Below are 111,186 nucleotides of genomic sequence, written 5' to 3'. Positions count from 1 at the left end.
AAGGCCGAAGGGCGCGAGCAGTTCGCCATAGGGCTTGCTGCCGCCGGCCGAGAGCAGCGCGAAGTAGCGCTCCTGGAAGCCTTCCGCGGCGTTCTGGTAGACGCCGTAGAGCGAATTCACCAGGCAGTCCCCGAAGGCGTAGGCGTAGACGTAGAAGGGCGAATGAATGAAGTGCGGGATGTAGCACCAATACGGCTCGTATCCCGCCGTCAGCCGGATCGCCGGGCCGAGGCTCTCCGCCTGCACGCTCATCCAGATCTCGCACAGCGCTTCCGGCGTCAGCTCGCCCTCGCGGCGGGCCTGATGGACCTTGCGCTCGAAGGAGTAGAAGGCGATCTGGCGCACGACCGTGTTGATCATGTCCTCGACCTTTGCGGCCAGCATCGCCTTGCGCTGCTTGCGATCGGTGGTCGAATCGAGCAGCCGGCGGAACGTCAGCATCTCGCCGAAGACGCTCGCCGTCTCGGCCAGCGTCAGCGGCGTCGGCGCCATCAGCGCCCCGTTCGGCGCCGCCAGCACCTGATGCACGCCGTGGCCCAGCTCATGCGCCAGCGTCATCACGTCGCGCGGCTTGCCCTGGTAGTTGAGCAGCACATAGGGGTGCGCCGACGGCACGGTGGGATGCGCGAAGGCGCCGGGCGCCTTGCCGGGCCGCGGCGGGGCGTCGATCCAGCGCTCATCGAAGAAGCGCTGCGCGATCGCCGCCATCCTCGGCGAGAAAGCGCCATAGGCCGAGAGCACCGTGTCGCGCGCCTCACTCCAGGGAATGCTGCGCTGCTCGACCTGCGGCAGAGGCGCATTGCGGTCCCAGAAATCCAGCGCGTCACGGCCAAACCATTTGGCCTTGAGGCGATAGTAGCGATGCGACAGGCGCGGATAGGCCTCCCGCACCGCCGCGACCAGCGCATCGACCACCTCGCGCTCGACCCTGTTGGCGAGATGGCGGGAATCCGCGACATCCTCGAACTTGCGCCAGCGGTCGGAGATTTCCTTGTCCTTGGCGAGGGTGTTGGTGATCAGCGCGAAGGTACGCAGCTCCTTGCGGAACACTGTGCTCAGCGCCTCGGCCGCCTTGCGGCGCACCTCACCATCGCTGTCCTGCAGCTTGTTCAGCGTCAGTTCGAGAGTCAGCTCCTCGCCGTCGACGGTGAAGCGCAGCGAGGCGATCGTCTCGTCGAAGAGCCGGTTCCAGGCGGCCGCGCCCGTCATCGACTTCTCGTGGAACAGCGCCTCGATCTGGTCGTCGAGCTGGTGCGGCTTGTCCCTGGCGAGATCGTCGATCCAGGGCTTCCAATGCGCAAGAGGAGCTTCGCCCGCGACCTTGGCCATAAGCTCGGGCGCGATGCGGTTGAGCTCGAGCTCGAAGAACAGCAGCTCGGTGATCGCCGCGTTCACCTTGTCCTGCGTATCGCCATAGAACTTGGCGCGCTGCGGGTCGGTGGTGTCGCCGGAATAGACGAGGCCGGCATAGGCGCCGATCCGCCCGAGCAGATCGCTCAGTCCCTCATAACGCTTGACCGCCTCGGCGAGCGTCTCGCTGCCGTCCGGCTGGGCGGCGAGGTCGGCCAGCTTGCCGCGATAGCTTTCGGCAAGGGCCTGCGCTTCGGCGAGCGCCCGTTCGAGATCGCTCTTGAGCTCGGGCGAACCGACACCCGGATAGAGGTGGCTGAGATCCCATTCCGGGAGTTCGCCGAGCGTGCTCGCCGGCTTGGCCGCCCCCGCCTTGGCGCCGGAGCGCCGGATCGTCTGCCAGATCGTCTGTTGGAAGCTCATTCGCTCGACACCTCGCCGCACTGACTTGCGCTCCCTCCATAGGCCGGGCTCCGCCCGCGGATCAACGCCGGTGCGCGCCGGGGTTTAAATCCCGCTTAACCCTTCTGGCCGACGATGACCCAGAACGGAACAAGTGATTCCGTCGGCACAAAGCATTTCTTTCATATTGCAGCGTCTTTCGAGGTGTCATGACCGCCACCGTCCTCGTCGTCGACGACGATCCCGTCCAACGCCGCCTGCTCGACGCGATGCTGAAGCGCTTCGGCTACGAGGTGATCGTGGCCGAGGACGGCAAGGCAGCGGTCGCCCTCTTCGGCGGGCCGGACGGCGAACGGGTCGATGCCATCGTGCTGGACTTGCAGATGCCGGGCCTCGACGGCCTGGGCGTGCTGGCCAATCTGCGCGAGCGCGGCATCGAGACCCCCGTCATCGTCCAGACCGCAAATGGATCGATCGAGACCGTCGTCTCGGCGATGCGTGCCGGCGCGACCGATTTCGTGGTGAAGCCGGTAGGTGCCGAGCGCCTGCAGGTCTCGCTCAAGAACGCGCTCAAGCTCGGCGCTCTCGAGCATGAGCTGCGCCACATCAAGCACCGCGCCTTGAACACGCTGGGCTTCCGCGATCTTGCGACCAAGAGCCCCGACATGGGGCGCGTCGTCCGCCTCGCCGAGCGCGCGGCGAAGTCCAATATCCCGGTCCTGATCGAAGGCGAATCCGGCGTCGGCAAGGAGGTCCTGGCCCGCGCCATCCAGGGCTCCAGCGACCGCCGGGGCAAGCCCTTCGTCACGGTCAATTGCGGCGCGATCCCGCATAATCTCGTCGAGTCGATCCTGTTCGGCCATGAGAAGGGCGCCTTCACCGGCGCGACCGAGCGCCATCTCGGCAAGTTCGTCGAAGCCAATGGCGGCACGCTGTTCCTCGACGAGGTCGGCGAATTGCCGCTCGACGCGCAGGTCAAGCTGCTGCGCGCCATCCAGGAGGGCGAGGTCGATCCGGTCGGCGGCAAGAAATCGGTGCGCGTCGACATCCGGCTGGTTTCGGCGACCAACAAGAGCCTGCTGGATCAGGTGAAGCGCGGCGAGTTCCGCGAGGATCTCTATTACCGCCTCAACGTCTTCCCGATCACGCTGCCGCCGCTGCGCCAGCGCCGCGAGGACATTGCCGATCTGGCGCGTGGCTTCCTGGCCCGCTTCGCCGCCGAAGAGGGGCGCAAGCTCAGCGGCATCACCCGGGAGGCCCTCGCGCTGATCAGCAGCTACGACTGGCCGGGCAATGTCCGCCAGCTCGAGAACGCGGTGTTCCGGGCCGTTGTCCTCGCCGATGGCGACGAACTCGACGTCAGCGAATTCCCGCAGATCGCCGCGCAGATGGAAGGCTACGACGTCAGCATTCCGCCGGCGCCGGCCCCGTTCGCCCGCAGCGAGGCGCTGGGCGAGCCGCCGCCGCGCATCATCCAGATGCCGGTGCGCGACCCCAACGCCCTCGATCTCATCTCAGGCTCCGACATGCGCAAGCTCGACGATCTCGAGCGCGAGATCATCACCTTCGCGCTGGCGCATTACCGCGGGCACATGTCCGAGGTCTCGCGCAAGCTCGGCATCGGCCGCTCGACGCTCTATCGCAAGCTCAAGGAATACGGGCTGATCGACAACGAGACCGGCCCCGATGAAACCGACGCGGCCTGAGCCGCGCAAGAGCACGCGCCGATCGGATTGCGGAGCAATCTGGTCGGGTTACGCGTTCTCTTGAGTAAGTCGGAGGTGGATTCACCGATGAGGTCGGCTCGACCTGATCGGTTCCGGCTCCAGCCGAATGCAGCGGCGTGTTGCGCCGCCGCATCTTGTCTCAACCAACCGAGTCACGCAGGAATGGCGCGACTTCGGCAGCTATCGGGAAAGCGACCATGCGTCCTCGCCATTGGGCGAAACTGACCTCGGCATCCGCCTTGGCCATCATGATGGGATGCCTCCCGCTCCGTGCCGAAACGCCGATCCAGATCGACGCCACGCTCGGCGTTCCGCTGCCCGAGCAGCCGGAGCTGAAGCTGCTCGATTCGGAGCAACCCGCCTCCCCGCCTGCCCCGCTCGCTCATTCCGGCGCGGCTTCCGAGCCGGATATCGTCACCGGCACGGTTTCGGCCGGCAGCCGCCTGCGCGACCCGGCCAAGCTCGACGCCACCGCCCCGGCGGAGGCCGAGGAGGAGCCGGTCACGCTTGACATCCCGGCGATCGAGATGCCCGCAACCGACCCCGCGCTGGTGCCGGCCTCCAAGGCCGTCGAGCCGGCGCCGCCAGCGCCGCAGACCGGACCGCTGCAGAGCGTCGAGCCGCTGGTGCCGCCGCCCGAGATGCCCAAGGTCGTCGTCACCGTGCCGCCCGGCCTGGAGTTCGCGGCGGCCGTGGCCGAGCACCTTCAGGATGCGGTTGCGCTGCATCGGCTGTCCGAGCGCGAGCGCAACGAGATCATCGCAGCCTACCAGGCGAACGAGAACAAGCCGTTCTGGATCGACGGAAAGGGCTGGAACGAGGCGGGCAAGCGCATCGTAGCGCAGCTCGGCCGTGCGGCCGAGGATGGCCTGCGCCCCAGCGACTATCCGCTCCCCGCCTTCGAGGCGAGCGACAAGGCCAAGCTCGCCGAGGCCGATATCCGCCTGTCGGCGCTGGCCGTGCTCTATGCCCGCGATGCGCGCGGCGGCCGCATCGACCCGCGCCGCCTCTCGAAGCTGATCACGCCGACCCTCTACCTGCCCTCGGCCACCGAGGTGCTCTCCGAGCTCGCCGGCGCGACCGATGCCGGCGCCGTGCTCGCCGCCTACAACCCGCCGCATGAGGGCTACCAGCGTCTCAAGGCCAAGCTCGTGGAGATGCGGGAGCATCTCGACGACACGCCGCTGGTGCGCATCCCCGCCGGCCCGCCGCTCAAGCTCGGCATGCGCGACGAGCGCGTCCCGCTGGTGCGCGCGCGTCTGGGCCTCGGCCCGAGCGAGGATCAAGTCTTCGACCGCTCGACCTCGCTGGCACTGGCCGACTTCCAGAAGAAGGCCGGGCTGCCGGCCAACGGCATCCTGAGCGAGCGCACGCTGGCGGCGCTGGGCAAGCCGGCCACGGCACGCGGCGAGGAGGACATCGTCGCCCAGATGGAGCGCTGGCGCTGGCTGCCGCCCGATCTCGGCACCGACCACATCATGGTCAACGTGCCGGAGATGCGCGTGCGCGTCATCCGCTCCGGCAAGGTGGTGCATGAGGCCCGCACCATCATCGGCAAGCCGGAATCGGCGACGCCCATCTTCTCGCACAAGATGGACCACGTCATCGTCAACCCGTCCTGGTACGTGCCGCCCTCGATCCTGAAGAAGGAGTTCCTGCCGGGGCTGGCAGCCGATCCCGACTATGCCGCCAAGCGCGGCTACGTCGTCACCCGCACCAAGGGCGGCGGCATCTCGGTGCGCCAGCCGCCGGGCGAGCGCAATGCGCTCGGCTGGATCAAGTTCATGTTCCCGAACGAGCATGCAGTCTATCTGCACGACACGCCGAACCGCCGGCTCTTCGCCGGCGAGCGGCGGGCGCTCAGCCATGGCTGCGTGCGCGTCGAGAACCCGTTTGCACTGGCGGATCAGGTCCTCGGGCCGGAATGGACGCATGAGCGGCTGAAGCGCCTGATCGGCTCGGGAGAACGGCGAATCAACCTGCCGCAGCCGCTGGCGATCCACCTCGTCTACAATACGATCGTGGTCGGCGCCGATGGTCACATCACCCGCTTCGACGACGTCTACGGCTTCCACCGCATGGTCCGGCAGGCGCTCGAACAACGTGGCTAAATTGCGCCCGCCGCAAGGCGGGCACCTTTTTGCCACGATCCGTCTTTAGCCACCTCGTCCCAGTACTTTCTGGCGCAGTGATTGCCGGCTCGCTAACGAGCCGTTAACGCTTCTCCGCAACTGTTCGTTCACGTTCATCGTACCGCTTCGGCGGGGGCACCGAGACGGGTCAGACAGATTGGGCAGGATCAACGCCAAGCTTGCAGGATGGTTGCCGTCCGGCCTGGGGTCAGCCATGCGGCGCGTCCTGACTCTCGGCATGGCCTGCACAGCCTCTATCCTGGCCGTTCGCAGCACGCAGGACGCCGTCGCCAACGGCGATACCCGCACGATCACCATCCGGCACATGCACACCAAGGAGGAGACGACCGTCACCTTCAAGCGTGACGGCCGTTATGATTCCTCGGCGCTGGAGAAGCTGAACTGGGCGCTGCGCGACTGGCGCAGCGACGAGCCGATTCGCATGGATCCGCGCCTGTTCGACGTCGTCTGGGAGACGCAGCGCCAGCTCGGCTCCGACCAGCCCTTCCACGTCGTCTCCGCCTATCGCTCGCCCAACACCAACGCCATGCTGCGCCGACGGTCACGCGCGGTCGCCAAGCACAGCCAGCATATGCTCGGCAAGGCGATGGACTTCTACCTGCCAGACGTCCCAACGGCCCGCATCCGCGAGATCGGCATGCGGCTCCAGCGCGGCGGCGTCGGCTTCTATCCCAACGCCCACACGCCCTTCGTCCATCTAGATGTCGGCTCGGTCCGCTCCTGGCCGCGCATGACGCGCGACCAGCTCGTGCGGCTGTTCCCGGACGAGAAGACCGTCCATATCCCGGCCGACGGCCAGCCCCTTGCCGGCTACGATCTCGCCAGGGCCGAAATCCTGTCAGGGGGTGGGTCCGTCGGCGGCTATGCGGTCGCCGATGCCGACGAGGGCGCGGTCGCGGCCTCCGGCGGCAAGAGCCTGTGGGCCTCGCTCTTCGGCGGCGATGACGAGGAGGCCGATGCCCGGCCGGCCCGTGGCCGCCGCGCTGCGCCGCGCCAGCAGCCGGCCGCCATCGCCTATGCCAGCCCCGGCTATGCCGACAGCAACTCCGGCGATGGCGGCCGTTTCGCCGTCGCCATGGCGCCGGAGCCGACGACGCGGGCGCTCACGCGCGAACGCTCCGAGCGACTCGCTCCGCAGACAGCCGCAGCGCCGCCTCCTGCGCCGGCCACCCCAGCCACGGCTCCGGAGCCAACCGCCCTGCCCACGCCGCCGCAGCAGCGCGCGCCTGAGAGCAGGCCGCAGCTCATGGATGCGCCGCTGCCTCTGGCCCGGCCACGCGGCCTCTCCACGCCGGGAGACGATCCGGTCCAGGTCGCGGCCCTGCCCGCGACCGGCGGCGCACTCGCCTTCGCGCCGCAATCGGGCGCCGCCGCCGACCCGCGTCTCATCCTCGCATCGCTGCCGCCACGGCGGCCTGACGAGATGGTCGCGGCAACCACCCTTGCCCTTGCCGCCAGCCCGGCCGGCAGCCCGACCAACGCACCGTTGCCGCCGATCCGCCCGACGGCGCTCGCCGACGCCGCCCTGCGCGGCAGCGCCACGGATCAGGCGCCCGCCGCGGCAGCGGAAGGCCGCCTCGTCACGGCCGCGCTGCCTCCTGTCCGGCCGCGCGAAGGAGGCGTCACCTTCGTTCCGGCCAGCCAGCGCTCGGTCCCCGTCGCAGCCGAGCCTGAAGAACCTGAGGACATGGATCGCTCCGGCCTGAAATCGCTGTTCGCGACGGTCGCGCGCACCAGCGTATCGCCGGGCAGGCCGGACAATGTCGCGACTGCGCGCGCCAGAACCGCAGGCCCCTCGGCCGCCCCGATCGCAGGCCCGAGCCCGGCCGCCGCGCTCGGCTTCAGCCATGCCGATTCCGGCGCGCCCAAGCCGGGTGCCTTCAGCGGCCCGGCTGTGCGCCCGCTGCCGACGAGCTTCGTGCAGAACTGAGTGGTCGGGCGCCCGTCATGCTCGGGCTTGCTCCGAGCATCTCGCGACGCGGAACCCCGGTCGGCTTGTGTTCTCGGGCCTCCTGCGCTCGCCTGAGAACCACGCCTTAGGTGGCTCGGCTATTCCCGGTCGATCGGCCAGGCCTTGAAGACGTCGAGCGCCTCGCAGGCCCGCGCCTGCTCGGCCAGCGCCGGCCAGCGCTCCTCCGACGCGAATTCCGGGATCACGAAACGGCAGAAGCCCCAGGCGATCGCCGCGGCGATATCGCTCGGCAGCAGCTCCGGCCCTGCGGTCAGCTCGCCCTCCTTCGCCGCCGTGTCGAGCAGGTCGAGCGCGACGTGCAGCTGGCTGACGATGCGCTCCTGCCAGGGCGCATAGCGCTGCGCCTCCGGGCGCTTGCGCTCGTACTCGATCGACACTGCCTTGTCGGCCGCGACGATGCCGATGCCGGTGAGCGCGAGGTCGCGCCGGCGCGCCACGCCCTCGATCGGGCGCAGCGAGCGGCCCGCGACGTCCTCGAAATGCTGGATGATCAGCAGGGATTCGCTGATGGCGATGCCATCGTCTGTGACCAGCGTCGGCGCCTTGATCAGCGGGTTGATCGCCCGAAACTCGTCCATGTGGCGGAAGACCGAGACCGAGCGGTGCTCGAACGGCACCTCCAGCAAGCTGCCGGTGATCGCCGCACGGCGGACATAGGGGCTATCGAGCATTCCGACGAGCAGCATCGCTTCCTCCTGACAAGAGCGGTGCGACAGTGCAGAAGCCCGCGAAAGAAACCACGCGAATTCGCGTGATGCTGCGGATCACGCCGCTTGATGTTCGCGCTTCTTGGCCGGCGTGAGCTGGGCGCTCAGAGGTTCGTCCAGCCTGATGCCGCGCTGATGCGCCTCCATCTGGCAGGGATCCCAGTAAGGGGTGCCACCGAAACGCTCGACAAGCAGGTCGATCAGCACCCGGACCTTGCCGGGGACATAGGCACCCGGTGGGCGCACCACATAGAGCGCCCGCGTCGGCATGGGATAATCGAGCAGTATCGGTTCGACCGCGCCGGACCGGATGGCGTCGGAGGCGATGAAGGTCGGCAACACGGCGAGCCCCAGCCCCGCCACGGCCCAGGATAGCAGCGTGTCGCCATTGTCGGAGCGCATCCGCCCCGGCGGCCGCACCGTGATCCAGCGCTTGCCGGTGCGGAAGACCCAGTCCTGATCATTCGTGCCGCTATAGAGCAGGCAGTCATGGTCGTTGAGATCGGCAGGGATGGCGGGGCGGCCGCGCCGCGTGAGATAGGCCGGGCTGCCGATCACCGTGGCATGGACCGGCGCAACCCGGCGGGCGATCAGGCTTGAATCCTTCAGCGAGCCGATGCGGATCGCCGCATCGAAGCGCTCGCCGATCAGGTCGACATAGCGGTCGCTCGCCTGCACGTCGATCTCGAGCCGCGGGTACATCTGCGCGAGCTCGCCGAGCAGCGGCGCGACATGCTTGGTGCCGAAGGTGAGCGGCATCGAGAGCCGCAGCCGCCCGGCGACGCCGCCCGCCTGCTGCGCCACGGCCTCCCGCGCCTCTTCGAGCTCGGCCAGGATGCGCTCGCTACGCGCCTTGAACTCCAGCCCGGCCTCGGTCGCGCTCACGCCGCGGGTGGTGCGGCTGAGCAGGCGCGTGCCGAGTTCCTCCTCCAGCCGGCTCACCCGGCGGCTGACGATCGACTTCGCCAGGCCGAGGCTCTGCGCCGCCCGGCCGAAGCCACCGGCCTCGACCACGGCGATGAAGCTGCGGATGTCATCGAGCTCCGACATGGGTGTTCCTCAGGGTGCAACAGCTTGGTGCCGATTATGCGAATTCTGGTGCGATCCGTGAACCACTATCTTCTCGGCCATCGAAATCACTCCTGCCGAATAGGAAGCTTCATCATGGCTACCGCCCTCGTCCTCAACAGCAGCGCTTCGGGCGCCGACTCGGTCTCCAGGCAGCTGGTCCAGGCCACGGTCTCCCGGCTGCGCGCCCAGAACCCCGGCGTGCATGTCGTCGAGCGCGACCTCGACGCCAACCCCATTCCGCATCTCAACGCGGAGACCACGGCCGCCGTGCGCGCCGGCATCACCGAGACGGCCGCGCAGCGCGAGGCGCTCGCCCTTTCCAACGCGCTGGTCGAAGAGCTGAAGGCCGCCGACACCATCGTCATCGGCGCGCCGATGTATAATTTCGGCATTCCTTCGACGCTGAAGAGCTGGTTCGACTACGTGCTGCGCGCGGGCGTCACCTTCAGTTACAGCGAAGCCGGCCCCGAGGGTCTGCTCAAGGGCAAGCGCGCCATCGTCGTCGAGAGCCGTGGCGGCCTCTACAGCAGCGGCCCGGCCCAGTCGCTGGATTCGCAGGAGCCGCATCTGCGCACCATGCTCGGCTTCGCCGGCATCACCGAGGTCACCTTCATCCGCGCCGAGAAGCTGGGCTATGGCACCGAGGCTCGCGAAGAGGCGATCCGCAACGCCAACGCCGAACTCGCCCTCGTCGCCTGAGGACGGCACAAGCAAAAGAGCCCCGCATCGGACAGCCGATGCGGGGCTTTCTGTCGTCTGCATCCAGGATCAGTCGCTGCGACGCGCGGCGCGCGCCACCGCGGCGGCGACCCGCTCATGCCCTTCCGCCAGGATCGCCGTAGCCAGCCGGACATGCTCGGTTGGCCGTAGCGAGCACTTGCTGCCGGGCAGAACCGCGATGCCGTGGGCGGCGAGTGTCACCAGGGCATATTGCTCGGACTCGACCGGAATCCAGATGCAGAGCCCATCCGTCTCCGGCATCGCGACGCCGTGCTCCGCCAAATGCCCCAGGAAGGTCCGCCGGCGCTCCGCATAGATCCGGCGCGCGTCGGCGACGCTCCGCATCGTCGCCGCATCCTCGAGCAGCCAGGCCGTGGCGGCCTGCAGCAGCCGGCTCGTCCAGCCGGAGGAGAAGCTGCGGTAGGATTGAATCTGCCGGATGACCTTGTCCGGTGCCGAGAGCACGGCGATCCGCAGATCCGGGCCGAGCGATTTGGAGAAGGAGCGGATGTGGACGACCCGCTCGGGCATGGTCGCGCCCAGGCTGATCGGCGGGTGGATGGAGACATCGCCGACGCCGTCATCCTCGATCACCAGTGTCTCGCTGCCGGCCAGCAGCGTTGCCAGCTCCTGCAGGCGTCGCGCGCTGACGGGCCGGCCTGTGACGGAATGGGTGCGCGGCTGGAACATGAAGGCGGCGGGGCGCCGTGACAATGCGGCTGCGAGCTGGTCTGGCAGAGGCCCCTCCGCATCGCAGCCGATCGGCAGAAGCTCGGCGCCGAGATTCTCGATGATGTCGAGGAGGCGCATCGCCGTAGGGTCCTCGATCGCGACGCAGGAGCCCGGCAGCACCGTCGCATTCAGCACAGAATAGACCGCGTTGTAGCCGCCATTGGTGGCAAGGAAGGCATCCGGCGCATAGGGCCATTGCGGCAGCACCGCCTCTCGCAGCGCCGGCAGGATCGAAGCACGCTCATAGCTGTTGAGGTCCTCGACGCAGGCCGCATGGGCCAGTGCTCCGTGCAGCGACGGCAGCAGGCTGGCGTCGGGGACGGCAAGCGACAGATCGAGCACGCCCGGGCCGAAATGGGCGACGCTGCCCATGCGGGCCGGGCGGGGCGTGGCGCTGTCGCCGCTGACCCAGGCGCCGCCGCGCCCGCGCCCCGAGACGATCTTCTGCCGCTTCAGCTCGCTCCAGGCTTCCGAGATCGTGCCGGGGCTGACGCCGAGCGTGAAGGCAAGGTCGCGCACGGTCGGCATCCGCGTGCCCACGGCCAGCGCACCCGAGCGGATCAGCGCGCTGACCTCCAGCGCAATTCCGCGTGCGGTGCGTTGCGTCAGGCGGCTCGCCAGCCAGGTCGCGTCGGGTTCGGTGCTCATCGATTCGGAAATTAATGTTCAGGAACGTAATATCGATTGATCAGCCAAAGTGAACATTTAATCTGCCTGATATTCAAGGCTTGGAACGAGGTATGCGTTGAAACCTGTCATCCGGCTGGCCCTGCGGGACTGGGACTTCATCACGCCGCTGCTGCTCGGCGACGTCGCCTCCGACCAATTCGAGCTCAAGATCGAGCGGCTCGCGGCCCTGCCGGACGATTTCGCCAACGACCCGCGCTTCGACGCCTCGGAGATTTCGTTCAGCCGCTACACCACCGGGAAAGCGCGGGGCGAGACCGGCGTCTTCGGCATTCCGAACTTCATCATGCGCGGCTTCCGGCATCGCTGCGTCGTCACGGCGGCGGACAGCCCGCTGACGCGCTTCGAGGATCTGCGCGGCAAGCGCATCGGCATCGCCGGCTGGCAGGATTCCGGGAACACCTGGACGCGCGCAGCCCTGGCCGAGGCCGGGATCGGTATCGAGGATGCGTTCTGGGCGGTCAGCCGCCTCGCGGCGGACCATCCGGTCACCGACCGCGTCGGCCGCTATGCGCGGCCGGGCCGGATCGAGGCGCTGGCCGGCCAGCCGCCGCTGCTCGATCTGCTCGCCGCCGGCGAGATCGACGCCGTGCTGATGCCGTTCATGCCCAAGGGCTTCTTCTCGCAGGGCTCGGCATTCCGCGCCCTGCTGCCGGATGTCCGCGCGGCGGAGGTCGGCTATTTCCGCAAGGTCGGCTTCGTGCCCGGCATGCACATCATCGGGCTCAAGCCGGAGCTTGTGGCGCGCGATCCCTGGCTGCCGCAGGCGCTCAGCGACCTGCTCGACGAGAGCCAGCGCGTCTGGCTGGAGAAGCGCCGCCGCTATGCCGACACCAGCCCCTGGCTGATCGACGAGCTCGTGCGCAGCGGGCATGATCTCCCGACCGAATGGAATGCGAGCGGCCTCGGCCCGAACCGGGCAATGGTCGCGGCCTTCCTGGAACAGCTGCGGATCCAGGAACTCGCCGAGACCGATCTGACGCCGGAGACGCTGTTTCCGGCCGTCGGCGCTGGGGCCGAGCAGGCCGCCTGAGCGCGCGAACCAGTTTGAGAAATAACGAACAGGGGAATGTCGCCATGAAGATGATCGTGAAGCTGGCCGGTGCCGTCGCGTTTTCCGTTGCGCTCATGCAGGGCGCGGCGCTGGCGCAGGACCAGTCGATCCAGATCCCGAAGCAGAAGGTCGACGAGGCTCTGCGCGCCAAGCTGCCGGAGACGATCCGCGCCGCCGGCAAGATGATCTCGGTCAATAACGGCTCCTTCCCCCCCTACGAAATCGTCACCGACACCAACAAGATGATCGGCGCCAGCGCCGATCTGTCCGAGGCGCTCGGCGAGCTGCTCGGCGTCAAGATCGAGCATGCCACGGTCAACGGCCTCGCCTCGTCGCTCAGCGGCATCGCCGCCGGCCGCTTCCAGTTCGCGATGGGCCCGATCGGCGACTTCAAGTCGCGCCAGGAGGCAAACGACTTCGTCGACTATGTCCGCGAATACGTGGTCTTCGCCGTGCAGAAGGGCAATCCGAAGGCCATCAACAGCCTGGAGGACAGCTGCGGCAAGAAGATCGCCGTGATGTCCGCCGGCTCGGCCGAGAAGGTCATCAAGGCGCAGGCCGAGAAATGCGCCGCCGATGGCAAGCCTGTGCTGGAGGTGATGTCCTTCACCGATCAGCCGACCTCGATCCTGTCGGTGCGCTCGCGCCGCGCCGATGCGTTCTTCTCGTCGCAGGCGCCGCTCAGCTATTTTGTTCAGCAGGCGAAGGGCGATCTCGAGCTGGCCGCCATCGGCAAGGCGAACGGCTTCCAGGATCTGTTCCAGGGCGCCGTCGTGCCGAAGGGCTCGCCGCTCGGCGAGGTGCTGGTCGGCGGCATCAAGGCGCTGAAGGCCAACGGCACCTATGCCGCGATCTTCAAGAAATGGGGGCTCGAGAACAACATGATCGACGAGCCCGGCATCAACCGGTCGACGAACTGAGCCTGAGCACAGGATGAGCAACGCAACACAGGCGGCGGGCGAGCGCGAACTGGCGCTGCGCGACGTCGCCACGGCGCATCGCCCGGCCGAATGGGGACGCTGGCTGCTTTGGGCCTTCGTGCTCCTCATCGCAGCCAACTTCGCCTGGATCGTCGCCTGGAACCCGAATTTCGGGTGGCCGGTGGTGGCGCAATGGTTCACCGCGGAGTCGATCCTGCGCGGCCTCACGGTGACACTCGGCCTGACCGTCGTCGCCATGGTGATCGGCGTCGCCATCGGGCTTCTGCTCGCCATCGGCCGGCTTTCCGACGACCGTTTGTTCAGCGGCCTCGCCGGCCTCTACATCTGGTTCTTCCGCGGCACGCCGCTCCTAGTGCAGCTCATCTTCTGGTACAATCTCTCGACGCTGTTCCCCGAGATCTCGATCGCCATCCCCTTCGGGCCGACGCTCGTCAGCTGGCACACCAATGACCTGATCACGCCGATGACGGCGGCGATCGCCGGGCTTTCGCTGAACGAGGCCGCCTATATGGCCGAGATCATCCGCGGCGGCCTGATCTCCGTCGACAAGGGGCAGGTCGAGGCGACCGACGCCTTCGGCATGACGCGGGCACGGGCATTGCGCCGGGTCATCATCCCGCAGGCGATGCGCTCGATCGTGCCGCCCACCGGCAACCAGCTCATCAGCATGATCAAGGCGACCTCGCTGGTCAGCGTCATCGCCATGGCCGATCTGCTCTATTCGGTGCAGGCGGTCTACAACCGCACCTTCGAGGTCATCCCCATGCTGATGGTGGCCGTGATCTGGTATCTCGCGATCACCTCGGTCCTGAATATCGGCCAAGGCTTCATCGAGCGCTACTATGCGCGCGGCGAGCGGGGCGCGACGCAGGCCAAGCCCGTCATCGCGGAGGCGACCCCATGAGCCGCGATGCGATCAAGGCCGGCGCCGCGCCGCTGGTCAGCGCCCGCAATGTCCACAAATCCTTCGGCGCCAACGAGGTGCTGAAGGGCATCGACCTCGATGTCGCGCCGGGAGAAGTCGTGGTGATCCTCGGGCCGTCAGGCTCGGGCAAATCGACCTTCCTGCGCTGCATCAACCATCTCGAGGCGATCGACCGCGGCTCGATCATGGTGGCCGGCGAGCAGATCGGCTACCGGCTCGCCGGGGAGCGGCTGGTCCGGCTGTCGAACCGGGCGATCGCGGCGCAGCGCCGCCAGATCGGCATGGTCTTCCAGCAGTTCAACCTCTACCCGCATATGACGGCGCTGGAGAACATCATCGAAGCGCCCGTCGGCGTGCACGGCCACAGCCGCAAGGAGGCGACCGACTACGCGATGGAGCTGCTCGGCCGCATCGGCCTGACCGAAAAGGCGCATGCCTATCCGCGCCAGCTCTCGGGCGGCCAGCAGCAGCGCGTGGCCATCGCGCGGGCGCTCGCCATCCGGCCGAAGCTGATGCTGTTCGACGAGCCGACTTCGGCGCTCGACCCCGAACTCGTCGGCGAGGTGCTGGCAACGATGCGCGATCTCGCCGTGCAGGGGCTGACGATGATCGTCGTCACCCATGAGATCGGCTTCGCGCGCGAAGCCGCCGACCGTGTCGTCTTCATGGATGGCGGTGTCGTCGTCGAGCAGGGGCCGCCGGGCGAGGTACTCGCCTCTCCCAAGCATAGCCGCACGCGCTTGTTCCTGAGCCGCTTCATTCGCGAGGCGGTTTGACGCGTGACGCCGCGAGAGCGCGAGCAGGCTCGCGCTCTCCAGCGCTTCTCGAGGTCGCGCGCGGCTCTGGCGACCTGATCTGAAACCGTTTCGGATTGCGGCGCCGATCGCACGCGGGCCGGCGGTTTCGCCAAAGCCGGCAGAGCTCGCAGACAAGACGTCTTCAGACAATTTGGAGCGATCAAGTATTGGCAGTATAAACATATTGCAAGAACGGCGTGGTCGCCGGTCTGGCGGAAGGATCACCTCTGCATCTCGGAGGAGGGTGTCCGATGGCACGTAGGGCCGTGATAGCCTTGTTGATTCTGGCGGGATGGCCGCATTCGGCCATGGCGGCCGGCGACGCTGCCGCAGGCGAGAAAATCTTCCTGAGATGCCGGGCCTGCCACCAGATCGGCGAGACCGCGAGAAACGCTGTCGGGCCAAAGCTGAATGGCCTCTTCGGCCGCCCGTCGGGCTCGATCGAAGGCTACAGCTATTCGGCCGCCAACAAGAACTCCGGCATCGTGTGGGATGAACCGACGTTCCGGGATTACATCAAGGCGCCTCAGGCCAAGATCCCAGGCACCAAGATGACATTTCCGGGCCTCAAATCCGACCAGGAAATCGACGACGTCGTCGCGTTCCTCAAGCAATTCGATGCTGACGGGAAGAAAAAATAACTGCTTCGCCCCCCGGCCGCGGCTCCCGTCAAGCTGATCTGCAGCGCGGCGTCGATTGACAACTCCCGTGCGCAGGACGACAACATGACGATGACTTTGGTCCGGCGACTTGACTGCCCCGCGGCCCGGTCGAAAGTGGATGCGCCCGATTGCGGCGCATCGTCGTCCAGGCGAGCCAAGGGTTCGGCGATGACGAGCAGGAAGCAAAAGCTCAGGCCTCCCCATCCGCCCGGCGGAATTCGCGCCCGCCGACTGCCTTGTTCCACCCCCGATCTCGTCGGCCTCGTTCGTTCCAAGCAGGGGATCTGGTCGGCCCCGGGCTGCAGCGTCGTTTTGATGTCGAAGATAAGTTTGTTCGCCTAGCGCTGCAGCGCATTTGCCTGCGCCGCAGCGTTGCCTTGCTCCTGTTCATCGCCGCCCTCGGCAAGGATGGAAAGGGATGGGTATCGCGGTCGTCCTGGCTCTGGTCGTGATCGGCTCGGTGGTCTTCCACTTCCTGAGTCCGTGGTGGTGGACGCCGATCGCCTCCAACTGGCGCTATATCGACGACACCATGATCATCACGTTCTGGATCACCGGCGCCGTCTTCACGGCTGTCGTGCTGTTCATGGCCTATTGCGTCTTCCGGTTCCGCCACCGTGAAGGCAGCCGCGCCGCCTACCAGCCGGAAAACAAGCGGCTCGAATGGTGGCTCGCGATCGGCACGGGGATCGGCGTCGCAGCCATGCTCGCGCCGGGCCTCGTCGTCTGGCACCGGTTCGTCACGGTTCCGAAGGATGCGACCGTCGTCGAGGTCGTCGGCCAGCAATGGCAATGGGCCTACCGGCTGCCGGGTGCGGACGGCAAGCTCGGCACCGCCGACATCGCCCAAATCACGCCGGAGAACCCGCTCGGCATCGATCCGAAAGACCCGCACGGGCAGGACGACATCGTGATTCAGGGCGACCAGCTTCATCTGCAACTCGACAAGCCGGTCAAGCTGCTGCTGCGCTCGCTCGACGTGGTGCATGATTTCTACGTCCCGGAATTCCGGGCCAAGATGGACATGATCCCGGGCACCGTCACCTATTACTGGCTCACTCCGACCCGGGCCGGCACCTTCGAGGCGCTGTGCTCCGAGCTGTGCAGCACCGGCCACACCTTCATGCGCGGCGGCGTCGTCGTCGAGCCCGAGAGCCAGTACCGCGACTGGCTGCAGCAGCAGAAAACCTTCGCCCAGCTCCGGAGCCCAGCGAGGACGCAGGCGAAGAACTAGGGACGAGACAGGGGCGAGCTCCCGAACGGGGATTTCGTTCTGCGAGGAGTGGAGATGGCGCGATGGTCGACGTGATGCACGGCGTCCCCGAACCGCTACCGGCGGCCGAGATCGACGATGTCGAGCTCTATCATCCGAGGAGCTGGATCACGAAATACGTCTTCTCGCAGGATGCCAAGGTCATCGCCGTCCAGTATTCGACCGTGGCGCTGGCGATCGGGCTGGTCGCCCTGGTCCTGTCCTGGCTGATGCGGCTGCAACTCGGCTTCCCCGGCGCGCTCCCCTTCATCGACCCGGATCGCTACTACCAGCTCATCACCATGCACGGGATGATCATGGTGATCTATCTGCTGACCGCCCTCTTCCTCGGCGGCTTCGGCAACTATCTCATCCCGCTGATGCTCGGCGCGCGGGATATGGTGTTCCCCTATGTGAACATGCTGAGCTTCTGGATCTATTTCCTCGCCGTGCTCGTGCTCCTCGGCGGCTTCTTCCTGCCGGGCGGACCGACGGGAGCAGGATGGACCCTCTACCCGCCGCAAGCGATCCTCGCCAACACACCCGGCCAGCAATGGGGCATCATCGTGATGCTCTCCTCGCTGATCCTCTTCATCATCGGCTTCACCATGGGTGGGCTGAACTACGTCGTGACGGTGCTGCAAGGGCGCGCCCGGGGCATGACGCTGATGCGCATGCCATTGACGATCTGGGGCATCTTCACGGCGACCGTCATGGCGCTGCTCGCCTTTCCCGCGCTCTTCGTCGGCGCCGTGATGATGCTGCTCGACCGGCTGATCGGCACCAGCTTCTTCATGCCGGCCATCATCGCGATGGGCGAGCCGCTGGCCTACAAGGGCGGCAGCCCGATCCTGTTCCAGCACCTGTTCTGGTTCTTCGGACACCCGGAGGTCTACATCGTGGCGCTGCCGGCCTTCGGCATCGTCTCCGACCTGATCAGCACCCATGCGCGCAAGAACATCTTCGGCTACCGCATGATGGTATGGGCGCTGATAGCGATCGGCGCGCTCAGCTTCGTCGTCTGGGCGCACCACATGTATGTCAGCGGCATGTATCCCGCCTTCGGGTTCTTCTTCGCCACCACGACGCTGATCATCGCGATCCCCACCGCGATCAAGGTCTACAACTGGGTGCTGACCCTCTGGCAGGGCGACATCCACTTCACCGTCCCGATGCTGTTCGCGCTCGGCTTCATCGTCACCTTCGTGAATGGCGGGCTCACCGGGCTCTTCCTCGGCAATGTCGTCGTAGACGTGCCGCTCTCGGACACGATGTTCGTCGTCGCCCATTTCCACATGGTGATGGGCGTCGCGCCGATCCTCGTGATCTTCGGGGCGATCTACCATTGGTATCCGAAGGTTACCGGGCGCATGCTCGACGATCGGCTCGGAAAGCTCCATTTCTGGGTCACTTTCCTCGGTGCCTATCTGATCTTCTTCCCGATGCACTACATCGGATTGATGGGTGTACCGCGCCGTTATCACGAGATCGGCGGGATAGCCCTCGTTCCGCCGTCGGCGGCAACGCTGAACGAATTCATCACGGTCGTCGCACTGATCGTCGGCGCCACCCAACTCGTCTTCCTGTTCAATCTCGTCTGGAGCCTCAGGCATGGCCGGCCCGCGGGCGGCAATCCCTGGCGCGCGACCACGCTGGAATGGCAGACGCCGCAGACGCCGCCCGCCCATGGCAACTGGGGCAAGACCCTGCCCGTGGTCTATCGCTGGCCCTATGACTACAGCGTGCCCGGTGCCGCGGAGGACTTCCTGCCGCAGAACCAGCCGCCGGCGCCGCAGACAGGGTGAGGAGATGCCGCCATGGGCGTGGTCCTCGGGTTCATCGTCGTCGTGGCAGCCTTCGCCGGCTGGTGGCTCTCGCGTCAGCGCCTGACGGCAAAGCCCTGGCTCGACGTCGGTGTGATCGGCGAGGCCGCCGAGCCGACCTCGCCCACGACGGCGAAGCTCGGCCTCGGCAGCTTTCTCGTCGTCGCCAGCTCGCTCTTCGCGCTTCTCATCAGCGCCTATTCGATGCGCATGAGCATGGCCGATTGGCGCGCGCTGCCGATGCCGACGGTGCTCTGGTTCAGCACCGGTCTGCTGATCCTGGCGAGCATCGCCCTGCACATGGCGGTGGTCGCCGCGCGTTGCGACGAACGCGGCGCGCTCCGCTCCAGCCTTCTCGCGGCGGCGGTCTGCTCGCTCGCCTTCCTCTCCGCCCAGGCGCTGGCATGGCACGAGCTTGCCGCAGCCGGCTATTTCGCCGCCGCCAACCCCGCCAGTGCCTTCTTCTATCTGATCACGGCCATTCACGGAGCCCATGTGCTCGGCGGGCTCGTCGCGCTTTGCCGAACCTCCGCCAGAGCCTTCGCCATCCCGAAGGACCTCGCGCCGAAGATCCCACGCGAGCTCACCCTCAGCGTCGAGCTCTGCGCCATCTACTGGCATTTCCTGCTGCTGGTCTGGCTTGTCCTGTTCAGCCTGCTGATGCGCTGGACGGACGACCTCATCGAGATCTGCCGGGGATTGCTGACCTAGAGCTCCTGACGAGGAGGGGCCGATGAATGAGATTGCGCCGACTGCCGTGAACGCAGACATCGTCCGCCCCGCCGGCTGGCGCGGCATCGCGGCCGATTGGTCGTCCGATCAGCGGGCCTTCAAGAACGTCTCCTGGGGGAAGGCCATGATGTGGGTCTTCCTCCTCAGCGACACCTTCATCTTCGGCACCTTCCTCATCTCCTACATGACGGTCAGAGCGTCGACGGTGGTGCCCTGGCCCAATCCGAGCGAGGTCTTCGCGCTCGAGATCGGCGGCCACCATCTTCCGTTGATCCTGATCGCGATCATGACCTTCGTCCTGATCAGCAGCAGCGGCACGATGGCGATGGCGGTCAATTTCGGTTATCGCCGCGACCGCAGGAAGACGGCGATCCTGATGCTCGCGACCGCCGTGCTCGGCGCGGCCTTCGTCGGCATGCAGGCTTTCGAATGGTCGAAGCTGATCGCGGAAGGCGTCCGCCCCTGGGGGAACCCCTGGGGTGCGGAGCAGTTCGGTTCCAGCTTCTTCATGATCACCGGCTTCCACGGGACTCATGTCACGATCGGCGTGATCTTCCTGATCATCATCGCCCGCAAGGTCTGGCGCGGTGATTTCGACCAAGGCCGGCACGGCTTCTTCACGAGCCGGAAGGGTCGCTACGAGATCGTCGAGATCACCGGCCTCTACTGGCACTTCGTCGATCTCGTCTGGGTTTTCATCTTCGCGCTGTTCTATCTCTGGTGAGGTGGCGACATGGCACAACCGGCGGCTCATAACGACGCGCAACAGCACCCGATCAAGCTCTACCTCGTGGTCTGGGCCTGGCTGTTCATCCTCAGCACCTGCTCTTACCTGGTCGACTATTTCGGCCTCGTCGGCTACCTGCGCTGGTCGCTGATCCTGCTCTTCATGATGTTGAAGGCTGGCCTGATCGTCGCGGTCTTCATGCATATGGCCTGGGAGCGGCTGGCACTGACCTATGCGATCCTCACCCCGCCGCTGGCGCTCCTCGTCTTCGTCGGAATCATGCTGTTCGAGTCGCACTACACGCTCTTCAGCCGGCTGACCTTCTTCGCGACCGGCTCATGAGGCGCCAGTTTCGGAACGCGGGCCGAGCCGCGCGCGCCATCGGCGTGCCCGGCACAATCCGAACTTGCTATCTCTTCCCGTCGGAGAACGGCACGCCGAAGTCCCCCGATACGCGTGGCGTATCGCGCTTCCCGTACGGCCGGGGGAGTGCGGCGCCAGGTCTAGCGCTGAAACACTTCCGGATAAGCAAAGAGACCGGGCGCGCCGCCCGTGTGCCAGAAAACGACTGTTTCGTCGGGGCCGATGGCGCCTGTCCTTACAAGCGAAAGGAGTCCGGCCATCGCCTTTCCGGTATAGACCGGGTCGAGGAGAATTCCCTCCTCGCGGGCAACCAACTGGACGGCCTCGATCATCTCGGCGGTGGGCTGGCCATATCCCGGCCCAACCCGGGAATCATCGATCTCCAGAGCGGACACGGCGCTCCTCTGGCGATCCTCCAGACCGAAAATATCCTGAACCAGCCCGGAGACGATGGCCCCAGCCTGCTCGGCTGAGCGCGAGACGCTGATGCCGTGCACGCGCCAGGGCAACCCGGCCTGCTCCACGCCGGCAAGGATGCCGGCATGGGTGCCGCCGCTTCCCGTCGGCAGAACGATGCGGTCGATGCGGCAGCCTTCATCCTTCGCCTGGGCCGCCAACTCCAGAAGCGCATCGCGATAGGCGAGGCTTCCAAGCGCATTCGAGCCGCCGACCGGGATGAAGTAGGGCCTCCGTCCTTGCGCCGTTAGCCCTGCCATCGCCTCCGCAGCGATCGCAGAACCGTCTTCGCTCGCGGCGAGGAGACGAATCTCCGCGCCAAAGATTCCGTCGAGCAGCCAATTCCCGTTGGTTCGATAGGCTTCGCTGCGATTTGCGACCGAGTCGGTCAGCAGCAGCAGGCAGCCGAGACCATTCCGTGCGGCCGCCGCCGCGGTCTGACGGGCATGATTCGACTGGATCGCGCCCATGGTCACCAGCATGTCGGCGCCGTGCTTCAGAGCGTCGGCCACCAGATATTCGAGCTTGCGGACCTTGTTTCCGCCTCCGGCAAAGCCGGTGCAGTCGTCACGCTTGATCCAGATCGACGGCGCCCGGCCATTGCCGCCGAGCGCGCTCGCAAGGCGGGGCAATCGCTCGAAGGGCGTCGGCAGCATCGCAAGCCGGATAGTGTCGTGGCGGTTCATTCGAGCAAGCTCCGGCATCTGGACGGCGTCAGCGATACCATACCGCTGGAATGGAGATTGGCTGGGCCCGCTGCCGCATGCCGGATGTGCGTCTTCGACGCAGCGGCGCGGCCCTGGCGAAAGTTCAGGCGTCGGCGTGCTTCGCCAGGCCTCGCCTTGATCGTCCTTCTGGACCGCAAGCGCGCGATCGGGGGACCGAAATCGCCGAGATGATCACCCTTGCCGGATGATTTCCACGAAGCGGGCGGCCAGCCGCGAAAGTGGTCTGCTGCGCACCGTCATCAGGCAAATCGTGGTGGGGATCTCAGGCTGGAGCGAAAGCTGCGCCAGCCCATCGAAGCGTTGCGCCTGCGTCAGCAGGCTGTCGATCAGCGTGACATCGCCTGGTTCGGCCAACAGATGCGCCGCCGAGATGCTGTAGGGAACCGTTATGAACGGCGCATAGTCGAGCCCTTCCCGCTCATAGGCTTGAGCGATCAGCCAGCCGAGCGGCGACTTCTCGCGATCGAAGCAGATCATCCTCCGCGTCTTGAGTTCGTGCAGGCGGACGCTGCCTTGCCCGGCGAGGGGATCGTCCTCGCGCACCAGTGCGATGATCGAGCCGCCGACGAGCGGCGTCAGCGCGATATCGTCGGTGACGCGAGGGGAAAACATCAGGCCGATGTCGGCCGTTCCCTGCGAGAGCTCGGTCGGCGCATCGCCCATGATCAGCTCGACGCGCGCCTGCGGGTATTCGTCGGTCAGGCGGCGCAGGGCGCGGGCGATGATGCCATGACCGATGCTCGGCGTGGAGGCGATGCGCAGCGGCATTTCCCGGCCGGCGCGCAATCGCCCCGCAGCATCCCGCAAGGCACGCCATTCCTGATCGACCGTGTCGAGTGCCGTCATGAGGGCGCTGGCTGCGGGCCGCAGGCTCAGCCGGCCTTCGCGGCGCTCGAAGACCTCGACGCCGAGGCTCGCCTCGCTGCGCGCGATGATCTTGCTGATGGCGGATTGCGTCAGATTCAGCTGGCGCGCGGCCTCGACCGTGGTGCCGAAGCGGTGCACCGCACGGAGCACGGCGGCGTGGGCTGGCGTGAACGGTCTCATGGCGCCGGGCGCTCCTGAAGCTGCGCGAGGAGCAGCCGGGCGGCGCGATCGAGGAGAGATCCGCGCCGGTGATGGGCATAGGCCGTGACCAACGGGCTCTGCTCCAGCGGCAAGGCGGCGAGGCCTTCGACCAGATTGCTGCTGATGACGAAGCCGTCGACCAGCGCGATGCCGACGCCCTCGCGGGCGAGATGGCAGGCGGTGTCGGTATGGCGGACGGTGATCGCGACGCGATCGGCCAATCCTGCGCCGACCAGCGCGTCCTGGAAGCTGTCGGAGGCGCTCACGCCGTCGGGACCGTAGCTGATCAGGCGCTCGCCCTCGATATCGTCCCGCGACAGCGCCGCACGCCCGGCATGCGGATGCGTCCGCGACAGCACGCAGACGAGCGGGCTGCGTCCCAAGGCGACGTCCTCGATATCCTCGGTCGCCATCGGGCCGTAGGAGATGCCGAGATCGGCCTCGCCGGCGCCGAGATGCTCGCGCACATGGTCGAACATGATCTCCACGGCGGCGGCCTCGCCGAGCTTGCGCCGCGTCGAGGTGATCGCCGGCGGCAGGATGCTGTGCGCCAGTCCCGGCACGGTCGCCACCCTCAGCCTGTCGGCCATGCCGACGCGGATCATGTCCGCTTCGTGCCGCGCGCGGCGCAGCACGTTGAAGAGCGGTTGGGCTTGCCTGACCAGAGACTGCGCTTCCGGCGTCGGCACCAGCCGGCCCTGGATGGTCGTGGCGAGGCTGAGCCCGAATTCGTCCTCCGCCTGCCGCAAGGTCTTGATGACGGCGGACTGGCTGATGCCGAGGCCCTGCGCCGCCTCGCCCGTTCCGCCGAGCCTCACGAAGGTGTCGACCGCCAGCAGCGAGCCCAGCTTCATAGCGTATTCCAGATGGTTGATGATCTTGCCGAAGGTTTCATTGGAAGGACTAGTTGTCGTTATGGAAGGATGCAAGCCGCCGCCGCAATGCGGCCAATGAATCAGGGGATCGGTATGACCAAGCTTCGCTCGTTGCTCTCGGCTGGCGCGCTCGCGCTCGCACTCGGCGCCCCCGCTCTGGTAACGGCGCCTTCCACCGCTTTGGCCAAGGGGACGCTGCGGCTCGCGCAGACACAGGACCTCGTCTCGCTCGATCCGATCGCGACCAGCGACAACGCCTCGATCTACGCGCAGCTGCTCATCTTCGACACGCTGCTGCGGCCGAGCAAGGACGCCACGAAGCTCGAGCCCGGCCTCGCCGAGAGCTGGAAGGTCAGCGACGACGGCATGACCTACAGCTTCAAGCTGCGTGAGGCGAAGTTCTCGGATGGCACGCCGGTCACGGCCGCCGACGTCGCCTTCTCCCTGAAGCGCGCCGGCAGCGACGCTTCGAGCTGGAAGCGCTTCTTCTCCGGCATCGAGACGATCGAGACGCCGGATGACCGCACCGTCGTGCTCAAGCTCAAGAAGGTGTTCACGCCGCTCCTCAACAACCTCGCCCTGTTTTCCTCGGCGATCCTGCCGCAGAAGGCCTTCGAGGCCGCCGGCGACAAGTTCTTCGAGAAGCCGGTCGGCAGCGGCCCCTTCACGGTCGCGGCCTGGAACAAGGGCCAGGGCCTGTCGCTGAAAAAGAATGCGAACTACTGGCAGGCCGGCAAGCCCGACCTCGACGGTGCCGAGCTGATGGTCATCCCGGAAGGCAACAGCCGCGTGCTGAAGCTGCAGGCCGGCGAAGTCGACGCCGCGATCGACATTCCGCTGAACCAGCTCCAGGGCCTCGGGCGCGACAGCAAGATCAAGACAGCGGTGGCAAACGTCTTCCGCACCGATTTCGTGCTGATGAACACCAGGAAGAAGCCGTTCGACGACATTCGCGTCCGGCAGGCGCTGAACTACGCCATCGACAAGGAGGGGCTGCTCAAGGCGCTCCTCTACGGCACGGGCAAGGTCTCGAACTCGCCGATGCCGCCGATGGCCTATGCCGATCCGGGCCTGAAGCCCTATGCGCATGACGTCGCCAAGGCCAAGGCGCTGCTGGCGGAAGCCGGCTACAAGGACGGCTTCAAGACCTCGCTGCTCGTCGATTCCAGCAAGCCGCTGCATCGCCAGCTCGGCCAGGCCCTGCAGGCGGCGCTGAAGCAGATCGGCGTCACCGCCGATATCCGCCTCGTCGAGGGCGGCACGCACTGGACCACCACGAAGGCCGGCGACTACGAGATGGCCGTCGCCTATGCGACCAGCGACACGATCGATCCGGACCAGCTCGTCGGCTTCCTGCTCGTCAATCCGGAGCGTGCCAATGCCTATCACACCGAGTGGAAGAACGAGCGCCTGAACGAACTCTACGAGAAGGAGCGCGTGACCGCGGACGGGCCGGAGCGCGGCAAGATGTTCCAGGAGATCGTCAAGCTCGCCCATGAGGGCGCACCGTCGGTCTTCCTGTTCTATCCCGGAACCTCCTACGCCTATCGCAGCAATGTCGAAGGCTTCGAGGTGCTCCCGACCTCGAATTTCCGCCTCGAGGACGTCAAGCTGAAGTGATGCAGGGGCGCCTTGGCGCCCCTCGTCCCGCCCCGCCATGCTGATCTACATCATCAAGCGTCTCGCGCAGCTGGTGCCGGTCCTGTTCGGCATCACGCTGGCCTGTTTCCTCCTGCTGCGTGCGCTTCCGGGCGACCCCGCGACATTGCTTCTCGGCGCCCGCGGTGGGCCGGAGGAAATCGCGCTGATGAAGCAGCGACTCGGCCTCGATCTGCCGCTGTGGCGGCAGTATCTGCTCTTCCTCGCCGATATCGGCTCGGGCAGCCTCGGCCGCTCGGTGGTGCATGCCCGGCCGGTGATGCAGCTCGTGTTGGAGCGGCTGCCGGCGACATTATGGCTCGTCGCCTACTCGACGACGCTCGCCATCGCGATGACCGTGCCGCTGGCGCTCTGGTCGGCGCTGCGGCGCGGCGGGCCGGTCGATATCGCGATCAAGCTCGCCTTCACGATCGTCATCGCGATGCCGTCCTTCTGGCTCGGGCTGATCTTCGTCATCCTCTTCGCGATCTGGCTGCCGCTGTTTCCGACCTCGGGCTATGGCGAGGATTTCCTCTCCCGGCTGCACCACACCACGCTGCCGGCGCTGGTCATCGCGCTCGCTACAGCCTCGCTGACGATCCGCAGCCTGCGCAGCGCCATTCTGGCAGTGCTCGGCTCAGACTATGTCACCACGGCGCGGGCCAAGGGCGCGGGCACCGGCCGGCTGATGGGCATTCATGTGCTGCCCAATGCCCTGATCAGCTCGATCTCGGTGCTGGGCGCCCATACCAGCTGGGTGATCGGCGGCACGGTGGTGATCGAGACCGTCTTCGCCTTGCCGGGTCTGGGTTCATTGTTCGTCGAGTCGATCTTCGCCCGCGACTATCCGCTGATCCAGGGGCTCACCATCGTCTTCGCCGTCCTCGTCGTGCTGATCAATCTGGCGACCGATCTCGCCTATGCGCTCGCCGATCCGCGCATCAGGCTGGAGTGAGCCGATGGACCGCCTCCGCTCCAATCCGAGCCTCGCCATCGGGCTCGCCATGCTGGTCCTGCTCGCCGCCTTCGTCGCGCTCGGCCAGATCTGGACGCCGCAGGATCCCTTCGGGGTCGATTACGGCAACACGCTGCAGCCACCATCCCTGGCCAACTGGTTCGGGACGGACGATCTCGGCCGCGACGTCGCCTCGCGCGTGCTCGCCGGCGGCTATGTCGACCTGAAGGTCGCGTTGATCTGCGTCGTCGCGCCGGCCCTCCTCGGCGCGGTGGTCGGCGCGATCTCCGGCTTCGTCGGCGGGCGCGTCGACACCTTCATCATGCGCGTCACCGACATCTTCTGGGCCTTTCCCTTCTACGTCCTCGTCATCGCCATCGTCGGCGTGCTGGGGCCGGGCGAGACCAATCTCTACCTTGCCTTCCTCCTGGTGAACTGGATCTCCTTCGCCCGCATCGTGCGCGGCGAAGTGCTGGTGCTGCGCAATCTCGAATTCGTGCAGGCCGCGCGCAGCCTCGGCTGCACGACGCCGCGGATCATCACCGCCCATATCCTGCCGAACGCGGTCAACCCCGCGATCGTCTACGCCATGGCGGACGTGGTGCTGACGATCCTTGCCGTGACCTCCCTCAGCTTCCTCGGTCTTGGCATCCAGCCGCCGACGCCGGAATGGGGGCTGATGATCTCGGACGGCCGGCAGTTCCTGTTCGACGCCTGGTGGATCGCGACCTTTCCCGGCCTCGCGATCATCTACACCGGCGTCACCTTCGCCCTGATCGGCGAAGGCCTCGACACCGCGCTTCGGCCCAAGGGCTGATCCCCCCTTTCCGACCCGCCTCCGACAGGTGCGCCATGAGCTTTTTCGACGAGGATGAAAACCTGCAGCGCATCGGCGCGCTGTTGACCGCAAAGGCCGCGGCCGCATTCCGCGAACGGAGCGTGCCGGAGGAGCAGTTCGGCTTCGTGCTGCTGCAACCCGCAGGCCCGGGCGGCCGGCCGCGCGGCGCAGCGCTGCGCCCGGATTGGCGCAGCTACCCCTGCTCGCTGGTCAAGGTCTTCTTCCTCGTCGCGGCGCAGGCCGCGCTGGAAGCGGGGCAGCTCACCGAGCATGAGGAACTGGAGCGCGCCATGCGCGACATGATCCTCTGGTCCTCGAACAGCGCGACGAACTACGTCATCGATCTGCTTTCGGGAACGACCGGCGACACGCTGCTCTCCGCCGCCGAGATGGCCGCCTGGGGCGAGCGGCGCGAAGCGGTCAACCGCTTCTTCGCGCGGCTGGAGTGGCCGGAGCTCGCCGGCATCAACCTCAACCAGAAGCTGATGGACGATCTGCGCTATGGCCGCGAGAAGATCGGCCTCGACCGTTCGCCGGGCGGACACAATGCCCTCACGCCCATCGCCATGGCCCGGCTGATGCACGAGACCTTCCATGGCTCGGCGCTGAGCGAAACAACGCGTCGAACGGTCGGACCATTGCTCGCGCGCGACCTCACGAGCCCCTTCGCGAAGCGCGGGGCCTATCAGGTCTCGGGATATCTCGCCGGCGGCATGCCGGATGGCACGCAGATCTGGTCGAAGGCCGGGCGCACGCGCTGGCTCGGCGACGAGCGCGCCGATTTCCGGCGCCATGACGCCCTGCGCGCAATCCTGCCCGGTGGACAGGAGTTCATCCTGACCGTTTTCACGCAGGGGGAAGCGATCGCAGAGGATGATGGCTTCCTGCCTTCGCTCGGCGAGATCGCGGCCAGCGGGCTCAATGAAGGCTAATATTTAGAATAATTCTACTTTTACATCGAACACTTGCTATTATCCTCAAGTAGATTACAGCGCGCAGCACCTTGCAATTGCGGCCGCGCCGGATGCCACGCCTTCAGACATTGGCAGTATTCTTCATTACGCTGGCGATCTGGCACGTCGGGAGCGCGTCCGGCTGGATCAACTCCTTCTTGCTGCCGGCGCCGGGCACCGTCTGCGAGACGTTGATCGAGCTGGCCGGTTCCGGCGTCCTCGCCAAGCACACGCTGATCAGCGTGCAGCGCGTCGCCGTCGGCTACGCGCTGGCGATTGCGGCGGCCGTGCCCTTCGCCCTGCTGTTCAGCCTGAGCAGAACGTTGCGTCGCACAATCGAGCCGCTTCTGGAATTCCTGCGCCAGATTCCGCCGCTGGCGATGATGCCGCTGCTGATCCTGTGGCTCGGCATCGGCGAGGCGCAGAAGATCGGGATCATCGTGCTGTCCTGCTTCTTCCCGATCTTCCTCGGGGTGCGCGGCGGCATTGCGGCCGTCGACCGGAAGCTGATCGATGTCGGCACGGTCTACGGCTTCACCCCCGCCGAGAACCTGCTGCGGATCGTCCTGCCTTCTGCGCTGCCCGCGATCGTCGTCGGACTGCGCATCGGGCTCGGCTATAGCTGGCGCGCCCTTGTCGGCGCCGAGCTCATCGCCTCCTCGGCGGGCCTCGGCTACATGATCGTCGACGCGGAAAATCTCGCCCGCACCGATATCGTGCTGGCCGGCATCCTCGTGATCGGCGTGCTCGGCCTGGCGAGCGATCAGTTGCTCCGCTCCGTCATCCGCCGCAAGGCGCCCTGGCTCGCCGGCGATCTGGAGATGGCGCGTGCTTGAGGCGCATCACCTCGGCAAGAGCTATCGCCTCGGCGACGTCGAGGTTGCCGCTCTCGCCGATGTCAGCCTTGCCTTTCCGCGCGGCTCGATCACGACCGTGGTCGGGCGCAGCGGCTGCGGCAAGACGACCCTGCTGCGCATTCTCGCCGGCCTCGAACAGCCGAGCAGGGGCGAGCTCCGGCGCATGGATGGCGGCCCGTCGCAGACCGGCGTCGTCTTCCAGGAAGCCCGGCTGATGCCGTGGCTCGACACGCTCGGGAACGTCGCCTTCGGCCTGCGCAGGCGGGTTCCGGCCGGGATCGCCGAGGAGCGCAGCCGGGCGGCTCTCGAAACCGTTGGCCTTTCGGCCTTCACCGACGCCATGCCGAGCCAGCTTTCCGGCGGCATGGCCCAGCGCGTCGCCATCGCGCGGGCGCTCGTCACCGAGCCGGACCTGCTGCTGCTCGACGAGCCCTTTGCGGCGCTCGACGCCTTCACCCGTCGCGCCATGCAGAATGAGCTGATCGCGATCTGGCAGAAGAAGCATCCGACCATCGTTTTCGTCACCCATGACGTCGAGGAGGCGGTGCTGCTCGGCCAGCGCGTGCTCGAACTCGAGGGCGGCCGTGTCGTCGGCCACGAGCCGATCGACCTGCCTTTCCCGCGTGACCCGACGGCAGCAGCGGTCAACGATCACCGCCGGCGCATCCTCGCCAATCTGACCGCACCGGCGCGGGACCACGATTCCAGAGTGGCTTCCCCCGCCATCGACAAGGAGCCATCTTCGTGAAACGCCTCGCTTCCCTGGGCCTCGCGCTCACGCTGCTGCTCGGCCCCGCCTCGGCCGCGGACAAGCCGAAGACGGTCCGCGTGACCTATGTGACCGCGCCCTTCAACGTGCCTTCCATCGTGATGCGCGAGAAAGGCTATCTCGACGAGGCCTTCGCCAAGTTCGGCATCAAGGTCGAAAATCCCGAGATCACCTCGGGCGCTCAGCAGACCCAGGCCCTCGCAGCCGGTGAGATCGACATCGCCAGCGTGCTCGGCGGCACATCGGCGATCCTGGCCCGCGCCAACGGGGTCGACCTGAAGGTGGTCGCGGCCTACGCACGCTCCCCCAAGGCTTATTTCCTGATGACCCGCGCGGATGGCCCCGCCAAGCTCGCGGACCTCAGGGGCAAGAAGATCGCGGGGCCGAAAGGCACGGTGCTGAACCAGCTCCTCGTCGCGGCGCTCGCCTCGCAAAAACTGACGCTGAACGACGTCGAATACATCAACATGGATCTGCCGGCCGCTCGTGCCGCCCTCCTCGCCGGCCAAGTCGATGTCGCGACGCTCGCCGGCGCCAACGTCACGCTGGTTGAACGGGCGGGCGGCAAGGCGCTGACGAGCGGCGAGGGGCTGATCAAGCCGACGACAGTGATCGGCGCCCGCACCGCCTTCGCCGAGCAGCATCCCGATCTGCTGGCGGCCTATTTCGACGCACATCGCAAGGCACTCGATTTCATGGCTAAGAATCCCGAGGAAGCGCTGGCGAGCGCAGCCAAGGAGCAGAAGATCTCGATCGAGGATGCTCGGGCGCAAATGCCGCTCTACGACTTCAAGCCTGCGGTGACCGAGGCCGACATCGCCAATCTGTCGGACGATCAGGACTTCATGGTCCAGGCGGGCATGCTGCCCAAGGCCAAGGCGATTGATATCAAGGCGAGCCTCGTCGCCCCCTCTGCCTTCACTCTGAAATAAATCCGCGCGGCACCGGCCGGCTCAGGCCGGTGCCGTCGCCTGCCGGTTCGACATCATGCGTCTTTCGATTCTCGATCCCCTCGTCCTGCCGAAAGGCGGCTCCTCCGGCGATGCCCTGCGGACGGCTGTCGGCATGGCGCAGGCCGCTGAGAAGCTCGGCTTCACGCGCTACTGGATCGTCGAGCATCACGACGTCGCCTTCGAGGCCAATCCCGCGCCGGAGGTCTTCGCCGCGGCACTGGCCGGCGCGACGTCGCGGATCAGGATCGGGGTCGGCGGCGTGCTGCTGAACCATTACAGCCCCTACAAGATCGCCGAGGCGATGCGCACCCTGAACGCGCTGTTTCCCGGCCGCATCGATGTCGGCATCGGCCGCGCCACGGCGGGACCTGTCGCCGACCGGGCACTGCAGCGTCTGCGCGATGTCGCGCTTCCTGACGACCATGCCGCTCAGGTCGAGGAATTGATCGGCTGGCTCGGCAACGACCTGCCGGCCAGCTCGCCGTTCCACGGCATAAGGATCATGCCGGACGAGCCTGCCGGCCCGCTGCCCTGGATCCTGGCGGTCAGCGAGGAAAGCGCCCGGCGCGCGGCGACGCTGGGCCTCGGCCTCGCCTGCAGCGCCTTCCACAAGCCCGAACAGGCCCCGCACGCAGCCGCGGCCTATGCCGAGCGCTTCACCCCTTCGCGCTACGCCGCAGGCATGAGCGCGCCGCAAGCCTTCATCGCAGTGCGCGTCATCGTCGGCGAGACCGAGGAAGAGGCAGAGCGGCTCGCCATGCCGGTGCGTGCGGTGTTCAAGCTCCGGCGGTCGCCGGAACGGATCATGGTGTCGCATCTGCCCGATCTCGATGAAGCGATCGCCGTCATGGGCGGAATGGTCCCCGCCGAGACCGCGGACTGGCCCGCCTATGTCGTCGGCACGCCAGAGCGCGTGAAGGCGACGCTTTCGCGCATGGCTGCCGAGACGGGCATCGATGAATTCATGATCCAGGACTTCTTGGCCGATCCGCGGCTGCGCTTGCGAAACTACGAGCTTCTGGCTCGCGCTTTTGCGCCGAGCCGCTTGCAGTCATAGGCAAGTCGTCCGTAACATCGCTTCGGGGGATCGGATGTCGAAGTGCTTGCGGTCGATGGGAGCGCTCTTGGCCTTGTGCCTCGCGACGAGCCTCGCCGCAGCCGAACCGCCGCAGACCTGGGAGCTATGGGTCGCCCGCCCCAGCGGGCCTGGCCTGCTGACCAGCTGTCCACTGCCGAAAGGAATGCCATGGCCACCACCTTCAACGGTCGTGCCCGTGGAAGCGCCTCTGCGGCTGGATCAGCCTTTGACCATCACCTGGCAGGGCGGCCACCTCGAGCAATCGAATCGCGAAGGCGGAACCGGCGCCCCGGCGGGCAGCATGTGGAATCCGTTCGATTCCTGCTTCGTGCTGGCGGTGCGCGGCGTAGTCGTCGCGGCCGGGGCGGTCGTTCCGCGTCATTCGGCCCGGCTTTTCAGATCTGACACGCTCGTGCTCCAGAGCGACAGGCTCGACCAGCCGCTCGCCTTTTCGCTGCTGCCCACCTTCCCAGCCGAGATAGGTCAACCTGCTCCGCCGGAATGGCGCCAGATGCTGATGCCGATCAGCAAACCAACGGGGGCAGCGTCGCGATGAGGCGGGCGGGTGTCAGGCCGATCTTGCGCTGTATCGCAGGGGTTTTGGGGATCTGGGTGGCGCTGATCCAGCTTTCCACCTTTGCTCAGGCGAGCGGTGTCAAGACAATCGGCCCCTGGGCCGTGGTAACCCACGACAAGGAGGATGGCCGCAAGGACGTTGCCGCCATCGTTTCCGGCAAGGGCTCGCCCTTCGGCCTAGCGATTCGCTGCATCGACGCCAATCTATCCGTAGCGCTTGTCCCACTGAACGATGAGAGGCTTTTCGGTGCTGCACGGCGCAGCGCGGCTCTGTCACTGCAGCCCAATGCCCGGACGCCGAGTGCCCTAGATGGCGTGGTCGGCGACGATCATGCGATCCACGTGCCGTCTCCGGCGCCGCTGGTGAAGCTGGTCCTCGCTACGGCGCGGCTGGTCATTTCCGCTCCGGCCTCGAATGGAAACACCGTTTCCGCTACTTTCGATCTCACGGGGAGCCGGCGCGCGCTCGCCGATCTCGTGGAGCACTGCCCCGGTGGAGACCCGTCGCCAGGTCGTTAACCGACGGATGGGGCAGCAGCCTTGTCTCTGAGGTCACAGGTTACTTGTCGGGCAGAAGCGTCACAGTGCACCGTCGTTCGAGGGCGTAGACGAACGTGCGTAGCGCTGATTGCGAGCAGCGCGAAGTGGTCGATGCCGATCGTGGTCAACGTTTCCAATGAGACCTGCGCCTCCCACGCAGCAGCAAGTCGCTGCTGACCGGGACCATCAGTCGCTCGGCGAAGCTGGCTGCCGGCCGGCCGAGCGCCAAGACATTGCGGCCGAGTTCGACCGAGCCACTCTCTAGGACCCGCCACGCACTCGCGGCGCGCCCGACACGATTCGAACGTGTGACCTTTGCCTGTTCGGGCATTTGCTCCTTCGCAAAATCCCGCATTGCCGAAGCCGCGGGGATCGGCTATCCAGCCTTCACGGTTTGCGCCCGTAGCTCAGCTGGATAGAGCGTTGCCCTCCGAAGGCAAAGGTCACACGTTCGAATCGTGTCGGGCGCGCCATATTTCTACCATTCGGAATAAAGCCACGAACCTTTTGCGGGTGCCTGAAGCTCCCGCCCGGGACGCCTCGCGATTAGCCATGGGGGTCACGCCTACCGGCCGGCGGTTGACCCACTCCTCAAAAGCCGTCTCCCACAGCTCAAAACCTGCTTCGCGTCGCTGGAAGCTGGCAACGATTCCCGCAGTTCCGGTCGTACCTCCAGCGACGTCGGCTCAGCCTTCGAAAACCCGTTTCCGCGCAGCTTCGAGGTGACAACGCATGGCCGCTGAAGCCGCACTTACATCGCTGGCGGCAATCGCGTCATAGATGACCTGATGCTCGGCATACATGAGCTGCAAGGCATCGCGGGGGCGGGTCAGCGATAGCTTGCGCGTCAGCTCCATCCCGACCGTCATGTGGCTACGCATCGAAATCAGCGTGTCCACGAAGAAGCGGTTATGGGAGGCTGCCGCAATCGCCAGATGAAAATCGAGGTCTGTATCGACGCCCTGCGCGACGTCGCTGATATTTTCCGTGGCGCGCAGATGCGCGAGCAGATCGCTCAGATCGGCCTCCGTTCGTCGCAACGCAGCAAGTCCGCAAGCTGCCTCCTCGACGAACATGCGGAATTCGTAACACCGCTGGATATCGCCGATGCTCATCACGGGAGCAAAGCGGCGGATGGCCTGATCCGCGCTGACCAGGATGAAGCTGCCGGCCCCTTGACGAGACTGAATCAGGCCATCATCGCGCAAGCGGCCGAGCGCCTCCCGAACAACCGTCCGGGAAACCTTGAAGAGCTCGGACAGCTCGGTTTCGGTCGGCAGTTTTTCGCCCTTTGTGTAATCGCCAGCGGCAATACGGTCGAAAATATGGTCGTAGATCTTCGATGCCGTGCGGCGCGAGGCTGCAGCAGCGCCTAGAGAAACTGGGCTTGAAGACATGGGGCGCTCCCGCAGTTTTCCAGTGCCTCCGGCAGGCGGCGTGACTGTCCCGATCGCCCAGCGGCATACAACTGACCCCCGCCAGGCGAAGACGCGGCGATGCCTGAGCCCGACCATAAAGCGCGAGCCGGGTGCGGGAATGGACCTCCCCCGACCGAGCAACAGCGGATATTTGCAGGCTCCGGGCGGCGGCGGGCCGAACAGCATCTGGCCGACCGCCTCGAGTGCGCACATTCTTCCTCGCTTCCTCTCGATGGCGCGAATCCTATCGGCGAGAACGGGCTTCTGGGCATCGCCAGGCCTGTAGAGGACGGTGGCCAAGCGCGGAACCCTGATGGCCCCGGTCAACGCGATCGGGCAGGTCGTGACGGTCCCCCCAGGATTTCGTCCATCTAGAACAGGAACTCATCGACCTCGGCTTCCGCCGCGACGGCAACCGGCGTACGCGCCTCCTGCGCCAATCCGCATCGTTCGAGCACAGCATTGTGGATCTGGCGTTCCGCCGCCATGGTGTAGCTCGGCCAGGTCACTCGCGCGATGAAATCCCCCGCCTGCGCGAGCAGATGTGTCTCAGGGAGTTCCGCTCCGGCCGCGCGCAACAGCTCACGAGCCGCCCCCGTGATGAGATCGCGCATAGCTCCGGTGCTTGAAAAGGATAGCCCGGCCTGCTCGATCACGGCGCCGAACCTCTCGCCCTGCCGCAGCAACTCGTCCAGGCTCGCACCGAGCCGATCGCCGCTGTGGCGCATGATGGCGAGCGAGTTGCGCATCATCTCGTCGCAGGCGGCGAAATAGGTAGCGTCCAGCCTCCCTTCGCGCTTCAGCACCGACGAGGCGGCCTGCATCTGCGTGAATGCTGGAGTCAGCTTCCGCGAATCGATGGCCACCTGGTCGGCCGCGAATTTCAGCTCCTGGGCGATTACCACGAGACTGCGCCCGCCGGTGCCGATCCGCGCCGCGCGCAGTCCCGCATTCATCCCGATCAGGACGATGTTCGTGGCGGTCGCAGCAAGCGCCTCGACCGTGCCCTGGCAATCATCGAGAACGCTCGCTACAGCTTTGGTGACGCGATCGACGCCCGCGCGGGCGATGTCGCAACGGCTGAGGAGTTCAGAAGCCTCTGCCAGATCGGCCTCCAGTTCGACCAGGAACGAAGCGGTGCCGCCACCGCGATACAGCGACCTGACGAGATCGATCAGTTGCGTGGTCTCGCGCTCAAGCAGAACGAGCGCGCTGTTGATCTCTTCAACATCGGGACCGAGAGCACCGGCTGCGGCTTCGAGCTGCGCCGATTGCAGCCGCAACAGTATATCGCCGCAGGCGACGCGCGCCGCGCCGTCCAGATCGGCAGCGGCCCCAGGCACCTCGCCCAGACGCAGCCCGGAAATGGCATGTTCAAGCCTCTGGCGTATGCTGTCGCCGGCCTGGAGAGCGATAATGGCGCCGCCGGTGGCCAATGTGATCCGGCCCGAGATCGCGGCCGCCTCGGCGGTCAGCGCGACGCTACGGCGCTGACGCTCGGCGACCTCCGCCAGCGTCTGGTCGAGCTTGCCTGCCAGCGCCGCCAGCGACTTTCCGTACCGCCCTTCGAATTCTCGCTGTGCCTTCAGCGCGGAATCGAGGAGGCTACAGAGCCGCGCCTGATCGCGCGCGCAGCGTGTGATCGTGCGCTGGGCCTCTGCGGTTAGCGTGCCGATCTCGCCGGCAAAGTCGCCGAAATCACTCCCAACCATCGGAATGGATATTGCCTCGATCCGTGCGCCGCGTGCGAGGATGGTGATGAGGCGCATCTGCTCAAGCAGCCGTTCGAGAGCCTGAGAGGCGATGTGGCTGTGGATCGACAGGTCCTGAAGCGCGCAGGTTTCGGAGGCAAGGGCGTGGTTCAGCACACGCAATTCGCCGGCGAGACGATGCAGCGCCGTGCGGGCCTGTTCGATCTCGGTGCCTGCCAGTTCGCGCGACAAGGCTCCAAGCCGCTCATTCAGCGCCTGAAACAGTTCCAGGCCGTCGCCAAGCTGCTGCCCGGCCGTGGCGAAGGTCACATCAATCGCGCGCGCATTCGCATCGAGCGACAGGATCAGCCTCGATAGTCCTTCGTTATCCCGAAACATTCTGCCCCCGACGCAATGCAACTCAGCCCTCAGGCGGTTTGGGCGATCTCGCCTGCCCTGCCGCGTCCGAGATGCGGCCAGGCCATGATTTCCTGTGGCACGCGCGCAAGGCTGATCACGCGCTGGGCGGCACCAAGCTCGATCGCCTCCTTAGGCATGCCGAAGACGACGCAACTCTCCTCGTCCTGCGCCAGCGTGTGTGCGCCTGCCTTGCGCATTTCGAGCAGCCCGCGAGCACCGTCATCGCCCATGCCAGTCATGATCAGGCCGAGTGCGTTGGCGCCGGCATATTGGGCAGCCGAGCGGAACAGCACGTCCACGGACGGGCGGTGGCGCGAGACATGCGGGCCGTCCTTGATCGCAACGCGATACTGCGTACCGGAGCGCTGCAGGAGCATGTGACGATTTCCCGGCGCAATCAGAACGCGGCCGGCCTGAAGCTCGTCGCCGTCCTCCGCTTCTTTGACCTCGACCGCACAAATGCCGTTCAGCCGCCGGGCAAAGGCGGCCGTGAACTTCTCAGGCATGTGCTGCACCACCGCAATGCCGGGACATGTGACCGGCAGGGCCGCTAGTACCTCCCGAAGGGTCTCGGTCCCACCGGTCGAAATGCCGATGCAGACGATACGATCCGTCTCGCTGCGGACGCGGACGGGGACCGGTGGCGGCATGATGACATCCGCGGTCAGCTTCTTTTCGACCGGCGCACGCACCGCCCTCGGGCCCAGCCGCGCCTGAGCAGCCGCCCTGACGGAGTGCCTCAGCCGATCCGCCGTCTCGATCAGAGCGTTGCGCGTGTCGATGCGCGGCTTCGGCAACACGTCGACCGCCCCGGCCTCGAGCGCATCGAACAGCGCCCGCGAACCCGCCTCGGTCAAGGTCGAGCAGATAATCACCGGAATGGGCCGCTGCGCCATGATCTTGCGCAGGAAGGTGAGCCCGTCCATCCCCGGCATCTCGATGTCGAGGATCATGACGTCGGGCAATTCGTTCTGCAGGCGGCGCACCGCGGCAAAGGCATCGGCTGCCGTTCCCATGACCTCGATGCCCGGATCGGCATTCAGGATCGAGCTGAGCACCTGGCGCACCGAGGCGGAGTCGTCGACGATGAGTACGCGGATCGGTTGACGGGTCATTCTGCTGCCCTCCTGAGAGCGGCGGGAGCGGCCTGATAGACGGTCGGAACGACCTGCTGCAGTCCGGCGATACCGCTGCCCGCCATCGATTCCGAATGGCCGAGCATCAGGTATCCACCGGGTCGCAGATGCGACACTAGGCGTTCGATGACGGCCTTCTGAGTCGGCCCGTCGAAATAGATCAGCACGTTGCGGCAGAAGATGACGTCCACGTCCCGGTCGAACGGATAGCTTTCGTCCATCAGGTTCAGCCGCTCGAAATGGACCTTTCGGCGCAGTTCCGGCGTGACCCTGACGACATCCTGCCGCGGATCCTTCGATCGCATGAGGTAGCGCTGCTGCATGGCCGACGGTACCGGCGCAACGAAGGCGCGCGGATAGATGGCCGCTCTCGCCTCGCGCAGGACCTCCGTCGAGATGTCCGTGCCCAGGATCGAGAAGCGGATCGGCTTGGCGGCATTCACCAAATCCTGCAGCACCATGGCGACCGTGTAGGCTTCCGCCCCCGTCGAGCAGGCGGCGCTCCAGACCTTCAGGCCGGCCGGGAGCGAGTCATGCCGCCGCAGCAACTGCGGCACGGCGACATTGCGCAGAAACTCGAAATGGCTCGGCTCGCGAAAGAAATCGGTCTTGTTGGTGGTCACGCAATCGATCAGGTGGACAAGCTCGTCGTCGAGGCCGCCCCGTTCGAACAGATGGGCGCCATAGCCGGACACCCCTGCCAGGCCAAGCGCACGGGCGCGCTTTCGCAGCCGTCCCTCGACCATGGTGCGTTTGGTCGGCGGCAACTTGATGCCAACGCGACTCTCGATGATCGCGGCGATGGCCGAAAAATGCTTGTCAGCCAGATAATCCGAGGTGTCCGACATGGTTGGCCTCATCGGCGTCAAGCTGCCTTGCCGGCAGCGAGATCGGCCAGAGGGAGACCATCGGCTTCCATCAGGCGCTCGAGATCGAAGATGACGATGAAGGCTTCGCCCTTGCGGCCGATCCCGGCGATGTAGTTCGATTGCCAGCGGCCGCCGACATCGGGGGCCGCCTCGGTCTGGTCGGCATCGAGGCCGGTGACCTCGAAGACGCGATCGGCGACGAAGCCGACGCCCCGGGTGCGACCCTTGACCGGCACATCGAGAATGATGATGCGCGTCGCATCGGTCGGCTCGATGCGCGGCAGCCCGAGCTTGGTCCGCAGATCGACAATCGGATAGCCGGCACCGCGGACGTCGATCATGCCGAGCAGGAAGGCCGGCGCATGCGGCAGCTTCGAGATCGGCCGCATGTCGAGGATCTCGCGGACATTGCGGATATCGATGCCGAAGAGCTCATGATCGATGCCAAGGGTCAGGTATTGTGCGGTGTCGGCCATGGGAGACTCGCGATGCGGCTGGGGAGCCAGGCGGATTGAGGCGCGGAGAGGCCGGCCCCGCCGCGTGGGCGGAGCCGGCATGCGCTCAGGCGCGGTGGAAAGCGGCGTCGTGCTGGTCCTCGCCGTCATCCATGTCAAAGGCGAAGCCGCCATTGACGACCTTCTTGGCCGGGCGTGTGCTGGAGGCAGGCGCCCGCTTCGGCTGGAGCGCGCTCGCCATGGCCGTGGCCTTGCCGCGCAGCATGGTGACGGCCCTGTCGACCCCAACCGGGCGCGGGCTATCCCTGTGCGTGCCGCCTTCGCCGAGCCGGAAGAAGGCAATCGTGGCCTGCAGCGTCTCGGCCTGAGCCGAGAGTTCCTCGGAGGTTGCGGAGACCTGTTCGGAGGCGGTCGCGTTCTGCTGCGTCACCTTGTCGAGCTGCTGGATCGCCTGATTGATCTGGGCGGCGCCGACATCCTGCTCGCGGCTGGCGGAGGTGATCTCCTCGACAAGCTCGGCGGTCTTCTTGATGTCGGGCACCAGTCTGGCCAGCATCGAGCCGGCCTCCTGCGCGACCTTGACCGTATCGGCCGACAAAGTCCCGATCTCCGCTGCAGCCGCCTGGCTGCGCTCGGCGAGCTTGCGCACTTCCGAGGCGACAACCGCGAAGCCCTTGCCATGCTCGCCGGCACGGGCCGCCTCGACCGCCGCGTTCAGCGCCAGCAGATCGGTCTGGCGGGCGATCTCCTGGACGATGTTGATCTTGGCGGCGATCGTCTGCATCGCATCGACCGCCTTGCCCACCGCGACACCGCTCGCCTCGGCATCCTTCGCCGACTGCGTGGCCATCTTCTCCGTCTGGCTGGCGTTCTCGGCGTTCTGCTTCACATTGGCCGCCATCTCCTCCATCGACGAGGAGGCTTCCTCCGTCGAGGAGGCCTGCTCGGTCGAGCCTTGCGAGAGCTGTTCGGCGCTGGCCGACAGTTCCTGGCTGCCCGCCGACATGTTTTCGGCGGCGCTGGTCACCTGGCCGACGACATCACGCAGCTTCTCGACCATGTTCTCGAGAGCGATGCCGAGGGTGTCCTTCTCCGACATCCTCTTCGCCTCGACAGTCAGGTCGCCATTGGAGATCGCATTGGCGACAGCGGCGGTGTCGCTGAGATTCGCCGTCATCGCGTTCAGCGCGGTGACCAGATCGCCGATCTCGTCCTTGCTCTTCACGGAGATCGACTGTCCGAGGTCGCCGATCGCAACCGCGTTGGCCAATCCGACGGCGCTCGACAGGCCGCGGCTGATCGAAAGGGCAATCCAGGTGGCCGCGACGATGGCGATCAACAGCGAGCCCAGGACGATGCCGATGAGGAGCGTCTTCGCGAAGGCCGCCTGTTCGCTTGCTTCCTTGGCGGCTGCGGCAGCGGACTGCTTGATGAAGTCGGTATACTCATCCAGTCCCGCCATCATGTCGGTGACGGCCTCGCCGCCCTCGCCCATCGAGAGCGTGCTGGCCTTGATGTTCCCCGCCTCGCCCGCAACGGCTGCGATCCGGAGCGCCGCATCAATCCCCTTGTCGAAGGTAGCAAGCATGTTTGCCGGCGACACCCCCTGCTCCGCGATGGGGGCGGCAGCCCTGGCGAGCGCGGCGCGGACGTCGCGGGCCTGCGCCTCGGCCGATTTCTGCAGCTTCTCGACCTCGGCTACGGTCGTCGCGCCGAACAACTGCCCGATCGACCGCGTCAAGCGCAGCCATTCCAGCCGCACAGACTGGAAATCAAGGGCCAGCCGCAGCGCTTCCGGCGAAGCGGAAGGCTTGGTGAGCTCGTTCAGGACCGCCGTCGAGGCGACGGTCACGCCCTGGATGAGCGGCGTCATCTCGCTGCCCCAGAGTTCCGCGGCGCGGTTGTTCGAATTCAGCTTGGCGTTGCGGATAACCTCGTCCTGCGTCGCGAAGAAGCGATTGATCTTCGGCGTCAGAGCCTCCCAGCGACGTTTGCCGTCCTCGCTGGCCTGGGCCTGGATCTGTTCCTTGAGCTTCACGGCGTCGAGGCGGTTCTGAACCGCACTCGTGGCTTGAGCGATTACCTCCTTGTCGGTTGCCGCCATGACGGCATTCTTTTCAGAACGCACCGACCTGTTCATCATGCTGCGAACGTCGCTTATCTGATCCAGCCGGTTGGTCCAGTTGATCAGCACGCCCTGCGTCTCGGACATGTCGGACAACTTCTGATAGGAAAGCCCGCCTGCCACCACGGACAAGGCGATGACCATGCCGAACGCACCGGCCAGTTTAGTCTTGATCGTCAATCTCATACTCAGTCCCCGATAAGCAACGTAAGGATTTCATGCGCTTGATTGACAGCGCTTCAGTTCAGAATCTTCTCGAGATCGGGAACGATTACAAATTCGTCGTTCCACTTGGTGATGAAACGGATGAACTCCGGCCGCCAGTGCATGCCCAGGCGTGGCGTCTGTTGGATCTGGGCAGTCGAGATCTCCGTCACCTCGTAGACCTTGTCAGCCATGATCCCGAGCGCGACGGGATCACCGTCGATCTCGATCTCGACGACCACGATGCGCGTGTCCGCCGTGTCGGCCTGCCGCCCCATCCCGAAGCGCAGACGCAGATCTGCCAAGGGGATGACATTGCCGCGCACATTGATCAGCGCCGGCAAGAAGGCGCGCGCGCCAGCAACCCGCGTCGCAGGGACCGGGTCGATGATCTCGCGCACCGCCTCGGCTTCGATCGCGAAGATCTCGCCGCCGAGGCCGATCATCAGGACCTGAAGCCGCGTCTCCCCGGCAGGCTGCGCGCCATGGCTGGCGCCACCCTGTGTCTGAATCCGCATCATGCCGCCTCAGGAGTCTTTTCGGTTTCGGCGCGGCTCTGGCCGAGCGAAATGAGTTGAGCGACGTCAAGAATGAGCGCAGCGGAACCGTCGCCAAGGATCGTCGCGCCCGAGAACATCGTGACATCGGAATGGAGTTTGGAGAGCGACTTGATCACGGTCTGATGGCTGCCGATGATCTGGTCGACGACGAGGCCGGCGCGCGTGTCCCCCGTCGTGGTGATGATGACCTTCTGGTGCGGGTCGGCCTCGCCATCAGCCTCGAAGAGATCGCGCAGCCTCAGGAAGGGCACGAGGTCGCCGCGGACGTTCAGGAAGTTGCGCCCGCGCGCCCGGGCCTCCTCGGCCGCGGTCAGTTCGACGCATTCCTCGATCGCCGAGAGCGGAATGATGTAGCGCGCCTCGCCGACGCGGATCAGCAACCCCTCGATGATGGCAAGCGTCAGCGGCAGCCGCAGCGTCACCGTGCTTCCATAGCCAGGCGCGGTCGCAAGATCGATCGTGCCGCGCATGGCTTCGATCGTGCGCTTCACCACGTCCATGCCGACACCGCGGCCTGACAGCGCGGAGATCGTCCGAGCGGTGGAGAAGCCGGGGTGGAACAGGAACTGATGGATCTCGTGCTCGCTCAAGGGCGCTCCAGCCGCGATCAGCCCCTGCTCCTCGGCTTTGGCGCGGATACGGGCCGTGTCGAGCCCGGCGCCGTCATCCTGCACGGTGACAAGCACTTGAGCGCCGACATAGCGCGCGGCGAGTTCGATGCGTCCCGTCGCCGATTTGGTGGTGCCGGCGCGCGTCTCGGGCGCTTCGATGCCGTGGTCGATCGCGTTTCGGATGAGATGGACCAACGGGTCGGCAAGACGCTCGATCATGGTCTTGTCGAGTTCGGTATCCTCGCCGACGGTAACGAAATCGACGGGCTTGCCGAGATCGCGCGAGAGGTCGTGGACGAGACGGCGGAAGCGGCCGAAGAGCGAGCCCATCGGCACCATGCGCACCCCCATGGTCGAATCGCGCAGTCCCGACGCCAAGCGCTCGATTTCCTCGGCGATCGATTTGATCGCGAGGTCGGTTCCGGAATGAGCGAGCTGGCTGAGCCGCGCCTGCGCAATGACGAGTTCGCCAACGCGATCCATCAACTCGTCGAGACGCTCGGCCTGAACGCGGACGGTCGAGGTCTTGTCCTCGCCACGGCGGACGCCCTCGCTGCGCTCGCCCGTGGCACGCTCCACCGGCACGGGTCGCGGCTCTTTCGCAATGGCGGCAGCGGCAGTGGTGGCGGCAACCACCCCCTCGCCCGCCATCGTCGCAGGATGCTTCGCATCTGCGCCCGCGGCCATGCCCCGCGGCGCGATGCCAAGCTTCATCTCGTCGCGGACGAACATGAAGACATCCTCAATGTCCTCACGCGCGCAACCGCTTTCGAGCTCGACCTTCCATGCGATCATGCATGTCTCGGGATCGAGCGCGCCGAGGTCCGGCAGTGCGTCGAGATGCGCGGTAACCGTGCATGAGCCGAGCGCACGGAGATCGTCAAGCAGCACCAGCGGATTGGTGCCATTGCGAAGGATGTCCGGCTCGAAAGCGATTTCGACCAGCCAGCCTGTGCCATATGCGGCGGGCGCGGCAGGAGTCTCGTCGGCGGCAACGCTGGCGGGGGATGCCACGTCTCCTGCCGTGCTCGAGGCGATCAGGGCCTGGAGTTCCTCGACGATCGCCTCGCCAATGATCGGATCGGTCGCGTCGGGATCGTCGATCAGCGCGCGAATATAGTCCTTGGCGGCCAAGGAGACGGTAATGATGTCACGCTCCGCCGAGATCTTGCCCTTGCGGATCATATCGAAAGCGGTTTCGAAATCATGGGTGAAGGCGGCGACCCGGTCGAAGCCGAACATCGCCCCCGACCCCTTGATCGTGTGCAGCGCCCGGAAAGCCGCATCGATCAGATCGCTGTCCTGCGGCGTCTGGCCGAGATCGAGCAGCGCCGCTTCCAGACTGTCCAGCAAGTCGCTGGCCTCCTGCCGGAATGTTTCAGCCGGGTCCAGCTCCATCATGTCCGCACCAGCTTGGCGACGACCGCAAGCAGTTGCTCCGGCTTGAAGGGCTTGGTGATCCACCCCGTCGCACCCGCGGCCTTCGCCTGTTGCTTGACCCCGTCATCGGACTCGGTTGTGAGGAAGACGATCGGCACTCCCGTGAAGGACGGGAGCGCACGCAAGCCGCGGATCATCTCCAGCCCGTTCATCACAGGCATGTTCAGGTCGGTGATGACGAGTTCGAAGCGCTCCGCCTTCGCCTTGGCCAAGCCTTCGGAACCATCGCCCGCCTCCACGACCCTATGGCCGGAGGGAGCCAGCACGAGCTTGATCATCTGCCGCACGCTCGGGGAATCGTCGACAGTCAGAATTGACGCCATGCCACTCAAGCCTTGTTGGTGAGATTGCAGTCACCGAGCTGCGCGGGCGAGATCCCTGCGCGCGCCAGCGCGGCGTTCAAGATTTCGGACGGCCCCCGCAGACTGATGCGCTCGCCCGCGGCACGTGCAGTGCGGGCTGCGGAAACCAGGAGTTGAAGCCCGGCGAGATCGATCGTGCCGAGGGCCGAACAATCGATTTCGACCTCCGCTTCCGACTGGACAGCAGAGCGGATCTCATCGAGCAGCTGCCGCACCGTTCGGAGCGAGCAATCCCGCGGAAGCATTAACGTCAGCACGAATCGAACCCTTTATGCTCGGGCGCACGTTCCTTCCGGTCACTGAGATCTCATCTGCGATCTAATGTGGAATTCGGCCATTATCTAGCAGAATTACACGCCAACAATTGAGATAGTTTAGAGCTGAAACGTTTGAACAAGCCCAGCTTTACGTTCAATTCTGATCAATATATTAATCGCGAATCAGATGTTGCGCTGTTTGTCAGGCGGTTGCGCCCGGCGAATCCAAATTGCGCAATCTGTCTCCTTGCTACGCCTACCGCAAAGAAAACGACGGCGGATTCTGGCGATCCGCCTGGCCTAGGAACTTCTGGATGGGTCGACACCTGGGATATCCGGCGCTGCCATGCGGCCGGGCGCGCGGCAGCAAGCTTGCCGCCGTTGATTGGCTGCGCCGCGCGCCGAGATCGAGAGCGGCGTGATGACGCGACACTATCTCCGCGCACCGGCGCGGCGGCAGGCACTGCACCACTTCGTCACCCACGACCCTCATGAAGCGATGGAGCACTTTGCAGCATGCGGAGTGAGCATCGCGATCTCGCAGCCGAACAGGCCGTCGGGGCGAATTGAGATCAGCACGCTCAATCATGCGTCGGATGGCATCGTCTTCACCCGGACGAGCTTCGAGGACCCGGTCGAGATCCAGCCGCGGCAGAGCCCATGTGGATACGAGCTTCTGCTGGCGCTCAAGGGGGCGACAAACATCCAACTCGAAGATCGCGTCATTCGCTGCGAAAGGCTGCAGGCGGCGATTTTCGACGTCGGCGAGACCAAGGCGCTGCATCGCTCGGCTCACTCCGAAAACTATTCCGTGCTCCTCGACAGAAACCTGCTGACCAACCGCCTGTTCGAACTGACAGGGGCGCCGGTCATGCACAAGCTCAGCTTCGAGGCCGAGCTCGACCTCGAGCAGCCTTCGGTCGGCGCCCTGCGACGCTTCCTGATGGGGCTCGATCTGTCGATGCTGGTAGAATTGCTGCAGGATTCCCGGCATGGCGCGAGACGTTTGAGTGCCCTGCTGGCGGATCTCATTCTCGAGGTGCTGCCCCATAACCATACCAAGGCACTGAAACGGAGCTCCCATGTCATCGCCCCAAAGCACGTCAAGCGGACGGTCGAATTCATCCGGGAGAATGCCCGCCGGCCGATCACTCCCGATGAGCTCGCTGCGGTCGCCGGCGTGAGCTTGCGGGCTCTGCAATACGGCTTTCAGAAGTTTCTGGGGGTGTCGATCTCGGAGTACGAACGGTCTGTGCGGCTGGAGGGTGTCCGACGCGAGATCGAAGGCAATTCCGGTGAATCCGTCGGAGAGATTGCCCGCCGCTGGCGCTTCTCCAATTTCACCCGCTTCAACGCTCAGTTCGAGGCGGCCTTTGGCGTGAGCGCGGTCGCGCTGCGCGCACAACTCGGCCAGTTCCCGTAATCGAGAGCGTCCGCGAATTGAAATCGGATGCGACGATAAGCGGGAGGACCTGAAACGCTTCCTTGGCAACGGGTGCATTCGCACCGCTGCGCCGAGCACAAGCAACATCGTCCAATCTATTGAATGGTCGAGAGGACGAAAAATAGCTCAACCTTGCTTTGGCGATTCCGGATCGGAAACCTTATAGTGCAATGTCAAACACATAGATGTTCGCAGTTTTATCCTGAATGGCGCGCCATTCAGCGCGGTGAAAATCTGGATCTTTTTCGGAGATCTAGTTCCAGGCTCAGTATCTTCCTGCACAAACTTCCCACACTGAGCACATGCCGGGCAGCTTTCAGGCCTGTGCTCTCGGCGCTTACAAGCGATTCGCCCCCTGCATACGCTCAACGCGGCTGCTCAAAGCGGGCGCCGATGCCGGGACGAAATCCGTCGTTGGGGTAACTTTCGCCCACCCTCGTGAAGCTTGGCGGGAAGGAGGGCCCAATTTCACGGGCTGATCGGCTTCTTTTGCTGCGGCTTCAGGCCCGCGGCCTTTTCTCGGGCCGTTGAAGCCCGCCCGCAAAAATCTTTGCGGATCTCGGACAGGTCGGCTTCGTCGAGCTCTTCGAGATCAAGCAATTCTTCCCGTGCACCTTCGAGCCGAATGATCAGCTCGTCGAGCTTGATCTGCATCGCAGCCGTGTCGCGGTTCTGACTGTTCTGGATGATGAAGACCATCAGGAAGGTGATGATGGTCGTCGAGGTGTTGATGACGAGCTGCCATGTATCGTTGAAGCCGAAGATGGGTCCCGATGCCGCCCAGACAACGATCAAAATGACCGCGATGAAGAACGTCACCGGCTTGCCGGTCCAGCTAGCAACCGCTTGAGCCAGACGCGTGAAGAGCGAAGCCTTGTTGTTCTTATGGATCAGATGCTCGATCGAAGTGCTCATTGAGGTCATCCCGGAAAGGCGCTCCGAGGCCAGAACGCCGCCAAGCCACGCCGTCGGTTTGTTGCTGCCCCAACAAGCCCGACTGCGGTTGAATGCTTCGCCTCGTCGTCCAGTGTCTTAGCTTGCTTTACGTTGCGCGGTGAAAACCCAGCCGGCTCTCGAATGTTCCGGCGCGCGGCCACGCCTCTGGCGGCCCTTTCCCGACAGTATGTGCAGACCCTTTTGAGCCCGCGATAGTCGCCCGATCTCGGCAGGGGCGCGTCGGTTTTTCGAGGATTCTCGAGGTTCTTCGGTGTACTTCGCAAGATTGCTCTGAACAATCTCTGGTCTGCCTCGTTTCAGCCTGATCTCCAGCAGGCTAGGCGCGATGAAACGGCGGCAGCTCAGAGCCCTCTCGATCGATCGACAGATTGCCAGGACGATCGCAAGGCGCAGCAGTCCCCGCGTCGAATATTTGGCGAAAGGTCTCGTTCGCGTGGCCGATGAGCGGCTTCTGCTTCCGATCGGCTCCGTCTATTGGCTCGCCGCGTGCGCGGACGCCGAGCCCCGTCGCAACGATGCGACGCACCCGCTGCTGACGATGGCACCGAAATTCCGGGCTCTCATTGTGTTTCCCTCCGGTCAAAGTGATGCTTGATCCCGAAACCACGCGCCACGATGATCTGCGGAGTGGATCTGGCCCGTGGCGCCCTGCCCTGCAGCGCCCGCGCGGCCAGCCACTCGCGCGCGACACTCGCTGCGATGTTGCGATCGTGGGCGCTGGCATTACCGGTGCATTTATTGCCGAGCATTTGACCGCGATGGGCCTTGATGTCGCGGTCATCGACCGAGAGCGGGAGGGCTTCGGGAGTACGGCGGCGTCAACCGCGATGCTGCAATGGGAAATTGATCTGCCTTTGCGCGAACTCGCCGGCCTCTATGGCTTCGCGCGTGCCGCCGAGGCCTATCGACTGAGCTGGAGATCAGTCGCAGGCTTGCGGCGCCTGATAGAGGAGCTCGCTTTGCCGTGCAGCTTCGCACCGCGTCAGACGGTCTATCTGGCGGCGGGCGAGATCGGCTTGCGGGAATTGCAAGATGAAGCCTTGCAGCGTCGACGTGCTGGGCTTCCCGGTGACGTCGTCGACGGCACAGGCCTGCGCGGCGCCTTGGGCTTCGATCGCCCGGGAGCAATTATCTCTCCCGGTTCAGCTGAGGCCGATCCGGTTGCGCTCTGTCACGGCCTTCTGATGACCGCAACACGCCGAGGGGCGCGTTTGATCCGGGACGAGGCAGTTGGGTTTGACGGCACCAACTTGGCTGCAGCCGTGTGTCTTGCCAGCGGGCATGTCGTTGAGGCCGCTCATCTCGTACTGGCCACCGGCTATGTCATGCCGGCGATCGTTCGGGATGCGCTCCACCAGCTTGCATCGAGCTGGGCCATTGCGACTGTGCCGCAGCCAGCACAAGCGCTCTGGCTTAACCGTGCTCTCGTATGGGAGGCATCGCAGGATTATTCCTATTTTCGGACCACACCGGAAGGACGGATCATCTTTGGTGGGGAAGACGAGAGCTTCGCAGATCCGAAGCGCCGCGAGGGGCTCGATAGAGACAAGACCGAAGCTCTTCGCGCCAAGCTTCACGCCCTGCTTCCCCTGGCTTGCCTAGATCTCGATCGCGCTTGGTCCGGAGCCTTCGGCAAGACGGCGGATGGTTTGCCCCTGATTGGCCACGTCCCCGGACACAAACGCCTGCTGGCGGCCTATGGCTACGGTGGCAATGGCATAACCTTCAGCTTCTTGGCGTCCCGCATCATCGGCATGCTGATCCGCGGCGAGGAAAGGCCCTGGTTCGAAGCCTTTGCGATCGACCGCGCCTTGATCCGAAAATAGCGGAAAGACCTTTGAAGCGGGGCCGTGGCCGGTGCGTCGGTCTACCCCCCGAGAACGCGAAAAGGCTCCGCCAGCCGAAGTCAGCGGGGCCACGTGCTCTACAATATCGACGTGGTCGCCGCCCTCGCCACGACCGGCTGGATGCGTTAGTCCGTCGGTGCCCTTCCTGCGCTCGTCCCGATCGTTCTCTCACGACGAGCGACGATGGCGAGCTCCTTCAGGTGGAGCGCTTCTTTCGATCATCCTTGCGCTTGTCCTGCTCAACTGCCGCGCTTGCCGAGCGCACAATGGTCGCAATTGCCAAGGGCGGATTGCCGGATTTCTCCGATATTAGACGATCCTGCTCCATGATCGTCGCTCGCGCGGGCTCGTCGCCATCCAGGCCGCCGAGCAAGGAGGTGGGAACGCGCCGATTGGAGGTTCTCGATCCGTCTTGATAAACGACATCGAACATCGTGAACTCGGTATCGAGAGCTTTGGATTTTGTCCGCTTAGCCACTTTAGCTTCCTTGCCGCGATGCGCGTATTAACCGAGCACGTCCTAATGGCACTCGCTTGCATCATTCGCCACCCCCCGGCTTCGCGCGAAGCAGCCTAATCGTCTTGCAGGTCGAGTTCGACTTGCTCGAAAGCCCCGTCGTTAGCGGCAAATCGGCGGTTAGGCATGGCGGGCCCGGGCCGCTGGTCGTTCGCGAGCTTGCCACACTCATCGCGCATCGCCTGCAGGCCGGCTGCACCGAAGAGCGATAACCCCGAAGATCGGTTGGCGCCTTGCGCTGACGCGTGTTCGCAGGGATGCGGGAGCGGCTCACAGGGCTTGACGGTGGCGGATTGACCGGGGCTTTCAGCCGGGAACACCGCATCCAGCGCGCGCGTTCGCTCTCCAAAGGGAGGAGCGTTCCATGGGTCATAAGCTCTTGGTCATTGCCGCGGTGCTCGCGCTGAATATTGGTACAGCCGCCCAAGCCCAATTTCATCCGCCCACAAATGAAGGCGCGGGCGCTAAGCCAGGGGCGGCGCCTCAGCAAGGTGCCGGCGGCGGGGCCGCTGAACAGTCTCCCGATGCGAACCGACGAGAGAATGCGCAAAGCAAAGGCGGCGCGGATTCGCAGCTAAATCGCGACTATGGAAAGGACACGACGCCGACGGGGAAGGAATTGCACGAAGGACAGCCAGCCCCGCCGAAGCCGTAGCTCGCTTAGGCGCCTCCAAACGCTTGGTTCACGACCAAAACGGCAACCAGCCAGGCTGCAGTTGTTGGCGCGGTGCGGCCTTGCCAAAAGCTCACGCCCTTGGGCGCATCGCTCGCCCGTCGCGCTCTATCTCGTTATCCCGTCCGATCTGTTCCCAATGGCCCACCGATCCCGGCCCTATTCCGGCAGTCTCAGGCCCGCCAGGAACGTGGCGACCGCGAGCGTATGCTTGGGCTGCGCCTGGCAGTGGCGCTCAACCGCGATGATGATTTCGCCGTCGCCATATTGCGACAAGCGAGAGGGGGAATGCTGGCGCAGCGCGTCAACGACCCATTGGCTGATCGCGGTGTGCATCTGTTCGTCAGTCGACGCGCGCTTCATCCAGAGTTCGCAGGTGACGTAGTCCTGCAGGAATTCGCCCTTGCGCGGCTCGGCGCTGATAGCGCTCAATGGAAATGCGGCCACGCAAAGAACCGCCAACGCCCATAGGCGCATCGTTATGCCCCTGTCATGTCTACCCCGGAGCCGGACTTTACCCGTTCCCGATCCTCGGTCCAGCCGCGAAACGCGTTTCCTCGCCGGACGTCTTCGCACGGCTCTTCGTGACCCAACCCGCTCGCAATGCGGACGCGCTCCTCGGCCCGGGCGGTGCTTGGGGCGTTCAGCGCTCCCAAGGGGGAGGATGGCCAAAGGCGCGGCGAAGGCAATCGGCGAAGGCGCGCAGCTTCGCCGAGGGGCGGCGACCTTCGGGATGAGCCAGGTGAATGAACTCGGTTTCAGGCTGAACGCCGATGTCGACGATGCGCAGACGGCCGCTCCGGATTTCGGCGCTGGCGATGAACAGCGGCAGCAATGCGATGCCGAGACCGGCCAGCGCGGCATCCCGCATCATGTCGCCGTTGTTGACGCGCAGCGCGGGGCGCGCGCGCACGCTGGTCGTGCCCTGCGGCCCGCGGAACCGCCAGTCGCCGGCTCCCCGATTGGTGTAGAAGACGCCGTCATGCCCATCGAGCTCGGCCATTGAGCCGGGCGTCCCGCGCCGCGCGAGATAGTCCGGAGACGCAACGAGAACCCGCCGGCTCGGCGCAAGCGTCCAGGCGACGAGGCGCGAATCCACGATCGGCCCATGGCGCAGCACGGCATCATAGCTGTCGGAGCCGGCATCGACACGGCGGTCATCGAGGTCGAGCGTCAACTCGATCCGGGGATGCCGGGCAAGGAAAGGGTAGATCGCCGGGCCGAGATGCATCCGGCCGAAGGTGACTGGTGCCGAAATCCGCAACGGTCCGACAAGGGCGCCGCGTCGCTCCGCCATGTCGGCGGCAGCCTCCTCGACCTCCCGCGTGATACGAATCGCGCGCGCAAGGAAAGCGGTTCCGTCCTCGGTGAGCGTAAGCCGGCGGGCGCTGCGATGCAGGAGGTTCGCTCCCAAGCCGCGCTCCAGCTCCGCGAGGCGGTCGCTTACCACCGATTTCGATAGATGCAGCCGGCGGGCCGCCTCGCTCAGTGAGCCGGCCTCCGCGATCGCGACGAAGGTCGCGATGCCGTCGAGCTTCAGCATCGTTCGGCTTTCCCGGACATAAGTTTCGCCCATGCGATGCTAATCCGAACGGGGCCCGAATGCTACGTTCCGTCTCGCCAACGGGGCAGATAGCGACGGTCGCACGGACCGCCCTCCCGACAGGCGGGAGATACTCGATGTTGAAGTTCGCACTCGCACTTGGGGCGCTTGCCTTGGCCGCCCCGGCGGCCGCCCAGGTCCCCGACTTTCCGGCGTCCTTCAAGACGCAGGAGATCGCGACCAACGGCGCGACCATCCACGTTCGCCTCGGCGGGCGGGGACCGGCAGTGGTGCTGCTGCACGGCTATGGCGAGACCGGCGATATGTGGGCACCGATGGCAGCCGATCTGGCGCGGGACTACACGGTGATCGTGCCTGATCTGCGGGGGCTCGGCCTGTCGTCCAAGCCAGCCTCCGGCTTCGACAAGAAGACCCAGGCCGGGGACGTTGCGGGCGTGCTCGATGCCCTCAAGATCGAGCGCGCCGATATCGTCACGCATGACATCGGCAACATGGTCGGCTTCGCCTTCGCCGCACAGTATCCGCAGCGCGTCGGCCGCTTCGCTCTCATCGACGCACCTGTGCCCGGCGTCGGTCCATGGGAGGAGATCCTCAAGAACCCGCTACTCTGGCATTTCCGCTTCGGCGGGCCGGACATGGAGCGGCTCGTGGCCGGCCGCGAGCGCATCTATCTCGACCGCTTCTGGAACGAGTTCTCGGCAACACCGGCGCGCTTCACCGAGGCTTCGCGCGAGCACTACGCCAAGCTCTACGCACTGCCTGGCGCCATGCATTCTGGCTTTGCCCAGTTCGCGGCCTTCGATCAGGACGCGATCGACAACCGCGCCTATCTGAAGGCCGGCGGCAAGCTCACCATGCCGGTTCTGGCAATCGGTGGAGAAAAGTCGTTCGGCACGACGATGGCGGTCGTCATGCGTGACGCTGCGACCGACGTAACCGAAGGCGTCGTCCCCGATTCCGGTCATTGGATCATGGAAGAGAACCCCACGGCCACCATCGCGATAGTCCGCGCCTTCCTGGACAAGGGGCGCTGACCGATCTGGTCGCAGGCACCGGACGCCGGCTGTGCTCGGCGGTACGCTTCGGGCCGGCCAAAGCCGGCCTTTTCACCCGATCGCTTCTGCGGGCAGCCACGCCTCGCCTTGATCTCGCTCAAAGTATCATCCGCGGGGGAGGTCCAAGATCACGACGCTCCGCTTACGGAAACCTCGGCATGAGCACCGCACCGAATGCTGCCCCGGGGTCGCCAAAGACCCGGGGGACCCTTTCTGGTCGACACACCCTTGGGCTGTGTCTGCACGCTCGCGATGGGGGTTCTCGGCATTCACCTCTTCGCGAGCCACATGGCCCACATCGTGGCCGCACCCATGGAACGAAAGATGCGCTGAGACCGCTTTTTACCTTGGTCGACAGACTCGCAAAGGAGGGCCCGCCATGAAAACGCTTGTTCTCACCTCCGTTCTGATTGCTCTCGCCGGACCCACCCTGGCCCAGGCGCCAACCTCCCATGACCAACACAATCCGGGTGGTGCCGCTGCAGCGCAGGCCCAATCCACGGCCCCGGCAAAGCCTCAGGCAGCGCCCGGTCAATCCGGGATGCCAATGCCCATGGGTCAGATGGTGCAAGGCCAGATGATGGACAGGGGCATGATGAGCGGAAGGATGATGGGCCGGTTCTCGGCCGAGGACATGAGCGCCTTCATCGACGCCCATATCGCGGCAATCCATGCCGGGCTGAAGCTGTCCGCCGACCAGGAGAAGGCGTGGCCCCCCGTCGAAGCTGCGATCCGCAACCTGGCAACCCTTCACCTTGGCCATATGCAGGCCATGCGCCAGACCCGGGGAATGATGGCGAGCGATCCGGTCGGTCGGCTCCGCATCATGGCCGACCATATGAGCCAGGGAGCGGACGCCGTGCGCAAGCTCGCGGACGCCGCGTCGCCGCTCTATGCGGCCCTCGACGGAGCCCAGAAGCGGCGGCTGCAAGTGCTCGTCCGGATGGGCGACAGCGGCATGATGGGGCGGGGGATGATGACGGGGTGGGGAACGATGGGTCCCGGTGGCGCCATGATGCCCGGCGGAGCCGGGGACGATGACGACGACAGTCAGGAAAGCCGCTGACACTCCAGCCCGGATGACGTCGGCCACGGAACGCGGGCACCTCCGCGCTCGGAGCCATCCGGTCGTGGGGGGATGAAAGCGGGCAGGCGCAAGCTCGCCCGCCCCGCAATGTCACTTTGGAAGGCACGGGGGGCCGCGACGGCCCGTGCGAGACCTCCAACGACGCGTTCAGACGAAGTTGCCGCTTGACCTTACCATCGTGGGAAGGTGCATGGTGCGCTCATCGTCAGAAGCGGAGATCATTCCATGTGCGGATGCAGCAGCCACTCCTCCCGGCCGGGTCAAGCGGTCGAGCGGGATCCGAACGCCTTGACCCTGCGGGTCGAGGACATGACCTGCGGCCACTGCGCAGGCACGATCAAGAAGGCGATCGAGACTGGGCTGCCCGGCACGCAGGTTGAAGCCGATCCGGCCTCCAAGCTGGTGTCCGTCCGCGGTAGCACCGACCTGGCGTCCATCAAGGCCCTCGTGACCAAGGCCGGCTACACTCCGGTCGCGGCCTGACGGAGGCGCGCTCACAGGTAGAGGATTAGCCCCGTCGGCTCCGGTCGGCGGGTTTTTCGTTTTCAACGGTGTCGAGAGAGGAACATCCACCGCCCTTTAACGTTGTTTCCGCGGTTGGGAAATTAAGTTTGGAGAATTCATGATGCGCAAACTGCTCGTCGCTCTTGCCGTTGCCACGTCGTTCGCTGGAGCGACTGCTCTGCATGCTCAGACTGCGACGACCGCCACGCGCGAAGTCTATATCAAAGCTGAGCCGACCGACGTGCTCAGCAGTAACCTGATCAACCTCAAGGTCCAGAACAATGCCAAGGACAACGTAGGCGAGATCAAGGACCTCGTCGTGTCCAATGGGAGGCTGTCCGGACTTATCCTGTCTGTCGGCGGCTTCCTGGGCATGGGTGAGCGCTATGTCGTGGTCGCGCCAGCCGCCGTGAAGGTGGTTTATTCCGAGAACGACAAGAAGTGGTCGGCGACCATGGATACGACGAAGGACGCGCTGAAAGCGGCGCCCGAGTTCAAGTACGAAGGCCGCTGGAGCAAGTAGGCTGCTCCCGTTGCTCAGGCCCCGTCAGCTCTGGCTGGCGGGGCCATTTTGCTGTTCAGGTTGCCTCACCGGCATTACCCGCCCCGTGACCGCGAGATACCGGTCGCTGGAATGCATCACTGCCACGTCTATCTGGGTGCCGTCCTCGCATATCACGCGCAATTTGGAATGAAGCGCGGCGGGATCGATGTCCGAGGTGTCGCAGTACAGGTATCCAGCGCGGATTTCGTCATAATCGCTGCCAAATTTGTAGGAGAGCGGGAGCATCCGCCCGTCCCGCAGGATGAGCAAACCTGTCCCGACATACATTGCTCTGTCCCCGCCTCAGCGGCGCCCGTAGCAGTCCCGAACGCCAACAGACAATTGCTGAAGTACACGCCTGTTCCGGGATGAAAGCAATCGACGTTTGGCTACCCGCCGGGCCCCCCAGGGGGCGCCTCATTGCATTGCATGCGACGGCGTGGAGGGCTGGCCAGTTCGCCGTGGACCGAAAGCCAAGCATGATGACGCAGCGCCATCATCCGATCACGCGGAACACGACCGGCTTGGATTCGTTCCGTTTTCGAGAGGTCGGTACCTGATATGATCCTTCTATTCGTCTCAGCTCTTGGCCTGATTGTGGCCGGAGTTGTTATTGCGTTTTCGGCAGAGGGATGGACCGCGGCGCCTTGGAGCGGGGAAGCTGGCATGTCCAAGCCGGATGCAGGCGACCGTCAACCCGAAGCATCTTCATTTGTTCAGCCGATCGACACCGCCGACGACCCGGTTGCGGCAATGAATCAATGGTGGGACTGGGTACCGTGGTTGCGGCGCGGTGGAAGGGGCATCTGACATTCGGCCGGGGTCAGTTGTCGCGCACGCATCTTGGCCACGCTGGCTTCGGCGGGCCGGGGAGTAGCAAGAGTCAAGGCGCCCGGCGCTGCGAATACCTCGCTTGGGCGGGAGGCCCCCTCTAGTCGGCGATGCCGTCCCGGCCTTCGATGGCCATAAGAGTTGCCGTGAGCAGGGCAATCAATCGCTCATTTCCGTCTTTCGCTGCAAAGACCTCAGTCTGGGCCAGCGTCAGCGTGCGCCCCGCCTTGACGACCTTGCCACGCGCGATGATGCGCTCGCCGGTCGCCGGCGCCAGGAGATTGATCTTGAACTCGGTGGTGAGCACCCCGCGGTCCATCGGCATCGTGCTGAGGGCGGCATAGCCCGCCGCGCTGTCCGCAATGGCGCTGACTGCACCTGCGTGAACAAAGCCGTGCTGTTGGGAGATTTCCGGTTTGGGCACCAGTTCGATCACGACCTGTCCCGGTGCGACACTCGTCACGACTGCGCCGAGCGCGCCCATGAGCCCCTGCTTGGCGAAGCTGGTCCGAATTCGTTGATCAACCCGCGCCAACTCGTCGTTCATTTGAATGTCCTCCGCAGTGCAGCGTGACATGCAGCCATTCGGCTGGAAACCGGGCGTGATTGAGCCGCCATTATAGTTTCGCCACTGTCCGAAATGCATTCGCCAGTTTCTTGACTGCGATTTCGGTCTCGGCGGACGTCGAGGCGGCAAAGCCCATCAGGAAGCCGGCCTCGGCATCACCCGTGGCGTGAAGGGCCGACAATCCCAGAAGCTCGATCCCGGCACGCCGCCCAGCATCGATGGCGGCACGTTCGGATAGATCGCATGTCAGCAGGCAGGGCATTTGCAGCCCGCCGATGGGAATGCGCGGCTCGACAAAATCCGACAGGTGCTTCTGGACGAGATCGACAAGCGCATCGAGCCGCTGCGCATAGATGCCGCGCATGGTGCGGACATAGGCGCCAAAATGCCCTCCCTCCATGAAGCGGGCCAGCGTCAGTTGCGCCATCGGGGCGGAATGCCCGTCGAGGAGAGTGCGCGCGATGGTCATCGGCTTCACGAGTTGCGGCGGCAGCACGACATAGCCGATCCGCAGGCCCGGAAAGAGCGACTTGGTGAAGGTGCCGATGTAGATCGTCCGGTCGTGGGGATCGAGCCCCTGCACGCAGGCCGTCGGCTTGCCGGCATAGTGGAATTCGCTGTCGTAGTCGTCCTCGATAATCCATGCCTGATGCCTGGCCGCCCATTCGATCAGGGCCAGACGGCGGTCCAGCGCCAGCGTCGCCCCGGTCGGAAACTGGTGGGAAGGCGTCAGGGAAACGGCTTTCGCCTTGCGCGGCTGGGCCAGAATCTGCTCGACGACGATCCCTTGCCGGTCGACCCGGATTGGGACGCATTCGAGGCCCGCCGCGTCGAACGCCTTGCGCGCGCCGTGATAAGCCGGGTTCTCGATGAAGATCCCGTCGCCGGGATCGAGCAACATGCTCGCGCACAACATCATGGCCTGCTGCGAACTGGTGAGGACAAGCACCCGGTCGGCTGTCGCGCGCGCGCCGCGCTCCAGGTTCACGTAATCAGCGATGGCGCGGCGCAGCGGCTCGGTTCCCTGCGGATCACCGTGAGCCAGCGCCTGGGTGCCGATCTCCCTGCGCACCTGCCGTTCCAGCCTCTCCCAGAGCTGAAGAGGAAAGGTGCGGGTTTCCGGCACGCCGGGCGAGAAGGGCCGGGGCGACAGCGTATCGTGCACCCCGCCGCTGCGGAACATGGCATTGCCGCGCTTGCTGAGGTTCGGAGCCTGGTGGCGCAGCAGCGCATCCCGCTGGGACAGGCGATGGCCGGGCGTGAACTCCGTCATCTCTGCCACGAAGCTGCCGCTCCCGACGCGGCGATCGATGAAGCCTTCGGCATGGAGCCGGACGTAGGCTGCTTCGATCGTATCGCGCGACACCCCCAGCGATTTTGCGAGCGCGCGCGAGGCCGGAAGGGGTTTTCCCGGTCCAAGCGCGCCATCGATAATCAATTGCCGGATGGCCCGCTGGATCCGCGCATGGAGCGGCATCGCCGCATGAGCGGGGTGGGCCATCCCCGCCTTCACCGTTTCCAGTTGAGAGTGCCTGAACAAATGGTCTGATCCCCTCGAATAAAATGGATGGGAACATCGGGCCATTGTTTGACTATGTGTCAATCCGACTTGTTGGCCCTGCGTCCCGAGCTTCAGGAGATTTTTCAGGATCATGTCGTCCCGCGCCGCATCTTCACCCATTCGCTTGAACGACCTGCCCCATCCTGTCGTCGCGGGCCTGATCTCCGTCATCGTCAACTATGGAGGCACCTTCATCCTGGTCTTCCAGGCGGCGAAGGTCGCGGGGCTGAGTCCTGAGCTGACGGCCTCCTGGGTCTGGTCGGTTTCGATCGGCGTGGGGCTGACGGGTCTCTTCCTGAGCTGGCGCTATCGCGAGCCGATCATCACGGCCTGGTCGACGCCTGCAGCGGCTTTCCTCGTCGCAGCGCTCGGCACCACACCCTACGCCGACGCCGTCGGCGCCTATATGCTCTCGGCAGCGGCCTTCGTCGCGCTCGGGCTATCCGGCTATTTCGAGAAGGTCATCCGGCTGATTCCGCCGGGTATCGCCTCGGGCCTGCTGGCCGGCATCTTGCTCCAATTCGGCATCGGTGCATTCGGCGGCGCGAGCGTCGATCCGCTGCTCGTCGGCTTGCTGGTCATCGCCTATGTCGTGCTGAAGCGCTTCTCCGCGCGCTATGCCGTGGTCGGCATCCTGCTTATCGGGCTGACCTTCTTGCTCATGCAGGGTCGGGTCGATCTGTCCGGACTCAAGCTGGCGTTCGCAGCTCCCGTCTTTACCATGCCGGCGTTCTCGCTGGACGCGCTGCTGTCCGTCGCGCTGCCGCTGTTCGTCATCACGCTGACCGGTCAATACATGCCGGGGATGCTGGTGCTGCGAAACGACGGCTTCAAGACCAGCGCCAATCCGATCGTCACCGTGACGGGTCTCGGCTCACTGGTCATGGCCCCGTTCGGTTCCCACGCCTTCAACATTGCGGCGATCACGGCCGCGATCGCCACGGGTAAGGAGGCTCACGAAGACCCGTCGAAGCGCTGGATCGCTGGCATCGCGGCCGGCTGCTTCTATGTGCTCGTCGGGGTGTTCGGCGTCACGCTCGCCGCCGTCTTCATGGCCTTCCCGGCGACCTTCATCACCACGCTGGCCGGCCTCGCGCTGCTCGGCACGATCGGTGGCAGCCTCGCGGGAGCGATGGCCGATCCGGCGTCCCGCGAAGCCGCGCTCATCACCTTCCTGGCCTCGGCTGCGAACATCAAACTGCTCGGGATCGGCGGGGCGTTCTGGGGCCTGGTCGCCGGGCTCGTCGCCCATCTCGTTCTGAACGGCGGCCTGCTGCGCAGTCAACGGAACGGGCCGACCGGGAGCGAGGCTGCCGCAAAGTGACGACCGCCCACCCGCCTGCCCGGCGCCGGAACCGGTGACGTTCCTCGCGTCGGTCAGGGCGAGGATATTTCGCCGATCGAGAAGCGCACTGCGGAGCCTCGGGAGATAGCGGCCCGATGAGGTCGCTCTCTCCCGGGAGGGGCACGGCCCCGTGATCAGGCCGGATCCTTGCGATAGACGATGCAGCCCGGGCACAGGGCAACGTCGCCATAGAGCTTGCGCGCAGGCGCGTTGCTTCGCGTGTCTGCCAATAGACGCGTTTGGCGCCGGCCCGGCGCGCAGACCGCGCCTTCCACTGCTTGACAGAGGCGCAGCTGGCTGCCTAGTGTCTACTTGTATACAAGTATAACGATAATCGTCACCGGAGGAACGCCATGATCCGCCCTTCACTCGCGGCAGCGTTGGTTTGCGCCGCGTCGCTGCTCCAGCTTTCGGAGGCCAAGGCCGGCCCGGTGCTCGACGAGATCAAGTCGAGCGGCAAGCTGATCTGCCTCGTCAGCCCGAGCGCACCGGGTTTCTCGATCCCCGACAGCAAGGGCGTGTTCCGCGGCTTCAACGCCGATTTCTGCCGGATGGCGGCGGCGGCGATCCTCGGTGACGCGAGCAAGGCCGATATCCGCGGAGTCGGCTTTTCGGATGCTCTGAAGAGCCTCGTCTCGCGGCAGGCCCATATGGCTTCACGCTCGATCACCGAGACCGGCACGCGCTCGGCCGATCCCGGCCTCGCCTTCGTGGCGACGACCTTCTACGACGGGCAGGGCTTCATGGTCTCGAAGTCGCTCGGCGTGAAGTCCGCCAAGGAGCTGAAGGGCGCGACCATCTGCGCCGAGGACGGCTCGACGACTCTGCTCAACATCGCCGATTGGTATGCCGCGCAGGGCATGTCCTACAAGATCGAGAACATCGCCGATAAGACTGCGCGCCTGCAGGCGTTCTATGCCGGCAAGTGCGATGCCTATGCTTCCGACCTGACGGCGCTGGCGGCCGACCGCCAGCTCGCCAAGGACCCGGACAGCTACGAGATCCTGCCCGAGGTGATCTCGGCCGAGCCGCTGACGCTCGCGACCCAGCCCGATGACGAGCTGCAGAAGGCGGTGCGCTGGGCTTTCGCCGCCATGCTCAACGCCGACGAGCTCGGCATCAATTCCGGGAACGTCGACAAGGCGGTCGCCGATCTCTCCAAGCAGCCCAAGGCAGTACAGCGCCTGTTCGCGAAGGATGGCGCGGCGGCGGACATGGCCGCCAAGCTCAAGCTCCCGGCCGACTGGGCCTATCAGGTCGTCAAGCAGGTCGGCTCCTACGGCGAGGTTTTCGACCGCAATCTGGGACCGGCAACGCCGTTCAAGCTGAAGCGGGAAGGCACCCAGAATGCGTCAGTGCGCAATGGCGGCCTGATGTACGCCTATCCGATCCGATAAGCTGCATGCCGAGGCGGCTGGCTCGGGGCGGCCGCACGAGGGAGAACGCGCTTGGTCCAGCCGAGCGAGACAATGCCGGACGAGTACATCGAGTCCGTCGTTTCCATCCGGGCGGTCGTGGATTGCCCGGGCGGCGGCCGGCTCGTCACGCTCGGCGTGCCCGGGCTCTCGATCGACCATCGCGGCCGTGGCTGGGTCGACCCTGAGTCGCTCGCGGAGACCCTGGCGGAGCTCGGCCGCCTCGACACGGCGCTCTTCGTCCTGCTGGTTCGCGACGACGAATGCCCTGCCGGCCTGCGCAGGCTGCTGAAGCAGAGGGCCAGGGAAGCAGGCATCGATCTGATCGCGTTGCCGATCGAGGACTACGAAGCGCCCGGCGCGCCGTGGTTGCGGGCGTGGCGGCGAATCGAGACGATGGCGGACCGCCAGATGGCGGCCGGCCGCTCGCTCGCCCTCTGCTGTCTCTACGGCGCGGGGCGGAGCGGGACGGTCGCCGCCGCCATCCTCTGCTGGAAGGGGCTGACGCCGCCCGAGGCGCTCGGCCGGCTTCGAAACGCCTTTCCGGACTCGGTCGAAAGCCCGGTCCAGGAAGCCTGGGTACAGTCGCAGACCGGCGGAAGCCTGTTCCTGCGGGATCAAGACGAGGAATTCTGAACGTGGCGCTACAACTGGCACCGAGATCCGCTCCGGCGCGCGCCGAGGAGATGCTGCAGACCCTCCGGTTCCGGATCTGCCGCGAAGACCCGGAGACCTCCATCATGCTGCACGAAGGCAAGCTGGCGCAGGAGTTCGGCGTCAGCCGGACGCCGATCCGGCAAGTCCTGCAGCGGCTGGCCTTCGAACATCTGCTCGAGACGCGCTCCGGCATCGGCACGGTGGTCAGCCCGCTGCAGCCAGCCGAGCGGAGGCTGCACTTCGCCATGCTCGCCGACGTGCTCCGGCTATGCCGGCGCTGCGCGGCACCGAAACTGGACGTCCCGGCCCGTGTCCTCGCAGGCACGATTGCCGGGCTTGCGCGAAGCCCGGGGCCGGATCCGGAAGGAAGCTATTTCGAGATCCGCACGCAGATGCTCGAACTGGCGTCCGGCCTCATCAGGGACCCCATCGCCTCGGAAGCTCATGCCGCGATGCATTGGCGTGTCATCCGCTGGCGGATGCAAGCCGTGCGGAACGACGCCGCAGCGGCCTTTGCCGGGCTGGAGAGCACCATTGCTCTGCTGGAGCGGGCGGCGACGCCGGGGGATGTCCTCGATTGCCTCGCCGCCGAGGCACCGCTGGATTGACGGAGCAGGAGATGAGCACCGCCCAGGCGCAGTTCCTGCGCCGCGCAGGATTACCGCCGGCCGTCGCGGGCGCACTCTGGCTCGGCCCCATGCCCGGCCGGAAACGGCCGCTGCGCGAGGATCTCGAAGCGCTGGCCGAGGCGAAGGTGAGCCGCATCATCTGCCTGGCGCCTCCGGAGGAGGTCGCGCGGAAATCGCCGGACTACGCAGCTCTCCAGCCTGGCGTCGCCATTGCCGTGACGGGGTTTCCGATCAGCGATTTCGGCATTCCCGAGGACGAGGAGGGGCTGCGCTCGCTCGTCGACCGGGCGGCCCGCGACCTGTTGCGGGGGCAGAGCCTGTTCCTGCATTGCGCTGCCGGGATCGGGCGAACCGGCATGGTCGGCATCTGCATCCTCGTCGCGCTCGGCCTGGGGCTGGAAGAAGCGAAGGCGGCCATCGCCGCGGCCGGCTCGGGGCCTGAAACGGAGATCCAGCGGGAGCTGGTCTGCCGCCTTGCCGCAGGCATGCGACGTCCCGCACTCTCCGGCATCGACAGGACGGGCCGACCATGAGCTCCGCCAGCATTGGCGGCGCGTCGCACGCGCTCGGCCCTCCCCCGGTGAAACGCCCGTTTCCCGTGGTCGACTGCCTCATTGGAGGCGGACTGCTTCTCGTCCTCGCCTTCATCGCCATCAATGTCCGCGCCAACATGACGGCTGCCGGCATGCAGCCGGGCTTCGGCTTTCTCTGGCAGCAGGCCGGCTTCGATCTCAGCGAAAGCCTGATCCCCTACAACGCCGAGGACAGCTATCTCCGGGCCATCCTCGCCGGGCTTGTCAACACGCTATTCGTCTCGGCGGTCAGCCTCATCCTCGCCTGCGTGGTGGGGTTGGCGGTCGGCCTGGTTTCCGTCGGGCCGAGCCCGCTCGCGCGGCTGTTGGCGCTCGCCTATGTCGAGCTCTTCCGCAACCTGCCGAAGATCCTCATCCTGCTGGTTCTGTTCGTCGTCGCGGTCAACGGACTGCCGACGCTCCGGCGCGCGATCGCGCTGGGGCCTGTGCTCATCTCCAACAGGGCGATCTATTTCCCCTGGCTGGCCGCTGATCCGCGCAACGGCATCTGGCTCGTTCTGTCGCTCCTGCTTGCCGCGACGATGGCGACGCTCTGGATGCGCCATGCGGGGCGGCGACAGGCCGCGACCGGGAAGCGGCCGCCGGTCATGCCGGTTCTGCTTGCACTCTTCCTCGTGATTCCGGCCGGCCTCGCGCTGCTCCTGCAGGCGCCGCTGCAGCTTAGCCGGCCAGTGCTTGCCGGCTTCGCGGTGGAGGGGGGCGTCGGCATTTCCATCCAGTTCTGCGCGGTGGTCGTCACTTTGGCGCTCTACCATGGCGCACAGATCGCCGAGGTCCTGCGCGGCGGCATCGAGGCGGTGCCGACGGGCCAGATGGAAGCCGCCGCGGCCCTCGGCCTGACACGCGGCCGCACCATCCGCCTTGTGGTCGTCCCGCAGGTGCTGCGGACCGTCATCCCGCCGCTGAACAGCCAGTTCGCCAACCTGCTCAAGAACACGTCGATCTCGATCGCCGTCGGCTATTCGGACCTGATGTCCGTCAGCGGCACCGCCATCAACCAGACGTTCCGGCCGCTGGAGCTCATGCTGATCACCATGGCGCTCTATCTGCTGCTTTGCCTCGGCCTCACCGGAGTCCTGAACCGGTGGAGCGACCGGATCCGTGCCCGCGAAGGACGGGGGGCCCGATGAGCATCACCCTTCCGGCAGCGACACCCAGATCGGCGCCCCCGCGGCCGGCCCGATGGATCGCCGGCGTGATCGCAAGGCCGGGCGCCGCGCTGCTTTCGGCGGCGAGCGCCGCGCTGGCTCTGTGGCTCGGCTGGACCATGCTGCGCTGGCTCATCCTTGCCGCGGTTCCTCCCTGGGGCGAGGCCGCCCGATGCGCTGCGGCCACCGGCGCGTGCTGGCCGTTCTGGGTCGAGAAGACGCGCTTCATGCTCTTCGGGACCTATCCGTTCGACGAGCAATGGCGCCCTGCCCTCGTCTCGGCGATCCTGCTGGCGCTATCGGGCGGGACGGGCTGGATGGCTGTAAGCGGGCGCTGGCCGAAGGCGACGACCCTGGCCGGCCTCTGGGGCGCCGGCATTCTGGCGAGTTTCCTGCTGATGGGCGGAGGAGCGCTCCGACTTGCCCCTGTCGACGCCACGCGTTGGAACGGATTGCCGCTGCTCCTGATGCTGTCTGCGATCGCGCTGGCGCTGGCGTTCCCACTCGGCATCCTGCTCGCGCTTGCACGCTACCAGACGCGACATCGCCTGCTGAAGCGGATGGCCGGCCTTTTCGTCGAGTCCATGCGCGGCGTGCCGATGGTCACGCTTCTCTTCGTCGGTGTCTTCGTCCTTCCGCTGACCTTGCCCAAGACCATGGTTATCGGCCCGATCGCAGCGGTGCTGGTGGCGCTGGTCCTGTTTCACGGCGCCTACCTGGCCGAGGATGTGCGCAGCGGGCTGCTCGCCTTGCCCGCAGGGCAGCATGAAGCGGCGTCCTCGCTGGGCCTCGGCTTCTGGGCGACCGCCCGCCGGGTGCTGCTGCCGCAGGCGATCGAGCGCTCGATGCCGGCCCTGGTGAACAGCACGATCGGCGCCTACAAGGACACGTCGCTCGTCGTCGTGCTGGGGCTGCACGATCTCAACGCCACCGCCAAGATGGCGTTCAGCGATGTGGCCTGGGGCCACCAGGCGCTGGAAGCCTATGTCTTCGTCGGCGCCTGGTTCCTGTTGTCCTGTTCCTATCTGTCCTGGGTCGGCAGGCGGCTGGCGGCCAAGAGCTCCGGCCGCCGGCGATAGCGATGCAGACCTGCCAGCTGAGCCGCCTTCAGCGCGCGGCCTCGACCTCGCGCAGGCAGATCCTGAGGCGGTCGAGGATCATCTCGACGTCATCGGCGCCGACCGTGAGCGGCGGGCGGATCTTGAGGATGTTGTCGGCCGGGCCTTCGCGCCCGACGAGGATGCGCATGTCGCGCAGGCGGTTCATGACATGGGCTGCCGCGTCGGTCGCAGGCTCCAACGTCTCGCGATCCGTGACCAGCTCCAGCCCGAGGAAGAGGCCGATGCCGCGCACGTCGCCGACGCAAGGATAGTCCGCCATCAGCTCGCGCATGCCCGCGAGCAGCTTGTCGCCCATCGCCTTGGCATTGGCCGAGAGACCTTCCTCCTCGACGATGTCGAGCACCTCGGAGGCGATGCGGCAGGACAGGTTCGAACCGCCGAAGGTCGAGAAATATTCAGGGCCTTCGGCGAAGCGCTCGGCGATGGCGCGGGTGGTGGTGACCGCGCCGATCGGGTGGCCGTTGCCGAGCGGCTTGCCGAGCACGACGATGTCCGGCCGCACCGCCTGCTGCTCGAAGCCGAAATAATGGTCGCCGAGGCGGCCGAGACCCGTCTGGACCTCGTCGGCGATGCAGATGCCGCCGGCGGCACGGATGCGCTCGTAGACAGCCGCGAGATAGCCGGGCGGCGGGATGATCTGGCCGCCGACGCTCGGGAAGGTCTCGGCGATGAAGCCGGCGACCTTGCCGCCACGTTCCGCGATGGCGTTGAGCGCGCCGTCGACCTGCTTGGCATAGTGCAGCGCCCGGTCGGGATCGTCGCGGCGGAAGCGGCCGCGATAATCGTCGGCGACGTCGACGAGTTGCACCCAGGGCTTGCGGCCGCCCATGTTCGGCTTGTTGAACTTGTAGGCGGAGATGTCGATCGCGCCGGTGGTGTTGCCGTGATAGCCGTGATCGGGCGTGACGATGTCGTAGCCGCCGCTGGCGGCGCGGGCGAGGCGCAGCGCCAGCTCGTTCGCCTCCGACCCGGAATTGACGAAGAAGCAGACCTCCAACTCCCCTGGCAGCTTCGCGGTCAGCCGCTCGGCCAGCGCCATCGGTGCCGGGTGCAGATAGCGCGTGTTCGAGTTCATCCGCGCGAGCTGGTCCATCGCGACGGCCCGGATGCGCGGATGGGCATGCCCGACATGGGGCACGTTGTTGTAGGCGTCGAGATAGGGCCGGCCCATCGCGTCGAAGAGATGGTGGCGCCAGCCGCGCAGGAAGGTGACCGGGCGCTTGTAGCTGAGCTTCAGGTTCGCGCCGAAGCGGGCCTTGCGCTCGGCCAGCAGGGCGTCCTCGTCGATCGCCTGGTAGGCGACGACGTCGTCGGGCAGGTTGAGCAGGGCGGCGGGGTTCGGGCAGATCGCCTGCCAGAGTGCCCAGTCGTCGGGATCGGCGACGCCGGGCCAATCATGGCCCATGCCGTCCAGCGTCAGCGCGAGCTGGAAGTGCAGATGCGGCTCCCAGCCGCCGTTCTCCTCGGCCGGGCCGAGCCTGGCGAAGGCCTCGCCTGCGGCGATCTCCTGGCCTGGCTTCAGCTTCGCGGCGCCGTCCGCAGCGAGATGGCCGTAGAGCGTGTGGAAGACATCGCCCGCGGGCGTGCGGTGCTCGAGGATGACGACGCCGCCATAGTCGAGATGGCCCTTGCGGTTCTCCGCCAGCGCGACGCGGCCGGCCAGCGGCGCGCGGACCGGCTCGCCGGCGGGGCCGAAGACATCGACGGCCATATGGATGGTGCGGCGGTTCGAGGCGAGCCAGCGCCCCTTGCGGAAGGCCTTGTCGGTATAGACCAACCGCGGCTCGCCATATTGACCGAGCCACCATTCGGAGCTGATGCCGATGGCCGCACCGAGGTTGCGGGCCTCGACGGCACGCATGCTGAACGGGTTCTGCGGAATCGTGGCCTCGGCCACGCCGAGCGAGCCGACCGGGAGGTCATCGAGCTGATGGCCGAGAACAGGCGCGAAATTGCCGCGCTGTCCGGCGATCCAGCTGGCGATACGGCCGGCGGCGTCGGTGACGGGCAGGCCGCAGGCATTGCGCAGGCGSGCGSCCRTCAAYTCGCCGTCGATGGCSGGGTTKTCGAGMAGRCGCCAGGCGGGGSCYTGCGAGATCGTGACATAGGSRTCGTTCGGGCGGTCCTTGGCTTGAATCGTCGAGTTCACGACGCTGACCGCGAGGCGCATGCGCAGGAGCGGCCAGATCAGGCCGATCTCCTCGGAACTCAGCGGCGAGACGGCGTGATAGCCGGCGACGAAAGCGGCGAGCGCGGCCTCGGGCGTCTCGTGGTCGAGGATGGCGTAGGCCGCGGCGATGGCGATCTCGCAGACGCGCGGGCCATTGGTCATGTCGCCGAAATCGATCAGAGGTCGAGCCGCGCCGTCAAAGCGCCGAGTTCGGACAGGACGGCAGGCGGTTGCGGCCCGGCTTCACCCATCGGGATGCCCTGAAAGGCGCGCTGGACCCAGACCATGCGCTGCTGGCCCTCAGCATCCGCCACGTTCTGCCAGAAGCGCTTGCCCTCCGCGGGGAGGAGGCGGGGCAGCGGCAGGGTCGGATCGGCCGCGAGGGCGTGACTGATCGCGGCGCATTGCTGCTCGACGAGGGCAGGCTCGCCCTGCGGGCGCATCGCCTTGACGATGACGTCGCCCTCGCTGGTCCGGCCACGGAAGTTGAGGTCGTATTCGCCGCCAACGCGACTCAAATCGCCCACAATGCCAAACTGCGCACAAACGCCACCCAGCCAACTCTCGGTCATGCTTACTCTCCGGGCCCCATCGACCGGCATTGATCGAAGCGCCACCATGCGTGCGGCGGCGCCAGCAAGGCTGGACGCTTAGCGTCGCCTGATCACGGCAGTTCAACTCGCGGCGGACAGTCTCGCCAGGGCATGGCCGTGCAGGCTGCGATCGCCGGCTGCGGCGATCTGGCCCTTCCAGTGCAGATCGATCGGCCTGCCGGCCCAGTCACTCACGACACCGCCGGCGCCCTCGATGATCGCCGCGGTGGCGAAGACGTCATAGGGATCGAGGCCGCCATCGACGGCGAGATCCGTATTGCCGCGCGCGAGGCAGCCATAGGAGTAGCAGCTGCCGCCATACTGGGTGAAGGCGACCGTCCGGTCGAGGCGCCCGACGGCCGCGCGCTCCGCATCGGTGAGGAAGCGCGGGTTGGAGCTCGTCAGGAAGGCCCGCTCCAGGCCGTCGCAGGGCTTGCAGCGCACGGGCTTGCCGTTGTGATCGGCCGAGACGCCGGCGATGCCGGACATGCGTTCCCGCGTCGCCGGCAGATCCATGACGCCGAGCCAGGGACGGGCGGCGCGCGCCACGCCGATCAGGATTCCATAGACCGGAATGCCGGCAATGAAGGCGGCGGTGCCGTCGATCGGATCGATGACCCAGACGAATTCGCGGTCGAGACCATAGGAGCCGAACTCCTCGCCGAGAATGCCGTGATCCGGATAGGCGGCCTCGATGCGTTCGCGCAGGCGCTTCTCGATGGCGCGGTCGGTCGCGGTGACGAAGCTCTGGTCGGCCTTGTAGTCGATCGTATGAGTCGCCTGCACGGCTTCGGCAACGATGGCGCGGCCTTCATCGGCAAGCCGGCCGGCGAAGGCCAGGAGTTCGGTGGCGATGGCGTCGGTCATGTCGGTCACTCAGTGCGAGAGGATCTGGCCGAGGAACTGGCGGGCGCGCTCGCTTCTCGGCTTGGAAAAGAAGTCATGGGGCGTGGCGGTCTCGACGATCTCGCCGGCATCCATGAAGACGATGCGGTCGGCCACCGAGCGGGCAAAGCCCATCTCATGGGTGACGCAGACCATGGTCATGCCGTCGCGCGCGAGATCGGTCATCACGTCCAGAACCTCCGAGATCATCTCGGGATCGAGCGCCGAGGTCGGCTCGTCGAAGAGCATGATCTGCGGGTTCATGCAGAGCGCGCGGGCGATTGCGACGCGCTGCTGCTGGCCTCCCGAAAGCTGGATCGGGTATTTGTCGGCCTGGTCTGCGATGCGGACGCGCTTGAGATAGCCCATGGCGGTCTCGCGGGCCGACTCCTTGTCCTTCCGGCGGACGAGGCGTTGGGCCAGCATCAGGTTCTTCACCACGGACAGATGCGGGAAGAGGTTGAAGCTCTGGAACACCATGCCGACCTCGCGGCGCACGGCGACGGCGCTGCGTTCGTCCGTCAGCGCGGTGCCGTTGACGGTGATGCGACCGCTGTCATGGCTCTCCAGCCCGTTGATGCAGCGGATCATCGTCGATTTTCCGGAACCGGAGGGGCCGCAGACGACGAGCTTCTCGCCCTTGGCGACGTCGAGGCTGACATCCTTCAGCGCCCGGAAGCTGCCGAAATTCTTGGACACCTTGTCCAGCGTGATCTGCGCGGGCGATGTCATGCCGAGGCATCCCTCTTCACATAGCGGCTGGCATAGGCTTCCAGATGGCCGAAGCAGAACTGGAAGAACCAGGCCATGACCAGGTAGATCAGCGCCGCCGCGATGAAGATCTCGAAAGGCGCGAAGGTCTTGGAGACGATGGTGCGTGCGACGCCGGTGATCTCCATCAGCGTCACGGTGCTGGCGAGCGCGGTCGCCTTCATCATCGAAATGAATTCGTTGCTGTAGGCCGGCAATGCCAGGCGCACGGCGATCGGCGTGGTGATGTAGACGAAGCGCTGGCGCGGCGAGAGGCCGAGCGCCCGGGCGGCCTCGTTGACGCCCTTGTCGACGCCGAGCACGCCGCCCCGCAGGATCTCCGATATATAGGCCGAGCTGTTGAGCGTGAGCGCAAGGACGCAGCAGCCGAAAGGCTGGCGCAACAACGGCCAGAAGATGCTTTCCCGCACCGCCTCGAACTGCGGCAGGCCGTGATAGATGATGAAGAGCTGCACCAGGATCGGCGTGCCGCGCAGGAAGTAGATATAGGCCTTCGCCGGCCAGGTCAGATACCAGCGCCCGCTGATGCGCAGGAGCAGGATGACGATGGCGAGCATCAGCCCGAAGAACATCGACAGGAAGAGCAGCTTGAGAGTCAGGCCGATGCCGGCGGCGATCTGCGGCAGGCTCGACAGGATCAGGTCGACATCGAAGCTCATCGCGCCGCCTCCATATGGCGGTTCGCGTAGCGCTCCAGCGCCCAGACGACCAGGGTGATGGCCGTCGTGATGGCGAGGTAGATCGCGGCGACCGTCATGTACATCAGGAAGGGCTTGTGCGTGACGGAGGTGGCCATCTCGCCGACGAACACGATCTCCTCGAGGCCGATGACCGAGATCAGGGCCGTATCCTTCATCACCGACAGCATGTGGTTTCCGAAGTTCGGCAAGGCGAGGCGCCACATCTGCGGCATCCGCACGTAGAAGAAGGTCTGACTCCTGGTCAGGCCGAGGGCCAAGGCGGCCTCGACCTGGCCGTGCGGGACGCCGAGAAAGGCGCCGCGGAAGGTCTCGGTCATGTAGGAGCCGACGATCAGGCCGATCGCGAGCGCGCCGGCCCAGAAGGGCGGCATGTCGACGAATTTGATCTGCGGATCATAGAGATGGGCGAGCTTGGTCAATACGACGGCGATGCCGAAGTAGAACAGCAGCAACACGACCAGTTCGGGCGTGCCACGGAAGACCACCGTATAGGCCTTCGCCAGCGTCCGCGCGAGGCGGCTGCGCGACAGCTTGGCGCTCGAGCCGACCAGGCCGAAGATCACCGCCAGGATGAGAGCGGCCACAAAAACCCTCAGAACCGTCAGGGTCCCGAAGAAGAAATCATCCCACCAGCCGGAAAGCGCGGCCATTATCCCTCCCCTTCATCCGGAAACGAGCCGGCATTGCCGGCCCGCTGAGCCCGTTGGCGTCAGTTACTGGCCGACGCCCTTCCAATTGTCCGGGCTGATGGAGAAGGGGAAATATTTGCGGCTGTACTTCTCGAGCGAGCCATTCTCGATCAACGTCTTCAGCGCGCCGTCGATCCGGTTCTTCAGCTCGTCCTGGCCCTTGCTGATGCCGATACCGACGCCGATGCCGAAGAATTCGCGCTCGTCGATGGCGGGCGAGACGAACTCGAACTTGGCACCCTGATCGGTGGAGAGAAAGTCGAGATAGGCCTTCATCGGATTGGTGATGGCGATGTCGACGCGGCCGTTGCGCAGGTCGAGCAGCATGGCCTGGGCGCCGTCATAGAGCTGGATGGTGGCGCCCGGCAGCTTGGCTTCGATCCATTTCGCGTAGGTCGAGGCGCGTTCGACGCCGACCGTAAGCCCCTTGAAGGCGGCCGGGTTTGGCTTTCCGGCCTCGTCGAAGAGCTTGAGGTTCTTGCCCTTGGGACCGAGGAAACGGCCGATGGAGACGCGGTAGGGGATGGAGAAATCCATCTTCTGCAGGCGTTCGTCGGTGATCGACATCGACGCGACGATGATGTCGAACTTGTTGGCGAGCAGAGCCGGGACCATGCCGTCCCATTGCTGGCAGACATACTGCAGATCGACTTTGATCAGCTCGGCGACGCCTTTGGCGACGTCGACGTCATAGCCGGCCATCTGGCCGCCGGGCGTGCGGTAGTTGAACGGCGCGTAGGTGCATTCCATGCCGACCCGAAGCGTCTCCGCCTGGGCCGTCACTGCGTTGAGCGTGCCGAGGGCCATGAACGCCGCCGACAGAAGCCAGTTTTTGATCGCCATGCCGCTTCCCCTTCTCGGAATTGTCTTTTCATCTCGATCGTCAGACGGGTTGCGTCTCCTGCGCGCCCTCATCTAGCCGGCGCAGTTTCGACCGATCGAAGAGGGGATGTTATCCCCCTGAGGGAGGATGGTGCGGGGCCGGCGAGGCTGCGTAGGTTTCGGGCAAAGCGATCCGTTGCCTGGGGAGGCCGATCTTGAAATTCGTGCGCATGCCGATTGAAATCGAAGCACCGGAACAGCTCGGTTACGAGACGATCCGGCGCAATCTCTCGGAAAGCTCAGTCGCGGACCGGCGGTTGGGCGATCTCAACGTCAACCTCAACGACGTGCTTCTCTGCTATGGCGACCACAAGGGCAGCATCGACCTGCGCGACACGGTGGCCGGCCTTGGCACGGACCTCGGGGCCGAGGATGTGCTGATTACGGCTGGCGCTTCGGCGGCGCTCTTCATCGTCGCGACATCGCTGCTCGACGCCGATCAGCACCTCGTCGTGGTGCGCCCCAACTACGCCACCAATATCGAGACGCCACGGGCGATCGGCTGCGACATCAGCTTCATCGATCTCGATTTCGAAGCCGGCTTCCGCCTCGATCTCGATAAGATCGAAGCCGCCATTCGGCCGAATACCCGATATGTTTCCGTCACCTACCCGCATAATCCGAGCGGCGTGATGATCAGCGAGGCGGAGCTTCGCGCGCTGGTCGCCCTGGTCGAGCGCAAGGGCTGCCTGCTGCTCTTCGACGAGACCTATCGCGAGATGACCTTCGGACCCGTTCTGCCCGTGGCGGCGTCGCTGAGCCCGCGCGTGATCAGCGTCTCGTCACTGTCGAAGACCTACGGCATTCCCGGCATCCGCATCGGCTGGCTGATCTGCAAGGACCCCGTCCTTATGCAGACCTTCCTGGCTGCGAAGGAGCAGATCGGCATCTCCGGCAGCATGATCGACGAATATGTCGGCTATGTCGCCCTCACCCAGCGCCAGGATTGGCTCGGACCGAACAGCCGCCTGATCCGGCAAGGATTCGAGATCGTCCGCGACTGGATCGCGCGCGACGAATTCATGGAATGGGTCGAGCCCGAGGGCGGTTGCGTCTGCCTGCCGCGCATCAGGCCCGATGTGAAGATCGACCTGCCGGCCTTCTACCAGCGGCTCTACAGCGTTCATGGCACCTATGTCGGCGCGGGGCACTGGTTCGAGATGCCCGACAATTATTTCCGCATCGGCTTCGGCTGGCCGACGCTGCCCCAGCTTTCGGAAGGGCTGGACGGGATTTCGGCCTCGATCCGCGAAACCTTGCGGTAAGCCGGCGGCGCTGAGCGCCGCCCCCCCCCCCGGAGGGCTCCGATCAACCAGACTCCGCTTGGCTCGGAGCCTGGCCACTGCCGACCAACGCGGTTTCCCTCTGCTTCTGCAGGGACATCAGGAACAGCGAGAACAGCTCCTGCTGCGTCGAAAGCCCGAGCTTGGCATAGAGGTTCTGGCGGTGCGTTTTCACCGTCGTGACGGAAATGCCGAGGTTGCGGCTGATCGACTCGCTCGAATGCCCCTTCAGAATCATATGCGCGACATTGCATTCGCGCGGGCTGAGCTGGCCCTTGCCGAAATCACCGAGCAAGGCGTCGAAGGAGGTCCAGCGCGCCTCGGATTTGCTGTCCTTGCCGCAATGCTGCCAGATGCGCCGGTAGATCGCGCTGACCAGTGGCTCGATAGCGCACAGCGTGTCGCAATCGGTGTCGGAGAAGCCGCCGAGGCTGACGCGCCTATAGAAGCTGATCTCGGCGAGCTCGTTCTTCGGCAGCTCGATGGCGATGACCACCTCCTCCATGCCGGCCGGCCAGCCATAGGTACGATAGCCCAGCTCTTCGTCGGCCTGCTGCTGGACCTTGAACTGCCGATAGTGATCGGAGCTGAAATAAGCGTCGGGAGCGAGATCGCGCAGGCGATAGACACCGGCTTTCAGGCCGCCGAGATAGGCGTTGTAGACGGGATTCAGGAGGTAGGTACCCTCGATGTAGAGCTCCAGCGCCCGCTTGCCCGTCCGGTCCGGGAAGGTGTCGGCGACATAAACCGGCGCCGCGTCGCGCCGATAGACCACCGACATCGCGAATTTGAACGGCACGACGTGGTTGATGGCGTCGAGCAGGAGATAAGGGGCGTCGGAACGGTCGCAGCGATCGATCGCCTTCGCAGCGCTCGCGTTGAACGCCACGACCCTTTCCGCCAGATGATTCAACGCGACATACCCCCGTTCCGGTGCGCCGCCCGCCGCTTCAGGCTAGCATGCGGGCATCCGCCCCAACAATCTCGGCGATGGCGGCGAGCGTCCGCTCGATCTCCTCGGCCGTGTTGTAATGAGCGATGCCGAGCCGCACCACGCCCTCATCCTCGTCGAGCCCGAGCAGGCGGGCCGGCTCAAGCGCGAAATTATGGCCCGACCAGGCATAGATCTCGCGCTCGGCCAGGGCCTTGGCGAACACATGGGTCGAGATCGTGTCGTGGGTGAAGGAAATCGTCGGCACGCGATGGGCGAATGCCGCGGGGTCCGATATGCCCATGATGGTGATGCCGGGCAGCCCCCGGAGCCCGCTGATCAGGCGATGCATCAGCCGATTCTCATAGGCCTCGAAGCTGCGATAGCCCCCGAGGAGCTTGTCACGGCGTGAGCCGCCGTGGCCGGTGATGTCTCCGAGCCAGGCGAGATAGTCGACCGTCGCGGCCAAGCCCGCCAGCAACTCCGTCTGCGGCGTGCCGGTCTCGAAGCGTTCCGGCAGGGCGTCGCTGGCGCAGCGCACCTTGTAGGGTTCGAGCTGCGCCAGAAGCGGCTCGCGCCCCCAGACCATGCCGAGATGCGGGCCGAAGAACTTGTAGGACGAGCAGGCGAGCATGTCGCAGCCGAGCGTTGCGACGTCGGGCAAGCGGTGTGGGACGAGCTGCACGGCATCGACATAGACGAGCGCTCCGGCCTTCCGCGCCATGGCACTCAGGGCCGCGACATCGTTGACCGATCCGGTCATGTTGCTGGCGAAGTTGAGCGCGAGCAGGCGCGTGCTGCTGCTCAGCAGCGGGGCGAGGTCCGCCGGCTCGATGCGCCAGGTCTTGCGGTTGAACGGCAGCCACTTCACGGTCAGGCCGAGGTCGCGCGCGAGCAACAGCCAGGGCGAGACATTGCCCTCATGCTCCATGCGGGTGAGGATAATCTCGTCACCCGGGGCGAACAGGCGGCCGATCGAGCGCGACAGATGCAGGGTTAGCGTCGTCATGTTCTGGCCGATGACGATTTCGCGTTCGCTGGCGGCGCCGAGCAGATCGGCGACAGCGCGGTGAGCCGCCAGCCAGATCGCGTCAGCCCGCTTCGAGCCGGCGAAGGAGCCACCGAGATTGCTGCTCGCTTCCGCCATCGCCCCGGCGACGGCATCGATGACGGGCTGCGGCACCAGCGTTCCGGCCGGGTTGTCGAGATAGATCGGCGGGCGGGATGTCTGCGACAGCGCCGGAAAGCGTGCACGCACGGTCTCGACGGGGAATGTCTGGGGCAGCGCTTGGGTGTTCATTCGATCGCCTCGGACGAGATCTGGAAACCGCATCGGCCTTCGCCATGCTCCTTCCAGCTAGTCCGATCGCGAGGCGGCTGACCATCATCCCCGGGGGGGAGGTCCATGGTGAAGCACCCCGAGCCGCCTTCGGGCCAGATCCGGAGTGCTGGCAGGATCGTCATGACTGCGGACGGCAGCATCGCATGCGCGGCCAGGCCGAGGCGTCGACGATATCGAGCGCCAGCAGGAGCTGGTTGACCGCTCGGTTCCGCCCCGGAAGGATCATCCAGGCGAAGGTCCGAAACTCGTCCAGAACGGCAGGAGGACCCAGATGACCAGCGCGTTGCGGCTTTGGGGTGCGGCGTTGGCGCGGTCCGGTATCGCGTGTTTGCTGCCGACACGAGAATCGGCTTCCTAGAAGCTTCCTTTTTCTTAGAATGTGTAAAATATTGATTTAATTGATATTTTTCCTCGCCCTGCTATTTTGGCCGGGTTACGAGGATATGATGGTTCCCAATCCGCTTCCGTTTCAGCGTCCCACCCCGGCGACGCCGCTTCAGCTCTTCTCGGATAACCTGGCCCTGTCCGCCGGGGCATTCCCGGTGACCTCGGGCGAGCGCATCATCGGGCCGATGCGGCGCGGCCTCAAGATCGCGGTGATGCTCGACGGCCGCCAGTCCCTCGAACTCGACGATCGGCCGCCGCTGACGATCGAGGGCCCGGCCTTGCTGATCGCGGCCAATAGCGGCGAGCACCTCCAGCAGCGCACGGGCATCACCGGCGGCTCGCTGCGCTGCGCGCTGATGCAGCTTGAGCTTAATTTCGTCGAGCAGGAATTTTCGGTGCCGATGAAGCGCCTGTTCGCCCTGGCCGGCTGCGTCGATGCCGGCATCTGGGTGCGCCCGGCCGGAACGGTGCTGCGCGCCCTCGCCCAACAGATGGCCGATTGCCCGGTCGCGGAACCGCTGCGGCCACTCTATCTCGGCGGCAAGGCGCTGGAGCTGGCGGCGCATGCGCTCGACGAGTTGCTCGGCCCGCCGGCCCAGCGCACGCGGCGCCTGCCCGGCCGGACGCGCGAGCAGGTGCATCTGGCGCGCGATCTGCTGCTGGCCGCGATGCGCGAACCGCCGAGCCTCGCCGAGCTGGCGCGCGCCAGCGGCCTCAATCCGACGAAGCTGACCGCCGCCTTCCGCAGCGAATTCGGCGCCAGCGTCTTCGGTTACCTGCAGGAGCAGCGGCTGCAGCATGCGCATGCGTTGATCGCGAGCGGAGAGGCGAGCGTCGCCGAAGCGGCCTTCCGGGTCGGCTATACGCCGGCGCATTTTTCCGGGCTGTTTCGCCGCCGCTTCGGCTTGCAACCGAGCGCATTGCGATAGTCGTGCAATGCCGGAATTCACCCGGCTCTTTGCATTCGAGCCATTCGAAACTGCCCCGAAAGAAATACTGCCGCGAGCGAAAGTCGAACGCATTGCGAGCACGTGCCGGTTCTTGAAAGAAACGCGGTCGGTGGGCCGCGATCCGGCGGCGGGCAAGGATTTGATCATGACAGGAGTTCCGGTCCGGGCGCGTGCAGCGCTGATGTTCGGCGTCGCCGCCGCTGCGATGACGATCGCGGACGGCGCCAGCGCGCAGCAGCAGCAGGGCGGCACGGTCAGCCTCGATACCATCGAGGTGCAGGGCGAGCGCGCCTCCGGCCCGGTCGACGGCTATATCGCGCGGCGCAGCGACACGGCGACGAAGACCGACACCCCTCTGATCGAGACTCCGCAGGCCGTCAGCATCGTCACCCGCGACCAGATGGACGACCAGGCCGCGACCACCGTCAGCCAGGCCCTGCGCTATACGCCCGGTGTTCTCGGCGAAACCCGGCTCTCCTCCGGCGGCCGCTATGACAGCGTCTTCATCCGCGGCTTCGGCGGCGCCGGCACCGGGGCAGGCTTCGTCAATTATCTCGACGGGCTGCGCTATCAGCGCGGCGTCAACTTCCTGGTGCCGAGCTACGAGCCCTGGGGCCTCGAGCGCATCGAGGTGCTGCGCGGCCCGTCTTCGGTCATTTTCGGGCAGGTAAAGCCCGGCGGCCTCGTCAACCTCGTCTCGAAGCGCCCACTCGACGTGCCCCATGGCGAGATCCAGTTCCGATATGGCACCGATCAGCGTGCAGAGATGGCCTTCGATGTCGGCGGCCCCATCGACGCGGCCAAGACCTGGCTCTATCGCGTCGTCGGCCTGGGTCGTGCCGCGGACACCCAGGTCGACTACACCCGGGACGAGCGCATCTTCATCGCTCCCTCCGTGACCTACCGCCCGAACGGCGCCACCAGTTTTACCCTGCTCACCTCGTTCCAGCGCGACCCCGAAACCGGCTTCTACGGCTTCATCCCGGCGATCGGCACGGTGTTGCCGAGCAAGGCCGGCCGCATCCGCAGCGAGTTCTTCCCCGGCGAGCCGAATTTCGAAGGCTACAGCCGCAACCAGCTCAATATCGGTTACACCTTCGAGCACCGCTTCAACGACGTCTTCAGCTTCCGCCAGAACGTTCGCTATTCCGATCTCGAATCACGTTTCCGGACAGTGGCGGTCGGCGGCATCGCAGCGGACCAGAAGACGTTGACGCGCCGCGTCACCATGTCGAACGAGAAGGCGCGCACCGCGGGCGTCGACAACCAGCTCCAGGCCGACTTCCGCACCGGCCCGCTGACGCACACGCTGCTGCTCGGGGCTGACGGCTACTGGACGGATGGCAATGCCTGGACAGGCGCCGGCGGCACGGTCCAGAACCTCGACTTCACCAACCCGGTCTATGGCCGCACGCCCTTCGCCCTGCCGGCACTCGCCGGCACCGACCAGACGACGCAGCAATACGGCCTCTACATCCAGGACCAGATCAAGCTCGACCGGCTGTCGCTTCTGGTCGGCGGCCGCTTCGATCGCGCCATGGCGCGCACCCGCGCGCTGAGCACCGGCGTCCTGACGAAGCAGGATGACGATGCCCGCACCGGCCGCATCGCCCTGATGTACAATTTCGACAATGGCCTTGCGCCCTATGTCAGCTACTCGACCTCCTTCGAGCCGCAGGCGGGCACGACCTTCGCCGGTGCGCCCTTCAGGCCGACGGAAGGGGAGCAGTATGAAGCCGGCCTCAAATACGAGCCGCCGGGCAGCAACATCCTGTTGCAGGGCTCGGTCTACCAGCTCACACAGAGCAACGTGCTGACGACCGACACCGCCCATGTCGGCTTCTCTGTCCAGACCGGCGAGGTGCGTGCCCGGGGCGTCGAGCTCGAAGCCCGCGCCCGCCTGTTCGAGGATCTCGACCTCGTCGCCGCCTATACCTACACCGATGCCGAGGTGACGAAGAGCAGCGGCGTCGATCTCGGCAAGCGGCCTCCGGTGGTGCCGCGCAACATGGCCGCGCTCTGGGCTCATTACACCTTCAGGACGGGCCTCTTCGCCGGCCTCGGCCTGGGAGCGGGCGTGCGCTATGTCGGCGGCGGAGCCGGCGATCCCGGCAACACCTTCTGGACCGACGCCTACACGCTGGTCGATGCCGCGATCAGCTACGAGTTCGGGATCGCGAACCCCGCGCTCAAGGGCTGGAAGCTGCAGGTGAACGCGCAGAACCTCTTCGACAAGGAATATATCTCCGGCTGCTACGCCGCCGTGCAGTGCTCCTTCGGCCTGCGCCGGACCGTGCTGGCGACGCTGTCCTACAAATGGTGAGGGTCTCGCGTGCCTTTGGACGATAATCGGGTTGCCCGGGCGGAACTCGCGCCATTCGCACTGGCGCAGACCGGAACCTTCGACCTGACCGCGCGGGACGGCTCCCCCTATCGCATCCTCGTCGCCTGGCCGGATGCGCCACCGCCGGCCGCGGGCTATCCCACAATCGTGCTGGTCGACGGGCAGGCTCTGTTCGCCACGGCTGTCACAGCGGCGCGGTTGCAGGCCATCCGCACCGACGTGACCGGTATCGAGCCGGCCGTGATCGTCGGTATAGGCTATCCGGGCGAGGCTCCCTTCGATGCCGAGCGCCGGCAGCGCGATCTGCTGCCGGTCGAAGGCGGCGCCGACCGCTTCCTGGCGACCATCGTCGATGAGATCCTGCCGGCAGTGGCCGAACACATTGCGGCCCTCGATCCGAACCGCCGCACGCTCGTCGGCCATTCCTATGGCGGCCTGTTCGCGCTTCATACGCTGTTCACGCGCCCCGGCCTGTTCGGCGCCCACGTCGCCGGCAGCCCGTCGATCTGGTGGAACGAACGGGCGATCCTGCTGGCGGAAGAGCGCTTTCGCTCCGGCACAGGCTTCGCCGGCCGGCTGATGATCGCGGTCGGCGGGGCGGAGCAGGACGAAACTGGCAACGACGATCCGCGCCGGCGCGAGCGGCGGGCCATGGCGCGCATGCGCGACAACGCCGCGGAAATGGCCGCGCGCCTCTCCGCCTCGGGCCGGGTGGAGAGCTCGTTCGTCGAATGGCCCGGCGAGAACCATGTCTCGGTGATCCCGGCCATGCTCTCACGGGCCGTCGGCTTCGCACTCGCCGCACCAGGCTCCTCCGGACGGAGGGCGGCATGAGCTTCGCGCTTTCCCGCCGCTCGCTGATGCTCGGCGCCATTGCTGCGTCGGCGCTGATCCACGCCGCCCGCGCGCAGGCCGTCACCGCGTCCGACGTGCTTGGCCGCACCATCACGCTCAAGGCACCGGCCAAGCGCATCGTCCTTGGGCAGGGCCGGCAGATCAATGCGCTGGGCCTGATCCATCCGGACCCGGTCAGCATCCTCGCGGGTTGGGGCAGCGACTATCGCCGCCAGAGCCCGGACACCTTCGCACGCTATCAGGCACGCTTTCCCGCCATCGAAGCCCTGCCGCTGGTCGGCGACGGCGCGACGCAGGGCGGTTTCTCCTTCGAGCAGGCGATCGCGCTGGCGCCCGACCTGATGGTGCTGAGCCGCTCGCTCGCCGGCACCCGGCGCGGACCGGGCGATCTGGTCGAGCGCTTCGAGGCCGCCGGCATTCCCGTCGCAGTGATCGACTTCTTCCTCGATCCGCTCAAGGACACCGTGCCGAGTCTCAGATTGCTCGGCACGCTGATCGGGCAGGAGAAGCGCAGCGAACAGCTGATCTCCTTCTATCAAGGGCGGCTGCGCATGATCGCAGAGCGCATCAAAGGTGCGCCGGTTCCCGACGTCTTCATCCACGCCCATGCCGGCGGCATCGAATGCTGCATGTCGCCGGGCCGCGGCACGCTCGACGATTTCATCACCGCCGCAGGCGGCCGCAATATCGCGACCGCGCTCGTGCCCGGCGCGACCGGGCAGATCAGCCTCGAACAGCTCCTCGTCTCCGATCCGCAGTTTTACGTGGCGACGGGCGGGACGCATCTGGCGAAGCAGGGCGGGCTGGTGCTCGGCCTCGGCGTCGACCCTGCCACAGCGCAGGAGAGCTTCCGGCGCCTGCTCGCGAGCCCCGGCATCGCGACGCTCAAGGCGGTGTCCGAACGCCGCGCCTACGGGCTCTGGCATCTGTTCAACGACACCCCGCTGCATGTCGTCGCAATCGAGCGATTGGCCAAATGGCTGCACCCCGCCCGCTTTGCCGACATCGACCCGGCCGCGACGATGGCCGAGGCCGCCGCCTTCTCGGCGATCCCGCTCGACGGCACGCTCTGGATCGAGCCTTGAGCCATCCAGCCGCCGCCCCCTCATTCCGCACCTGATGGAGACCGCGATGCTCGCAACCCGCGCCCGGATCGCCCTGGCCGATCCTCTTGCGGTCCTGACGCCGCTCTGCGCCCATCTGGTCGAACACGACGCGATCGTCGAAGCCGGCCCCGAGACGATGCGCATCACGTTGGAAGGTGCCACGGCCACGCTGAAGCCGCATGCCGACGAGCTGGAGGTCATGGTCGAGGCGCCCGGCCTCGCAGCGTTGCGCGCCCTGCGCTCCGCCATCGCCAGCCACGTCATCGCGTTCGCGCAGAACCAGGCCCGACCGGAAATCCGCTGGAGCGGCGACACCACAGGTCCCTCGCTCGCGCCCGATTTCCGAATCCTCGCGGTGACGGCGGTCGAAACGCTGACGCCGCATATGCGCCGCATCCATTTTGCCGGCGAAGCGCTTGATCGCTTCGATTCGCTCGGAGCGTTGCATGTCCGGCTGTTCATCCCGCCGGCCGGGCTCGCCGAGCCGGTCTGGCCGATGCTGGGCGAAGACGGTCTGCCCATCGCCCTGCCGTCGGAGCAGCGCCCTGCGATCCGCAAATACACGATCCGCGCCATCGACCCCGCGGCCGGCACGCTCGCAATCGATTTCGTGCTCCATGACGATGCAGGGCCGGGCTCGACCTTCGCGGCAAAAGCCAGACCGGGCGACCGCATCGGCATGGCCGGCCCCGGTGGACGCGGACTGCGCGAGGCACAGCGCCATATCTTTCTCGCAGACGAGACCGGCCTGCCGGCCGTGGGCCGAATGCTCGCCGCCCTCCCCGCCGATGCCACTGGCCTCGCCATTGTCGAAGTCGCTGGTGCCGCGGAGGAACAGGCCCTGGCCAGGCCCGCCGGCATGGCCCTGCGTTGGTTGCACCGCGGGGCCCAGACTGACTCGCGTCTCGCCGAGGCTTTCGAGGAACTGTCCTGGCCCGTCGACGGCCCCGACGTCTATCTCTGGGCGGCGGCGGAGCACGCGACCTTCCTGCGCCTCCGCGCCGGCGCCCGCACGCGGTTGCGGCCCGACCGGGACCGGCATCTCGTCGTCAGCTACTGGCGCGCCGGCATGGCCGAGGAGCAGCACGCTGCGGAAAAGCGAACGGCGGCCGATTCCGGGAAAGTGACAGCCCCTTCTTAAGTAATCGACCGGCGGATGGAGGTTTTCTGGCTTCGAAGCTCAAGAAAGCACCTGATCGCGCTACCGAAATCCAAGGCGATGCGAGGCGCTCCCGACCTGCGGAAGCGGTCCAACCCGCTGCTCGCTCTCGGCGTAGCCTGTGCCCGAGATCGCGCAGCCTCCGGCGCGGGCAGGGGGTGGTCACGGCCCTACTGCCCTACAATATCGGCGTGGTCGCGGTCCTCGCCATGGCCTGGGGGGGGGTCGGGGCCGGTCGGCGTCGCATTCTGGCCAGTGTTGGCTCACGCCGGGCTAGCGATCTGGTGCATCGCCGGCCTGCTGATGCGTCCCTGGTTCTGTGAGCGGAGTTCGTTCGAATGTCTTGTGCTGGACCGAGAACGGGTCCGCCGATACTCTGCTCGTAACGTCAGCACAGGCAACGAGTTTCCCCAGCGGGGCGCCCCACAGAATGCGGGGATTGCAATCGAGTTGATGTCAGAAATGGGACAGATCGCGAGCAGGCGACGGTGGTGGATCGTTCTGACAGGTGTGCTCGTCGGCTACCTGCTGCTTGCCTATCTGATACTGCCCCTCCTTTGGCGTCACCATGAACATGAGCCGGGCCTCGCCTCCTTGCCCATGGTGACACGCACCGCAAGCGGTATCCCAGGCGACGCGCTTAATGTCGGGTTCGTCGGCAGCAAGGATGATGCCCTCCGCGCCATGCATGCGGCAGGCTGGTATCCGGCAGACCCGATTACGTTGCGGACGAGCATCGAGATTGTCGGCAGCGTGGTACTCGACCGGCCCTATCATGAGGCGCCTGTCAGTCCGCTGTACTACGATGGAAGAAAAGAACAGCTCGCGTTCGAAAAACCCGAGGGTACGAGTGCGGACCGCCGACACCACGTGCGCTTCTGGATGGTCCTTGAGAAGGGGAATGGCGGGCGGCCGGTCTGGCTCGGCTCAGTCACTTTCGACCGGGGCGTCGGCTTCAGCCATGACACCGGTCAGGTGACGCACCACATTGCACCCGACATCGACGCCGAGCGCGATATGCTGATGCGTGACCTCGGCAAGGCCGGCATGGTCCAGGACTTCTTCCAGATTTCCGGAGTGGGCCCAACCTTGTTCGGCCGGAATGGGGAAGGCGACCCCTACTATACCGATGGGGAGATCCACATCGCCACTCTGGTGATCGATGGCATTAGGCGAGTCGAGCCGCCTGTGACGATTCCCGCGCCCCCGCTCATAACGCTCAAGGATCAGATCTGGCACGGCGTCAGCGATGCAATCGCAGATTGAGCTCGGCCTTCGGGTCGAGAGCCGATCTCAGTTCGTGGATGCGCGCGCGGATCAAGCTTTTCAGGTGGTCTTGTTCAGATCAGCCTGATCGAGACGTCTATGTTTCCGCGTGTGGCCTTGGAGTACGGGCAAATCTGATGCGCCTCATCGACCAAGGACTGAGCGACCTGCCGGTCCACGCCGGGGATGCCGACATTGAGGCGTGCGGTCAGAGAATAGCCGTCCTCGTTCGAAAAATTCAGGTCGACCTCGGCGTCGAGCGTGACGTCACCCTCGATCTTGATGCGCTTTTTCTGGGCGACGATTGCGATCGCGCTTTCGAAGCAGGCCGACCACCCGGCCGCGAATAATTGCTCGGGATTCGTGCCCGTCCCGGGTGTGCCTGGCGTGGAAAGCCTGACGTCGAGGTGTCCGTCGGAGCTTCGCGCGACGCCGGCCTCGCGCCCGCCGCTGGTGTGGGTCCGGGCGGTGTAAAGGACCTTGGAATTGTTCATGATGCACTCCTCGTTTGGGGTTGGAATGAGCCATGCGCGGCCTGTCGTCAGGCACTTTCGATCCTGCTTCTGCGATATCCATGATCGCGTCGGCGAAGGCTTCCCGAGGCGTTCATGCGAGAACTCTTCGCTCGGCGCATTGCGATGATGCCGGTGCCCGATTGAACGGTGAGGGAAGCGGGCCGGGCTCTAAAGATCCGCACCTCGCCGGCCGCCCTGCTCGGGCCTAATGAGCGACGGCTTCGGCAGTCGCAACCGACAGAGCGGCGAGGATCTCCCTCGTCGTCACGATGGCGCTGGCGTAGTTGGGCATGTTGATCTCCAGCGCGGCGTGCATCATCTCGTCGGAGTAGTCGGCGACAGCGTCTTTGACGACCGTCACGTCGTAGCCAAGTTCGGCGGCGAAGCGGACTGTCGCCTCGATGCAGGTGTGGGCGACCAGCCCGATCACGATGAGCCGGTGAATACCGTGCCTCTTCAGTTCCAGATCGAGGTCAGTGTTGGCAAAGCCGCTGGAACACCAATGCTCGGATGCGACAACCTCGCCCGACGCCGGAAGGAACTCGGCTTTGAACTCGCCGCCCCAGGTGCCGTATTCGAAGCTTTTGCGCTGCCAGGCGAGACGTTGGACGGGGGCGATATATTTCCAGTTCTCGTAGTCGCCGGGACGATAACGGTGGTGCATGGCGAAGAACACCCGAAGCTTCGCTTCGCGCGCGGCCTTCAGGATCTGCTCCATATGCGGTACACAGTTGTTCGCCTCGGCCACAGCCTTGATACGTGGCCAGATCTTGCCGCCTTCGGAAATGAAGTCGTTGTATGGATCCACCACCAGGAGACCGGTGATGTTCGGGTCGTAGGATAGATCCGTCATGGCACTCTCCCCTCGCGGCGGCGGCCGCCCTGGATCATCAGTCGTTCTCGAGCGCGGCGCGTTCGATGCTGGCTGCGAACAAAGGCGTCTCGCCCTTGTTGTGCGCGATGGACATCGGCTGGCGCTGCATGCGGAAGATGTCGAAGGGGATCCCTTGCCGGTCCAGGAAGGCCAGCATTTCGGCGGTCGCGAACGACTGCACGCGATTGGTGAATTCGCACCGCTCCTTGTCGATCGCCTTGACGCTCAACTCCCAGGTCACATGGATGCTGGTTCGGCCGGTAGGCGTAAAGACGTCGGACTCGGAGTCGAGGATGAGATGGTCCTTGTCGCCACGGGTTTCGACGTAGTGCTGGACCATCAGGCTGCCACCGATCGTCTCGACATTGATCGACATGCGCCTGCCATCCGGCGCCGTCGTGAAACCAGCGGCGATGTGAGCCGGCGAGCATCCCTGATAGTCCTTCTCCGGAAGTGAGAAGCACCATGTCGGAAGGTCGATTTTCTCGATCGGCGCATTGATGATTGCTGAGAAGCTGGAATCGACGATCTGGTTGTCGCTCATGGTCTTTCTCCTTCGCGAGATGGGCGCGCATGCGTAGGAATGGCGGCGCGGATCGAACGCGCGGCTGCAGCCGTCAATTTGATTTGCGAAGCGGCCTGAAAGCGGTCCGCAGGTCGGCGGTCAGCAGCATTGGTTGCTCCCAGGCTGCAAAGTGACCACCCTTGTTGGGTCGGTTGTAGAAAATGAGGTTGGCATAGGCTTTTTCCGCCCAGCTTTTCGGCGCCTGGTAGATCTCGTCCGGAAAGGCACTGACCCCGACTGGAATCTTGATGCCACGCGGATCGAAGAAGCCGCCGCTGGGAAAATGCGCGTTATCCCAATAGAGGCGCGCCGACGAGATCGCGGTGTTCGTCAGCCAGTAGAGCGTGATGTTGTCGAGCACATCTTCGGGGGTCAGTCCCTCTTTTTGGCCATCGAAGGAACGAGCGATCATCTGGTAGCTGCGGATGTCGTGGTCGAGCATCCAGGCGGCGAGGCCGATCGGCGAATCCACGATGCCGTAGAGTGTCTGCGGCCGGTTGTTCATCTCGATCGCATAACCCAACCCGTTCTTGTTGAAATCGTCGAGCTGGTCCCAGGCCCGCTTCTCGTCAGGCGACAGCTCGGCCGGCGCCGGTCCTCCTGCGGCAAGAGCCTTGGAGATCTCGGCTGGCACGGTGGCCGCCATGTTGGTGTGGATGCCTACCAGTCCCGGCGGTTCCTGCACCGCCATCAGTTCAGTGATGGCATTGCCCCAATCGCCACCCTGGGCGACATATTTCGTGTAGCCGAGGCGCTGCATCAGCACGGCCCAGGCCTTGGCGATGCGAGGTGGATTCCAGCCCGGCTCCCGCGGTTTGCCAGAAAATCCATAGCCCGGCAGCGAGGGAATCACGACATGGAACGCATCGGAGGCGCTGCCGCCGTGGGCCGTCGGATTGGTCAGGGGCTCGATGATCTTGAGCTGCTCGATGATCGAGCCCGGCCACCCATGCGTGATGATGATCGGAAGCGCATTATCGTGCCTCGACCGGACATGGATGAAGTGGATGTCGAGACCGTCTATCTCGGTGATGAACTGCGGCAGAGCGTTGAGCCGAGCCTCCACCCGGCGCCAGTCGTAGTCATGCGCCCAATAGGCGGCGAGCTTGCGGGCGGTTGCCAGCTGCACGCCCTGCGTGTCGCCGGCAACCGTCTCCCGATCGGGCCAGCGCGTCGCAGCAACGCGCCGACGCAGGTCGGCAAGCTGCGCCTCCTCAAACTTCACGTGAAATGGACGAATAGCGTCGCGTGCCGGCGCTGCGGAGAGCGGCGACGGCAGCAGGCCCGCCGAGCCGACGGCGGCAATTCCCATCGCGGCCCCCAGAACCATGCGGCGGTCCTGATCGATCTTGCCGATTGAATCCTCAGACATGGCCCGCTCCTCGGTTGGGAAATGCCACCTGCACCCTGGTGCTGCCTGGACACTGCAGGAGAAGGCCGCGCCTGGCTCGTTATGGCTTGTGAGGAACTATTAGGTCTTCGGAGTGGGGGCCAATCTTCCGCCGCGCGGCGACTAACGAAGAGCACTTGCCATCCGGCCGTATCCGGCTCCTAGTTTCTCCGGCCAAAATTTGGCCGGGCGATCGCCCAAACCACGCCAAAGCAAGCGCCGACGCGAAAGATGACGCCATGGCAAGCGCGGTGAGCGGAGACAGCGCGGGATTTCTCTTCGGTCCGTTCAGGCTGTCCGTCAGCGAAAGGTTGCTCACCAAAGACGGCGTGCCCGTCAGAATGGGCGGGCGCCCTCTGGACCTGCTGATTGCGCTCGTGGCCCGGCCCAACGAGATCATCAGCAAGAAGGACCTGATGGCTGAGGTCTGGCCTGATGCGCGTGTCGAGGAAGGCAGCCTGCGGTTTCACATGACGGGCCTACGCAGGGTGCTCGGAGACGGCCAGCACGGGGCACGCTACATCACCACCGTTCCGGGCCGAGGTTACTGCTTCGTCGCTCCTGTTACAGGCAGGCCCGTTGACCGTAACGGCGTGAAGGCCCGCCCACTCCATTTCTCACACGCCAACCTGCCGCCGCGTCTCGGGCGGATGATCGGCCGGGATACCGATGTTCTTGAACTGACCGAGCAACTGGCGCAGTGCCGTTTCGTCACCATCGTCGGCCCCGGCGGCGTCGGCAAAACCACTGTCGCGATTGCCACGGCCCATCGGGTGGCGGAGAGCTTCGCAGAACATGTGCTGTTCGTAGACTTTGGCGTCATCAGCGATCCCAGATTGGCTGCGACGTCTGTAGCGTCCCTGCTGGGCCTGCCGGTGCAGGCCGAGGACCCGACGCAGGACCTCATCCGATTTCTGAAAGACAAGCGTCTCCTGCTGGTCCTCGATACGTGCGAACATCTCGTCGAGGCGATAGCCGCGATGGTGGCGGCCATTCTGGAGGCCGCGCCGCAGCTGCAAATTCTCGCAACAAGCCGAGAGGCTCTGCGCGTCGGGGGCGAGCGCGTCTACAGGCTGGACGCGTTGGCCTGTCCGCCCGAGGCGCCAAGGCTTGCGGTGAGCGATATGCAGCAGTTTCCAGCGACGCAACTTTTCCTCGAGCGCGCAGCGGCAAGCGGCGCGCGCCTCGACGTGGGAGATTTGGAGGTCGCAATCGTCTGTCACATCTGCCGCAAGCTCGATGGTGTCGCGCTTGCCATCGAGCTTGCAGCCAGACGTGTCGAGACGTACGGGCTCGAGCAGACGGCGGCCCTGCTGGAGCAGCGGCTGACGCTCCTCTGGCACGGGCTGCGCACCGCCCCGCCGCGCCAGCAGACGCTGCAGGCGACGCTCGACTGGAGTTATGGCCTCCTCTCCGACCTGGAGCGCGCAGTGCTGCGCCGGCTCGCGGTCTTCGTTGGGCATTTCACGCTTGATGCGGCGTTGGAAGTGGTGACGAACGATACGCTCGACACGGCCGCAGTCTTTGCGGCGATCGACAGCCTCGTCGAAAAATCGATGGTCGCCACGCGTCCCCTTGGCGCGATGATGCGTTACCGTCTGCTCGATACGACACGCTCTTATGCGATTAATCTCACCACGGACAAAGCAGAGCGGACGGAGTTGGCCGCTCGCCACGCCTCGTATTACCGGAGGTGGCTGGAGCAGAACGGAAGCGAGTGGTCGTCGCTATCGACGGGGGTGGAGCGGGCACCGCATTACGCCGCCCTCAACAATGTGCACGCGGCACTGGAATGGTGCTTCACCGATAACGGGGATGCGCAAGTCGGGATTGGACTTGCCGCCGCCGCAGCTCCGGTTTTCCGCGCCATGGGCCTGCTGCCCGAATGCCATCGTTGGACCGAACGGGCGCTGCGGGCCCTCGACGAGACAAACCGGGGCAGCGGCGAGGAAATGCAGCTGCAGGCCTCATTCGGCGTGTCCCTGATGTTCACGCGTGGACACAATGAGGCAACACTTGCGGCGCTGGAGAGAAGCTTCGAGATCGCCGAAACGCGCGGGGACCACCTCAACGCGGTGCGCCTGCTGGGGCCACTGTTCATCTATCATCTGCGAAGCGGGGAGTATGGAAACTGCATGCGATGCGCCGAGCGCTGTTCGGATATCGCGGGCACGCTGGATGATGCCGTCGCGACCTCACTTGCCCATACTCTGCTCGGCCTCACCTTCAGCGTCACGGGTCGGCTTGCCGATGCGCGCTCGGAGCTAAAATCCGCTCTCGAACCTCAAAACCCGGCAACCAGCCGGCAAATTCATTTCGGCTTCGATTACTATAGCTGGGCCGAAATCGGCTGGGTGACTACGCTCTGGATGCAAGGCTATCCCGCACAGACGCGTAAAGCCGTGGAACAAGCCTTCAGGGAAGCAGAAGCGATCCGTCACCCGATTGCATTCGGGATCGTGCTGAATGCCGTCGCTGCACTCTTGTGGCTCGGCGATCTCGATCTTGCGGAGGAACATCTGAACTCGTTTATTTCCCGCGCAGAAACGCACGCGTTTGAGCCGTATCTTCACATGGGCAATGCGTTCAAGGCCGAACTCGTGATCCGGCGTGGCGATGTCGAAGCGGGCGTGGCGATGCTGCGAAAGCACATCGAGAAGCTTCATGAGGCGCGCTTCGAACTCTTCACGACACGCTTCCAGATCGTCCTCGCCTCGGGGCTCAAGGTAGCCGGTCGCCATGCTGACGCTTGGAGGCTTGTGGAGGAAACGGAACGGATGATCGAAGTGAAGGGCTACAAATCCTACCTTCCCGAACTTCTGCGCCTGAAAGGCGGCATTCTCGCCGCGGCTCCCGAATTGAGCCACACGGAGGCGGAGGCTTACTTCGCGCGGTCCCTGGAACTATCCCGGACCCAGGGAACGAGAGCGTGGGAGGTCCGAGCCGCGACCGACCTTGCATCCCTCTGGGACCGGCAGGGTCGCGCGGCTGAAGCCCATGCGCTCCTGCGACCAGTTGTCGAGCAGTTCACGGACGGCGGCGATACTCCAGACCTGACCGCGGCTGCCAAAGTGCTCGAAAGGTTGGGGTAGCGGGCTCGTTCAGGTCTTCACGAACTCCGGATCTGATCCGGCCCCGGCCGTCGCATACGCTGCCCCGCTCCTGGCGAGAGGTCCGGCTTGTTCATCGGTGGATGGGTCGGCCTATCCCTCCGCCAGAAGCCGGATCCCCACCGCGCCTGTGATCCGGATGGGACGATGGCCCGGCCCGCAACGGTCGGCTTGGCACGAGCAAGGGGATTCCGACGAGCGGAGATTTGACGCAGCAACTGCGTTCGCCACGCCGTCATTCGTGCGGATGATCTGGCGGAGGATCTCCCCACTCCCGATATCTAATTCAGATGCCGGTGCTCGGCCTGTCTGTTCCAAGAACCTGACATGGCGAGACGATGTGCCTTGGCACGATGAGCGCGTCGGCGCAGCGAGAATGGGAACGAACCCAACTCCGAAAGGGGAGTAGCCATGAAGCAGCTGATCATCCGCAACCCGGACGAATGCGTCGCCGCGGTAAAACGCGTCCAGGCTCTGAGCGGCGCCACAGCGGGAAGCGAGCAGGAGCGAGAGCTTGAAGCGCTCTCCCATGCGATCAAGGTCTATGAGGATTCGATCGCGATGATGCGCGGCGTCGGGCGGAAGGCCTCCGAACAGCCGGAAGAGGGCGTCTCCGATATCGCCGGGCAGGAATGATAGCCGGAGCTCCCGAAATCCGCCGGCGGGTCGACGACGGGTCAACCGCCGTTCATATGCGCGCCTCGGGCAGGGACCGGCCCTAGCCGACCTTGATCGGCACGGCACGGCCCTGCCGTCCTCGGCGACTTTGCAGAGCTTGTCTTCTCTTGTCGGCGTTGCGCCATACCGCTTCGCTGTCGTCAACGGCAAGACGATCCCGAGCGAGCCGGGCACGCGCAAGATCATCGAAGTGGTCGAATGATCTCCCCACAGCAAAAGGCGCAATCCCGCTTCGTCTGGGCCAGGCTGACGACTTGCGGCTTGATGCGGTCACACGCTTTCTTGGCACCGCCGCCCGAGACATTCTGCCAGCGATACCCTGAGGACGGGTCGCTTGGGGCAAACAAAACAAAAGAAGGGGGCCGGGATAGGAAGGCCGGCTCCCTTCAGGTGGCGCGGTGCTAGGCTTGTACGCCGCGCAACCGAATAACGCGAATGGGGCGGCGGAAGTTCCCTTTGGGTAACGCTGATGCTCTGGCGACCCACACTTTTCCGGCCATCTCTTCGGCAAGTTGTGCTGCGTTCGATTTCCCTCGGAACCGATCAGTCTTCGAGGGCGAAAGCGCGACCGTTCGATTCAGAAGCAATCCCGGGGCACCGAAGCGGGACCCGGCTTTCGTCGTCCCATCGCGTCCTTGTTCCGGGCCCGGCCTGGCGAGACCGCCATCGGCGATTGACAATGCAAACGGCTATATTTCAAACTTAAAATATTAGACCCAGGGGAACGGGCATATGCGGGTGATCATCGTTGGTGGCGGCATCGGCGGGTTGACGCTGGCGCTGATGCTTCATGCGCGCGGGATCGCAGCAACGGTCTACGAGCAGGCCAGCGAGATCCGGGAGGTCGGCGTCGGGATCAACACGCTGCCGCATGCCATTCGCGAGCTGGCCGATCTCGGCCTGCTGCCGACGCTGGACGAGGCCGGCATCCGCACGCGCGAACTGATCTACATGAACCGCTTCGGGCAGGCGGTCTGGCGCGAGCCGCGCGGCCTGCACGCAGGCGCGCCGGTGCCGCAGTTCTCGATCCATCGCGGGCGGCTCCAGCGCGTCATCCGTGACGCCGTTGCGGAGCGGCTGGGCGAGGACGCGATCCGCACCGGCCGCCGACTGGTCGGCTTCCTGCAGGACGAGGGCGGCGTCACCGCCCATTTCAGCGATGCCCGCTTCGGCGAGGCAGGCGAGACGGCGCGCGGCGACATCCTGATCGGCGCGGACGGCATCCACTCGGCCGTGCGGGCCTTCTATTTCCGGAACCAGGGGCCGCCGCGCTGGCAGGGCGTCCAGATGTGGCGCGGCGCCTGCGAGTGGCCGACCTTCCTCGATGGCGAGAGCATGATCATCGCCGGCGGTATGGCCGGCAAGCTGGTGCTCTACCCGATCGGCAAGGGAGCGACCGCGAAGACGCGGCTGACCAACTGGGTCGTCAATATCCGCAATGGCGATCCCGAGCGACCGCCGCCGAAGGAGGCGTGGTCGAAGCCCGGTCGCCTCGAGGACGTGCTGCCCTTCGCGCGCCGCTTCAGCGTGCCGGGCATGGATATTCTCGGGCTGATCCGCGCGACCTCGACCTTCTGGGAATATCCGATGTGCGACCGCGATCCGCTGCCGCGCTGGACCCATGGCCGCGTCACGCTGCTCGGCGATGCCGCGCATCCGATGTATCCGGTCGGCTCCAACGGCGCCTCGCAGGCGATCCTCGATGCGCGCTGCCTCGCCGACTGTCTGGTGAAAGCCGAGCATCCGCGCCAGGCGCTGGCTGCCTATGAAGCGCAGCGTCTGCCCGCGACGGCCGAGGTTGTGGCGATGAACCGCGTCGGCGGGCCGGAACGTGTCATCGACGCGATAGAGGCGTTGGCGCCGAACGGCTTCGACGATGTCGAGCGCGTGCTCGGCTATGCCAAGCGCGAGCAGATCGTGAAATCCTATGCCGGCAAAGCGGGCTTCTCGGCCGAGCAGCTTGCGGCGCGCAAAGGGTAGAGCCGGTACCGCGCCGTCATTCCGGGGCGCCGCAAGACGGCGAACTCGGAATCCATGAACATGCGGTCCCCGTCATGGTCGGGCTTGCCCCGACCATCCACGTCGTCCTTCGTGCCATGCGGTGTTCAGGACGTGGATGCTCGCCACAAGGGCGAGCATGACTGCGAGGCTTCCCAAGAAGCCATTGTGGCGCCCTGCTCTCAAGCGCCGTCGGGCGGGGGCGGCAGGAAGTCGACCTCGTGCCCGGCCGAGAGCGCGACGACGTCGGCCGGCTTCTGCTCGGCCATGGAATGAATGCCCCAGAACAGGTCGTAGAGCCGGCCCGTCGGCGAAACCCAGAAGAGGCACTTCACCGTCGCATCGCTCTTGTTGAACAGGCCATGCGGCACGTTGCGCGGCAGGCGGATCAGGTCGCCGGCCGTCGCGAAACTCTCCTGCCCGTCGAGGACGAGATCGAGCCGGCCTTCCAGCATGTAGATGAACTCGTCCTGCGTCGTGTGGATGTGCGGCGGCACGAAGGTGCCCGGCGGAAGCGTCGCGTGCCAGGAGAAGCTGTCCTCCGTCAGCGTCTTCGGCACATAGGTCTGGCCGAGGATGCTCCAGGAGATTCCGTCGAGGCTCTCATTGGCGCGCGTCACGCCGGCGGTCAGCGGCTTCATGGTCTTGCTCTCCTCATCGGGCCGGCCTGAGGACCGGAAGGCGGTTGGAACAGTCTGCTAGAAATGCAGGAAGCGATCCTTCACAGCGCTGTCGCTGCGCAATTCGGCGCTCGTGCCGCGCCAGACGACGCGGCCCTTCTCCAGCACGATATGGCGATCGGCGATCCTGACGAGCGCATCGACGTTCTTGTCGATGACCAGGATCGATTCTCCCTCCGCCTTCAAGGCCGTCAGGCAGTTCCAGATTTCCTCGCGGATCAGGGGCGCGAGCCCCTCCGTCGCCTCGTCGAGGATGGTCAGCCTGGGATTGGTCATCAGCGCGCGGCCGATCGCCAGCATCTGCTGCTCCCCGCCGGAGAGCTGGTTGCCGCGGTTCTCCCGCCTCTCCCTTAGCCTCGGGAAGAAGGCGTAGATCCGATCGAGATCCCAGCGCTTCTTGCCGGAGCGGTCCGCCGCCGTGGCGATCAGGTTCTCCTCGACCGAGAGCGTCGGGAAGATCTGCCGGCCTTCCGGCACGAGGCCGATGCCGGCCTGGGCGATGCGGAAGGGCTGGGCGCCCGTCAGGTCGCGCCCGCCGAAAGCGATGCGCCCGGCCCGTGCCGGCAGCAGACCCATGATGGCGCGCACCGTGGTGGTCTTGCCCATGCCGTTGCGGCCGAGCAGGGTCACGACCTCGCCTTCGCCCACAGTGAGATCGATCCCGAACAGGATCTGCGCTTCGCCATAGCCGGCATCGAGCCCTTCGACGGTGAGCATCGCTAGCCCTCCTCGCCGAGATAGGCCTGCCGCACGGCCGGATCGGCCCGGACCGCAGCCGGCTCGCCCGAGGCGATCACCCCGCCATAGACCAGCACGGTGACACGGTCGGCCAGCGCGAAGACGGCGCTCATGTCGTGCTCGACCAGCAGCATGGCGAAGCGGCCCTTCAGGCTCTTCAGCAAGGCGATCAGGCGTTCGCCCTCCTCATGGCCGACGCCTGCGAGCGGCTCGTCGAGCAGGATGAGCTTCGGCTGCAAGGTCAGCGCCATCGCGATCTCGAGGGCGCGCTTCTCGCCATGGGAAAGGCTGTCGGCCGGGGCATGCGCGCGGCCGGCGAGGCCGACCGCTTCCAAGGCTTCCCAGGCGGGAGCGTTGAGCGCCTCGTCGCGTGCAGCGTTGCGGAACACCGAGAGCGGATGGGCGCTCCTTGCCTGCACGCCGAGCGCGACGTTCTCCAGCGCCGAGAGCGAGGCGATGGTCGAGGTGATCTGGAAGGTGCGGGCGAGCCCCGCTTGCGCTCGCTTCTGCGGCGGCAGGTGGGTAACGTCCATGCCGCCGAACAGGATCGCACCGGAATCCGGCCGCAGCGTCCCCGAGATCTGGTGGACGAGCGTCGTCTTGCCGGCGCCGTTGGGGCCGATCAGGGCGTGGAGCTCGCCGGGCGCGATGGTGAGGTCGACACCGTTGGTGACCTTGAGCGCGCCGAAGGATTTTGCGAGCCCTTTCAGTGCAAGCGCCGGTTCAGCCATCGCGGCTCCCCCGGAGCTTGGCCATGAGGCCGGCAATACCGCCGCGGGTGAACAGCACGAAGAGCACGATCAGCGGGCCGAAGATCGCCTTCCAGTTCTGGGTCAGCCCGGAGAGCACATCCTCCACGGCAAGGAGAGCAATCGCGCCGACGATCGCCCCGTAGAGCGAGCCGACGCCGCCGAGCACGACCATGAAGATCAGCTCGCCCGAGCGCTGCCAGGACATGAAGGCGGGGCTGACGAAATCGGTCTGGTTGGCGAGCAGGAAGCCGGACAGCCCCGCCATCATGCCGCTGATGACATAGGCGCCGAGCCGGACGCGATCGACATCGTAGCCGGTCACCGTGACACGGACGGAATTCTCGCGCGCCGCCCGCAGCACGCGCCCGAAACGCGAGGCGACCAGCCGGCGCGCCAGCCAATAGCACACCGCCAGCGTGCCGAGCGCGATGTAGTAGAAGCCGGTGCGGTTGCTGAAGATCTCCCGCCCCAGGAACGTGCTCTTCTCGTAGAGCGTCAGCCCGTCGTCGCCGCCATAAGCCGAGAGCGCCTGGGCGAGGTAATAGGCCATTTGCCCGAAGGCGAGCGTGATCATGATGAAGGCGACGCCGCGCGTGCGCAACGAGACGTAGCCGGTCACCGCCGCGAAGACGGCGCAGACGATCAGGATCAACGGCAGCGCGACCAGCAGCTCGGTCTGGCCTTCGGTGATGAGGATGCCGGCGCCATAGGCCCCGATGCCGATGAAGGCAGCGTGGCCGAAGGAAACGAGACCGCCGACGCCGAGAATAAGGTCGAGCGAGAGCGCCGCGACCGCGAAAATCATCGCCCGCGTCACCAGTGTCAGCCAATGCGAGGGCAGGCCGAGCGAGGTCGCGAGGGGCAAGAGCGCCAGCAGGCCGAGGATGAAGAGCGGTGCGAGCCGGCGCAGCGGGGGCGCAGCCGGCCGTGCAATCGGGGGAGAGCCGGTTACCGCGCTCATGAGCGCCCCTTGGCCGGCAGCAGTCCCTCGGGCCGCACGAACAGCACCGCCGCCATGACCAGATAGATCAGCATCGAGGAGAGCGCCGCGCCGGTGGCGCGAGCCGAGGCCGGCGCCATGAACAACCGGAGCAGGTCGTTCATGAAGGAACGGCCGAGCGTGTCGACAAGCCCGACGATCAGCGCTCCGACGAAGGCGCCACGGATCGAGCCGATGCCGCCGACGACGATAACGACGAAGGCGAGGATCAGCACCGTATCGCCCATGCCGGGCTCGACGGAAAGGATCGGCGCCGCCATCGCCCCTGCGAAGCCGGCGAGCATGGTGCCGAAGGCGAAGACGACCATGAACAGCTTGCGGATGTCGACGCCGAGCGCCGAGACCATCGGTGCGTTCGAGGCGCCGGCCCTGAGCAGCATGCCGGTGCGGGTCTTCTCGACCACGAACCAGAGCAGCGCGCCGACGCCCAGGCCCGCCGCGATCAGGGCGAACCGGTAAGTCGGATAGAGGATGCCGTCCATCAGGCGGACATTGCCGGAGAGGAATTCGGGCACCGGCACCGAGAGCGGCGCGGCGCCCCAGATCATCTTGACCGCCTGGTTGAGCAGCAGGATCAGCCCGAAGGTCGCCAGGACCTGATCGAGATGGTCGCGTTCATAGAGATGCCGGAAGACCAGGAATTCGAAGGCAAGGCCGAGCAGCAGCGCGGCTGCGAGCGCCAGCACGAGCCCGAGCATGAAGGAGCCGGTGAGGCCGACGAAGGTCACGGCGAGATAGGCGCCCAGCATGTACTGGACGCCGTGAGCGAGATTGATGAAGTCCATCACGCCGAAGACCAGCGTCAGCCCGGCCGCCACCAGGAACAGCAGGATGCCGAACTGGAGCCCGTTCAGGAGCTGGACGATCAGAAGGCTGGTTGTCATCGCGCGGTCCTACGTCAGGGCCGGTCATGAGACGTCATGCTCGAGCCTGACCCGAGCATCTCGTGACGAAGAGATCCCCGGGCCGAAGCTTCGCTTCGCCCGAGGATGACGCTTTGCGTCACTTCAGCGCGCAATCCTTGGCGTGCGGATCGGCGTAGTCGGCAAACACCTTTTCCGCGATCTCCGTCTGGAACTTGCCATCGGGCCGCTTGGCGACCTTGACGAGGTAGAAGTCCTGGATCGGATAGCCGTTGGTGTTGAACTTGAATTTGCCGCGCAGCGAGGTGAAGTCGGCCTTCTTGATCGCCTCGCGCAGCTTGTCGGGATTGCCGGTGCCGCCGGCCGCCTTCACGGCCGAATCGATCAGCATCGCGGCGTCATAGGCCTGCTGGGCGTATGAGCCCGGCACGATCTTGTAGGCGGCTTCATAGTCCTGGACGAACGCCTTCGTCTGCGGGTTGTCCATGTTGGGCGCCCAGGTCATGCCGCCATAGAGGCCGACCGCCGCATCCTGCTGCGCCGGGAGGGTCGATTCATCGACCGTGAAGGCGGAGAGGAACGGGATCTTGCCCTGCAGGCCGGCCTGAGACCACTGCTTGACGAAGTTGACGCCGAGGCCACCGGGCAGGAAGGCGAAGACCACGTCGGGCTTCGTCGAAGCGATCTTGGCGAGGTCGGCCGAGAAATCCAGCGCGTTCAGCGGCGCATAGACCTCGTCGACGATCTCGCCCTTGAAGTAGCGCTTGAAGCCGGCGAGCGAGTCCTTACCGGCCTGATAGTTCGGCGCGATGATGTAGGCGGTCTTGTACTTCTGATCCTGCGCGTATTTGCCGAGGACTTCGTGCACCTGGTCGTTCTGGTAGGAGGTGACGAAGAAATTCTTGTTGCAGGCCTTGCCCGCCATGGTCGACGGGCCGGCATTCGGGCTGATCAGGAAGGCGCCGGAGTCGAGGACCGGCTTGGCGATGGCGCCAAGGATGTTCGAGAACACCGGGCCGACGACGAAGGCCGGCTTCTCGGTCTCGACATAGGTCCGCACCCGGTCCACCGCGACATCGGGTTTCAGTTCGTCATCGATCACCGTGATCTTGACCGGCACGCCGCCGAGCTTGCCGCCGTTCTTGTCGACCGCGAGCTGGAAGCCGTCTCGGACCTGCTGGCCGAGCGCCGCTCCGGGGCCGGTCAGCACGCTCACCACGCCGATCTTCATCGGCTCCTGCGCCTGCGCGGACGCGATGGAAAATGCCAGCGCTCCGCAGCCCAGCGCGAGTGCGAATTTGAGTGTCGTCATCGATGCCCTCCCGGGACGAACGAACGAGAAATGGATGCGCGACCCGGTTCCCTCAAACTTCTATGGCCTGCGCAGAGGCATATTGTTTCAAGCTTAAAATATCTGCAAGGGTCTGCCCCGCAGAAATTTTCCGCCGCCTCGCCCAAATGATTCACACTCTGGCGCCTGACGCCAGTGGGTCTCGCACATTCCAATGCCGCGGCTTGCGAATTCATGCGGCGCGAATAATCTCGAAAGTACCGTCCTCCGAGCCGGGTACCGCCGTGTCCTTTGTTACACAGCCCGTCGTCGCCCTCTTCATTTCGCTGGCTCTCGGCTACCTCATCGGAAAGATCAAGGTCGGGCCCGTCCGGATCGGCGGCGTCTGCGGGACGTTGTTCGTCGCGCTCGCCCTCGGGCAACTCGGAGTGACGATCAGCCCGGATCTGAAGAACGTAGCCTTCGCGCTGTTCATCTACGCGCTCGGCTTCACGGCCGGGCCGCAGTTCTTCAACAATATCCGCGGCGGGTTGCGCTATGGCGTCCTCTCCTTCGTCGAGGTCGGGACGGTGCTGACCCTGGTCGCGGCAGCCGTCCTGCTGTTCAACCTGGATGCAGGCACGGCATCCGGCCTGTTTGCGGGCGCGGCGACGGAATCGGCCGTGCTCGGTACAGCCTCTGACGCGATCTCGCGGCTGGCGCTGCCCGCAGCCGAGATTTCGCGGCTGCAGGCCAATATGGCCACCGCCTACAGCGTGACCTACCTCTTCGGGCTCGTCGCCATCGTGGTCTTTACGACGCAGATCGGCCCGCTGCTGCTTCGGATCGATCTGCGCGAGGAGGCCGCGGCACTGGCCCGGCAGCTTGGCGCCGAGGGCGACAACGACAAGGAGAACGGCGTCCCTGAGATCGTCTCGCGCACCTTCCGTGCCGGTCCCATCAGCGGCGGCACGGTCGGCGCCTTCGAGAACAGCGTCAATGGCGTCGTCACGATCGAACAGGTCGGGCGCGTCTCGGGCTTCATCAAGGCGACACCCGAAACCCAGCTCGAGGCCGATGACATCGTCCTGATCATCGGCCGGCGTCGCTCGGTCATCGCGGTCAGCGAGCGTCTCGGGGCCGAGGTCCCGATGCCCGCGGGCGACAATGTTCCGCTCGTCGAGCGTCAGGTCGTGCTCGTGCGCCGCGAGGTGGCCGGCCTGCGCATCCGTGACCTGCGCCGCCTCGCCAGTGACGAGCAGCGGCGGGGCGTGTTCATTTCCCGCGTGCGGCGCCTCGGCCAGGGCATCCCCGCTCTGCCCGGCACCGTGCTGGAGCAGGGCGACATTCTCACGCTCTATGGCTCGGAGGAGGCGATCACCCGCGCCGCGACCGAGCTCGGGCATCTGCTGCCAGCGACGTCGACGACGGATTTCGTCATGCTTGGTCTCGGCGTCGTCGCCGGCCTCCTGCTGGGCGAGCTCGCGTTGCAGATCGGCCCGCTCAATCTGACGCTCGGCACAGGCGGTGGCGCGCTGATCTCGGGTCTCGTCTTCGGCTGGCTGCACATGCACCGCCCCCTGCTCGGCGCCATTCCGCCCGAGGCGGCCGAGTTCATGAAGGATTTCGGCCTGGCGACCTTCATTGCAGCCATCGGTCTCTCGGTCGGCCCGGACGCCGTCGCGCTGCTCAAGCAGTACGGGCTGATGCTGCCGGTGCTGTCGATCCTGGTTTCGGCCGTGCCGGGCCTGGTCTCGCTCTATATCGGCCGCCATCTGCTGAAGATCGAGGCGCCGATCCTGCTCGGTGCGATCGCCGGCCAGCACTGCAGCACTCCTTCGATCACTGCACTGGTCTCGCTCGCGGGCAATTCGACCCCGGTGATCGGCTACACCGTGACCTACGCGATCTCGAACGTGCTGCTGCCGCTGATGGGGCCCGTGGTCGTCGGCATGGTCAAGCTGATCCACTGAGACCGCCCCGGCCGCAGCGCGGGAAGACCGGCCACGCGTGATCGTGGCCGGCCCGTCTGCCGCGAGCCAGCCTTGACCTCATTTTCCGTCTTCTCTTTAATTCTGCAGCGGGGGGCGCCGCAGGGAGCATCATGCTACGCGCCATCATTCTCGCCGCCGGGCTGCTGGCTCTTTCAGCGCCCGCGCAGGCTTACAGCAATCCGATCAGCCGCGGCCTCGCCGATTTCCTCAACATCTTCAGCGAACAGCCGATTCCGCGTCAGGTCGTGCCGTGGAGCGGCAAACAGGCTCCCGGCACCGTCGTGATCTCGACGAGTCAGCGGCGGCTCTACTACGTCCTCGGCAGAGGCCAGGCGCTGCGCTACGGCGTCGGCGTCGGGCGCCAGGGTTTCAGTTGGTCGGGCACCAAGACCGTCTCGATGAAGCGCGAATGGCCCGATTGGCGGCCGCCGGCCCAGATGCTGAAGCGCCGCCCGGACCTGCCGCGCCATATGGCCGGCGGCATGGACAATCCGCTCGGCGCGCGCGCGATTTATCTCGGATCGAGCCTCTACCGCATCCACGGCTCCAACGAGCCAGATACGATCGGCGCAGCGGTTTCCTCAGGCTGTATCCGCATGACCAACCGCGACGTCATGGATCTCTACGACCGCGTCCGGCCCGGCACGAAGGTGGTGGTGCTTCGATAGGGTTGCCTAACCGACCCGACGCCCGCTTCAGTGCGCAGCATTCTGCCGCCAGAGCCACCAGGAATAAGCCACACTTCCAGCGACGAGCAGCGCAAGCCCTCCGAGGCTGGCGGCGGCCAGCACATGGGGCGGGACCTTGATGAAGGCGAGCGCGACGAGCGCGAATCCAAGCCCCACCGATGCCCGGCCATAAAGCCTGTGGGTCTTCTGCCAGATGCCGGCATCTGCCAGCGTCCATGGCGTCCGGACGCCGAAGAGCCGCATCGGCCGCGTCTTGCCGGCGACATTGCCGGTCGCCACAAAAAACAATCCGAGCAGCGCAGTCATGAAGCCCGGCACGTCCCGGATCAGGCCGAGCGCATGGCCGATCAGAAGGGCGTGGCAGGCGGCGAGCAGCAGGATGACGGCCCGCCATGTCGCGGCATAGGCCGAGGCTGAGCGAGCGAGATTGCCGGCATGCGGTTCCCATCTCGGCAGGAGGACAAAGAGCACGGTCATCGCCATCGCGAAGCCCGGCATGGCGAGGAAGGCGATCAACGGATCGGCGAATCGGTCCGGCTGGCCGGCTACATCAAAATGGATCGCGATTCGTGCGTCGTGCGGCACCTGCCCGAGCGCGAAGGCGGACGCTGCGAGCATCGCGCCGATTATGAGGCAGCTTTCGAGGAGCGAAGAGCGGGTCACGGCTGGCCTTCCACTGCTTTGGCCGGATGGGAGCGGGCTTCCAGCGAGAAGCCGAAGCGGTCGAGGAACAGGCACATCGCTTCCTCGAGGACCGAGAGGTTCAAGCTGTATGTGACGGTCGTGCCGCGCTTGCCGCTCTGGACGAGATCCGCTTCGCGCAGGACTGCGAAATGGCCGGACAAGGTCGGCTTGGCCAGATCGAAATGCTCGGCGATCTCGCCCGCCRTCATGTCCTTCTCCCGCAGCAGCCGCAGGATCTCGCGCCGCGTCGGATCGGAAAGGGCTTTGAAGACCTGATTCATGTTCGTAATTTAGGCAAACACCAAAATATAGTCAATCGGTCTTCCGCCGAGCCATCCCGATGCATGAGGCAACCCGCTATCGCAGAACGCTCCATGCTTCGGGCCACTGGCGCCAGCATCGCTGTGAAGGCTGCCAATCTTTCCGGATCGCCGAAGACCAGCGGCCCCAGAACGCAAAAAACCAGCCTGCTAAGGGCTGGTTTCGGTCATCGACTAGGACTGATCGAAGAGTGTTTTGGTGGAGCCAGGCGGAATCGAACCGCCGACCTCTTGAATGCCATTCAAGCGCTCTCCCAACTGAGCTATGGCCCCACACGCGACGACCGAGTTGGGAATCGGCCGTCAAAACCGGGTCTTTCGAACCACCTCGGCGGTTCCGTCCGGGCCGCCGTCCAGCGACGCAGCGGTCTATAGGCGGCCCGGGCTGAAGACACAAGCGCTTAATGTCGCCTTGTCGTCATCTTTTTTCGAGGCTGTGGATCAGTTGTCCTCGTCGCCCTCGATATCCCCGTCGATCAGGTCGGCGACGTCGTCGTCGCCTTCCTCATCTTCCTCGAGGAAGGTGTCGTCGTCCTCACCGCCGATGTCGTCCTCGACCTCGATGTCGTCCTCGGTCGTGACCACGGCGTCCTTCTCCGAAGCCTCCGCATCGGCTTCGTCGAGCGAGACGAGCTCGACGGCGCCGTCGGCAACCTCGGTCTCTTCCTCCTCATCGGCCTCTGGCTTGGCCGGCACCTTGGCCTGCGGATCGAACATCGTCCGCGGGTAAGCCTGCCCCGTATAGGGGGAGACGATGGGATCCTTGTTCAAATCATAGAACTTGCGCCCCGTGACCGGGCAAACGCGCTTCGTTCCGAGTTCCGGTTTCGCCACTGCGTCGGACCCTTCAATCATCATGTTCTGAAAAGCAGGCGCGTCCGTTAGTCGGGGCGCGCCGCGCTGTCAAATATTGATTTGAGCCATGCGGCAACTGCGCGCAAGAGCGGGAGCCGTTTCACCCGCCCTCCAGACGGCAACGCGACCGTGCATTGGCGCGGCTTGCGCGAGCGTGCTAGAGCCGAATCCGGCCAGGTTGGAACAACCTGATCGGTATCCGTCTCTCACATACCGATAGAGAACGCGCGATCCGATCAGATTGCATTGCAATCTGATCGGATCGTGCTCTAGGCCGGGCACGCATACGTTCCTTCCCGAGCGCAGAGACCCCGATCCCCGTGTCCCACGACCACGCACCGGTCCCCGTCACCGCCCGCGCGGCAGGCCCGCTCAAGGGCCGCGTCCGGGTGCCCGGCGACAAGTCGATCTCGCACCGGGCGATCATCTTCGGCCTGCTGGCGATCGGCGAGACCAAGGTCAGCGGTCTGCTCGAAGGCGAGGATGTGCTGCGCACCGCCGCTGCGGCGCGGGCGCTGGGTGCGATCGTCCATCACGACGGCGCTGGGGCGTGGCGCGTGCAGGGGGTCGGCGTCGGTGGCCTGCGCGAACCTGCCGACGTGCTCGATTTCGGCAATGCCGGCACCGGCTCGCGGCTGATGATGGGGGTCTGCGGCTCGCATCCGATCACCACGACATTCGATGGGGACGCCTCGCTGCGCAAGCGGCCGATGCGGCGCATCCTCGATCCGCTCGAGCAGATGGGCACGGTCGTCGTCTCGCAGCAGGAGGGCGGGCGCGTGCCGCTGACCCTGCGCGGGCCGAAGGAGGCGATCCCGATCACCTACCGTCCGCCCGTCGCATCGGCGCAGATCAAGTCCGCGGTGCTGCTCGCCGCCCTGGCCGCGCCGGGCGAGACGAGCGTGATCGAGGCAGAGGCGACGCGCGACCATACCGAGAAGATGCTGGCTCATTTCGGAGCCGAAATCATCGTGACGCCGGAAGGCGAACATGGCCGGCGCATCGTACTGAAGGGCCAGCCGGAGCTGCAGGCAGCGCCGATCGCGGTGCCGGCGGACCCCTCCTCCGCCGCCTTCCCACTCGTCGCGGGCTTGATCGTGCCGGGCTCCGACATCCTGATCGAAAGCGTGATGACCAATCCGCTGCGCTCGGGCCTGCTGACGACGCTGCTCGAAATGGGCGCCGATATCACCGTCGAGCGCGAGGCCAATGAGGGCGGCGAAACCGTCGCCGACCTGCGCGTGCGGGCCTCGAGCCTGAAGGGCGTGATCGTGCCGCCCGAACGCGCGCCATCGATGATCGATGAGTATCCGGTGCTGGCGGTGGCTGCGTCCTTCGCCAGCGGCACGACGCGGATGCGCGGATTGCAGGAGCTGCGCGTCAAGGAATCGGATCGCCTCGCGGCGGTGGAGGCCGGACTGAAGGTGGCAGGCGTCACCTGCGCCATCGAGGGCGACGACCTGATCGTCGAAGGCTCGGGCGGCGGGCCGGTGCGCGGCGGCGGGCCGATCGCAACCCATCTCGACCATCGCATCGCGATGAGCTTCCTCGTCATGGGGCTGGCGACGCGCGAGCCGGTCGTGGTCGATGACGGACTGATGATCGCGACGAGCTTCCCGAGCTTCGTCGCCCTGATGAACGGCCTCGGAGGCCAGATCCGATGAGCCTAAACAAGGACGGCCTCGTCATCGCCGTCGACGGCCCTGCCGCATCCGGCAAGGGCACGCTGGCGCGCCGGCTCGCGGCCCATTACCGCCTGCCCTATCTCGATACCGGCCTGCTCTACCGGATGGTGGCCCGCGCCATGCTCGATGCCGGCCACGACATCCGCGACGCCGCAGCCGCCGAGCAGATCGTCAGCAGCTTCGACGAGACCGCCTTTCCGGAAGACCGGCTGCGCGGCCGCGAGATCGGCGAGGCGGCCTCCGTTGTCGCGGCCGTGCCGGCCGTGCGGGCCGGCTTGCTCACAAGGCAGCGGCGTTTCGCGGCGCAGACCGGCGGCGCCGTGCTCGACGGACGCGACATCGGCACGGTGATCTGCCCGGAGGCGCCGGCGAAGCTCTTCGTCACCGCGACGCCCGAAGTGCGCGCCGCGCGCCGGCACAAGGAGCTCGTCGGACGCGGCGAGGCCGTGACCTTCGACGGCATCCTCGCGGATATCCGCCGGCGCGACGCCCGTGATTCGGGGCGCAGCGACGCCCCGCTCAAGGCCGCGGAAGATGCCGTCACGCTCGACACCTCGGCGCTGACAGTCGAGGAGGCCGTCGCGGCCGCCATCGACATCGTCGAGAGGCGCCGCGCCGGCTGAGAACCTCCTGCTCGCGCATTTGCTATCGAAACAGGCGCCGTTAGCGGGATTTTCCGGCTTGGCGATCATCGCAGCCAGAGGCACACTCCTTTCCGCGACAGGACGAAGGAGGTGGCGATGCGGCGCTGGCTGTGCGGTCTCTCATGCCTGGGAGTGGCGGTGCTCTGGCAGCCTGCCCTGCCCCGGGCCCAGACGGCCGGCGCTCCCCCAGAAGAGGTCGATGTCGCGCTCGTGCTCGCGGTCGACGTCTCCTATTCGATGGACCTCGACGAGCTCGCCCTGCAGCGCAACGGCTATATCGAGGCCTTCCGCTCGAAGCAGCTCCACGACGCGATCGCCAAGGGCGCGATCGGCAAGATCGCCGTGACCTATTTCGAATGGGCGGGCAGCAGCTTCCAATACGTCGTGCGGCCATGGAAGGTGATCGATGGCCCGGCCGCGGCCGTCGCCTTTGCCGAGGAGCTGGGTGAGGCTCCGACGCGGCGCGGACGGCGCACCTCGATCTCGGGGGCAATCGATCTCGGCGTGCAAATGCTCGAACAGGTCAACGTCACGGCGATACGGCGCGTCATCGACATCTCCGGTGACGGCGCCAACAATGACGGGCGGCCCGTCACCGCGGCGCGCGACGAGGCTGGCGCCAAGGGCATCGCGATCAACGGCCTGCCCGTGATGCTGAAACAGGCCGGCTATTTCGACATCGACAATCTCGACGTCTACTACAAGGACTGCGTCGTCACCGGAATCGGCGCCTTCGTCATCCCGATCCGCGAGAAGAGCCAGTTCGTCGAGGCGACCAAGACCAAGCTGCTGCGCGAGATCGCCGAGGCACCGGCCGATGCGACCGTTCACAAGGCCCAGGCGGGCGACTCGGTCTCCTGCCTCGCCGGCGAACGGCAATGGCGTGACCGCATGGGGAATTGAGGATTTATCTCCTACCTCGCCGTCATCCCGGGCAAGCGAAGCGCAGACCCGGGATCCATGCCCGGACCCTCATCGGAATCGATCCGGAATGGATCCCGGATCGGCGCCGCTTCGCGGCTTGTCCGGGATGACGACGAGGGAACGGTAAGCCCTCACGTCCCGCGCGGCTTGGCTCGCGTTGTGGGCAACGCTGCAGCGGGATCATCCGGCCAGAGATGGCGGGGGTAACGGCCCTTCATCTCCGACTTAACCGCCGCCCAGGAGCCGCGCCAGAAGCCGGGCAGGTCACGCGTCACCTGGATCGGCCGGTGCGCCGGGGAGAGCAGTTCCAGCACCAGCGGCACCCGTCCGCCGGCCAAGGCAGGATGCGTCGCGAGGCCGTAGAGTTCCTGCACGCGCACCGAAATGGTCGGGCCGGCCTCGGCGGCATAGTCGACCGCGAGCGAAGACCCCGTCGGCGCGGTAAAATGGGTCGGCGCTTCCTGATCGAGCCGGCGCTTCAACTCCCAGGTCAGCAGCATCGCCAGGGCCGAATCGAGATCGGAAGGCTGGATCGAAGCGAGCGAGGCGCGGCCGAGGAGATGCGGCGCCAGCCAGAGTTCCGGCTCTTGCGCCAATCCTTCGTCGGAGAGATCGGGCCAATTTTCCTCCGGTTCCGCCTTGCGCAGGAAGGCGGCGCGCTCGCGGAGCTGGTTCTGGCCTTTCGTCCAGGGCAGGAGGCCGATGTCGAGCGACGCGATGCCCTTGGCCAACGCCTCGGCATTCCCCGGCGTATCCGCGACGGAGAGCGGCCGCTCGGACAGCGCGAGCCCGCCATAGCGGCGCACCGCCCGAACCCGCAGCGCGCGGGCAGTCCGGTCGAAATTCGCCTCCTCGCGCTCCGCGATGCCGAAGGGCGCAAGCCCATGGCCGACGAGCGCCGCGATCTCGGCTTCGGTGATCGCTGCGGCGGCCATGATGCGGGCCTGCTGGGCCGCACCGGTCAATTCCGCAACGACGATATAGGGCTCGCGCGCCAGACGCTGCGACGGTTCCACCGCGCCACCGCGGCCATTGGCGAGGAGATACTGCCCCGACCCCGGAGAGCGGGCCTTGGCGACGCGATCCGGATAGGCAAAGGCGAGCAGAAGGCCGGGCGACAGCGGTTCACCGGCGTCTGCCTTATCCCCGCGGGCGCTTCGCTGGGCGGTTCGTGCCCAGCCTTCGGCGAGGCGGCGCATGTCGCCGGCCCGGCCGCCGCGCTCACGGCTGAGCCGCTCCAGCCTTTCGGCCAGATCGACGGCATCGCCACCGAGCCCGCGCTCGACCAGCACGGCCGCGAGATCGGCCGCGGCGTTCGCCTGCCCGAAGCGGGCGGCAGCCACGACCATGCGCGCGAGCCGCGGCGGCAAAGGCAGCGCCTGCAAGGCTCGCCCGTCCGGCGTGATGCGGCCATCGCCATCGAGCGCACCGATATTGCTCAGCAGGGCGCGCGCTTCCTTGAGGGCCGGGGCGGGCGGAAGGTCGAGGAATGCCAGAGTCGTCGGATCGCCGACGCCCCAGGCGGCGCAATCGAGCAATAGCGGGCTCAGATCGGCCGAGAGGATCTCCGGCCGGGCGAAGGCTTCGAGCGCGCCGGTCGCGGCCTCCTCCCAAAGGCGGTAGCAGACACCCGGCTCGGTACGGCCGGCGCGGCCCCGGCGCTGATCGGCGGCGGCGCGGCTGACACGGCGGGTCTCCAGCCGGGTCACGCCGATATCAGGCTCGTAGACCGGGACCCGGGCGAGGCCGGAATCGATGACGACGCGCACGCCCTCGATGGTCAGCGAGGTCTCGGCGATGGCGGTGGCGAGCACGATCTTGCGCTTGCCGGCGGGCGCCGGCAGCACGGCGCGGTCCTGGTCGCGCTGGTCGAGCGCACCATAGAGCGGCGCGATCTCGACGGCGGGATCGCGTAGCCTCTCGCGCAGGCGCTCCTCGACGCGGCGAATCTCGCCCTGTCCCGGCAGGAAGACGAGTTGCGAGCCCGGCTGCTCGTTGAGCGCGAGCAAAACCGTCTCCATGACCTGATCCTCGATGCGCTTCAGCGGGTCGCGGCCGCGGTAGCGCGTCTCGATCGGAAAGGCGCGGCCCTCGCTCTCGATCACCGGCGCTTCGCCGAGCAGCTTCGCGACGCGGGCGCCGTCGAGCGTTGCCGACATGACGAGGATGCGCAGATCCTCACGCAGGCCGCCCTGCGCGTCGAGCGCAAGCGCAAGGCCGAAATCGGCATCGAGCGAACGCTCGTGGAATTCGTCGAAGAGGACGGCCGCGACGCCTTCGAGCGCCGGATCGTCCAGGATCATCCGCGCAAAGACGCCCTCGGTGACGACCTCGATGCGCGTCTTCGGACCAATCTTGGAGCCGAGGCGCACGCGCAGGCCGACGGTCTCGCCGACACGCTCGCCCAGGGTCTGCGCCATCCGGTTCGCCGCGCCGCGCGCCGCCAGCCGCCGCGGCTCGAGCAGGATGAGCTTGCCGCCCTTTGTCCAGGGCTCGTCGAGCAGAGCGAGCGGCACGCGCGTGGTCTTGCCGGCGCCGGGAGGGGCGACAAGCACGGCGTTCGGCCGACTCCGCAAGACAGCAGCGAGGTCGCCGAGAACGGCATCGATGGGAAGGGCGGTGTCGAAGGCGCGCATGCCCGGCGGATGTGGCGCAGGCTCGCCTCGCGCGCAAGCCACTCGCCAGCCCGCCCGTCCCATGCTAACCGCAAGCCCATGACAGAGACCGGCCAGACCCGCATCCAGAACCGCTTCCAGGCCTGCGCCCGCGAGGGCCGGGCGGCGCTCGTGACCTTCGTCACCGCCGGCGACCCCGATTTCGAGACGGCGAGCGCCATCCTCGCGGCCCTCCCCGCGGCCGGCGCCGACGTGATCGAGCTCGGCGTGCCCTTCACCGATCCGATGGCGGACGGCGTGCCGGTCCAGCTCGCCGGGCAGCGCGCGCTGAAAGCCGGGCAGACGCTGCGGAAGACGCTCGCCATGGTCGAGAGCTTCCGCACGGCCGGCCACGACACGCCGATCGTGCTGATGGGCTACTACAATCCGATCTACGCCTATGGCGTCGAGGCCTTCCTGGCCGAGGCACGCCGCGTCGGTGTCGACGGTCTCATCGTCGTCGATCTGCCGCCGGAGGAGGACGAGGAGCTCTGCCTGCCGGCGCTGAAGGCGGGGGTTTCCTTCATCCGCCTGGCCACGCCGACCACCGACGACAGGCGCCTGCCGAAGGTGCTGCAGAACACCTCCGGCTTCGTCTATTACGTCTCGATGACCGGCGTGACCGGCGGCGCCATCGCCGACTATGGCGCGGTCGGCGACGCGGTTGCCCGGATCAAGCGCCACACCGACCTGCCCGTCGCGGTCGGCTTCGGCGTGAAGACTGCGGCCGACGCCGCCACCATCGCCAAGAGTGCGGACGGTGTCGTCGTCGGCTCGGCCCTTGTGGAGCGCGTCCGGCTCTCGCTCGACAGCGACGGCAAGGCCACGGAAAAGACGGTTTCGGCTGTCACCTCGCTGGTCAGCGAACTCGCCCAGGGCGTCCGTTCGGCGGCCAAGGCGGCCTGAGGCCGGTTTCATTCAACGGTTGCGTCGCTTGCCCGCCGGCAGACGCGACCCCATTTTCGGCGTGACGGCGCCCCGGCGCTGAAAGCCCATCAGGGATTCATCCGATGAACTGGATTTCCGAAGTCGTCCGGCCGCGCATCAAGACGCTGTTCAAGCGCGAGACCCCGGAGAACCTCTGGATCAAGTGCCCCGATTCCGGGCAGATGGTGTTCCACAAGGATGTCGAGGCGAATGGCTACGTCATCCCCGGCTCCGAGCACCATATGCGCGTCACCGCGCCGGAGCGGCTGCGGCTGACCTTCGACGACGGCAAGTGGCTCGACGTCGCTTTGCCGGAGGTTTCCGTCGATCCGCTCAAGTTCCGCGACGAGAAGCGCTATGTCGACCGGCTGAAGGACGCCCGCGCCAAGACCGGCGCGCAGGACGCCTTCAAGATCGGCTATGGCCGGGTCAAGGGTCTGCCGATGACGCTGGCGGTGCAGGACTTCCACTTCATGGGCGGCTCGCTCGGCATGGCCGCCGGCGAGGCCTTCGTCAAAGGGGCCGAAACCGCGCTCGAGAAGAAAACCCCCTATGTCGTCTTCGCGGCTTCCGGCGGGGCGCGCATGCAGGAAGGCATCCTCTCGCTGATGCAATTGCCGCGGACGACCGTGGCGGTGCGCCGCCTGCGCGCGGCCGGCCTGCCCTATTTCGTGGTGCTGACCAACCCGACCACCGGCGGCGTCACCGCCTCCTACGCCATGCTGGGCGACATCCACATCGCCGAGCCCGGGGCGCTGATCGGCTTCGCCGGGCCGCGCGTGATCGAGCAGACCATCCGCGAGAAGCTGCCGGAAGGCTTCCAGCGCTCGGAATATCTCAAGGATCACGGTATGGTCGACATGGTCGTGCATCGCCGCGAGATCCCGGACACGCTGGCCCGGCTCGGCCGCCTGCTGACCAAGCAGCCGGCGGCGAAGAGCGAAGCCGCCGCTCCCGCGCGTCCGGTGGCCGAGGCCGTCTGAGGTTATTCACGGCTGGGGGCCGTCACGTCATGGGGTCTTCCGACGCCTTGCTCGCGCGCTTCATGGCGCTGCATCCCAAGCTGATCGACCTCTCGCTCGGCCGTATCCTCACCCTGCTGGAGCGGCTCGGCGACCCCCAGAAGAAGCTGCCGCCGGTGATCCATGTCGCCGGCACCAACGGCAAGGGCTCGACCATCGCCTTCATGCGGGCGATCCTCGAAGCGGCCGGCCTGTCCGTCCATGTCTATATCTCGCCGCATCTGGTGCGCTTCCATGAGCGCATCCGGCTGGGCGCGCCCGGCGGCGGCCGCTTCGTCGCCGAGGACAAGCTCGTCGAGGCGCTGGAGCGCTGCGAGGCGATCAATGCCGGCGACCCCATCACCTTCTTCGAGATGACGACGGCAGCCGGGCTCCTGCTCTTTGCGGAGAACCCCGCCGACGTGCTGCTGCTGGAGGTCGGACTCGGCGGACGCTTCGATGCGACGAACGTCATCGCGCACCCGGCCTGCACGGTGGTGACGCCGGTCTCGCTCGACCATTCCGAATATCTCGGCGACACCGTCACCAAGATCGCCGGCGAGAAGGCCGGCATCTTCAAGCGCGGCGCGCCGGCCGTGATCGCGCCGCAGGAGCCGGAGCCGACCGCGGTTCTCGAAGCCGCGGCCGAGCGCGCCGGCGCCTCCAAGATCCTCATCGGCGCGCAGGACTTCAACGTCCATGAGGCCGGTGGGCGGCTGGTCTACGAGGATGGCGACGGGCTGCTGGACCTGCCCTTGCCGCGCCTGACCGGGCGCCATCAGCACATCAATGCCGGGACCGCGATCGCGGCACTGCGCGCGGCCGGCTATAGCGCCCTGCCGACACGCGCCTTCGAGGAAGGCATGCGCCATGCCGACTGGCCGGCGCGGCTGCAGCGGCTGGCGCGCGGGCGCCTCGCCGAGATCGTGCCGGAGCGCGCCGAGCTCTGGCTCGACGGCGGCCACAACCCCGATGGCGGGCGCGTGCTGGCCCAGGCCATGGCCGACCTGGCCGACCGCAACCCGGCGCCGCTGGTGATGATCGCCGGCCTGCTCTCGACCAAGGACGCAGCCGCCACTCTCAGCCATTTCAAGGGGCTGGCGCAGGCGCTCTATGCCGTGCCGATCCAGAACTCGCTCGCCGCCCGCCCAGCCGAGGAAGTCGCCGATGCCGCCCGTGGCGCCGGCCTCGCGGCCGAGGTTTCCGGCTCGGTGGAACAGGCGCTCAGAACGATCGCGGCGCGCGACTGGCCGGCACCGCCGCGTATCCTGATCTGCGGCTCGCTCTATCTCGCCGGCGAGGTGCTCTCGGCCAACGGCACGCCACCGGCCTAGAGCCTATGACCCATGGAGAAAGCCGATCCGCTGCAGGAA

The 111,186-nt window shown here is 65.9% G+C and carries 107 protein-coding genes and 2 tRNA genes (2 of these 109 cut by a window edge); 60 read left to right on the top strand and 49 right to left on the bottom strand.

What is annotated here, in order from left to right:
• Window positions 1-1,773 carry the 5' portion of a M3 family oligoendopeptidase gene (locus tag AB4Z10_RS20755; protein ID WP_441472281.1) on the bottom strand. It extends 81 nt beyond the left edge of the window, so the window shows 1,773 of its 1,854 coding nt (coding positions 1-1,773); it begins with the start codon at window positions 1,771-1,773; its stop codon lies beyond the left edge, outside the window.
• A 188-nt stretch (window positions 1,774-1,961) separates the two neighbouring features.
• Here AB4Z10_RS20755 and AB4Z10_RS20750 point away from each other — a divergent pair, with 188 nt between their 5' ends.
• From AB4Z10_RS20750 to AB4Z10_RS20740, 3 genes are all read left to right on the top strand, one after another.
• The gene (locus AB4Z10_RS20750) at window positions 1,962-3,458 is read left to right on the top strand and encodes a sigma-54-dependent transcriptional regulator (RefSeq protein ID WP_441472280.1); all 1,497 of its coding nucleotides are present in this window, start codon (window positions 1,962-1,964) and stop codon (window positions 3,456-3,458) included.
• Window positions 3,459-3,676: 218 nt separating this feature from the next.
• A complete protein-coding gene (locus AB4Z10_RS20745) occupies window positions 3,677-5,590 on the top strand; it encodes a L,D-transpeptidase family protein (RefSeq protein ID WP_441472279.1) in 1,914 nt (637 codons plus the stop codon).
• A gap of 235 nt (window positions 5,591-5,825) precedes the next feature.
• Complete coding sequence (locus AB4Z10_RS20740; protein ID WP_441472278.1) at window positions 5,826-7,562, top strand: peptidoglycan L,D-endopeptidase MepK; 1,737 nt, start codon at window positions 5,826-5,828, stop codon at window positions 7,560-7,562.
• Window positions 7,563-7,681: 119 nt separating this feature from the next.
• Here AB4Z10_RS20740 and AB4Z10_RS20735 read toward each other — a convergent pair whose 3' ends face one another.
• Both AB4Z10_RS20735 and AB4Z10_RS20730 read right to left on the bottom strand, forming a co-directional pair.
• Window positions 7,682-8,290 (bottom strand): glutathione S-transferase family protein, encoded by a 609-nt coding sequence (locus tag AB4Z10_RS20735; RefSeq protein ID WP_441472277.1) that lies wholly within the window; start codon window positions 8,288-8,290, stop codon window positions 7,682-7,684.
• Between the two features lie 78 nt (window positions 8,291-8,368).
• The gene (locus AB4Z10_RS20730) at window positions 8,369-9,361 is read right to left on the bottom strand and encodes a LysR family transcriptional regulator (RefSeq protein ID WP_441472276.1); all 993 of its coding nucleotides are present in this window, start codon (window positions 9,359-9,361) and stop codon (window positions 8,369-8,371) included.
• Window positions 9,362-9,475: 114 nt separating this feature from the next.
• On the opposite strand from AB4Z10_RS20730, the gene AB4Z10_RS20725 reads away from it, so the two are divergent.
• A complete protein-coding gene (locus tag AB4Z10_RS20725) occupies window positions 9,476-10,081 on the top strand; it encodes an FMN-dependent NADH-azoreductase (RefSeq protein ID WP_441472275.1) in 606 nt (201 codons plus the stop codon).
• Between the two features lie 69 nt (window positions 10,082-10,150).
• Here the strand turns inward: AB4Z10_RS20725 and AB4Z10_RS20720 are convergent, their stop codons facing one another.
• Window positions 10,151-11,482 (bottom strand): aminotransferase-like domain-containing protein, encoded by a 1,332-nt coding sequence (locus AB4Z10_RS20720; RefSeq protein ID WP_441472274.1) that lies wholly within the window; start codon window positions 11,480-11,482, stop codon window positions 10,151-10,153.
• 97 nt (window positions 11,483-11,579) lie between these two features.
• Here AB4Z10_RS20720 and AB4Z10_RS20715 point away from each other — a divergent pair, with 97 nt between their 5' ends.
• The 11 genes from AB4Z10_RS20715 (at window position 11,580) to AB4Z10_RS20665 (ending at window position 20,776) form a co-directional block, all read left to right on the top strand.
• A complete protein-coding gene (locus tag AB4Z10_RS20715; RefSeq protein ID WP_441472273.1) occupies window positions 11,580-12,554 on the top strand; it encodes a substrate-binding domain-containing protein in 975 nt (324 codons plus the stop codon).
• A 95-nt stretch (window positions 12,555-12,649) separates the two neighbouring features.
• Window positions 12,650-13,495 (top strand): ABC transporter substrate-binding protein, encoded by an 846-nt coding sequence (locus tag AB4Z10_RS20710; protein WP_441472410.1) that lies wholly within the window; start codon window positions 12,650-12,652, stop codon window positions 13,493-13,495.
• A 13-nt stretch (window positions 13,496-13,508) separates the two neighbouring features.
• Window positions 13,509-14,420, top strand: coding sequence for an amino acid ABC transporter permease (locus tag AB4Z10_RS20705; protein WP_441472272.1), 912 nt, complete (start codon window positions 13,509-13,511; stop codon window positions 14,418-14,420).
• Window positions 14,417-15,217, top strand: coding sequence for an amino acid ABC transporter ATP-binding protein (locus AB4Z10_RS20700; RefSeq protein WP_441472271.1), 801 nt, complete (start codon window positions 14,417-14,419; stop codon window positions 15,215-15,217). The genes AB4Z10_RS20705 and AB4Z10_RS20700 overlap by 4 nt, the downstream gene beginning before the upstream one ends.
• 272 nt (window positions 15,218-15,489) lie before the next feature.
• A complete protein-coding gene (locus AB4Z10_RS20695) occupies window positions 15,490-15,879 on the top strand; it encodes a c-type cytochrome (protein ID WP_441472270.1) in 390 nt (129 codons plus the stop codon).
• A 149-nt stretch (window positions 15,880-16,028) separates the two neighbouring features.
• Window positions 16,029-16,352 (top strand): hypothetical protein, encoded by a 324-nt coding sequence (locus AB4Z10_RS20690; RefSeq protein WP_441472269.1) that lies wholly within the window; start codon window positions 16,029-16,031, stop codon window positions 16,350-16,352.
• A complete protein-coding gene (locus AB4Z10_RS20685) occupies window positions 16,319-17,134 on the top strand; it encodes a cytochrome c oxidase subunit II (protein WP_441472268.1) in 816 nt (271 codons plus the stop codon). Before AB4Z10_RS20690 ends, AB4Z10_RS20685 begins: the two co-directional genes overlap by 34 nt.
• A gap of 62 nt (window positions 17,135-17,196) precedes the next feature.
• Window positions 17,197-18,957 (top strand): cbb3-type cytochrome c oxidase subunit I, encoded by a 1,761-nt coding sequence (locus AB4Z10_RS20680; protein WP_441472267.1) that lies wholly within the window; start codon window positions 17,197-17,199, stop codon window positions 18,955-18,957.
• A 12-nt stretch (window positions 18,958-18,969) separates the two neighbouring features.
• Window positions 18,970-19,686, top strand: coding sequence for a cytochrome c oxidase subunit 3 (locus tag AB4Z10_RS20675; protein ID WP_441472266.1), 717 nt, complete (start codon window positions 18,970-18,972; stop codon window positions 19,684-19,686).
• Between the two features lie 22 nt (window positions 19,687-19,708).
• A complete protein-coding gene (locus tag AB4Z10_RS20670; protein ID WP_441472265.1) occupies window positions 19,709-20,431 on the top strand; it encodes a heme-copper oxidase subunit III family protein in 723 nt (240 codons plus the stop codon).
• 9 nt (window positions 20,432-20,440) lie between these two features.
• Window positions 20,441-20,776, top strand: coding sequence for a cytochrome C oxidase subunit IV family protein (locus tag AB4Z10_RS20665; protein ID WP_441472264.1), 336 nt, complete (start codon window positions 20,441-20,443; stop codon window positions 20,774-20,776).
• Window positions 20,777-20,937: 161 nt separating this feature from the next.
• Here the strand turns inward: AB4Z10_RS20665 and AB4Z10_RS20660 are convergent, their stop codons facing one another.
• The 3 genes from AB4Z10_RS20660 to AB4Z10_RS20650 form a co-directional block, all read right to left on the bottom strand.
• On the bottom strand, window positions 20,938-21,939 hold the full coding sequence (locus tag AB4Z10_RS20660) for a D-cysteine desulfhydrase family protein (RefSeq protein ID WP_441472263.1): 1,002 nt from the start codon (window positions 21,937-21,939) through the stop codon (window positions 20,938-20,940).
• Window positions 21,940-22,152: 213 nt separating this feature from the next.
• Window positions 22,153-23,028 (bottom strand): LysR family transcriptional regulator, encoded by an 876-nt coding sequence (locus tag AB4Z10_RS20655; protein WP_441472262.1) that lies wholly within the window; start codon window positions 23,026-23,028, stop codon window positions 22,153-22,155.
• Window positions 23,025-23,903, bottom strand: coding sequence for a LysR family transcriptional regulator (locus AB4Z10_RS20650; RefSeq protein WP_441472261.1), 879 nt, complete (start codon window positions 23,901-23,903; stop codon window positions 23,025-23,027). Before AB4Z10_RS20650 ends, AB4Z10_RS20655 begins: the two co-directional genes overlap by 4 nt.
• 114 nt (window positions 23,904-24,017) lie before the next feature.
• Here AB4Z10_RS20650 and AB4Z10_RS20645 point away from each other — a divergent pair, with 114 nt between their 5' ends.
• The 11 genes from AB4Z10_RS20645 (at window position 24,018) to AB4Z10_RS20595 (ending at window position 33,554) form a co-directional block, all read left to right on the top strand.
• Window positions 24,018-25,544 carry an ABC transporter substrate-binding protein gene (locus AB4Z10_RS20645; RefSeq protein WP_441472260.1) on the top strand — a complete coding sequence of 509 codons (1,527 nt, stop codon included), beginning with the start codon at window positions 24,018-24,020 and terminating at the stop codon, window positions 25,542-25,544.
• Window positions 25,545-25,581: 37 nt separating this feature from the next.
• The gene (locus AB4Z10_RS20640; RefSeq protein ID WP_441472259.1) at window positions 25,582-26,517 is read left to right on the top strand and encodes an ABC transporter permease; all 936 of its coding nucleotides are present in this window, start codon (window positions 25,582-25,584) and stop codon (window positions 26,515-26,517) included.
• Between the two features lie 4 nt (window positions 26,518-26,521).
• Window positions 26,522-27,334: an ABC transporter permease gene (locus AB4Z10_RS20635; protein WP_441472258.1), complete on the top strand. Its 813-nt coding sequence runs from the start codon at window positions 26,522-26,524 to the stop codon at window positions 27,332-27,334.
• Between the two features lie 35 nt (window positions 27,335-27,369).
• Window positions 27,370-28,287 (top strand): serine hydrolase, encoded by a 918-nt coding sequence (locus AB4Z10_RS20630; protein ID WP_441472257.1) that lies wholly within the window; start codon window positions 27,370-27,372, stop codon window positions 28,285-28,287.
• Window positions 28,288-28,379: 92 nt separating this feature from the next.
• Window positions 28,380-29,144: an ABC transporter permease gene (locus AB4Z10_RS20625; protein WP_441472256.1), complete on the top strand. Its 765-nt coding sequence runs from the start codon at window positions 28,380-28,382 to the stop codon at window positions 29,142-29,144.
• A complete protein-coding gene (locus AB4Z10_RS20620; RefSeq protein ID WP_441472255.1) occupies window positions 29,137-29,913 on the top strand; it encodes an ABC transporter ATP-binding protein in 777 nt (258 codons plus the stop codon). Before AB4Z10_RS20625 ends, AB4Z10_RS20620 begins: the two co-directional genes overlap by 8 nt.
• Window positions 29,910-30,866 carry an ABC transporter substrate-binding protein gene (locus AB4Z10_RS20615; RefSeq protein WP_441472254.1) on the top strand — a complete coding sequence of 319 codons (957 nt, stop codon included), beginning with the start codon at window positions 29,910-29,912 and terminating at the stop codon, window positions 30,864-30,866. The genes AB4Z10_RS20620 and AB4Z10_RS20615 overlap by 4 nt, the downstream gene beginning before the upstream one ends.
• A gap of 55 nt (window positions 30,867-30,921) precedes the next feature.
• A complete protein-coding gene (locus AB4Z10_RS20610) occupies window positions 30,922-31,944 on the top strand; it encodes an MsnO8 family LLM class oxidoreductase (RefSeq protein ID WP_441472253.1) in 1,023 nt (340 codons plus the stop codon).
• A 247-nt stretch (window positions 31,945-32,191) separates the two neighbouring features.
• Window positions 32,192-32,521 (top strand): hypothetical protein, encoded by a 330-nt coding sequence (locus tag AB4Z10_RS20605; protein WP_441472252.1) that lies wholly within the window; start codon window positions 32,192-32,194, stop codon window positions 32,519-32,521.
• A 56-nt stretch (window positions 32,522-32,577) separates the two neighbouring features.
• Window positions 32,578-33,060, top strand: a complete 483-nt coding sequence (locus AB4Z10_RS20600) for a hypothetical protein (RefSeq protein WP_441472251.1) — start codon at window positions 32,578-32,580, stop codon at window positions 33,058-33,060.
• 417 nt (window positions 33,061-33,477) lie between these two features.
• A tRNA-Arg gene (locus AB4Z10_RS20595) sits at window positions 33,478-33,554 on the top strand.
• A gap of 213 nt (window positions 33,555-33,767) precedes the next feature.
• Here the strand turns inward: AB4Z10_RS20595 and AB4Z10_RS20590 are convergent.
• The 10 genes from AB4Z10_RS20590 to AB4Z10_RS20545 all read right to left on the bottom strand — a co-directional run bounded on the left by AB4Z10_RS20590 (window position 33,768) and on the right by AB4Z10_RS20545 (window position 44,617).
• Window positions 33,768-34,712 (bottom strand): FadR/GntR family transcriptional regulator, encoded by a 945-nt coding sequence (locus AB4Z10_RS20590; RefSeq protein WP_441472250.1) that lies wholly within the window; start codon window positions 34,710-34,712, stop codon window positions 33,768-33,770.
• A 158-nt stretch (window positions 34,713-34,870) separates the two neighbouring features.
• Window positions 34,871-36,589, bottom strand: coding sequence for a coiled-coil domain-containing protein (locus AB4Z10_RS20585; RefSeq protein ID WP_441472249.1), 1,719 nt, complete (start codon window positions 36,587-36,589; stop codon window positions 34,871-34,873).
• 29 nt (window positions 36,590-36,618) lie between these two features.
• Entirely contained in the window at window positions 36,619-37,725 is a 1,107-nt protein-coding gene (locus AB4Z10_RS20580; RefSeq protein ID WP_441472248.1) for a protein-glutamate methylesterase/protein-glutamine glutaminase, read from the bottom strand.
• Window positions 37,722-38,606 (bottom strand): CheR family methyltransferase, encoded by an 885-nt coding sequence (locus AB4Z10_RS20575; RefSeq protein ID WP_441472247.1) that lies wholly within the window; start codon window positions 38,604-38,606, stop codon window positions 37,722-37,724. Before AB4Z10_RS20575 ends, AB4Z10_RS20580 begins: the two co-directional genes overlap by 4 nt.
• Window positions 38,607-38,611: 5 nt before the next feature.
• Entirely contained in the window at window positions 38,612-39,091 is a 480-nt protein-coding gene (locus AB4Z10_RS20570; RefSeq protein ID WP_441472246.1) for a chemotaxis protein CheW, read from the bottom strand.
• Window positions 39,092-39,176: 85 nt separating this feature from the next.
• Entirely contained in the window at window positions 39,177-41,381 is a 2,205-nt protein-coding gene (locus AB4Z10_RS20565; RefSeq protein ID WP_441472245.1) for a HAMP domain-containing methyl-accepting chemotaxis protein, read from the bottom strand.
• 53 nt (window positions 41,382-41,434) lie between these two features.
• Entirely contained in the window at window positions 41,435-41,917 is a 483-nt protein-coding gene (locus AB4Z10_RS20560; protein WP_441472244.1) for a chemotaxis protein CheW, read from the bottom strand.
• Window positions 41,917-43,971 carry a chemotaxis protein CheA gene (locus tag AB4Z10_RS20555; RefSeq protein WP_441472243.1) on the bottom strand — a complete coding sequence of 685 codons (2,055 nt, stop codon included), beginning with the start codon at window positions 43,969-43,971 and terminating at the stop codon, window positions 41,917-41,919. The genes AB4Z10_RS20560 and AB4Z10_RS20555 overlap by 1 nt, the downstream gene beginning before the upstream one ends.
• A complete protein-coding gene (locus AB4Z10_RS20550) occupies window positions 43,968-44,333 on the bottom strand; it encodes a response regulator (protein ID WP_441472242.1) in 366 nt (121 codons plus the stop codon). Before AB4Z10_RS20550 ends, AB4Z10_RS20555 begins: the two co-directional genes overlap by 4 nt.
• A gap of 5 nt (window positions 44,334-44,338) precedes the next feature.
• The gene (locus tag AB4Z10_RS20545; protein WP_441472409.1) at window positions 44,339-44,617 is read right to left on the bottom strand and encodes an STAS domain-containing protein; all 279 of its coding nucleotides are present in this window, start codon (window positions 44,615-44,617) and stop codon (window positions 44,339-44,341) included.
• Between the two features lie 397 nt (window positions 44,618-45,014).
• Here AB4Z10_RS20545 and AB4Z10_RS20540 point away from each other — a divergent pair, with 397 nt between their 5' ends.
• Window positions 45,015-46,052, top strand: coding sequence for an AraC family transcriptional regulator (locus AB4Z10_RS20540; RefSeq protein ID WP_441472241.1), 1,038 nt, complete (start codon window positions 45,015-45,017; stop codon window positions 46,050-46,052).
• 489 nt (window positions 46,053-46,541) lie between these two features.
• Here AB4Z10_RS20540 and AB4Z10_RS20535 read toward each other — a convergent pair whose 3' ends face one another.
• Window positions 46,542-46,988, bottom strand: a complete 447-nt coding sequence (locus tag AB4Z10_RS20535) for a low affinity iron permease family protein (RefSeq protein WP_441472240.1) — start codon at window positions 46,986-46,988, stop codon at window positions 46,542-46,544.
• A 367-nt stretch (window positions 46,989-47,355) separates the two neighbouring features.
• Between AB4Z10_RS20535 and AB4Z10_RS20530 the strand changes: the two genes are divergently transcribed.
• Window positions 47,356-47,625, top strand: coding sequence for a hypothetical protein (locus AB4Z10_RS20530; RefSeq protein ID WP_441472239.1), 270 nt, complete (start codon window positions 47,356-47,358; stop codon window positions 47,623-47,625).
• On the top strand, window positions 47,618-48,856 hold the full coding sequence (locus AB4Z10_RS20525; RefSeq protein ID WP_441472238.1) for an NAD(P)/FAD-dependent oxidoreductase: 1,239 nt from the start codon (window positions 47,618-47,620) through the stop codon (window positions 48,854-48,856). The genes AB4Z10_RS20530 and AB4Z10_RS20525 overlap by 8 nt, the downstream gene beginning before the upstream one ends.
• 217 nt (window positions 48,857-49,073) lie before the next feature.
• Here the strand turns inward: AB4Z10_RS20525 and AB4Z10_RS20520 are convergent, their stop codons facing one another.
• Window positions 49,074-49,355 (bottom strand): hypothetical protein, encoded by a 282-nt coding sequence (locus tag AB4Z10_RS20520; protein WP_441472237.1) that lies wholly within the window; start codon window positions 49,353-49,355, stop codon window positions 49,074-49,076.
• A 403-nt stretch (window positions 49,356-49,758) separates the two neighbouring features.
• Here AB4Z10_RS20520 and AB4Z10_RS20515 point away from each other — a divergent pair, with 403 nt between their 5' ends.
• Window positions 49,759-50,049 carry a hypothetical protein gene (locus tag AB4Z10_RS20515; RefSeq protein WP_441472236.1) on the top strand — a complete coding sequence of 97 codons (291 nt, stop codon included), beginning with the start codon at window positions 49,759-49,761 and terminating at the stop codon, window positions 50,047-50,049.
• A 177-nt stretch (window positions 50,050-50,226) separates the two neighbouring features.
• On the opposite strand, the gene AB4Z10_RS20510 is transcribed toward AB4Z10_RS20515, so the two are convergent.
• A complete protein-coding gene (locus AB4Z10_RS20510) occupies window positions 50,227-50,544 on the bottom strand; it encodes a hypothetical protein (protein WP_441472235.1) in 318 nt (105 codons plus the stop codon).
• A gap of 166 nt (window positions 50,545-50,710) precedes the next feature.
• The gene (locus AB4Z10_RS20505) at window positions 50,711-51,610 is read right to left on the bottom strand and encodes a LysR family transcriptional regulator (RefSeq protein ID WP_441472234.1); all 900 of its coding nucleotides are present in this window, start codon (window positions 51,608-51,610) and stop codon (window positions 50,711-50,713) included.
• A gap of 137 nt (window positions 51,611-51,747) precedes the next feature.
• On the opposite strand from AB4Z10_RS20505, the gene AB4Z10_RS20500 reads away from it, so the two are divergent.
• The 4 genes from AB4Z10_RS20500 to AB4Z10_RS20485 all read left to right on the top strand — a co-directional run bounded on the left by AB4Z10_RS20500 (window position 51,748) and on the right by AB4Z10_RS20485 (window position 54,800).
• Complete coding sequence (locus AB4Z10_RS20500; protein ID WP_441472233.1) at window positions 51,748-52,665, top strand: alpha/beta fold hydrolase; 918 nt, start codon at window positions 51,748-51,750, stop codon at window positions 52,663-52,665.
• A 400-nt stretch (window positions 52,666-53,065) separates the two neighbouring features.
• Complete coding sequence (locus AB4Z10_RS20495) at window positions 53,066-53,752, top strand: Spy/CpxP family protein refolding chaperone (protein WP_441472232.1); 687 nt, start codon at window positions 53,066-53,068, stop codon at window positions 53,750-53,752.
• A gap of 309 nt (window positions 53,753-54,061) precedes the next feature.
• A complete protein-coding gene (locus AB4Z10_RS20490) occupies window positions 54,062-54,256 on the top strand; it encodes a heavy-metal-associated domain-containing protein (RefSeq protein ID WP_441472231.1) in 195 nt (64 codons plus the stop codon).
• A 142-nt stretch (window positions 54,257-54,398) separates the two neighbouring features.
• Window positions 54,399-54,800 carry a PRC-barrel domain-containing protein gene (locus AB4Z10_RS20485; RefSeq protein WP_441472408.1) on the top strand — a complete coding sequence of 134 codons (402 nt, stop codon included), beginning with the start codon at window positions 54,399-54,401 and terminating at the stop codon, window positions 54,798-54,800.
• A gap of 24 nt (window positions 54,801-54,824) precedes the next feature.
• Here the strand turns inward: AB4Z10_RS20485 and AB4Z10_RS20480 are convergent, their stop codons facing one another.
• The gene (locus tag AB4Z10_RS20480; protein WP_441472230.1) at window positions 54,825-55,109 is read right to left on the bottom strand and encodes a hypothetical protein; all 285 of its coding nucleotides are present in this window, start codon (window positions 55,107-55,109) and stop codon (window positions 54,825-54,827) included.
• 378 nt (window positions 55,110-55,487) lie between these two features.
• Between AB4Z10_RS20480 and AB4Z10_RS20475 the strand changes: the two genes are divergently transcribed.
• Window positions 55,488-55,631: a hypothetical protein gene (locus tag AB4Z10_RS20475; protein WP_441472229.1), complete on the top strand. Its 144-nt coding sequence runs from the start codon at window positions 55,488-55,490 to the stop codon at window positions 55,629-55,631.
• Between the two features lie 121 nt (window positions 55,632-55,752).
• On the opposite strand, the gene AB4Z10_RS20470 is transcribed toward AB4Z10_RS20475, so the two are convergent.
• Together AB4Z10_RS20470 and pdxR are read right to left on the bottom strand one after the other, a co-directional pair.
• Window positions 55,753-56,199, bottom strand: a complete 447-nt coding sequence (locus AB4Z10_RS20470) for a PaaI family thioesterase (protein WP_441472228.1) — start codon at window positions 56,197-56,199, stop codon at window positions 55,753-55,755.
• Window positions 56,200-56,269: 70 nt separating this feature from the next.
• Window positions 56,270-57,760 carry a MocR-like pyridoxine biosynthesis transcription factor PdxR gene (pdxR, locus tag AB4Z10_RS20465; RefSeq protein ID WP_441472407.1) on the bottom strand — a complete coding sequence of 497 codons (1,491 nt, stop codon included), beginning with the start codon at window positions 57,758-57,760 and terminating at the stop codon, window positions 56,270-56,272.
• 112 nt (window positions 57,761-57,872) lie between these two features.
• Between pdxR and AB4Z10_RS20460 the strand changes: the two genes are divergently transcribed.
• The 7 genes from AB4Z10_RS20460 (at window position 57,873) to AB4Z10_RS20430 (ending at window position 64,647) form a co-directional block, all read left to right on the top strand.
• Window positions 57,873-59,105 carry a benzoate/H(+) symporter BenE family transporter gene (locus AB4Z10_RS20460; protein ID WP_441472227.1) on the top strand — a complete coding sequence of 411 codons (1,233 nt, stop codon included), beginning with the start codon at window positions 57,873-57,875 and terminating at the stop codon, window positions 59,103-59,105.
• Between the two features lie 374 nt (window positions 59,106-59,479).
• Complete coding sequence (locus AB4Z10_RS20455) at window positions 59,480-60,523, top strand: transporter substrate-binding domain-containing protein (protein ID WP_441472226.1); 1,044 nt, start codon at window positions 59,480-59,482, stop codon at window positions 60,521-60,523.
• Between the two features lie 51 nt (window positions 60,524-60,574).
• Window positions 60,575-61,177 carry a protein-tyrosine phosphatase family protein gene (locus AB4Z10_RS20450; protein ID WP_441472225.1) on the top strand — a complete coding sequence of 201 codons (603 nt, stop codon included), beginning with the start codon at window positions 60,575-60,577 and terminating at the stop codon, window positions 61,175-61,177.
• Between the two features lie 2 nt (window positions 61,178-61,179).
• A complete protein-coding gene (locus tag AB4Z10_RS20445) occupies window positions 61,180-61,806 on the top strand; it encodes a GntR family transcriptional regulator (protein WP_441472224.1) in 627 nt (208 codons plus the stop codon).
• An 11-nt stretch (window positions 61,807-61,817) separates the two neighbouring features.
• Entirely contained in the window at window positions 61,818-62,360 is a 543-nt protein-coding gene (locus tag AB4Z10_RS20440) for a protein-tyrosine phosphatase family protein (RefSeq protein WP_441472223.1), read from the top strand.
• Window positions 62,357-63,550 carry an ABC transporter permease subunit gene (locus tag AB4Z10_RS20435; RefSeq protein ID WP_441472222.1) on the top strand — a complete coding sequence of 398 codons (1,194 nt, stop codon included), beginning with the start codon at window positions 62,357-62,359 and terminating at the stop codon, window positions 63,548-63,550. Before AB4Z10_RS20440 ends, AB4Z10_RS20435 begins: the two co-directional genes overlap by 4 nt.
• A gap of 65 nt (window positions 63,551-63,615) precedes the next feature.
• Entirely contained in the window at window positions 63,616-64,647 is a 1,032-nt protein-coding gene (locus tag AB4Z10_RS20430) for an amino acid ABC transporter permease (protein WP_441472221.1), read from the top strand.
• Between the two features lie 28 nt (window positions 64,648-64,675).
• On the opposite strand, the gene AB4Z10_RS20425 is transcribed toward AB4Z10_RS20430, so the two are convergent.
• The 7 genes from AB4Z10_RS20425 to AB4Z10_RS20395 all read right to left on the bottom strand — a co-directional run bounded on the left by AB4Z10_RS20425 (window position 64,676) and on the right by AB4Z10_RS20395 (window position 71,341).
• Window positions 64,676-67,021 carry an aminotransferase class III-fold pyridoxal phosphate-dependent enzyme gene (locus AB4Z10_RS20425; RefSeq protein ID WP_441472220.1) on the bottom strand — a complete coding sequence of 782 codons (2,346 nt, stop codon included), beginning with the start codon at window positions 67,019-67,021 and terminating at the stop codon, window positions 64,676-64,678.
• Between the two features lie 14 nt (window positions 67,022-67,035).
• Window positions 67,036-67,431 carry a hypothetical protein gene (locus tag AB4Z10_RS20420; RefSeq protein ID WP_441472219.1) on the bottom strand — a complete coding sequence of 132 codons (396 nt, stop codon included), beginning with the start codon at window positions 67,429-67,431 and terminating at the stop codon, window positions 67,036-67,038.
• Between the two features lie 102 nt (window positions 67,432-67,533).
• Window positions 67,534-68,319: an inositol monophosphatase family protein gene (locus AB4Z10_RS20415; protein ID WP_441472218.1), complete on the bottom strand. Its 786-nt coding sequence runs from the start codon at window positions 68,317-68,319 to the stop codon at window positions 67,534-67,536.
• Between the two features lie 9 nt (window positions 68,320-68,328).
• On the bottom strand, window positions 68,329-69,069 hold the full coding sequence (locus AB4Z10_RS20410; RefSeq protein ID WP_441472217.1) for an amino acid ABC transporter ATP-binding protein: 741 nt from the start codon (window positions 69,067-69,069) through the stop codon (window positions 68,329-68,331).
• A complete protein-coding gene (locus AB4Z10_RS20405; protein ID WP_441472216.1) occupies window positions 69,066-69,767 on the bottom strand; it encodes an ABC transporter permease in 702 nt (233 codons plus the stop codon). Before AB4Z10_RS20405 ends, AB4Z10_RS20410 begins: the two co-directional genes overlap by 4 nt.
• Entirely contained in the window at window positions 69,764-70,459 is a 696-nt protein-coding gene (locus AB4Z10_RS20400) for an ABC transporter permease (protein ID WP_441472215.1), read from the bottom strand. The genes AB4Z10_RS20405 and AB4Z10_RS20400 overlap by 4 nt, the downstream gene beginning before the upstream one ends.
• 63 nt (window positions 70,460-70,522) lie before the next feature.
• Entirely contained in the window at window positions 70,523-71,341 is an 819-nt protein-coding gene (locus tag AB4Z10_RS20395) for a transporter substrate-binding domain-containing protein (protein ID WP_441472214.1), read from the bottom strand.
• A 203-nt stretch (window positions 71,342-71,544) separates the two neighbouring features.
• Between AB4Z10_RS20395 and AB4Z10_RS20390 the strand changes: the two genes are divergently transcribed.
• Window positions 71,545-72,645, top strand: a complete 1,101-nt coding sequence (locus AB4Z10_RS20390; RefSeq protein ID WP_441472406.1) for a pyridoxal phosphate-dependent aminotransferase — start codon at window positions 71,545-71,547, stop codon at window positions 72,643-72,645.
• Between the two features lie 43 nt (window positions 72,646-72,688).
• On the opposite strand, the gene AB4Z10_RS20385 is transcribed toward AB4Z10_RS20390, so the two are convergent.
• On the bottom strand, window positions 72,689-73,552 hold the full coding sequence (locus AB4Z10_RS20385; RefSeq protein ID WP_441472213.1) for a helix-turn-helix domain-containing protein: 864 nt from the start codon (window positions 73,550-73,552) through the stop codon (window positions 72,689-72,691).
• Window positions 73,553-73,613: 61 nt separating this feature from the next.
• On the bottom strand, window positions 73,614-74,894 hold the full coding sequence (locus AB4Z10_RS20380; RefSeq protein WP_441472212.1) for a cysteine desulfurase-like protein: 1,281 nt from the start codon (window positions 74,892-74,894) through the stop codon (window positions 73,614-73,616).
• Window positions 74,895-75,382: 488 nt separating this feature from the next.
• On the opposite strand from AB4Z10_RS20380, the gene AB4Z10_RS20375 reads away from it, so the two are divergent.
• From AB4Z10_RS20375 to AB4Z10_RS20350, 6 genes are all read left to right on the top strand, one after another.
• Window positions 75,383-76,252 (top strand): helix-turn-helix transcriptional regulator, encoded by an 870-nt coding sequence (locus AB4Z10_RS20375; protein WP_441472211.1) that lies wholly within the window; start codon window positions 75,383-75,385, stop codon window positions 76,250-76,252.
• A gap of 166 nt (window positions 76,253-76,418) precedes the next feature.
• Complete coding sequence (locus tag AB4Z10_RS20370; protein ID WP_441472210.1) at window positions 76,419-78,596, top strand: TonB-dependent siderophore receptor; 2,178 nt, start codon at window positions 76,419-76,421, stop codon at window positions 78,594-78,596.
• Between the two features lie 9 nt (window positions 78,597-78,605).
• Window positions 78,606-79,451, top strand: coding sequence for an alpha/beta hydrolase (locus AB4Z10_RS20365; protein WP_441472209.1), 846 nt, complete (start codon window positions 78,606-78,608; stop codon window positions 79,449-79,451).
• Window positions 79,448-80,557: an ABC transporter substrate-binding protein gene (locus AB4Z10_RS20360; RefSeq protein ID WP_441472208.1), complete on the top strand. Its 1,110-nt coding sequence runs from the start codon at window positions 79,448-79,450 to the stop codon at window positions 80,555-80,557. The genes AB4Z10_RS20365 and AB4Z10_RS20360 overlap by 4 nt, the downstream gene beginning before the upstream one ends.
• A gap of 46 nt (window positions 80,558-80,603) precedes the next feature.
• Window positions 80,604-81,719, top strand: coding sequence for a DUF2218 domain-containing protein (locus AB4Z10_RS20355; RefSeq protein ID WP_441472207.1), 1,116 nt, complete (start codon window positions 80,604-80,606; stop codon window positions 81,717-81,719).
• Between the two features lie 480 nt (window positions 81,720-82,199).
• Window positions 82,200-83,003, top strand: coding sequence for an LssY C-terminal domain-containing protein (locus tag AB4Z10_RS20350; protein WP_441472206.1), 804 nt, complete (start codon window positions 82,200-82,202; stop codon window positions 83,001-83,003).
• Between the two features lie 74 nt (window positions 83,004-83,077).
• Here the strand turns inward: AB4Z10_RS20350 and AB4Z10_RS20345 are convergent, their stop codons facing one another.
• The 4 genes from AB4Z10_RS20345 to AB4Z10_RS20330 form a co-directional block, all read right to left on the bottom strand.
• On the bottom strand, window positions 83,078-83,500 hold the full coding sequence (locus AB4Z10_RS20345; protein WP_441472405.1) for an organic hydroperoxide resistance protein: 423 nt from the start codon (window positions 83,498-83,500) through the stop codon (window positions 83,078-83,080).
• Window positions 83,501-83,723: 223 nt separating this feature from the next.
• The gene (locus tag AB4Z10_RS20340; RefSeq protein WP_441472205.1) at window positions 83,724-84,371 is read right to left on the bottom strand and encodes a cysteine hydrolase family protein; all 648 of its coding nucleotides are present in this window, start codon (window positions 84,369-84,371) and stop codon (window positions 83,724-83,726) included.
• Window positions 84,372-84,408: 37 nt separating this feature from the next.
• Window positions 84,409-84,936 carry a hypothetical protein gene (locus AB4Z10_RS20335; protein ID WP_441472204.1) on the bottom strand — a complete coding sequence of 176 codons (528 nt, stop codon included), beginning with the start codon at window positions 84,934-84,936 and terminating at the stop codon, window positions 84,409-84,411.
• Window positions 84,937-85,009: 73 nt separating this feature from the next.
• Window positions 85,010-86,287 (bottom strand): epoxide hydrolase family protein, encoded by a 1,278-nt coding sequence (locus tag AB4Z10_RS20330; protein WP_441472404.1) that lies wholly within the window; start codon window positions 86,285-86,287, stop codon window positions 85,010-85,012.
• Window positions 86,288-86,586: 299 nt separating this feature from the next.
• Between AB4Z10_RS20330 and AB4Z10_RS20325 the strand changes: the two genes are divergently transcribed.
• From AB4Z10_RS20325 to AB4Z10_RS20315, 3 genes are all read left to right on the top strand, one after another.
• Entirely contained in the window at window positions 86,587-89,439 is a 2,853-nt protein-coding gene (locus AB4Z10_RS20325; RefSeq protein ID WP_441472203.1) for an ATP-binding protein, read from the top strand.
• Between the two features lie 429 nt (window positions 89,440-89,868).
• Window positions 89,869-90,093, top strand: a complete 225-nt coding sequence (locus AB4Z10_RS20320) for a hypothetical protein (RefSeq protein ID WP_441472202.1) — start codon at window positions 89,869-89,871, stop codon at window positions 90,091-90,093.
• 774 nt (window positions 90,094-90,867) lie between these two features.
• Window positions 90,868-92,115: a flavin-dependent oxidoreductase gene (locus tag AB4Z10_RS20315; protein ID WP_441472201.1), complete on the top strand. Its 1,248-nt coding sequence runs from the start codon at window positions 90,868-90,870 to the stop codon at window positions 92,113-92,115.
• Window positions 92,116-92,315: 200 nt separating this feature from the next.
• Here the strand turns inward: AB4Z10_RS20315 and AB4Z10_RS20310 are convergent, their stop codons facing one another.
• The 6 genes from AB4Z10_RS20310 to AB4Z10_RS20285 form a co-directional block, all read right to left on the bottom strand.
• Window positions 92,316-92,774 (bottom strand): cupin domain-containing protein, encoded by a 459-nt coding sequence (locus AB4Z10_RS20310; RefSeq protein WP_441472200.1) that lies wholly within the window; start codon window positions 92,772-92,774, stop codon window positions 92,316-92,318.
• A gap of 57 nt (window positions 92,775-92,831) precedes the next feature.
• Window positions 92,832-93,530, bottom strand: coding sequence for an ABC transporter ATP-binding protein (locus tag AB4Z10_RS20305; RefSeq protein ID WP_441472199.1), 699 nt, complete (start codon window positions 93,528-93,530; stop codon window positions 92,832-92,834).
• Between the two features lie 2 nt (window positions 93,531-93,532).
• Window positions 93,533-94,282: an ABC transporter ATP-binding protein gene (locus tag AB4Z10_RS20300; RefSeq protein ID WP_441472198.1), complete on the bottom strand. Its 750-nt coding sequence runs from the start codon at window positions 94,280-94,282 to the stop codon at window positions 93,533-93,535.
• Window positions 94,275-95,264: a branched-chain amino acid ABC transporter permease gene (locus tag AB4Z10_RS20295; RefSeq protein WP_441472197.1), complete on the bottom strand. Its 990-nt coding sequence runs from the start codon at window positions 95,262-95,264 to the stop codon at window positions 94,275-94,277. Before AB4Z10_RS20295 ends, AB4Z10_RS20300 begins: the two co-directional genes overlap by 8 nt.
• Window positions 95,261-96,187: a branched-chain amino acid ABC transporter permease gene (locus tag AB4Z10_RS20290; RefSeq protein ID WP_441472196.1), complete on the bottom strand. Its 927-nt coding sequence runs from the start codon at window positions 96,185-96,187 to the stop codon at window positions 95,261-95,263. The genes AB4Z10_RS20295 and AB4Z10_RS20290 overlap by 4 nt, the downstream gene beginning before the upstream one ends.
• A gap of 118 nt (window positions 96,188-96,305) precedes the next feature.
• Window positions 96,306-97,478: an ABC transporter substrate-binding protein gene (locus AB4Z10_RS20285; RefSeq protein ID WP_441472195.1), complete on the bottom strand. Its 1,173-nt coding sequence runs from the start codon at window positions 97,476-97,478 to the stop codon at window positions 96,306-96,308.
• A 263-nt stretch (window positions 97,479-97,741) separates the two neighbouring features.
• On the opposite strand from AB4Z10_RS20285, the gene aspT reads away from it, so the two are divergent.
• Together aspT and AB4Z10_RS20275 are read left to right on the top strand one after the other, a co-directional pair.
• The gene (aspT, locus tag AB4Z10_RS20280; protein WP_441472194.1) at window positions 97,742-99,409 is read left to right on the top strand and encodes an aspartate-alanine antiporter; all 1,668 of its coding nucleotides are present in this window, start codon (window positions 97,742-97,744) and stop codon (window positions 99,407-99,409) included.
• A 131-nt stretch (window positions 99,410-99,540) separates the two neighbouring features.
• Entirely contained in the window at window positions 99,541-100,098 is a 558-nt protein-coding gene (locus AB4Z10_RS20275) for a L,D-transpeptidase (protein WP_441472193.1), read from the top strand.
• Window positions 100,099-100,125: 27 nt separating this feature from the next.
• Here the strand turns inward: AB4Z10_RS20275 and AB4Z10_RS20270 are convergent, their stop codons facing one another.
• From AB4Z10_RS20270 to AB4Z10_RS20255, 4 genes are all read right to left on the bottom strand, one after another.
• Window positions 100,126-100,782 carry an SdpI family protein gene (locus AB4Z10_RS20270; protein ID WP_441472192.1) on the bottom strand — a complete coding sequence of 219 codons (657 nt, stop codon included), beginning with the start codon at window positions 100,780-100,782 and terminating at the stop codon, window positions 100,126-100,128.
• A complete protein-coding gene (locus AB4Z10_RS20265; RefSeq protein WP_441472191.1) occupies window positions 100,779-101,084 on the bottom strand; it encodes an autorepressor SdpR family transcription factor in 306 nt (101 codons plus the stop codon). Before AB4Z10_RS20265 ends, AB4Z10_RS20270 begins: the two co-directional genes overlap by 4 nt.
• 236 nt (window positions 101,085-101,320) lie before the next feature.
• Window positions 101,321-101,396: transfer RNA gene (locus AB4Z10_RS20260), tRNA-Ala, on the bottom strand.
• 168 nt (window positions 101,397-101,564) lie between these two features.
• Window positions 101,565-101,957 (bottom strand): TIGR02300 family protein, encoded by a 393-nt coding sequence (locus tag AB4Z10_RS20255; protein ID WP_441472403.1) that lies wholly within the window; start codon window positions 101,955-101,957, stop codon window positions 101,565-101,567.
• 341 nt (window positions 101,958-102,298) lie between these two features.
• Between AB4Z10_RS20255 and aroA the strand changes: the two genes are divergently transcribed.
• The 3 genes from aroA to AB4Z10_RS20240 all read left to right on the top strand — a co-directional run bounded on the left by aroA (window position 102,299) and on the right by AB4Z10_RS20240 (window position 105,210).
• Complete coding sequence (aroA, locus tag AB4Z10_RS20250) at window positions 102,299-103,642, top strand: 3-phosphoshikimate 1-carboxyvinyltransferase (protein ID WP_441472190.1); 1,344 nt, start codon at window positions 102,299-102,301, stop codon at window positions 103,640-103,642.
• Window positions 103,639-104,286, top strand: coding sequence for a (d)CMP kinase (cmk, locus tag AB4Z10_RS20245; protein WP_441472189.1), 648 nt, complete (start codon window positions 103,639-103,641; stop codon window positions 104,284-104,286). The genes aroA and cmk overlap by 4 nt, the downstream gene beginning before the upstream one ends.
• 117 nt (window positions 104,287-104,403) lie before the next feature.
• On the top strand, window positions 104,404-105,210 hold the full coding sequence (locus AB4Z10_RS20240) for a DUF1194 domain-containing protein (protein ID WP_441472188.1): 807 nt from the start codon (window positions 104,404-104,406) through the stop codon (window positions 105,208-105,210).
• Window positions 105,211-105,362: 152 nt separating this feature from the next.
• On the opposite strand, the gene hrpB is transcribed toward AB4Z10_RS20240, so the two are convergent.
• A complete protein-coding gene (hrpB, locus tag AB4Z10_RS20235; protein WP_441472187.1) occupies window positions 105,363-107,867 on the bottom strand; it encodes an ATP-dependent helicase HrpB in 2,505 nt (834 codons plus the stop codon).
• A 78-nt stretch (window positions 107,868-107,945) separates the two neighbouring features.
• On the opposite strand from hrpB, the gene trpA reads away from it, so the two are divergent.
• From trpA to AB4Z10_RS20220, 3 genes are all read left to right on the top strand, one after another.
• On the top strand, window positions 107,946-108,791 hold the full coding sequence (gene trpA / locus AB4Z10_RS20230) for a tryptophan synthase subunit alpha (protein WP_441472186.1): 846 nt from the start codon (window positions 107,946-107,948) through the stop codon (window positions 108,789-108,791).
• Between the two features lie 104 nt (window positions 108,792-108,895).
• Window positions 108,896-109,795, top strand: a complete 900-nt coding sequence (gene accD, locus AB4Z10_RS20225) for an acetyl-CoA carboxylase, carboxyltransferase subunit beta (protein WP_441472185.1) — start codon at window positions 108,896-108,898, stop codon at window positions 109,793-109,795.
• Between the two features lie 29 nt (window positions 109,796-109,824).
• A complete protein-coding gene (locus AB4Z10_RS20220; protein WP_441472184.1) occupies window positions 109,825-111,147 on the top strand; it encodes a bifunctional folylpolyglutamate synthase/dihydrofolate synthase in 1,323 nt (440 codons plus the stop codon).
• 3 nt (window positions 111,148-111,150) lie between these two features.
• Here AB4Z10_RS20220 and AB4Z10_RS20215 read toward each other — a convergent pair whose 3' ends face one another.
• Window positions 111,151-111,186: the 3' end of an alpha/beta hydrolase family protein gene (locus tag AB4Z10_RS20215; protein ID WP_441472183.1), read on the bottom strand. It continues 828 nt past the right edge of the window; 36 of the gene's 864 nt are visible here — the last part of the coding sequence; the start codon falls outside the window, past its right edge; its stop codon occupies window positions 111,151-111,153.

The sequence above is a fragment of the Allobosea sp. RAF48 genome, from assembly GCF_052114025.1.
GTDB lineage: Bacteria > Pseudomonadota > Alphaproteobacteria > Rhizobiales > Beijerinckiaceae > Allobosea.
Note: the sequence above shows the minus strand (reverse complement) of the source record. Positions and strands in the feature narration are given on the sequence as shown.

What these genes read in the sequence shown, in the direction of transcription:
- AB4Z10_RS20680 (WP_441472267.1), top strand. Translation starts at nt 17,197, where the DNA reads ATGGTCGACGTGATGCACGGCGTCCCCGAACCGCTACCGGCGGCCGAG.
- AB4Z10_RS20315 (WP_441472201.1), top strand. Translation starts at nt 90,868, where the DNA reads ATGCGGGTGATCATCGTTGGTGGCGGCATCGGCGGGTTGACGCTGGCG.
- cmk (WP_441472189.1), top strand. Translation starts at nt 103,639, where the DNA reads ATGAGCCTAAACAAGGACGGCCTCGTCATCGCCGTCGACGGCCCTGCC.
- AB4Z10_RS20740 (WP_441472278.1), top strand. Translation starts at nt 5,826, where the DNA reads ATGCGGCGCGTCCTGACTCTCGGCATGGCCTGCACAGCCTCTATCCTG.
- AB4Z10_RS20640 (WP_441472259.1), top strand. Translation starts at nt 25,582, where the DNA reads ATGCTGATCTACATCATCAAGCGTCTCGCGCAGCTGGTGCCGGTCCTG.
- AB4Z10_RS20355 (WP_441472207.1), top strand. Translation starts at nt 80,604, where the DNA reads ATGCTCGCAACCCGCGCCCGGATCGCCCTGGCCGATCCTCTTGCGGTC.
- AB4Z10_RS20745 (WP_441472279.1), top strand. Translation starts at nt 3,677, where the DNA reads ATGCGTCCTCGCCATTGGGCGAAACTGACCTCGGCATCCGCCTTGGCC.
- AB4Z10_RS20340 (WP_441472205.1), bottom strand. Translation starts at nt 84,371, where the DNA reads ATGACGGATCTATCCTACGACCCGAACATCACCGGTCTCCTGGTGGTG.
- AB4Z10_RS20275 (WP_441472193.1), top strand. Translation starts at nt 99,541, where the DNA reads ATGCTACGCGCCATCATTCTCGCCGCCGGGCTGCTGGCTCTTTCAGCG.
- accD (WP_441472185.1), top strand. Translation starts at nt 108,896, where the DNA reads ATGAACTGGATTTCCGAAGTCGTCCGGCCGCGCATCAAGACGCTGTTC.
- AB4Z10_RS20705 (WP_441472272.1), top strand. Translation starts at nt 13,509, where the DNA reads ATGAGCAACGCAACACAGGCGGCGGGCGAGCGCGAACTGGCGCTGCGC.
- AB4Z10_RS20400 (WP_441472215.1), bottom strand. Translation starts at nt 70,459, where the DNA reads ATGGCCGCGCTTTCCGGCTGGTGGGATGATTTCTTCTTCGGGACCCTG.
- AB4Z10_RS20515 (WP_441472236.1), top strand. Translation starts at nt 49,759, where the DNA reads ATGGGTCATAAGCTCTTGGTCATTGCCGCGGTGCTCGCGCTGAATATT.
- AB4Z10_RS20545 (WP_441472409.1), bottom strand. Translation starts at nt 44,617, where the DNA reads ATGCTTCCGCGGGATTGCTCGCTCCGAACGGTGCGGCAGCTGCTCGAT.
- AB4Z10_RS20685 (WP_441472268.1), top strand. Translation starts at nt 16,319, where the DNA reads ATGGGTATCGCGGTCGTCCTGGCTCTGGTCGTGATCGGCTCGGTGGTC.
- AB4Z10_RS20535 (WP_441472240.1), bottom strand. Translation starts at nt 46,988, where the DNA reads ATGAGCACTTCGATCGAGCATCTGATCCATAAGAACAACAAGGCTTCG.
- AB4Z10_RS20305 (WP_441472199.1), bottom strand. Translation starts at nt 93,530, where the DNA reads ATGCTCACCGTCGAAGGGCTCGATGCCGGCTATGGCGAAGCGCAGATC.
- AB4Z10_RS20500 (WP_441472233.1), top strand. Translation starts at nt 51,748, where the DNA reads ATGTTGAAGTTCGCACTCGCACTTGGGGCGCTTGCCTTGGCCGCCCCG.
- AB4Z10_RS20495 (WP_441472232.1), top strand. Translation starts at nt 53,066, where the DNA reads ATGAAAACGCTTGTTCTCACCTCCGTTCTGATTGCTCTCGCCGGACCC.
- AB4Z10_RS20405 (WP_441472216.1), bottom strand. Translation starts at nt 69,767, where the DNA reads ATGAGCTTCGATGTCGACCTGATCCTGTCGAGCCTGCCGCAGATCGCC.
- AB4Z10_RS20420 (WP_441472219.1), bottom strand. Translation starts at nt 67,431, where the DNA reads ATGACCGAGAGTTGGCTGGGTGGCGTTTGTGCGCAGTTTGGCATTGTG.
- AB4Z10_RS20460 (WP_441472227.1), top strand. Translation starts at nt 57,873, where the DNA reads ATGTCGTCCCGCGCCGCATCTTCACCCATTCGCTTGAACGACCTGCCC.
- AB4Z10_RS20395 (WP_441472214.1), bottom strand. Translation starts at nt 71,341, where the DNA reads ATGGCGATCAAAAACTGGCTTCTGTCGGCGGCGTTCATGGCCCTCGGC.
- AB4Z10_RS20380 (WP_441472212.1), bottom strand. Translation starts at nt 74,894, where the DNA reads ATGAACACCCAAGCGCTGCCCCAGACATTCCCCGTCGAGACCGTGCGT.
- AB4Z10_RS20750 (WP_441472280.1), top strand. Translation starts at nt 1,962, where the DNA reads ATGACCGCCACCGTCCTCGTCGTCGACGACGATCCCGTCCAACGCCGC.
- AB4Z10_RS20625 (WP_441472256.1), top strand. Translation starts at nt 28,380, where the DNA reads ATGCCACGCCTTCAGACATTGGCAGTATTCTTCATTACGCTGGCGATC.
- AB4Z10_RS20440 (WP_441472223.1), top strand. Translation starts at nt 61,818, where the DNA reads ATGAGCACCGCCCAGGCGCAGTTCCTGCGCCGCGCAGGATTACCGCCG.
- AB4Z10_RS20330 (WP_441472404.1), bottom strand. Translation starts at nt 86,287, where the DNA reads ATGGTTCTGGGGGCCGCGATGGGAATTGCCGCCGTCGGCTCGGCGGGC.
- AB4Z10_RS20285 (WP_441472195.1), bottom strand. Translation starts at nt 97,478, where the DNA reads ATGACGACACTCAAATTCGCACTCGCGCTGGGCTGCGGAGCGCTGGCA.
- AB4Z10_RS20530 (WP_441472239.1), top strand. Translation starts at nt 47,356, where the DNA reads ATGAAACGGCGGCAGCTCAGAGCCCTCTCGATCGATCGACAGATTGCC.
- AB4Z10_RS20320 (WP_441472202.1), top strand. Translation starts at nt 89,869, where the DNA reads ATGAAGCAGCTGATCATCCGCAACCCGGACGAATGCGTCGCCGCGGTA.
- AB4Z10_RS20360 (WP_441472208.1), top strand. Translation starts at nt 79,448, where the DNA reads ATGAGCTTCGCGCTTTCCCGCCGCTCGCTGATGCTCGGCGCCATTGCT.
- AB4Z10_RS20480 (WP_441472230.1), bottom strand. Translation starts at nt 55,109, where the DNA reads ATGTATGTCGGGACAGGTTTGCTCATCCTGCGGGACGGGCGGATGCTC.
- AB4Z10_RS20575 (WP_441472247.1), bottom strand. Translation starts at nt 38,606, where the DNA reads ATGAGGCCAACCATGTCGGACACCTCGGATTATCTGGCTGACAAGCAT.
- AB4Z10_RS20590 (WP_441472250.1), bottom strand. Translation starts at nt 34,712, where the DNA reads ATGTGCGCACTCGAGGCGGTCGGCCAGATGCTGTTCGGCCCGCCGCCG.
- AB4Z10_RS20455 (WP_441472226.1), top strand. Translation starts at nt 59,480, where the DNA reads ATGATCCGCCCTTCACTCGCGGCAGCGTTGGTTTGCGCCGCGTCGCTG.
- AB4Z10_RS20300 (WP_441472198.1), bottom strand. Translation starts at nt 94,282, where the DNA reads ATGGCTGAACCGGCGCTTGCACTGAAAGGGCTCGCAAAATCCTTCGGC.
- AB4Z10_RS20410 (WP_441472217.1), bottom strand. Translation starts at nt 69,069, where the DNA reads ATGACATCGCCCGCGCAGATCACGCTGGACAAGGTGTCCAAGAATTTC.
- AB4Z10_RS20645 (WP_441472260.1), top strand. Translation starts at nt 24,018, where the DNA reads ATGACCAAGCTTCGCTCGTTGCTCTCGGCTGGCGCGCTCGCGCTCGCA.
- AB4Z10_RS20655 (WP_441472262.1), bottom strand. Translation starts at nt 23,028, where the DNA reads ATGAGACCGTTCACGCCAGCCCACGCCGCCGTGCTCCGTGCGGTGCAC.
- AB4Z10_RS20585 (WP_441472249.1), bottom strand. Translation starts at nt 36,589, where the DNA reads ATGTTTCGGGATAACGAAGGACTATCGAGGCTGATCCTGTCGCTCGAT.
- AB4Z10_RS20730 (WP_441472276.1), bottom strand. Translation starts at nt 9,361, where the DNA reads ATGTCGGAGCTCGATGACATCCGCAGCTTCATCGCCGTGGTCGAGGCC.
- AB4Z10_RS20725 (WP_441472275.1), top strand. Translation starts at nt 9,476, where the DNA reads ATGGCTACCGCCCTCGTCCTCAACAGCAGCGCTTCGGGCGCCGACTCG.
- AB4Z10_RS20310 (WP_441472200.1), bottom strand. Translation starts at nt 92,774, where the DNA reads ATGAAGCCGCTGACCGCCGGCGTGACGCGCGCCAATGAGAGCCTCGAC.
- AB4Z10_RS20505 (WP_441472234.1), bottom strand. Translation starts at nt 51,610, where the DNA reads ATGCTGAAGCTCGACGGCATCGCGACCTTCGTCGCGATCGCGGAGGCC.
- AB4Z10_RS20580 (WP_441472248.1), bottom strand. Translation starts at nt 37,725, where the DNA reads ATGACCCGTCAACCGATCCGCGTACTCATCGTCGACGACTCCGCCTCG.
- AB4Z10_RS20610 (WP_441472253.1), top strand. Translation starts at nt 30,922, where the DNA reads ATGCGTCTTTCGATTCTCGATCCCCTCGTCCTGCCGAAAGGCGGCTCC.
- AB4Z10_RS20670 (WP_441472265.1), top strand. Translation starts at nt 19,709, where the DNA reads ATGAATGAGATTGCGCCGACTGCCGTGAACGCAGACATCGTCCGCCCC.
- AB4Z10_RS20695 (WP_441472270.1), top strand. Translation starts at nt 15,490, where the DNA reads ATGGCACGTAGGGCCGTGATAGCCTTGTTGATTCTGGCGGGATGGCCG.
- AB4Z10_RS20485 (WP_441472408.1), top strand. Translation starts at nt 54,399, where the DNA reads ATGCGCAAACTGCTCGTCGCTCTTGCCGTTGCCACGTCGTTCGCTGGA.
- AB4Z10_RS20220 (WP_441472184.1), top strand. Translation starts at nt 109,825, where the DNA reads ATGGGGTCTTCCGACGCCTTGCTCGCGCGCTTCATGGCGCTGCATCCC.
- AB4Z10_RS20650 (WP_441472261.1), bottom strand. Translation starts at nt 23,903, where the DNA reads ATGAAGCTGGGCTCGCTGCTGGCGGTCGACACCTTCGTGAGGCTCGGC.
- AB4Z10_RS20665 (WP_441472264.1), top strand. Translation starts at nt 20,441, where the DNA reads ATGGCACAACCGGCGGCTCATAACGACGCGCAACAGCACCCGATCAAG.
- AB4Z10_RS20295 (WP_441472197.1), bottom strand. Translation starts at nt 95,264, where the DNA reads ATGAGCGCGGTAACCGGCTCTCCCCCGATTGCACGGCCGGCTGCGCCC.
- AB4Z10_RS20370 (WP_441472210.1), top strand. Translation starts at nt 76,419, where the DNA reads ATGACAGGAGTTCCGGTCCGGGCGCGTGCAGCGCTGATGTTCGGCGTC.
- AB4Z10_RS20350 (WP_441472206.1), top strand. Translation starts at nt 82,200, where the DNA reads ATGGGACAGATCGCGAGCAGGCGACGGTGGTGGATCGTTCTGACAGGT.
- AB4Z10_RS20660 (WP_441472263.1), bottom strand. Translation starts at nt 21,939, where the DNA reads ATGAACCGCCACGACACTATCCGGCTTGCGATGCTGCCGACGCCCTTC.
- AB4Z10_RS20470 (WP_441472228.1), bottom strand. Translation starts at nt 56,199, where the DNA reads ATGAACGACGAGTTGGCGCGGGTTGATCAACGAATTCGGACCAGCTTC.
- AB4Z10_RS20735 (WP_441472277.1), bottom strand. Translation starts at nt 8,290, where the DNA reads ATGCTGCTCGTCGGAATGCTCGATAGCCCCTATGTCCGCCGTGCGGCG.
- hrpB (WP_441472187.1), bottom strand. Translation starts at nt 107,867, where the DNA reads ATGCGCGCCTTCGACACCGCCCTTCCCATCGATGCCGTTCTCGGCGAC.
- AB4Z10_RS20375 (WP_441472211.1), top strand. Translation starts at nt 75,383, where the DNA reads ATGGTTCCCAATCCGCTTCCGTTTCAGCGTCCCACCCCGGCGACGCCG.
- AB4Z10_RS20325 (WP_441472203.1), top strand. Translation starts at nt 86,587, where the DNA reads ATGGCAAGCGCGGTGAGCGGAGACAGCGCGGGATTTCTCTTCGGTCCG.
- AB4Z10_RS20525 (WP_441472238.1), top strand. Translation starts at nt 47,618, where the DNA reads ATGCTTGATCCCGAAACCACGCGCCACGATGATCTGCGGAGTGGATCT.
- AB4Z10_RS20335 (WP_441472204.1), bottom strand. Translation starts at nt 84,936, where the DNA reads ATGAGCGACAACCAGATCGTCGATTCCAGCTTCTCAGCAATCATCAAT.
- AB4Z10_RS20550 (WP_441472242.1), bottom strand. Translation starts at nt 44,333, where the DNA reads ATGGCGTCAATTCTGACTGTCGACGATTCCCCGAGCGTGCGGCAGATG.
- AB4Z10_RS20555 (WP_441472243.1), bottom strand. Translation starts at nt 43,971, where the DNA reads ATGATGGAGCTGGACCCGGCTGAAACATTCCGGCAGGAGGCCAGCGAC.
- AB4Z10_RS20700 (WP_441472271.1), top strand. Translation starts at nt 14,417, where the DNA reads ATGAGCCGCGATGCGATCAAGGCCGGCGCCGCGCCGCTGGTCAGCGCC.
- AB4Z10_RS20570 (WP_441472246.1), bottom strand. Translation starts at nt 39,091, where the DNA reads ATGGCCGACACCGCACAATACCTGACCCTTGGCATCGATCATGAGCTC.
- AB4Z10_RS20290 (WP_441472196.1), bottom strand. Translation starts at nt 96,187, where the DNA reads ATGACAACCAGCCTTCTGATCGTCCAGCTCCTGAACGGGCTCCAGTTC.
- AB4Z10_RS20635 (WP_441472258.1), top strand. Translation starts at nt 26,522, where the DNA reads ATGGACCGCCTCCGCTCCAATCCGAGCCTCGCCATCGGGCTCGCCATG.
- AB4Z10_RS20710 (WP_441472410.1), top strand. Translation starts at nt 12,650, where the DNA reads ATGCAGGGCGCGGCGCTGGCGCAGGACCAGTCGATCCAGATCCCGAAG.
- AB4Z10_RS20415 (WP_441472218.1), bottom strand. Translation starts at nt 68,319, where the DNA reads ATGACCGACGCCATCGCCACCGAACTCCTGGCCTTCGCCGGCCGGCTT.
- trpA (WP_441472186.1), top strand. Translation starts at nt 107,946, where the DNA reads ATGACAGAGACCGGCCAGACCCGCATCCAGAACCGCTTCCAGGCCTGC.
- AB4Z10_RS20475 (WP_441472229.1), top strand. Translation starts at nt 55,488, where the DNA reads ATGTCCAAGCCGGATGCAGGCGACCGTCAACCCGAAGCATCTTCATTT.
- AB4Z10_RS20720 (WP_441472274.1), bottom strand. Translation starts at nt 11,482, where the DNA reads ATGAGCACCGAACCCGACGCGACCTGGCTGGCGAGCCGCCTGACGCAA.
- AB4Z10_RS20560 (WP_441472244.1), bottom strand. Translation starts at nt 41,917, where the DNA reads ATGCGGATTCAGACACAGGGTGGCGCCAGCCATGGCGCGCAGCCTGCC.
- AB4Z10_RS20435 (WP_441472222.1), top strand. Translation starts at nt 62,357, where the DNA reads ATGAGCTCCGCCAGCATTGGCGGCGCGTCGCACGCGCTCGGCCCTCCC.
- AB4Z10_RS20565 (WP_441472245.1), bottom strand. Translation starts at nt 41,381, where the DNA reads ATGAGATTGACGATCAAGACTAAACTGGCCGGTGCGTTCGGCATGGTC.
- AB4Z10_RS20630 (WP_441472257.1), top strand. Translation starts at nt 27,370, where the DNA reads ATGAGCTTTTTCGACGAGGATGAAAACCTGCAGCGCATCGGCGCGCTG.
- AB4Z10_RS20510 (WP_441472235.1), bottom strand. Translation starts at nt 50,544, where the DNA reads ATGCGCCTATGGGCGTTGGCGGTTCTTTGCGTGGCCGCATTTCCATTG.
- AB4Z10_RS20240 (WP_441472188.1), top strand. Translation starts at nt 104,404, where the DNA reads ATGCGGCGCTGGCTGTGCGGTCTCTCATGCCTGGGAGTGGCGGTGCTC.
- AB4Z10_RS20675 (WP_441472266.1), top strand. Translation starts at nt 18,970, where the DNA reads ATGGGCGTGGTCCTCGGGTTCATCGTCGTCGTGGCAGCCTTCGCCGGC.